The organism is Bradyrhizobium sp. ERR14 (assembly GCF_014198235.1).
Taxonomy (GTDB): Bacteria; Pseudomonadota; Alphaproteobacteria; order Rhizobiales; family Xanthobacteraceae; genus Bradyrhizobium.
The window spans coordinates 56,153-144,784 of record NZ_JACIHD010000018.1 but is presented as its reverse complement, the minus strand read 5'-3'; the positions used below and the strand labels follow the sequence as shown (position 1 = coordinate 144,784).

At 65.4% G+C, this 88,632-nt stretch carries 78 protein-coding genes, 1 other RNA gene and 3 pseudogenes (1 of these 82 running past the window's edge); 40 read left to right on the top strand and 42 right to left on the bottom strand.

Features of this window, described 5'->3' with window-relative positions:
- Positions 1–119: 119 nt before the first annotated feature.
- Together GGD62_RS32380 and GGD62_RS32375 are read right to left on the bottom strand one after the other, a co-directional pair.
- The gene (locus tag GGD62_RS32380) at positions 120–1,394 is read right to left on the bottom strand and encodes a multidrug effflux MFS transporter (RefSeq protein WP_183712222.1); all 1,275 of its coding nucleotides are present in this window, start codon (positions 1,392–1,394) and stop codon (positions 120–122) included.
- 189 nt (positions 1,395–1,583) lie between these two features.
- Entirely contained in the window at positions 1,584–3,413 is a 1,830-nt protein-coding gene (locus GGD62_RS32375) for an aminopeptidase P family protein (RefSeq protein ID WP_183712220.1), read from the bottom strand.
- Between the two features lie 186 nt (positions 3,414–3,599).
- On the opposite strand from GGD62_RS32375, the gene GGD62_RS32370 reads away from it, so the two are divergent.
- The gene (locus tag GGD62_RS32370; RefSeq protein WP_018322541.1) at positions 3,600–3,779 is read left to right on the top strand and encodes a hypothetical protein; all 180 of its coding nucleotides are present in this window, start codon (positions 3,600–3,602) and stop codon (positions 3,777–3,779) included.
- 125 nt (positions 3,780–3,904) lie between these two features.
- Here the strand turns inward: GGD62_RS32370 and GGD62_RS32365 are convergent, their stop codons facing one another.
- Entirely contained in the window at positions 3,905–4,792 is an 888-nt protein-coding gene (locus GGD62_RS32365) for a 50S ribosomal protein L11 methyltransferase (RefSeq protein WP_183712218.1), read from the bottom strand.
- A gap of 162 nt (positions 4,793–4,954) precedes the next feature.
- Here GGD62_RS32365 and GGD62_RS32360 point away from each other — a divergent pair, with 162 nt between their 5' ends.
- Complete coding sequence (locus GGD62_RS32360; RefSeq protein WP_018322539.1) at positions 4,955–5,110, top strand: Flp family type IVb pilin; 156 nt, start codon at positions 4,955–4,957, stop codon at positions 5,108–5,110.
- A gap of 272 nt (positions 5,111–5,382) precedes the next feature.
- Here the strand turns inward: GGD62_RS32360 and GGD62_RS32355 are convergent, their stop codons facing one another.
- On the bottom strand, positions 5,383–6,993 hold the full coding sequence (locus GGD62_RS32355) for an NAD(P)/FAD-dependent oxidoreductase (protein ID WP_183712216.1): 1,611 nt from the start codon (positions 6,991–6,993) through the stop codon (positions 5,383–5,385).
- Positions 6,994–7,221: 228 nt separating this feature from the next.
- Here GGD62_RS32355 and GGD62_RS32350 point away from each other — a divergent pair, with 228 nt between their 5' ends.
- Positions 7,222–9,501, top strand: a complete 2,280-nt coding sequence (locus GGD62_RS32350) for a fused MFS/spermidine synthase (RefSeq protein ID WP_183712214.1) — start codon at positions 7,222–7,224, stop codon at positions 9,499–9,501.
- A gap of 85 nt (positions 9,502–9,586) precedes the next feature.
- Here the strand turns inward: GGD62_RS32350 and GGD62_RS32345 are convergent, their stop codons facing one another.
- Positions 9,587–10,570 (bottom strand): glycerophosphodiester phosphodiesterase, encoded by a 984-nt coding sequence (locus GGD62_RS32345; protein ID WP_183712212.1) that lies wholly within the window; start codon positions 10,568–10,570, stop codon positions 9,587–9,589.
- 68 nt (positions 10,571–10,638) lie between these two features.
- Positions 10,639–11,433, bottom strand: a complete 795-nt coding sequence (locus GGD62_RS32340) for a L,D-transpeptidase (RefSeq protein WP_026202764.1) — start codon at positions 11,431–11,433, stop codon at positions 10,639–10,641.
- A gap of 304 nt (positions 11,434–11,737) precedes the next feature.
- Between GGD62_RS32340 and GGD62_RS32335 the strand changes: the two genes are divergently transcribed.
- Positions 11,738–12,064, top strand: coding sequence for a hypothetical protein (locus GGD62_RS32335; RefSeq protein ID WP_018322534.1), 327 nt, complete (start codon positions 11,738–11,740; stop codon positions 12,062–12,064).
- Between the two features lie 7 nt (positions 12,065–12,071).
- Here the strand turns inward: GGD62_RS32335 and GGD62_RS32330 are convergent, their stop codons facing one another.
- Together GGD62_RS32330 and GGD62_RS32325 are read right to left on the bottom strand one after the other, a co-directional pair.
- Positions 12,072–12,833: an ABC transporter permease gene (locus tag GGD62_RS32330; RefSeq protein ID WP_018322533.1), complete on the bottom strand. Its 762-nt coding sequence runs from the start codon at positions 12,831–12,833 to the stop codon at positions 12,072–12,074.
- Complete coding sequence (locus GGD62_RS32325; RefSeq protein ID WP_183712210.1) at positions 12,830–13,753, bottom strand: ABC transporter ATP-binding protein; 924 nt, start codon at positions 13,751–13,753, stop codon at positions 12,830–12,832. Before GGD62_RS32325 ends, GGD62_RS32330 begins: the two co-directional genes overlap by 4 nt.
- 277 nt (positions 13,754–14,030) lie before the next feature.
- Here GGD62_RS32325 and GGD62_RS32320 point away from each other — a divergent pair, with 277 nt between their 5' ends.
- Positions 14,031–14,750 carry a hypothetical protein gene (locus GGD62_RS32320; RefSeq protein ID WP_018322531.1) on the top strand — a complete coding sequence of 240 codons (720 nt, stop codon included), beginning with the start codon at positions 14,031–14,033 and terminating at the stop codon, positions 14,748–14,750.
- Positions 14,751–14,780: 30 nt separating this feature from the next.
- On the opposite strand, the gene GGD62_RS32315 is transcribed toward GGD62_RS32320, so the two are convergent.
- Complete coding sequence (locus GGD62_RS32315; RefSeq protein ID WP_183712208.1) at positions 14,781–15,959, bottom strand: cytochrome P450; 1,179 nt, start codon at positions 15,957–15,959, stop codon at positions 14,781–14,783.
- Positions 15,960–15,973: 14 nt separating this feature from the next.
- Entirely contained in the window at positions 15,974–17,182 is a 1,209-nt protein-coding gene (locus GGD62_RS32310; protein ID WP_183712206.1) for an ABC transporter substrate-binding protein, read from the bottom strand.
- Positions 17,183–17,282: 100 nt separating this feature from the next.
- Between GGD62_RS32310 and GGD62_RS32305 the strand changes: the two genes are divergently transcribed.
- Positions 17,283–17,777, top strand: coding sequence for a MarR family winged helix-turn-helix transcriptional regulator (locus GGD62_RS32305; protein WP_092253421.1), 495 nt, complete (start codon positions 17,283–17,285; stop codon positions 17,775–17,777).
- 180 nt (positions 17,778–17,957) lie between these two features.
- The gene (locus tag GGD62_RS32300) at positions 17,958–18,899 is read left to right on the top strand and encodes a LysM peptidoglycan-binding domain-containing protein (RefSeq protein ID WP_183235133.1); all 942 of its coding nucleotides are present in this window, start codon (positions 17,958–17,960) and stop codon (positions 18,897–18,899) included.
- A gap of 201 nt (positions 18,900–19,100) precedes the next feature.
- Here the strand turns inward: GGD62_RS32300 and GGD62_RS32295 are convergent, their stop codons facing one another.
- On the bottom strand, positions 19,101–20,174 hold the full coding sequence (locus GGD62_RS32295; RefSeq protein ID WP_179736158.1) for a tartrate dehydrogenase: 1,074 nt from the start codon (positions 20,172–20,174) through the stop codon (positions 19,101–19,103).
- Positions 20,175–20,317: 143 nt separating this feature from the next.
- On the opposite strand from GGD62_RS32295, the gene GGD62_RS32290 reads away from it, so the two are divergent.
- Both GGD62_RS32290 and GGD62_RS32285 read left to right on the top strand, forming a co-directional pair.
- Positions 20,318–21,235, top strand: a complete 918-nt coding sequence (locus GGD62_RS32290) for a LysR family transcriptional regulator (protein WP_183712204.1) — start codon at positions 20,318–20,320, stop codon at positions 21,233–21,235.
- 37 nt (positions 21,236–21,272) lie between these two features.
- On the top strand, positions 21,273–22,097 hold the full coding sequence (locus GGD62_RS32285) for an aspartate dehydrogenase (RefSeq protein ID WP_183712202.1): 825 nt from the start codon (positions 21,273–21,275) through the stop codon (positions 22,095–22,097).
- 183 nt (positions 22,098–22,280) lie between these two features.
- On the opposite strand, the gene GGD62_RS32280 is transcribed toward GGD62_RS32285, so the two are convergent.
- From GGD62_RS32280 to GGD62_RS32240, 9 genes are all read right to left on the bottom strand, one after another.
- Positions 22,281–23,585, bottom strand: coding sequence for a sorbosone dehydrogenase family protein (locus tag GGD62_RS32280; RefSeq protein WP_183712191.1), 1,305 nt, complete (start codon positions 23,583–23,585; stop codon positions 22,281–22,283).
- A 143-nt stretch (positions 23,586–23,728) separates the two neighbouring features.
- Positions 23,729–23,938, bottom strand: a complete 210-nt coding sequence (locus tag GGD62_RS32275) for a hypothetical protein (protein ID WP_018319662.1) — start codon at positions 23,936–23,938, stop codon at positions 23,729–23,731.
- A 294-nt stretch (positions 23,939–24,232) separates the two neighbouring features.
- Positions 24,233–24,859, bottom strand: a complete 627-nt coding sequence (locus tag GGD62_RS32270; protein WP_018319663.1) for an isoprenylcysteine carboxylmethyltransferase family protein — start codon at positions 24,857–24,859, stop codon at positions 24,233–24,235.
- Positions 24,860–24,886: 27 nt separating this feature from the next.
- The gene (locus tag GGD62_RS32265) at positions 24,887–25,918 is read right to left on the bottom strand and encodes an NAD-dependent epimerase/dehydratase family protein (RefSeq protein WP_018319664.1); all 1,032 of its coding nucleotides are present in this window, start codon (positions 25,916–25,918) and stop codon (positions 24,887–24,889) included.
- A 28-nt stretch (positions 25,919–25,946) separates the two neighbouring features.
- Positions 25,947–26,465: a DUF962 domain-containing protein gene (locus GGD62_RS32260; protein ID WP_165637545.1), complete on the bottom strand. Its 519-nt coding sequence runs from the start codon at positions 26,463–26,465 to the stop codon at positions 25,947–25,949.
- Between the two features lie 172 nt (positions 26,466–26,637).
- Positions 26,638–27,306, bottom strand: a complete 669-nt coding sequence (locus GGD62_RS32255; protein WP_018319666.1) for an OmpA family protein — start codon at positions 27,304–27,306, stop codon at positions 26,638–26,640.
- The gene (locus GGD62_RS32250) at positions 27,306–27,722 is read right to left on the bottom strand and encodes a hypothetical protein (RefSeq protein ID WP_183257546.1); all 417 of its coding nucleotides are present in this window, start codon (positions 27,720–27,722) and stop codon (positions 27,306–27,308) included. Before GGD62_RS32250 ends, GGD62_RS32255 begins: the two co-directional genes overlap by 1 nt.
- An 88-nt stretch (positions 27,723–27,810) precedes the next feature.
- Entirely contained in the window at positions 27,811–28,098 is a 288-nt protein-coding gene (locus GGD62_RS32245; protein WP_018319668.1) for a type II toxin-antitoxin system HicB family antitoxin, read from the bottom strand.
- A gap of 9 nt (positions 28,099–28,107) precedes the next feature.
- Positions 28,108–30,768: an ATP-dependent helicase gene (locus GGD62_RS32240; RefSeq protein WP_183712189.1), complete on the bottom strand. Its 2,661-nt coding sequence runs from the start codon at positions 30,766–30,768 to the stop codon at positions 28,108–28,110.
- A gap of 237 nt (positions 30,769–31,005) precedes the next feature.
- Between GGD62_RS32240 and GGD62_RS32235 the strand changes: the two genes are divergently transcribed.
- On the top strand, positions 31,006–31,179 hold the full coding sequence (locus GGD62_RS32235) for a DUF1328 domain-containing protein (RefSeq protein WP_018319670.1): 174 nt from the start codon (positions 31,006–31,008) through the stop codon (positions 31,177–31,179).
- Positions 31,180–31,182: 3 nt separating this feature from the next.
- Here GGD62_RS32235 and GGD62_RS32230 read toward each other — a convergent pair whose 3' ends face one another.
- On the bottom strand, positions 31,183–31,689 hold the full coding sequence (locus tag GGD62_RS32230; RefSeq protein ID WP_183712187.1) for a thioesterase family protein: 507 nt from the start codon (positions 31,687–31,689) through the stop codon (positions 31,183–31,185).
- 84 nt (positions 31,690–31,773) lie between these two features.
- Here GGD62_RS32230 and GGD62_RS32225 point away from each other — a divergent pair, with 84 nt between their 5' ends.
- The 3 genes from GGD62_RS32225 to GGD62_RS32215 all read left to right on the top strand — a co-directional run bounded on the left by GGD62_RS32225 (position 31,774) and on the right by GGD62_RS32215 (position 35,040).
- Positions 31,774–33,198, top strand: a complete 1,425-nt coding sequence (locus GGD62_RS32225; RefSeq protein WP_179736140.1) for an FAD-binding oxidoreductase — start codon at positions 31,774–31,776, stop codon at positions 33,196–33,198.
- Positions 33,199–33,333: 135 nt separating this feature from the next.
- Complete coding sequence (locus GGD62_RS32220; protein WP_092253393.1) at positions 33,334–34,632, top strand: Spy/CpxP family protein refolding chaperone; 1,299 nt, start codon at positions 33,334–33,336, stop codon at positions 34,630–34,632.
- 36 nt (positions 34,633–34,668) lie between these two features.
- Entirely contained in the window at positions 34,669–35,040 is a 372-nt protein-coding gene (locus GGD62_RS32215) for a hypothetical protein (protein WP_026202237.1), read from the top strand.
- Positions 35,041–35,092: 52 nt separating this feature from the next.
- Here the strand turns inward: GGD62_RS32215 and GGD62_RS32210 are convergent, their stop codons facing one another.
- The gene (locus GGD62_RS32210; protein WP_092253391.1) at positions 35,093–36,565 is read right to left on the bottom strand and encodes a caspase family protein; all 1,473 of its coding nucleotides are present in this window, start codon (positions 36,563–36,565) and stop codon (positions 35,093–35,095) included.
- A gap of 427 nt (positions 36,566–36,992) precedes the next feature.
- Here GGD62_RS32210 and GGD62_RS32205 point away from each other — a divergent pair, with 427 nt between their 5' ends.
- The 3 genes from GGD62_RS32205 to GGD62_RS32195 are packed head-to-tail and all read left to right on the top strand — an operon-like array spanning position 36,993 to position 40,888.
- A complete protein-coding gene (locus GGD62_RS32205; protein ID WP_183712185.1) occupies positions 36,993–38,024 on the top strand; it encodes a TRAP transporter substrate-binding protein in 1,032 nt (343 codons plus the stop codon).
- Positions 38,024–39,898 carry a TRAP transporter large permease subunit gene (locus tag GGD62_RS32200; protein ID WP_246800368.1) on the top strand — a complete coding sequence of 625 codons (1,875 nt, stop codon included), beginning with the start codon at positions 38,024–38,026 and terminating at the stop codon, positions 39,896–39,898. The genes GGD62_RS32205 and GGD62_RS32200 overlap by 1 nt, the downstream gene beginning before the upstream one ends.
- A 12-nt stretch (positions 39,899–39,910) precedes the next feature.
- Entirely contained in the window at positions 39,911–40,888 is a 978-nt protein-coding gene (locus GGD62_RS32195; protein WP_183712183.1) for a hydroxyacid dehydrogenase, read from the top strand.
- 6 nt (positions 40,889–40,894) lie between these two features.
- Here the strand turns inward: GGD62_RS32195 and GGD62_RS32190 are convergent, their stop codons facing one another.
- Complete coding sequence (locus GGD62_RS32190) at positions 40,895–42,061, bottom strand: ABC transporter substrate-binding protein (RefSeq protein ID WP_183712181.1); 1,167 nt, start codon at positions 42,059–42,061, stop codon at positions 40,895–40,897.
- A gap of 327 nt (positions 42,062–42,388) precedes the next feature.
- On the opposite strand from GGD62_RS32190, the gene GGD62_RS32185 reads away from it, so the two are divergent.
- The 3 genes from GGD62_RS32185 (at position 42,389) to GGD62_RS32175 (ending at position 48,923) form a co-directional block, all read left to right on the top strand.
- Positions 42,389–44,779, top strand: a complete 2,391-nt coding sequence (locus GGD62_RS32185; RefSeq protein ID WP_246800367.1) for an EAL domain-containing protein — start codon at positions 42,389–42,391, stop codon at positions 44,777–44,779.
- 103 nt (positions 44,780–44,882) lie between these two features.
- The gene (locus tag GGD62_RS32180) at positions 44,883–46,184 is read left to right on the top strand and encodes an MFS transporter (RefSeq protein ID WP_179736126.1); all 1,302 of its coding nucleotides are present in this window, start codon (positions 44,883–44,885) and stop codon (positions 46,182–46,184) included.
- Positions 46,185–46,340: 156 nt separating this feature from the next.
- Complete coding sequence (locus GGD62_RS32175; RefSeq protein ID WP_183712177.1) at positions 46,341–48,923, top strand: EAL domain-containing protein; 2,583 nt, start codon at positions 46,341–46,343, stop codon at positions 48,921–48,923.
- 78 nt (positions 48,924–49,001) lie between these two features.
- On the opposite strand, the gene GGD62_RS32170 is transcribed toward GGD62_RS32175, so the two are convergent.
- From GGD62_RS32170 to GGD62_RS32145, 6 genes and pseudogenes are all read right to left on the bottom strand, one after another.
- Positions 49,002–49,955: an MBL fold metallo-hydrolase gene (locus GGD62_RS32170; protein WP_183712175.1), complete on the bottom strand. Its 954-nt coding sequence runs from the start codon at positions 49,953–49,955 to the stop codon at positions 49,002–49,004.
- A 130-nt stretch (positions 49,956–50,085) separates the two neighbouring features.
- Entirely contained in the window at positions 50,086–51,039 is a 954-nt protein-coding gene (locus tag GGD62_RS32165; RefSeq protein WP_183712173.1) for an MBL fold metallo-hydrolase, read from the bottom strand.
- Between the two features lie 87 nt (positions 51,040–51,126).
- Positions 51,127–52,332 carry an NAD(P)/FAD-dependent oxidoreductase gene (locus GGD62_RS32160; protein WP_183712171.1) on the bottom strand — a complete coding sequence of 402 codons (1,206 nt, stop codon included), beginning with the start codon at positions 52,330–52,332 and terminating at the stop codon, positions 51,127–51,129.
- 105 nt (positions 52,333–52,437) lie between these two features.
- Complete coding sequence (locus tag GGD62_RS32155; RefSeq protein ID WP_104463432.1) at positions 52,438–52,758, bottom strand: hypothetical protein; 321 nt, start codon at positions 52,756–52,758, stop codon at positions 52,438–52,440.
- Positions 52,759–52,855: 97 nt separating this feature from the next.
- Positions 52,856–53,198, bottom strand: a pseudogene (locus tag GGD62_RS32150) (helix-turn-helix transcriptional regulator); the annotation flags it as partial.
- 15 nt (positions 53,199–53,213) lie between these two features.
- Positions 53,214–54,173, bottom strand: coding sequence for an AraC family transcriptional regulator (locus GGD62_RS32145; RefSeq protein WP_183712233.1), 960 nt, complete (start codon positions 54,171–54,173; stop codon positions 53,214–53,216).
- A 389-nt stretch (positions 54,174–54,562) separates the two neighbouring features.
- Between GGD62_RS32145 and GGD62_RS32140 the strand changes: the two genes are divergently transcribed.
- On the top strand, positions 54,563–55,495 hold the full coding sequence (locus tag GGD62_RS32140) for an AraC family transcriptional regulator (RefSeq protein ID WP_183712169.1): 933 nt from the start codon (positions 54,563–54,565) through the stop codon (positions 55,493–55,495).
- Between the two features lie 23 nt (positions 55,496–55,518).
- Here the strand turns inward: GGD62_RS32140 and GGD62_RS32135 are convergent, their stop codons facing one another.
- Both GGD62_RS32135 and GGD62_RS32130 read right to left on the bottom strand, forming a co-directional pair.
- Positions 55,519–56,445, bottom strand: a complete 927-nt coding sequence (locus GGD62_RS32135) for a catalase (RefSeq protein WP_183712231.1) — start codon at positions 56,443–56,445, stop codon at positions 55,519–55,521.
- 132 nt (positions 56,446–56,577) lie between these two features.
- Positions 56,578–57,204 carry a TetR/AcrR family transcriptional regulator gene (locus GGD62_RS32130; protein WP_183235153.1) on the bottom strand — a complete coding sequence of 209 codons (627 nt, stop codon included), beginning with the start codon at positions 57,202–57,204 and terminating at the stop codon, positions 56,578–56,580.
- Between the two features lie 128 nt (positions 57,205–57,332).
- On the opposite strand from GGD62_RS32130, the gene GGD62_RS32125 reads away from it, so the two are divergent.
- The 4 genes from GGD62_RS32125 to GGD62_RS32110 all read left to right on the top strand — a co-directional run bounded on the left by GGD62_RS32125 (position 57,333) and on the right by GGD62_RS32110 (position 64,072).
- Complete coding sequence (locus GGD62_RS32125; protein WP_183233189.1) at positions 57,333–58,562, top strand: cytochrome P450; 1,230 nt, start codon at positions 57,333–57,335, stop codon at positions 58,560–58,562.
- Between the two features lie 143 nt (positions 58,563–58,705).
- On the top strand, positions 58,706–62,317 hold the full coding sequence (locus tag GGD62_RS32120; RefSeq protein ID WP_183712167.1) for an AsmA-like C-terminal region-containing protein: 3,612 nt from the start codon (positions 58,706–58,708) through the stop codon (positions 62,315–62,317).
- A 359-nt stretch (positions 62,318–62,676) separates the two neighbouring features.
- On the top strand, positions 62,677–63,795 hold the full coding sequence (locus tag GGD62_RS32115; protein ID WP_183230652.1) for a DUF2336 domain-containing protein: 1,119 nt from the start codon (positions 62,677–62,679) through the stop codon (positions 63,793–63,795).
- 34 nt (positions 63,796–63,829) lie between these two features.
- Complete coding sequence (locus GGD62_RS32110) at positions 63,830–64,072, top strand: hypothetical protein (protein WP_092253357.1); 243 nt, start codon at positions 63,830–63,832, stop codon at positions 64,070–64,072.
- Positions 64,073–64,226: 154 nt separating this feature from the next.
- On the opposite strand, the gene GGD62_RS32105 is transcribed toward GGD62_RS32110, so the two are convergent.
- Both GGD62_RS32105 and cax read right to left on the bottom strand, forming a co-directional pair.
- Positions 64,227–64,724: a GNAT family N-acetyltransferase gene (locus GGD62_RS32105; RefSeq protein ID WP_183712165.1), complete on the bottom strand. Its 498-nt coding sequence runs from the start codon at positions 64,722–64,724 to the stop codon at positions 64,227–64,229.
- Positions 64,725–64,891: 167 nt separating this feature from the next.
- On the bottom strand, positions 64,892–65,995 hold the full coding sequence (cax, locus tag GGD62_RS32100; protein WP_092253355.1) for a calcium/proton exchanger: 1,104 nt from the start codon (positions 65,993–65,995) through the stop codon (positions 64,892–64,894).
- A gap of 218 nt (positions 65,996–66,213) precedes the next feature.
- On the opposite strand from cax, the gene GGD62_RS32095 reads away from it, so the two are divergent.
- Positions 66,214–66,555 (top strand): hypothetical protein, encoded by a 342-nt coding sequence (locus GGD62_RS32095; protein ID WP_409333976.1) that lies wholly within the window; start codon positions 66,214–66,216, stop codon positions 66,553–66,555.
- Between the two features lie 159 nt (positions 66,556–66,714).
- A complete protein-coding gene (locus GGD62_RS32090) occupies positions 66,715–67,476 on the top strand; it encodes an outer membrane protein (RefSeq protein ID WP_091961499.1) in 762 nt (253 codons plus the stop codon).
- Positions 67,477–67,591: 115 nt separating this feature from the next.
- On the opposite strand, the gene GGD62_RS32085 is transcribed toward GGD62_RS32090, so the two are convergent.
- From GGD62_RS32085 to ssrA, 8 genes are all read right to left on the bottom strand, one after another.
- Positions 67,592–68,032: a hypothetical protein gene (locus GGD62_RS32085; RefSeq protein WP_183712163.1), complete on the bottom strand. Its 441-nt coding sequence runs from the start codon at positions 68,030–68,032 to the stop codon at positions 67,592–67,594.
- 427 nt (positions 68,033–68,459) lie between these two features.
- Entirely contained in the window at positions 68,460–70,331 is a 1,872-nt protein-coding gene (locus GGD62_RS32080) for a ferrous iron transporter B (RefSeq protein WP_183712161.1), read from the bottom strand.
- Positions 70,332–70,368: 37 nt separating this feature from the next.
- On the bottom strand, positions 70,369–70,644 hold the full coding sequence (locus tag GGD62_RS32075) for a FeoA family protein (RefSeq protein ID WP_018319701.1): 276 nt from the start codon (positions 70,642–70,644) through the stop codon (positions 70,369–70,371).
- 114 nt (positions 70,645–70,758) lie between these two features.
- Complete coding sequence (locus tag GGD62_RS32070) at positions 70,759–71,010, bottom strand: ribbon-helix-helix domain-containing protein (protein WP_018319702.1); 252 nt, start codon at positions 71,008–71,010, stop codon at positions 70,759–70,761.
- Positions 71,007–71,210, bottom strand: coding sequence for a DUF4169 family protein (locus GGD62_RS32065; protein WP_018319703.1), 204 nt, complete (start codon positions 71,208–71,210; stop codon positions 71,007–71,009). The genes GGD62_RS32070 and GGD62_RS32065 overlap by 4 nt, the downstream gene beginning before the upstream one ends.
- A gap of 281 nt (positions 71,211–71,491) precedes the next feature.
- Positions 71,492–72,955, bottom strand: coding sequence for a class II fumarate hydratase (gene fumC, locus GGD62_RS32060; RefSeq protein ID WP_183712229.1), 1,464 nt, complete (start codon positions 72,953–72,955; stop codon positions 71,492–71,494).
- 89 nt (positions 72,956–73,044) lie between these two features.
- Positions 73,045–73,563 carry an SspB family protein gene (locus tag GGD62_RS32055; RefSeq protein ID WP_183257525.1) on the bottom strand — a complete coding sequence of 173 codons (519 nt, stop codon included), beginning with the start codon at positions 73,561–73,563 and terminating at the stop codon, positions 73,045–73,047.
- Between the two features lie 115 nt (positions 73,564–73,678).
- Positions 73,679–74,044, bottom strand: a transfer-messenger RNA (tmRNA) gene (gene ssrA, locus GGD62_RS32050).
- 132 nt (positions 74,045–74,176) lie between these two features.
- Here ssrA and GGD62_RS32045 point away from each other — a divergent pair.
- The 12 genes and pseudogenes from GGD62_RS32045 to GGD62_RS31990 all read left to right on the top strand — a co-directional run.
- A pseudogene (locus GGD62_RS32045) lies at positions 74,177–74,485 on the top strand (chromate transporter); the annotation flags it as partial.
- Positions 74,482–75,008, top strand: a pseudogene (locus GGD62_RS32040) (chromate transporter). The pseudogenes GGD62_RS32045 and GGD62_RS32040, both read left to right, overlap by 4 nt.
- Positions 75,009–75,103: 95 nt before the next feature.
- On the top strand, positions 75,104–75,865 hold the full coding sequence (locus GGD62_RS32035; protein ID WP_183257524.1) for a tripartite tricarboxylate transporter TctB family protein: 762 nt from the start codon (positions 75,104–75,106) through the stop codon (positions 75,863–75,865).
- A gap of 7 nt (positions 75,866–75,872) precedes the next feature.
- Entirely contained in the window at positions 75,873–77,387 is a 1,515-nt protein-coding gene (locus tag GGD62_RS32030; RefSeq protein ID WP_026202241.1) for a tripartite tricarboxylate transporter permease, read from the top strand.
- Between the two features lie 179 nt (positions 77,388–77,566).
- A complete protein-coding gene (locus GGD62_RS32025) occupies positions 77,567–78,547 on the top strand; it encodes a tripartite tricarboxylate transporter substrate binding protein BugD (RefSeq protein ID WP_018319710.1) in 981 nt (326 codons plus the stop codon).
- A gap of 171 nt (positions 78,548–78,718) precedes the next feature.
- Positions 78,719–79,513: a thymidylate synthase gene (locus GGD62_RS32020; protein ID WP_018319711.1), complete on the top strand. Its 795-nt coding sequence runs from the start codon at positions 78,719–78,721 to the stop codon at positions 79,511–79,513.
- A gap of 5 nt (positions 79,514–79,518) precedes the next feature.
- Entirely contained in the window at positions 79,519–80,004 is a 486-nt protein-coding gene (locus tag GGD62_RS32015; RefSeq protein ID WP_183257523.1) for a GNAT family N-acetyltransferase, read from the top strand.
- Positions 80,004–80,516 carry a dihydrofolate reductase gene (locus tag GGD62_RS32010; RefSeq protein ID WP_183712227.1) on the top strand — a complete coding sequence of 171 codons (513 nt, stop codon included), beginning with the start codon at positions 80,004–80,006 and terminating at the stop codon, positions 80,514–80,516. Before GGD62_RS32015 ends, GGD62_RS32010 begins: the two co-directional genes overlap by 1 nt.
- 153 nt (positions 80,517–80,669) lie before the next feature.
- Entirely contained in the window at positions 80,670–81,806 is a 1,137-nt protein-coding gene (gene hflK, locus GGD62_RS32005) for an FtsH protease activity modulator HflK (RefSeq protein WP_183712159.1), read from the top strand.
- Positions 81,803–82,699, top strand: a complete 897-nt coding sequence (hflC, locus tag GGD62_RS32000; RefSeq protein WP_018319715.1) for a protease modulator HflC — start codon at positions 81,803–81,805, stop codon at positions 82,697–82,699. Before hflK ends, hflC begins: the two co-directional genes overlap by 4 nt.
- 72 nt (positions 82,700–82,771) lie before the next feature.
- The gene (locus GGD62_RS31995; RefSeq protein ID WP_018319716.1) at positions 82,772–82,978 is read left to right on the top strand and encodes a DUF2065 domain-containing protein; all 207 of its coding nucleotides are present in this window, start codon (positions 82,772–82,774) and stop codon (positions 82,976–82,978) included.
- Positions 82,979–83,119: 141 nt separating this feature from the next.
- On the top strand, positions 83,120–84,637 hold the full coding sequence (locus GGD62_RS31990) for a Do family serine endopeptidase (RefSeq protein WP_179736097.1): 1,518 nt from the start codon (positions 83,120–83,122) through the stop codon (positions 84,635–84,637).
- Positions 84,638–84,796: 159 nt separating this feature from the next.
- Here the strand turns inward: GGD62_RS31990 and serB are convergent, their stop codons facing one another.
- On the bottom strand, positions 84,797–85,702 hold the full coding sequence (serB, locus tag GGD62_RS31985) for a phosphoserine phosphatase SerB (RefSeq protein WP_183712157.1): 906 nt from the start codon (positions 85,700–85,702) through the stop codon (positions 84,797–84,799).
- An 11-nt stretch (positions 85,703–85,713) separates the two neighbouring features.
- Between serB and miaA the strand changes: the two genes are divergently transcribed.
- Both miaA and GGD62_RS31975 read left to right on the top strand, forming a co-directional pair.
- Positions 85,714–86,670 carry a tRNA (adenosine(37)-N6)-dimethylallyltransferase MiaA gene (gene miaA, locus GGD62_RS31980; RefSeq protein ID WP_183712155.1) on the top strand — a complete coding sequence of 319 codons (957 nt, stop codon included), beginning with the start codon at positions 85,714–85,716 and terminating at the stop codon, positions 86,668–86,670.
- Between the two features lie 329 nt (positions 86,671–86,999).
- Positions 87,000–88,632, top strand: the 5' portion of a protein-coding gene (locus GGD62_RS31975) for an acetolactate synthase 3 large subunit (RefSeq protein WP_018319720.1). Its footprint extends 143 nt past the window's final position; 1,633 of the gene's 1,776 nt are visible here — the first part of the coding sequence; its start codon is at positions 87,000–87,002; its stop codon lies beyond the right edge, outside the window.

Below are 88,632 nucleotides of genomic sequence, written 5' to 3'. Positions count from 1 at the left end.
TGTCCTGTCCGCTTCACCGCCATCGATACCTCCAAGGCTTTGCCCTAGGGAATCACAACTGGCGGATTACGCAACAGGCCCACAAGGGGAGAGGGGAAGGGTAACGCGCATAGCCTCCCTCACATCATCCCACTCTCTTCCTCTTCCGCCTGCTTGATCAGCGTCTCGCTCACCGTCATCTCGCGGCGGGGGACGACGAAGATCATCACGCAGGCACAGAGCAGCGAGATCGCGAGGACTGCGGCGGTGAGCGGCAGCGTCGTGGCGGAGTGGCCGCCGAGATAGGCGCCGAATTGCGACATCAGCGCGCCGATGCCCTGCTGGAGGAAGCCCATCGCACCCGACGCGGTGCCGGCGGCCTCGGGGCGGATGCTGATGGCGCCGGCGGCCGAATTCGCCATCACGAAGGCATTGCCGGCCATCACGATCATCTGCGTGCCGAACAGCCAGGCCGGCGCCTCGTTCCAGCCGACCAAACTCCAGAGCAGGTTCGCAAGGCTGCCGGCGAGCTGAAGGGCGAGCCCGAACCAGATCAGCTTTTCCAGCGAATGCCGCGGCGCAAAGCGTACGCAGAGCAGATTGCCGACGAGAAATGCAAAGCCCGAGGTCGCGAACCAGGCGCCGTATTCGGCGCTGCTGCGGCCCATCTGCGTCACCACGATGTAGGGGCCGCCGCCCGCGAAGGTGAAGATGATCTGCGAGGCCAGCACCTGGCACATCACATAGCCGACGAAGGCGCGGTTGCGGATCAGGATGCCGACGTCGCCGCGGAAGCCGCTGCCGGCGGCGCGGCTGCGCCGCGTTTCGGGCAGCGCCACCGCGATGCCGGCGGCGACAATGATCGCGGCGATGGTGATGGCGTAGAAGATCGCGCGCCAGCCGAACGCGGTCTCGATCAGGCCGCCGGTGAGCGGCGAAACCATCTGCCCGATCATTAGCGCGGCAACCACGAGGCTGATCATCGAGGCGACGCGGTCGCGCTCGTAGATGTCGCGGATGATGGCACGGCTGATCACCATGCCGGAGGCGCCGCCGAGCGCCTGGAAAAAGCGCGCGGCGATCAATTGCGGCAAGGTCTCGGCGAAGATGCACGCGACGCTTGCCACGACCATCAGCGCCAGCCCTCCGAGCAGCACAGGGCGTCGTCCGAACCGGTCGGACAGCGGTCCCATGATGAGCTGCGACAGCGCGATGCCGACCATGTAGAGCGACACCGTCATCTGCGCGATCGAGATGTCGCTGCCGAAATTCGTCGCCAGCACCGGCAGTGCCGGAACCAGGATATAAAGCGAGATCGGCGCGATCCCGGTCATCACGACCAGCAACAGCAGCACCAGGCGCGATGTCGCGAGGTTGGCCGCCGCTCCCGGCGGCTTGCTGATCATGCCGTGCATTGGTGTCCGTCTTTCGAGTTCGAATCGACTGTAGCGCGCTCGCGCAAGACGGATATCGGCGTTTCGGAATGCGGCTATACGGATTCCGGGATGGTTATGCTGGAGGCGCGATATTCGCTTTAGCCTCCGTGTCGGGAAAACAGCGTTGCGCAAACGGCGTAGCGCCATGCGCGCTGCGGCAGGGTGACCCTACGCCTTCAGCTCCGCCGTTGCCTGATCGAGCCAGGTCTGTGTCGCCTCGTCCAGCGCGGGCCGTACCTCGGCCCGGACGCGCGCGTGGTAGGTGTTGAGCCAGCCGAGCTCGTCGCGGCTCAGCATCGCGACATCGATGAGGCGGCGGTCGATCGGCGCCAGCGTCAACGTCTCAAACGCGTTCATCGGCTTCTCGGCGCCCTTGATGTCGGCGGCCACCACCAGCTCGAGGTTTTCGATGCGGATGCCGAAACCGTCGGTCTTGTAGTAGCCGGGCTCGTTGGAGAGGATCATGCCGCGCTTCAGCGGCGTGGTGCCGAGCTTCGAGATCCGCGCCGGCCCTTCATGCACCGAGAGATAGCTGCCGACGCCGTGACCGGTGCCGTGCTCGAAATCGACGCCGGCGGCCCAGAGATATTGCCGCGCCAGCGTGTCGAGCTGCGCGCCCGTGGTGCCGTCCGGAAAGACGGCGCGCGCGATCGCGATATGGCCGCGCAGCACGCGGGTGAAGCGGTCGCGCATCTCGTCGGTCGGCTCGCCCACGGCCATGGTGCGGGTGACGTCGGTGGTGCCGTCTTCGTACTGCGCGCCGGAATCAATCAGCAGCAGATCGCCGGGCGCGATCCGCCGGTTGCTCTTGCGGGTGACGCGGTAGTGCACGATGGCGCCGTTCGGGCCGGTGCCGGAGATGGTCGGAAACGATACGTCCCTCAGCGCGCCGGTGTCGCGGCGGAACGTCTCCAGCGCCTCGACTGCGTCGATCTCGGTGAGCTTGCCGCTTGCGGCCTCGCGATCAATGAAAGCGACGAAGCGTGCCAGCGCCACGGCGTCACGCACATGGGCCGTCTTTGTGCCCTTGATCTCGGTCGCGTTCTTGACTGCCTTGAGCAGCGCAATCGGATCGCTGCCGCGCACCGGCTTGCCGCCGGCGCCCGCGATCAGGCGGCTGAGCGCATCGGCCGCTGTGGCACCGTCGAGCGCGATCGCAGCGCCGCTTTTGGCCAGCGCCATCAGCGTCGGCGCCATCGCATCGGGCTCGCGCACGTCGGCGGACTGCTCGAGATGGTCGCGCGTGTGGTTGGAGAGTTTTCGATGGTCGATGAAGATGGTGGGGCGACCGTCCTTCGGCACCAGCGCATAGGACAGCGGTAGCGGCGTGTGCGCGACGTCGGCGCCGCGGATGTTGAAGGTCCAGGCCACCGCGTGGCTGTCCGATAGCACCAGCGCGTCGACGCCGAGCTTGACGATCTCGGCTCTGATCTGCGTCAGCTTCTCGGCTTCAGTGACGCCGGCATTCTGCAGACTGTGCACGGCGACGGGGGCGATCGGCGGCTGCGGGCGGTCCTGCCAGACCGCGTCGATTGGATTGCTGTCGACGGCGACCAGCTCGGCGCCGGCCTTGGCGCAGGCGGCGGACAGGCGCTCGGCTGCCGCAAAAGTGTGCAGCCACGGATCAAATCCGAGGCGGTCACCGGCCTTCAGATGCGCGGACACCCAGCTCTCTGGCGGCGGATCGATTAGCGATTCCACGGCCCAGGCCTTCGCGTCGACCTGCTTGGCGGCCTGAAGCGTGTAGCGGCCGTCGACGAACAATGCGGCCTCCTGGGTCAGCACCACCGCGAGTCCCGCCGAGCCCGTGAAGCCGGTCAGCCAGGCCAACCGCTCTTCGGACGGCGGCACATATTCGTTCTGCTGCTGATCGGCGCGCGGGATCACGAAGCCGGTCAGCTTGCGGCGGGCGAGTTCTTCGCGAAGGGCAGCGAGCCGCGCCGTCAATGCGACGCCGGCCTCCGGCTCCTCGAATGTCTGGAAGTGTGCTTCGAACATGGTGGATCACTTTAGGATCATGGGGACGAGTCCGCAATCTGGACGCATTCGCATCGCATCTGGCATGGACTGTGCTTGAATGGTTCCATTCGAATTGAGTGGAGTAAAGGATGCGGCAGTTGCGCTTCGTCCGGATGACAGGGAAGTTCGAGCAGGTGGTTCATCTCAACGGCGAGGGGACACACGATGCCAGCGTTCACGTTTGAGAAGATTACGCCGCCGGTGCGTCGCGCCCCGACTGCGGCGGCACCGAAGAAACCGCGCGGCGTCATGCGCCAGATGATCGACCGTATCGCCGAGCGTCGCGCGAGGCGTAGCTTGCAGGACGAGCCTCCGATGCGGCGGGACGAGAAGCCCGCGGAGTAGCGCGGCGGAATTTCGTGAGATGGGTTAGCCGAAGGCGTAACCCACCACGTCTCTGCCCGCGGTGACAAAAGAGGTGGGTTACGCCGAGCGATTGCGCTTTTGCGCAATCGCAGGGCTAACCAACCCTACGACATCTTCCGCAGCAACAGGCTGCTCCACCCCTCGATCCGCAGATGCTTCAACGGCACGAGGCCGCGCGCGCGGTACGCGGCGATCACGGCGGGGGCCTGGTGCGTCAACAGGCCGGAGAGGATGACGTGTGCGTCGGGCGCGAGATGCCGCGCCATCGGGCCCGCGAGTTGCCTGAGCGGGTTGGCGAGGATGTTGGCCAGCACCAGGTCGAATGGGCCGGCCTTTTCGAAATCCGGCGCGGCGAAGCCGGTGGCGCGTATTACGCGGACCTGGTTGCCGACCTCGTTCATTACCGCGTTCTCGGCCGCCACCCGCACCGACGGCGGGTCGATGTCGGAGGCGAGCACCGCGCGATGCAGCGCCTTCGCCGCCGCGATGCCGAGGACGCCGGTTCCGGTACCGAGGTCGAGCAGGTTCCTCGGACGGGAACTCTTAAGGACATGGTCAAGCAGCAGTAAACAGCCACGGGTGGTGCCGTGGTGGCCGGTGCCGAAGGCGAGCGCCGCCTCGATCTCGATGGCGAGCTTGTTCGGCGCCACGCGGTCGCGGTCATGGCTGCCGTGTACGACGAAGCGCCCGGCCGGGACCGGGACGAGATCTTCCAGGCTGGCCTTGACCCAGTCCTTGGCCTCGACCGTGTCGAAGAGAAGCGTCGCGGCGATCGCATTTCCTGCTGAAGTTGCAACGAGTTCGCGTAGCCAAGCCTGATCGGGCGCCTCGGCGAAATGGAGCGTGACGTCCCATGGTCCGTCGGGCCGCTCGAAGGCGGCAACCGCCGCATCGCCGTCGAAAAACACCTCGGTGAGCACGTCGACGACGCGCCTGGCGTCGGCCTCGCTGCCGATCGAAAAGCTGGCGCGATGGGTGGGAGAAGGCTGCATTCAGGGTTCCGTTGAGTTCAATTTTTGGAGCTTTCGTCGCCATTTTTCCGCATAAGTTGCGGTTCCCGGTTAACCGGGCTGTAGGTTGCGCCCCGTATCTTTGCGGATGTCGAAACCAACCAACACAGCTTGGAATTGAAACGGAGGCGAGTTTTGAAGCGCATGGTTCAAAAGTTCTGGTCGGACGAGTCCGGCGCAACCGCGATCGAGTACGGCCTGATTGCCGCAGGTATCGCTCTGGCGATCATCACCGTGGTGAACAGCCTGGGCGTCACCCTGAACGACAAGTTCACTTCGATTAGCAGCTCCTTGAAGTAATTTCCGCCTTCATTTCCCAGCGGGGGCTATTTTTCTTTGAGGTTTTTCCTGATCACCGCCCGCGAGGGGATACCCTGGCGGGCGAGGTCGTTTTCGGGCGAGCGTTCTCAGTGATCTTCACAAATTGTCCACCGCTTGCCGGGACGCCGTCCACCCGCTTGTCCCGCGATTGTCCACCGGCTTTCCCCAAGTTCAGTCCCGGCGTTCTGGCCCATGTATCCTCGGTCTGACCACAGATCATTCAACGGCCAGTCCACAGCTCATCCACAGACCTATCCACGGCTTCCGAACAGCGACCGGTGATCTCTCAAGATCGTCTGCGCGGCGTTATGGCCGGGAGCGCCGGTGACGCCGCCGCCGGGATGGGCGCCGGAGCCGCAATGGTAGAGGCCCTTCAACGGCCCGCGATAATCGGCATGGCCCAGCATCGGCCGCGCCGAGAACAGCTGGTTCAGCGTCAGCGCGCCATGGAAGATATCGCCGCCGAGGAGGCCGAACTGCCGTTCGAGATCGAGCGGGGACAGGATCTGGCGGCCCAGCACACTCGCCGCAAAACCCGGCGCGTATTTGTCCACCGTCGCGATCATGAGATCGGCGACCTCGTCGCGATGGTCGTCCCACGACTTTCCATCGGGAAGCTCCGGCGCGACGTGCTGGCAGAACAGGCTGGCGACGTGCTTTCCAGCTGGGGCCAGCGTGTCGTCGAGCGTCGAGGGGATCAGCATCTCGACGACCGGCTCCCGGCTCCAGCCCTGCGCCCGCGCATCGAGATAAGCGCGGTCCATGTAGCCGAGGCTCGGCGCCAGGATGATGCCGGAGCTGAGATGATCGCCCTCGCCCGGCAGCGCCGTGAAGTAGGGCAGGCGGTCCAGCGCAACGTTAATGCGGAAGGTGCCGGAGCCGTTCTTCCAGTGCCGGATGCGGGCGAGGAAGTCCGCAGGGAGCGCGTCGGCCGCGACCAGCCGCGTGTAAAGCAGCTTTGGATTGACATTGGCCGCGACATATTTGGCGCGGATGGTTGAACCATTCTCCAGCACGATTCCGACGGCGCGGTCGCGCTCGACGATGATCTCACGGACGCCGGCATCGGTGTCGATCATGACGCCCCGATCGCGCGCTGTGCGCGCCATTGCCTGCGTGATCGCGCCCATGCCGCCGATGGCGTGACCCCAGACCCCCTTCTTGCCGTTCACCTCGCCGAAGGCGTGATGCAGCATCACATAGGCCGAGCCGGCGGCGTAGGGGCTGGCATAGTTGCCGACGATGGCGTCGAAGCCGAACAGGGCCTTGACCAGATCATGCTCGAAGCGCTCGTCCAGCATCTCGCCGGCCGAGCGGGTGAAGAGATCGAGCAGGCTGCGGCTCTGTTCCAGCGTGAGACCGCGCAGGATGTTGGCGGTCTTCCAGGCGTTGACGCCTTCGCGAACGGCCGCTGTGCCGAAGCCGTCGACGAGGTTCGGCGGCGCGCGGAGCACGAACTGCCGCAGCACGTCGGCGATGTCTTCCAGTTCGCGCGAAAATCCGTCGAGCGCGTCTGCGTCATGCGCGCTCAGCCGCGCGACTGATGCCTTTGTCCGCCCTTCGCCGGTGAGGAGATAGCTGGCATCCGGCGCGGGCAGAAAGTTCTGGGCGCGCCGTTCGACGATCCGCAGGCCCTGTTCAGTGAGCTTGAGGTCGCGGATCACTTGCGGATTGAGCAGGCTCACAGTGTAGGCCGCGACCGAATTGCGGAATCCGGGGTGAAACTCCTCCGTGACTGCGGCGCCGCCGACCACCTTGCGGCGCTCGACCACGCGCACACGCAGGCCCGCCATCGCGAGATAGGCGGCGCAAGTGAGGCCGTTATGGCCAGCGCCAATGATGACGACGTCGGTTTCGGTCATGATTTCCCTGGCGTCATTCCGGGGCGATGCGCAGCATCGAACTATGGTGCGGGCTCCGCACCGGAGAATCTCGAGGTTCCGGGTTCGCACTTCGCGCGCCCCGGAATGACATCTCTATATCAGGCATTCCTCGCTGCAACATCACGAGTGCCTTTATTGCCCGTTCAGGCGCCTTGTGCTCCATTGCGCGCGTCCGGCGCCCGCCGGGGAATGTAGGCTGGAGCTTCCATGGATTCGATCGTGCAACCTGCCGCCACGGAGCAGCCGTCCGCCTCGCGCAACCGGCTGCTGCTGACGGTCTACACCGCTGCGATCTTCGTCAGCGCGCTGCTGCTGTTCTCGGTGCAGCCGCTGTTCACGAAGATGGTGCTGCCGCGGCTCGGCGGCTCGCCGGCGGTGTGGTCGGTGGCGATGGTGTTCTTCCAGTCGCTGCTGCTGGCGGGCTATGCCTATGCGCATCTGTTGATGCAGGCGAGGAGCCGCATCGTGCCGGTGGCCGTGCATCTGCTGCTGCTGATCGCGGCCTTCGCCACGCTGCCGCTCGGAATAGCCTCCGCCTATGGCGAGCCGCCCGCTTCGGGTTATGCGTTCTGGCTGCTCGGCCTGTTCGTGGTCTCGATCGGCCTGCCGTTCTTTGCGCTCGCCGCCAACAATCCGCTGCTGCAGGCCTGGTTCGTTCGCACCGGCCATCCCGCCGGGCACGATCCCTATTTCCTCTACGCCTCCTCCAACATCGGCAGCTTCCTGGCGCTGTTGTCCTATCCGTTCCTGCTGGAGCCGATGTTCACGCTGCATGCGCAGAACCGGCTCTGGACCGGTGGCTATGGCCTGCTGATCCTCCTGATCGCCGCCTGCGGCGTGCTGCTGTTGCGCTCGCCGAAGCTGGCGGTGGCCGATGCGCGAACCGAGGACGTCAACGCGCCGGCGCCTGATATCGTGACGCGGCTGCGCTGGATCTTCCTCGCCGCGGTGCCTTCGGGTCTGCTCATCGCGGTCACCGCGCACATCTCGACCGACGTCGCTGCGGCGCCGTTGCTGTGGGTGCTGCCGTTGTCGCTTTATCTGCTCACCTGGGTCGTGGTGTTCCAGTCGCGGCCGCTGCTGCCGCACAAATGGATGTTGATGCTGCAGCCGGTCGCGATCGCGGGCGTCATCGTCCTGCTCGCCTTCGGCGGCGAGCAGAATTTGCTGCTGACACTCGGCGGCCATCAACTCTGCTTCTTCGTCATCGCCATGGCCTGTCACGGCGAACTGGCGCGGACGCGGCCGGCCGCCAGATATCTCACCGGTTTCTATGTCGCGCTGTCGTTCGGCGGCATGGTCGGCGGTCTCTTTGCTGGCCTCGTTGCTCCCTTCACGTTCTCGTGGATCGCCGAATACCCGATCCTGATCGCGCTTGCCGCGCTGTGCCGGCCGTCCGCGAATGAGCGTCTCGCAGGTGTCGTCAAATGGTATTGGCTGGTGCTCGCCGCGCTCGCGGTTGCGCTGGTTGCGCCGTCCTACACCACTGGCGGCCTCTCGACCTGGTTGGAGGATCACCGCGTCTGGGTCGCCGGCGCCGTCGGCGTGCTCGCCGCGCTGCTGGCGCTGGCGCTCAATGCCGGCCGCTGGAAGATCTTCGCCACCGTCGCGCTCGCGCTCGCGTTGATCCGGGTTTATCCCGCGGACGAAGGTCGCGTTACGACGGTGCGCAGCTTCTTCGGCGTGCACAAGATCGTGGTGACGCCCGGCGGCTATTTCCACGTGCTGATGCACGGCACCACCATCCACGGCGCCGAGCGCTTCCGCAACAATGACGGCACGCCGGTCACCGGCCGGCCCGAACCGATCACCTACTATCACAAGGACGGCGGCATCGGTCAGGCCGTCAGCGCGATCCGCGAGCGCAAGGGCGCGCCGCTCAAGGTCGCCGCCATCGGCGTCGGATCGGGCACGCTCGCCTGCGCCGCCGAACCTGGCGAGGACTGGAAATTCTTCGAGATCGACCAGTCGATGGTGGATGCTGCGCGTGATCCCAAAAATTTCCGCTATATCTCGAGCTGCCTGCCGGACATGAAGCCGGTGATCGGCGATGCGCGCCTCACCTTCGCAAAGGAGCCCGACGGCGCCTACGACCTCATCATCGTCGATGCCTATTCGTCGGATGCGATCCCGATTCATCTCGCCACCGAAGAGGCGATGAAGATCTACAAGGACAAGCTCGCGCCGCACGGGGCCGTGGTGATGCACGTCTCCAACCGGCACCTCGATCTCGAGACCGTCGTGGTCGGCATCGCCGACGCCAATGATTTGAAGAGCTGGGTCTTCAACGAGGATTCCGGGCGCGATGGCGACTACATCTTCTCGACCGACGTCGTCATCTCCGCGCGCGATGAGGCCGACATCGGTCGGCTCGCGTCCTCGAAGGTCTGGGAGCAGACCGAAGCCGACGACAGGGTGCGGGTGTGGACCGACGACTATTCCAACATCCTGGGCGCCTTGTACCGGCGTTTGAAGAACGGAGAGTAGGGCGGCACGACAACCGTCTCCGTGCCCCCGGACGCAGCGCAGCAGCGTTGCACGCTGCACCGCGTCCGGGACACGAGACCGACGGTTACGGCTCGACCGGCGTCCCCGCCGGCAGCACAATGCCCTTCTCGCCGGCAACCTCCCGCAGCAGGTCGGGCCTGTCGGAAATGATGCCGTCGACGCCGAGCTCCATCATCCGCGTCATGTCTTCGCGCTTGTTGACCGTCCACACCACGACGCGCAATCCGAGTCCGTGGGCCTCCGCGATGAGCGCCGCCGTCACGTCGCCGAAATTGGGCGACCAGATCGTGCCGCCCGCCGCCTTGATCGTCCGTGGCAGCGAGCTGCCGTGATCGGCCGGGCTGAAGCCCGCCGTCCAATTGGTGGCTTTGTCCAGCGCGACTGTCTGGCCCGTGCCGCGCTGGAGCGTCAGGTACACGGTCGGTATCTTCGGCGCCTGCTGCTGGACGAGCTGCAGGGTTCTCCAGTCGAAGGATTGGATCATGACCCTGTCGGAAAACGTTTCGGTCTCGATCAGTCCCAGCAGCTTCGTGACAAAGGCTTGCGGATCGAGCGTTTCGTCGGGGCGGTTCGGATCGATCTTGGTCTCGATGTTAAAGCGCACATGCGAGTTGCCAGACTTGCGCACCAGCGCGAACAGCTCGCTCAGGGTGGGAATGTGTGTCCCCGGCAGGGCGCGCTGGTCGGGGAATTGTTTCGCATAGGCACTGTCCGGTCGGATTTTGCCGACGTCATAGGTCCTGACCTCGTCCAGCCGCAGTTTTACCAAGGGCGTGCCGGGCGGAGCAATGTAAGTCCCGCCGACGCCGCGTGCGAGATCAGGATTGAGCCCGCGCTCATGCGAGACGACGACCTCGCCGTCCGCGGTCACGCCGACGTCGAGCTCCAGCGTGTCCACACCCATCGACAGCGCGTTGGCGAAGGCTGGCAGGGTGTTTTCCGGCAGCAGCGCCCGCCCGCCGCGATGCGCCTCGATATCAAAGGCCATGGCCGGGCCCGCGATCAGCATGGAGAACACGATCAGAATGGTCGCGGCACGTAAGGACATGGTGCCTCGAAAGGAAACTATTTGTACATGCAGGTCGGCGAGCGCGGCGGATGGCGGCCGCGGCCGCCTCAGTTCTGATAGTAATAGCCGCGCGGCTGGTAAACCTGCCTCGGCTGCGGCTGATAGTAGTAGCCCTGCTGGCCGGAGCCTTGGTCGTAATAGGGACGCGGCTGCTGCTGGTAGACCTGCGCATCATAGAGCGGGCGTGTGCCGCGCGGTGCCGGATAGCGCGCGCCGGTGTCGCTGCCGTCGGCCGGATAGATGTAGTTGTCGTCCTGCGGCATGTAGCGGCGGGCGGGCTGCGCCGGCGGCGTCAGGTTCACGGGATCGCCGGTGGTCGCGTACTGCTCTTCGGCAGGCTGCTGCGGCGCGCGAGCGACTGCATTGTTGGTGCGGCCGCGCGGATTGCGCGCCAGCGCCACCTGCGCCGAGCCGGTCAGCGTCACCGAGGTGTTGAGCACGCCCTGCTGCTGCACCAGCGCATAGAGCGTCGAAGCATTCTGGCGCGACAGCCGAACGCAGCCGTGGGACGCCGGCGAACCGAGACGGCCGACCGAGTCGGTGCCATGGATGGCGTGGCCGACTTTGGTGAAGAAGATCGCGTGAGGCATCGGTGCGTCGTCGAATTCCTTGGAATAGTGATCCTCTTCCATGCGGAAGGCGCGGAATGCGCCGTTCGGCGTTTCGCGCGAGGGGATGCCGGTCGACACCGGCCAGTGATACCGCGCGACGCCGTCGACGGCGACGGTCATCTGCTGATTGTCCTTGTCGACGGTGATCTCGACCTTGGCTTGCGCGCTGCCTGCGCTCAAAAGCATCAGTGAGGTGAAAGCGATAAAAAATGAACGCATCTGGAAACGCATTTGAATCCTGGCCTCCGGCCTGTTCACGCTAGGCGCCGCGGCTCTCCGTCCCCGGCGTGCAATATGCCTGCAATCCGGCTTTCGTTCCAGCGGCCTGCCTGCCCATCGTTAACGCGGCGCGAGGCGTAAGCAAGGCCGCTTTGTGCCGCGCCGCGCGCGTCGAAGCTGACATTTTCGCGAGCGGTGCCCCGTTCACAACGCCGACAATTCGTCACAAAGGCGCAACCATTTGGCCGCCCGGTGCGTTGACGATCACCTGCCTCGACAGGCGGCGCTCGCCGCCATTCACCGTTTGGGATCGAAGATGAACAAAGCCCGCATCGCCGCCGCGCCGTCGCCGGCCGGTTTAGCCTTCCGTCTGGTGTTCGCAGCCGCCGCCATCCTGCTCGCGCTGTTGGCGCTGCCGCAGGCCGGCCACGCCCAGGGCATCGTCCGTGGCGCCCAGGAAGGCTCGTACGAGGGCAACCGGATTGCCGGCCCCGTGGGCGGCGCGGTCGGAGGCGTCGTCGGTGCCGGCGTCGGCGGCGCCGTTGGTGCAGTCGAGGGCGTGCTCGGCATTCCCCATCGTCACTACCGTCACCGCTGTCACGGATACTATGACGGCTACCACCGCTTCCACTGCTATCGGTGATGACGCGTCAGTTCTTCAGCCGATACCCCGTCCGAAAAATCCACCAGATCACGACGAGACAAATCACCAGGAACGCCAGCGTCATGCCGACGCTGACGGACATGCTGACGTCCGCGATCTCGTAAAAGCTCCAGCGGAAGCCGGAGATCAGATAGACGACCGGGTTGAGCATCGCCACCGTGCGCCAGGTGGGCGGCAGCATGTCGATGGAATAGAAGCTGCCGCCGAGGAAGGTCAGCGGCGTCACCACCAGCATCGGGATCATCTGCAGCTTCTCGAAGCCGTCGGCCCAGATTCCGATGATGAAGCCGAACAGGCTGAACGTCACCGCCGTCAGCACCAGGAAGGCCAGCATCCAGACCGGATGGTGAATATGCAGCGGCACGAACAGTCCGGCCGTTGCCAGGATGATCAGGCCCAAGATGATCGACTTGGTCGCGGCGGCGCCGACATAGCCGAGCACGATCTCGAAATAGGAGATCGGCGCCGACAGGATCTCGTAGATCGTGCCGGTGAATTTCGGGAAGTAGATGCCGAACGAGGCGTTGGCGATGCTCTGGGTCAGCACCGAGAGCATGATCAGGCCCGGCACGATGAAGGTGCCGTAGCTGACGCCCTCGACCTGGCTGATGCGCGAGCCGATCGCGGCGCCGAACACCACGAAATAGAGCGAGGTCGAGACGACGGGCGAGACGATGCTTTGCAGCAGCGTGCGCCAGGTGCGCGCCATTTCGAACAGATAGATGGCGCGGATGGCGCGATGGTTCATGACGTCCTCACGAGATCGACGAAGATGTCCTCGAGCGACGATTGCGTCGTGTCGAGATCGTTGAAGCGGATGCCGGCGGTGCGGAGCTCGCCGAGCAGGCTGGTGATGCCGGTGCGCTCGCCCTTGGTGTCGTAATCGTAGACCAGCGTCGCGCCGGCATCGCAGAGCTCCAGCTCGTAATGGCCAAGGCTCTCCGGCAGCGCGTCGAGCCTGCCCTGCAAATGCAGCGTCAGCCGCTTCTTGCCGAGCTTCTGCATCAACGTCGCCTTGTCCTCGATCAGCACGATCTCGCCCTTGTTGATGACGCCGATGCGGTCGGCCATTTCCTCGGCTTCCTCGATGTAATGCGTGGTGAGGATGATGGTGACGCCGGACTGCTGGAGGGTGCGCACCACCTCCCACATGCCCTTGCGCAGCTCGACGTCGACGCCGGCGGTGGGCTCGTCCAGGAACAGGATCTGCGGCTCGTGCGACAGCGCTTTGGCGATCATGACGCGGCGCTTCATGCCGCCGGAGAGCGTGATGATCTTGTTGTCCTTCTTGTCCCAGAGCGAGAGGTCCTTCAGCACCTTCTCGATGTGATCAGGATTCTTCGGCTTGCCGAACAGGCCGCGGGAGAAGCTCACGGTCGCCCACACGCTCTCGAAGGCGTCGGTGTGCAATTCCTGCGGCACGAGGCCGATCAGCGAGCGCGCCTTGCGGTAGGAAGTCTGGATGTTCTCGCCGCCGACGAGGACGCGGCCCTCGCTCGGATTGGCGATGCCGCAGATGATGGAAATCAACGTGGTCTTGCCGGCGCCGTTCGGGCCGAGCAACGCGAAGATCTCGCCCCGCTTGATGTCGAGATTGACGTTTTTGAGCGCCTTGAAGCCGGACCCATAGGTCTTCGACAGGTTGGCGACGGAGATGATGGAGGACATGAGGGCCGGTAGGACTGGGGGAGGGGAGGCTGGAACCTGCCGGGAACGGCGGGTCAGCGGAGCCCTGAGATAGGAATGCCTTTGCCGGGCCGCAATTGCCCGGAGAAAAATGGTCTCAAAACAGGCGCTTCGGTGGCAGGTTTCGGGCAGGTGTTGCGCGATGGTCACGGGCTGTGGCTAAGATTGCCATTCACGCGGCTCTTTGTTGCGTCTGCGAGCAGGCCATGGCTACGATTCCGGCCAATCGCAAAGCGTATTGTCCCCAGGGAAAACACCGATGAGACCGAACGGCCGTCACACCGCCGGCGCCAGCCAGTTGTCCGCCCTCCGTGTCTGGGCGATCTGCCTGCTCCTGCTGTCAGCTGTTGCCATCAGCCCGACCACGGCCCGAGCGGCCCCGAGCCAGGCCCAGGTCGCGACCACGCATGTCTATCTGCTCCGCGGCGTGCTCAACATCTTCTCGCTCGGCCTCGACACCATCGGTGCCCGGCTCCAGGCGCAGGGCATCCCGGTGACGGTCGCCAACTTCGTGTCCTGGTCGTCGCTCGCCGATGAAGCCGCGACCGCCTACAAGGCCGGCCGGCTCAAGACCATCGTCCTGGTCGGCCATTCCTCCGGCGCGACCGCGCTGCCGGACATGATCGCAAAACTCAACCGGCTCGGCGTGCCGGTGAAGCTCGCGATCGGCCTCGATTCCGTGTTCAAGACCAAGCTCTCGACCGGCGCGGAGCGTTACATCAACATCTATATCGGCGACGGCCCCGGCGAGCCGGTCAAGCGTGCCGACGGTTTCCGTGGCAAGCTCGACAATGTCGACGTGCGCGGCACCGGTGTCGGCCACATCTCGATCGACAAGAACGAGGCGATCCAACGCCGTGTCATCGCCGAGATCGACGCCGCCATCATGCGTTCGCGCGCACCGGCTGTCCCGGTCGCCGAACGCGGCTCGCCCGGGCAGGCGCGCTCGGCGGCCGCGGCCGCTCCGGCACGGAACTGAACCGTTGCGCATCCTCCCGCGTGATGCCGCCTAAGCGGGCGTCACGCGGACCGGCATGCTCTCCAGCCCGCGCAGGGAATTGTTGAGCCTGCGTTTCGGCTCCGCCGTGAGCTCGATGGTCTTCACGCGCCTTGCGAGCTCGCTGAAGATCAATTCGCCTTCCAGACGCGCGATCATCTGACCGACGCAGGCGTGGATGCCCGCGCCGAAGCCGACATGCCCGGTCGCGGTCCGTTCGACCTCGAACCGGTCGGCTCTCTCCCATCGCGCCGGATCGCGGTTGGCCGAGGCCATGAACAGCAGCACCTTGCGATGTGCCGGGATCACGCCGCCGCCGATCTCGACGTCGCGCGAGGGGGTACGAAAGAACGTCTGCACCGGCGAATCATAGCGCAGGCCCTCCTCGAAGGCATTGCGCGCCAGCTCCGGCCGTTGGTGGAGCTTGCGGTATTCATCCGGATGGGTGGCGAGCGCGAGCAGGGTGTTGCCGATGCCGTTGACGGTGGTGTCGATCCCCGCCGTGAGGAATGGCCGCACCAGGTGGGTCGCTTCGTGCTCGGTGATCTCGCCGTCGTCGGCCGCCTGGTAGATCATCATGCCGAGGCTGTCAGGCCGCAACGCATTTCGTGCGCAGCAGTCCATGATCCAGCTCTGGGCGGCGAGGCCTGCCTTGCGTGAAGCCGCTAGCATCTCGTTGTCGGGGCCAAAGCTGTCGAACACGAATGTGCTCCAGGCCAAGAGCTTCTCGCGGCCGTCCGCCCGGATGCCGATCGCATCGGGAAACACCTTCATCGGATAGGCTTCGGCAAGATCGGTGACGGCATCGAAGGTGCCTTTGTCGATCAGCTCCGTGACCTTCTTCTCCGCTTCCTGCTGAAACGTCTCGCGCAGCTTCCTCGCGACACCCGGAGACAGCGTGCGGCCGAGGACCCGCCGGCCCTTGTCGTGGTCGGGCGGATCGATCTGGAGCGTCAGCGGCTTTGGCAGCGCAGGGTTCATCCCGTTGAGCCCGACGCCCTCGCCACTGATGAACGTCTTCCAGTCCTTCAAGGCCGGCTCGACCTCGCCATAGCCCGCCATCGCCCACACGCCGTAACGCTCCAGCGCGAAGACGGGCCCGAGCGCGCGTAGCGCCTCATAGGCAGGATAGGGGTTCAACAGGAAGTCAGGCGCAAACGGGTCGATCGGACTGGAGGCGATGCCGCTCATGGTCAGCTCCGCTTCTAGGGCTTGCTGAGCGGGCACTGGCCATCGCTCTCCGAGCGGAACGCGTCCTCGCCCTTGATGGTGGCGACGACCTTCAGCAGATCCCAGCTCGAATTCGACTCCTCGGGCGACTTGACCTGCAACAGGTACAGCGGGTGGATCTTGCGTCCGTCCTTGCGGATATAGCCCTTGCCGAACAGCACATCGTCGGTCGGCATCTCCTTCATCGCGGCGACGACGGCCTTGCCATCCTTGGCGCCGCCGGACTTGTCGACCGCCTTGAGATAGTGAATGACCGAGGCATAGACGCCGGCCTGCATGTCGTTCGGATAGGCCTTCGACGGAATGCGCTCGGCGAAGCGTTTTGCGAAGGCCCGCGTGCCGTCGTTCAGATCCCAGTAGAACGGATTCATGATCTGCGCGCCTTGCGCAAACTTCAGGCCAAGCGCGGGAAGCCCGTTCATGCCCAGGATCAATCCGACCAGCTTGTGGTCCTTGGTCAGCCCGAACTCGGCGGCCTGCTTCATCGACGTGATGGTGTCGTCACCGGCATTGGCGAAGCCGACGACGTTCGCGCCCGAAGCCTGGGCCTGCAGTAGGAAAGAGGCGTAGTCCGCCGTTCCCAAGGGATGCCGTACGCTGCCGAGTACCTCGCCGCCGGCCGCTTTCACGGCTTCCGCGGCCTGCTTTTCCAGATCATGACCGAAGGCGTAGTCGGCGGTGATGAAGAACCATTTCTTGCCGCCCTGCTGCACGATCGCCTTGCCGAGACCGCGGCCGTAAGAATAGGTGTCGTAGGTCCAGTGCACCGTGTTCGGCGTGCACTTTTCACCGGTCAGAAGCACCGTCCCGGCGCCGGATCCGACGAACACCTTGTTCTTCTCGGCGCTCATGCCGGCGACAGCGAGCGCGATCGAGGAATTCGGAAGGTCGAAGATCGCATCGACGCTCTCGTTCTCGTACCAGCGCCGAGCGATGCCGATCCCGATGTCGGTCTTGTTCTGGTGATCGGCCGCGACGACCTCGACCACCTTGCCCGCGGCTTTTCCGCCATAGTCTTCGACGGCCATCTTGGCGGCGACGACCGAGCCGATGCCCTGGTAGCTCGCGAACGGGCCCGACTGGTCGTTCAGGATGCCGATCTTCACGACCTCCTGTGCGAAGGCCGGCGCCGCGGTCAGGGTTGCGGCCAAGATGCACAATTTATGCAGGAATTTGCTGTTCATTGGATCCCTCCCATGGGCGGTCTTGGTGCCGCTGAATAATAGTTATATTTTATAGCTATTTTTGAGAGTGTCAATTCGGCCGTCCCTAGGATTGAGAATCATGAGCTCGAAGCCTCTAAGACCCGGAGCCAAATCCACTCCGCAAAAGTCCGCTCCGCAGACGGAGAAATCGCTGGACCTGCGCGCGCTGCAGCGCACCCCCGGCTTCATGCTGCGCCTGGCGCAGTTGAAGTTCTTCGAAGGCTTCTACGAGGAGTTCGCCGCCTTGGGCCTGACGCCCGCGACCTATGCGATCTTCGCCGTCATTCGCGACAATCCCGGCGTGCCGCCAAGCAGCCTCGCCAGCCTGCTCCGGCTGCGGCTGCCGAACCTGATCAAGATCCTGAACGAGCTGGAATCGTCCGGCTTTATCAAGCGCAACCGCTCGAAGTCCGATCGCCGCGCCGTCGAGCTCATGCTGACGCCGAAGGGGACAAAGCTCATTGCGGAGGGCGCAAGGCTGACGGAGCCCTATAATCGGAAGATGCTGGCGCCGCTCAGCGAGGCCGAGCAGCGCACGCTGCTCGAATTGCTGAACCGGATGCTGCCATTTTAGCCGTTCGCGAGCGAGGACTGAGGCCAATCGTCGCAAAGTCCGGTCGCGCCGCCAGGCGTGCGGTGAGAGTTCGCGCCCGGAAGAGATGGAGGCCGGTTCCGTGCCCCAAATTCCACCCAATCGGCCGTCACTAAGCCCGCGGGGGAGGTGATCGCCTCCCGTCGTGGGACTGCTGGATTGATGATTGATTTGAGGCGACTAGTCGCGCTGGCAGCCGTTGCGCTGCTCGCCCTGAGCCCCGGCATGGCCGCCGCCTCACCTGCCAAGTCCAAGGCCACCGCGGCCGCACCCGCAGCGCCGCCGCCTCCACCGTTCGAGCCGTTGCCGCCGCCGAACGTCTACCTGTTCCGCGGCGCCATGGGCCCGATCTTCTCGACTGGCATGGACCGGCTCGGCGAGAAGCTGACACAGGCCGGCTTTTCCGCCGATGTCTATGAATTCACCCTCTGCCGGTTCATCGGCAACCGCGTCATCGCCAGCTACAAGGAGAAGGCGGCGCCGATCGTGCTGATCGGGCACTCCATGGGTGGTCTGTGCTCGATCGTCATCTCCGAGATGGCGGCCAAGGAGAGCATCCCGATCAGCCTCGTCATCGCCATCGATCCCGCGCATGCGACCGGCGACGTGCCGCTCAATGTCGAGCGCTTCATCAACATCTTCCTGTCCGACAGCGTGCTCGGCGGCGGCGACGTCGTCGCGGTCCCCGGCTTTCGCGGCCATTATGCGAGCTACGACCTGAAGGAAAACGCGCGCGTCTCGCACATCAACATCGAGAAGTCCGACGACATTCATCGCCAGATCGTCGAGATGGTGACGCAACTGCCGCGCATTCCGCCGCAGACCCAGGGCGATGCCGTGCCGCTGCGCTACCTCGTCCCCGCGGACACCTTGGTCGAGTTATGGGACAGCGGCGTGCGCGTGCCGGTGCGCCGCGGCGACACCATGGAGAGCATCGCCGCCGCCAATCGCGTGCCGCTGTGGACGCTCGCGCAGAGCAACTCGCTTGCAGAGAACGCGCAGCTCACGCCGGGCCAGACCATCATCGTGCCCCGGCATCTGACACCGCCCGAGCCCACGGCCGCGATGGCGACACCGCCGCCGGCTCCAACGAAGCGGAAGTAGGGCTCGTTATCTTGCCGCAGAGGACGGTGCGCTCCCTCTCCCGCTTGCGGGGGAGGGGGTCTCTATACGATCGAGAACCCCCGAGAGGAGAGAGCCCCCACCCGCCGCGCTCTGGCGCGCAATTGCGCTGCCGAGCGCGTCGACCTCCCCCGCAAGCGGGAGAGGTGCAGCGAGTGCTGGGCGACACTCGATCCGATAAGGCTACACATTCGACCCGCTGATCGCGTCGATCACGGCGTCCGTCACTTCCTTCGTCGTCGCCTTGCCGCCGACATCAGGCGTCAGCACGCCCGCTGCGCAGACGCGCTCGACCGCCGCCATCAGCCTTGAAGCGGCGTCCTTCTCGCCGAGATGCTCGAGCATCTGCGCGCCGGTCCAGAAGGTCGCGACCGGGTTGGCGATGCCCTTGCCGGTGATGTCGAAGGCCGAGCCGTGGATCGGCTCGAACATCGAGGGGAAGCGGCGCTGCGGATCGATGTTGCCGGTCGGCGCCACGCCGAGGCTGCCGGCCAGCGCGCCGGCGAGGTCGGACAGGATGTCGGCATGGAGATTGGTCGCGACGATGGTGTCGAGGCTTTTCGGATGCAGCGTCATACGCACCGTCATGGCATCGACCAGCATCTTGTCCCAGCTGACGTCGGGGAATTCACCGGCGACCTCGGCCGCGATCTCATCCCACATCACCATGCCATGGCGCTGCGCGTTCGACTTGGTCACGACGGTCAGGAATTTGCGCGGGCGCGACTGTGCGAGCTGGAACGCGTAGCGCATGATCCTGGTGACGCCAACGCGGGTGAAGACGGCGACTTCGGTGCCGACCTCTTCCGGAAGGCCCTTGTGGGCGCGGCCGCCCATGCCGGCATATTCGCCTTCCGAATTCTCGCGCACGATCACCCAGTCGAGGTCGCCGACACCGACATTGCGCAGCGGCGAGGCGACGCCGGGCAGGATCTTTGTGGGGCGCACATTGGCGTATTGGTCAAAGCCCTGGCAGATCGGCAGGCGAAGGCCCCACAGCGTGATGTGATCGGGCACATCAGGTGCGCCGACCGCGCCGAAATAGATCGCGTCGAATTTCTTCAGTTCGGTGAGGCCGTCGGCTGGCATCATCACGCCGTGCTTCTTGTAATAGTCCGAGCCCCAGTCGAACGTCTTGACGTTGAAGGCGAGGTCGCCGCTGCGCTTTGCCAGCGCCTCCAGCACGCGGATTCCGGCCGAGATCACCTCGGGGCCGATGCCGTCGGCGGGAATTGCTGCGATCGAATGGGTGCGCATGAGAATGCTCCGTTAAGAGATGGGGCCGGCATATCAGGCCGGCTGCGTCGTCGGCGAATCTAGACGGGAGTGCAGGGCGGACTCAATTGGCGCTGGTTTATACAAAAAAATGATATAATCCTCGCGAGACGAGAGGACCCGGGATGGAATTGCATCAGCTCCGATGCTTCGCGGCGGCGGCCGAGCAGTTGCATTTCGGCCGCGCGGCGCAGCAGCTCCAGATGCTGCCTTCCGCGCTGGGCCGCCAGATCAGGCTGCTGGAGGAGGATCTGGGCACGCGGCTGTTCGCGCGGACGACGCGCGCGGTGTCGCTCACCGAGGACGGCACGACGTTGCTGCGCGACGCCCGCGCCATCCTCGCCAAGGTCGAGGCGGTCGAGAGCAACTTGCGCAACCGCTCGCGCGCCGGCGCTGCTCGGCGGCTGCGGATCGGTGCCATCGACAGCGCCGCCGCCGGGCTGCTGCCGCCGCTCTTGCGCGACTTCCGCGCCAAGCATCCTGATATCGCGGTACAGATCCTGGAGGACAAGACGGTCCGGCTGCTGCCGAAGATCCTGACGGGTGCGCTCGATCTCGCCTTCGTCCGCCCGCCCGGCCGCGCGGACAAGCGGCTCGAATTCCGCGATCTGCTCCATGAGACCGCGATCGTGGCCTTCCCGCAGCAGCATGCGCTGGCCCGGCGCAAGTCGATCACGCTGGCCGACATCGCCGACGAGGCGATGCTGGTGCCGGACCGCCGCTCGCGGCCGCACAGCCACGACCTCACGGTGAAGCTGTTCGAACAGGCCGGAATGACGCCGCGCATCGTCCAGGTCGCCGACGAGAAGCAGACCATCATCAACCTGGTGGCGACGAAGCTCGGGGTTGCGATCGTGCCGCGCTGGACGATGCGGATGGCGGTGTCGGGCGTGCGCTTCGTGCCGCTGCGGCCAAGGCAGAGCGGGCCGGTCGGCCGGCTGCCGCTCGCCGCCGCGTGGCTGCGCGGCTCGCGCGATCCGGCCCGCGATGCCATGCTGGCGGTGCTCGAGGCGCGCCTGCGCAGCTATGCGCGGGAGGCATGAGGGGCTATGACGGAAGCCCGGATCAGAGGTGAGTGCGATGACTGAACAGAGAGCTCCGAGCGAGTTGCGGGTCGCCATTGCCGGGCTGGGCTCGATCGGCACCAAGATCGCGACCGCGCTCGATCAGGGCATCGAGGGGCTGGCGATGTCGGCCGTGGCCGTGCGCGATCCCGCCAAGCATCAGGCCTTCATCGGCGGTCTGCGTCATCCGCCGAAGATCCTGCCGATCGATCAGCTCGGCGAGGTCGCCGACATCGTGGTCGAGTGCGCACCGAGCAGCCAGTTGCGTGCGATCGTCGAGCCTGCCGTGAAGCGCGGCAAGGCCGCGGTCGTCGTCAGCGTCGGCGGATTGCTCGACAATTTCGATCTCGTCGATCTCGCGCGTGCCAATGGCGGCCGCATCATCGTGCCGACCGGCGCGCTGATCGGGCTCGATGCCGTCAACGCCGCCGCAATCGGCACCATCCATTCGGTGAAGATGGTGACGCGCAAGCCGATCGACGGACTGAAGGGCGCGCCCTTCATCGTTCAGAACAACATCGACATCGACAATCTGCGCGAGCCGCTAAAATTGCTCGAGGGCAGTGCGCGCGAAGCGGCGAAGGGCTTTCCAGCGAACGTCAATGTCGCCGTTGCGTTGTCGCTGGCGGGCATCGGGCCTGATCGTACCGAGATCCAGGTTTGGGCTGATCCAACCGTGACGCGCAACGTTCACCGCATCGAGGTCGAGGCGGATTCGGCGCGGTTCTCGATGGGCATCGAGAACATCCCGTCCGAGAATCCCAAGACCGGTCTGATCACCGCGCTGTCGGTCATCGCGCTGCTGCGCAAACAGCGCGCGACGTTGTGCGTGGGGACGTGATGGGTTGAGACGTCACTAGCCCAGACGGCGGTGCGCTCCCTCCCCCGCTTGCGGGGGAGGGGTGGGGAGAGGGTATGTCCGCGATGGGACACTCCCCCAGAGGAGAGAACCCTCACCCGGCGCTTCGCGCCGACCTCTCCCGCAAGCGGGAGAGGCGGAGCCCGGAGCGCCTACCAATCGCCGCTATGCCCCCGTCACGCGCCAGATCACGTTGCCGACGTCGTCGGCCATCAGCAGCGATTTCTTGTCGGGGCCGATCACGACGCCGACCGGGCGGCCGTAGGATTCCTTCTCGTCCGGGGACAGGAAGCCCGACAGGATGTCGCGACCGGGGCCGGACGGCTTGCCGTTCTCGAACGGGATGAACACCAGCTTGTAGCCGGACAGCTTGCTGCGATTCCACGAGCCGTGCTGGCCGATCACCATGCCGTCGGGGAAGCTAGGCAGCGTGCCCGCCGGCATCCAGCACAGGCCGAGCGAGGCGGTGTGGCCGCCGAGCGCGTAGTCCGGTTGAAGCGCCTTGGCGACCATCGCAGGATCCTGGGGCACGCGGTCGTCCACCGTCTTGCCCCAATAGCAATAGGGCCAGCCGTAGAAGCCGCCGTCGCGCACCGACGTCAAATAATCCGGCGGCGTCTCGTCGCCGAGCCCGTCGCGCTCGTTGACCACGGTCCAGAGCACACCCGTATTTGGCTCCCAAGCAAGCCCGACCGGGTTGCGCAGGCCCGCGCCGAAAATGCGGTGCGTGCCGGCAACGAGGTCGAGCTCGTAGACCGCAGCGCGGCCTTCCTCGACCTCCATGCCCATCTCGGCGATGTTGCTGAGCGAGCCGACGCCGGCATAGAGCTTCTTGCCGTCGGGGCTTGCCAAAAGACTGCGGGTCCAGTGTCCGCTTGGCTTGAACGTCGTGAGCCGCTTGCCCGGCGCGGTGATGCGGTCGGCATTGGCGACGTAAGGGAAAGCCATCACGCCGTCGGTATTGCCGACATAGAAGGTGTCGCCGACCAGCGCCATGCCGAACGGCTGGCTGAGATTTTCCATGAAGGCGCCGCGTTGCTCGGCGACGCCGTCGCCGTCCTTGTCCCGCAGCAGCGTGATGCGGTCGGCGGACACGCCGAGCGCTGCGGCGCGCCGCATCGTTGCCTGCATCGCGTAGTGAAACACGCTGCGCGGCGCGCCCGCGATCTGCGTCGCCTCCGCGATCAGCACGTCGCCATTGGGCAGCACCTCGATCCAGCGCGGATGGTCGAGCCCGGTCGCGAACGCGTTGACCTTGAGCCCGGGCGCGACGGTCGGCTTCTGGCCCTCGCTCCAGCCGCGCGCGGTCGGCATCTTCAAAGTCGGGATCGCGCCTTGCGGCTTCGCCTCGGGAATGGCGGGCTTCTCTCCCCAGGCCGGCGCAGGCACGGTGCCTGACAGCTTCCGCCATTGCAGCGCGATGCCGCCGAGGAGCGCAACGAACTGCGCAAAGACGCTGGAGAAGGTCATGAGAGGGCCCCTGTTTGCGCGCGCATCCAACTGGCTGACGGGGCAGACGTCAACCTGTGGGGGGCGCCGGCCGGGCCTATTCCCGTGGAATGGCAGCCGATCGATTTTGCATGGGACGAACGCCGATGGCCTTTGCCCGGAGATCAGCGAGAGATTTGCCGCTCCAGCCGCCGTGCTGCGCGAAAATCGTCGAGGTGATGCATGTTCGGCACCAGCGCTGCCTCCTTGGACAGCAGGTGATAGACCCGCGCCACCGTGCGCTGCTTCTGCTTCGGCCGCCCACGCGGCAGCGCCCGCGCCTTGCGGACGGCGGCGATCGCGTGCTCGCGGAAATAATCGTAGGCGTCCGACATAGCTCGATGCTCGCGCAGGTGGCAGCTGTCGAGGGATAACGGGCTTGGAGAGGGGCGGTTCCTGGTTGAATGCTCCGAGTTGCGCCATTCCGTTCCCGTCATCCTGAGGTGCGAGCCATGGGGCGCAACGTGCCGCATGGGGAGCCTCGAAGGATGGAGGGCCCGGATGCATTGGCGGCCGTGCATCCTTCGAGGCTCGGCTTACGATGCATTCGCATCGCAAACCTCGCACCTCAGGATGACGGGACCAACAGCAGTCTTACGCGGAGAAAATAGTAGGAAGCTGCTACGCCCTCACCGCGGCGACAGGAACGGGATGATCATCGGCACGCGGCGGCAATAGGCGCCGTAGGCGTCCTCGCCGAGCTCCTTCGACAGAAACACCTCCTCCATCCGGCCCTTCTGCCACATGCCGAGCGAGATCAGAATCGCGCCGAGGATCGTCGTTACGAGGCCGATTGCGATGCCGGTGACGAGCATGCCGAAGATCAAGCCGGTGTAGATCGGGTGACGCACGATGCCGTAAGGGCCGGTGTCGATAACGCGGTGATCTTCTTTGTGGGTGATGGTGTTCGACCAGAATTTTCCGAGATGCAGTCGGCCCCACCAGGCGAAAGCGATGCCGGCGGCCGAGAGGACCGCGGCGATGTAGATGCCGGTGTTGCCGAGCACCCAAAGCGGCTTCCAGCCCAGCAGCTGTGCAACCCACGGCGTGTACAGGATGCCGCCGACCAGGATCGGCAGACGATAGCGCTGCGACTCCAGCGTCATGACCTGCTTCTTGGTCCGCCCCTGCCAGAACGAGGCGCCGACCCAGCTGGCGAGAAAGGCGAGCCAGACCAGGGCCAGGAGTTCGGTCGGCCAGGCCGTGGTCCAGCCACCCCAGGCGACCGAGAGAAGCTTGCTGAAATCGAAGGACATGAAGGTTCTTTGCGTTGGGCGGCGGCTTTAGCTCGCGCGCGAGGAGAGCGCGTGATGCTTGATGGCGCCGGAGGGCTGCTGGCCGTTGCGGGCGAGCAGATGGGTGATGGTTTCGCGCAGCACGGGCTCGATCGGACGCGGCGCGTAGCCGAGCTCGGTGCGCGCCTTGCCGATCGAGAGGTCGCTTGCGGCGAGCGCAATGCGCACGCCCTCGGCGGTCCCGTTGGGCGGCCGGCGCGTGACACGATCGGCGAGGTATTCGAGCATGATGCCCGAGAGCTCGGCGATCTTGCCGGGCACGACGACCGGGAACTGCCGGCGGCCGCTCATCGCCGACATCATCCGCAGGATGTTGCCGAGCGGGACGCAGTCGCCGCCGAGGATGTAGCGCTGGCCGATGCGGCCGCGCTCCATGGTCAGCACGAGGCCCGTGGCCACGTCGCGGACGTCGACGAGGTTGACCAGGAAGTTGAGATGCGGCTGCACCTTCTTCTGCAGGAAGTACCACAGCATCGCCGTCGGCGGCGTCAGATTGTGGTCGGCCGCGCCGATCGGCATGGTCGGCGTGCCGATCACGAGTGGAAAGCCGCTGGCCGCCGCCTTCGCGGCATGATGCTCGGCGAGCGACTTCGAGCGCGTATAGGCGCCCGGCATCGCGTCGGCCGGCTGTAGCGCCTCTTCGGCGGCAGCGCCCTTGAGATCGGAATAGGGGAACAGGATCGATTCCGTCGAGCAGTGCAGGAAGCGCGACACGCCGCGCTTCATTGCGGCCGCGAGCACGATTTCGGTGCCGCGACAGTTGACGTCGTGAAAGTCCTGCTTGTTGGCGACCCACATGCCGGGCAGGCCGGCGAGGTGATAGACCTGATCGACCCCGGCGATCGCAGTATCGACCGCGGCGCCGTCGAGCACCGAGCCGTGGACATATTCAACATCCGCGTTCGCCGCGGCCGGCGCGCGGACATCGAGAACGCGCACCCGCTGCCCACGGGCGCGGAGCGCTTCGACGAGGTGATGTCCGATGAAGCCACTGCCACCGGTAACCAGTACGAGAGCCATGCAGAAGGTTGCTGTTTCGCGTCTAGAGCTATCGGGTTGAAAGGGAATTGGTCGGAAGAGGCGCCAGAATCGCGGCAAGGTCGCGACGGAAGCCCAATGCAATGAATAATTTTGCCATCACGAACATCGGTCCAAGCAAAAGATGCGAAGGAAAAGTGAACAACGAGGCTTCGCGGCCCTCAAAAACCTTGTGACCGATGGCTTGCGCGGCGAGGCCGAGCGCCACCAGCGCGGCGAAAATCGCCCACATCGTCGCGGTGCTGACTTGCGCCGCAACGGTCGTCGCAACCGAAAACAGCACGATCGAGACCGCCAGAATGCCGATCCCGAGCGCCACGTCGAGCAGCAGCCAGTACATCAGGACCGGCAAGGCCAGGATCACGGCGAGGCTGACATCGAAACCGAACAGCGGCAGCCTGACCAGCGTCAGCGGCATCACGGCGCCGGTGAACAACAGGAGAATACCGACCACATGCATCGCCGTGTTCCGGGGGTCGCGATGGTACTCGACATAAACGGCAAGTTGGCGCTGAAAATAGCCACCCATTTCGGTCTCATGCAGCACGGGGTCGGGGAAGGGCGAACAGAGGCTATAGCACTGGACCGGGCGGTGCACAAACCGGGGTTTTTGTCGCGTGAAACTGTATTTGTGCGCCCCGGACAGGCAACAAAACGATCAGGACTTCAAAGGGTTCCGTCGGGTGCGAAGCTGCGCTCGCTCAGCGCTTCTTGGCGGGCTTTTTCGCCGCAGGCGCAGGTGCCGCAGCCGTATGCGGCGCGTCCTCCGGCAGCTTGGCATAGGTCAGGATTTGCAACTGGCCGTTGACGGCCGAGGTCGGCTTGGCCCGGTCGAGAAACTGCTCCTCACCGAGACCGATCGGATGCAGCCGCTTGGTCGAGATCTTGAACGTGTTCACCAGCACGTCGCGGATCGCGTCGGCGCGGCGCTGGCTCAGGATCGCGTTGGCCTCGCGCGTCTTCGAGTTGGATTCGACGTGGCCGACGATCAGGAACGTGTAGGGCAGCAGCGAGGAATGAACCAGCGCGTCCGCGATGCGGCCGACGGTCTGGTAGGACGCCGGCTGGATGATCGGCGTGTCGGCATCGAACTGGATCTGCGCATTGAAGGCGGGCAGCTTGGCGAGATCAGGTGCGATCAGCGGCCGGTTCACCGGACCGGGATCGTTCTTGATCCTGGTCTTGGCGCGCTCCATCACCTGCTGCTTCAGCGCGGGAAGGTCGACCTCGGCGGCTTCTTCGAAATGGTTGAGCTTGCCGACGATGTCGTCGCGGGTCGGTGCCGCCGTCTGGGCGACGGCCGTGCCCGCGAGCAAAGCGAGACCGAGCGCGACCGCGGTTCCGGCAATGAAGAGCCTGCTCGCGCGCATCAGCGGTACCCCGCGTCGTCGACGGCCTTCAGGCAGTTGTTGCTGATGCCCTTGGGCGTCGAAACCAGGCAGGGGATCGACTTGCTGGTCTCCTTGGTCGAGCCGCCGCAGACCTTGACGATCTCGCGCTGGCAGGCGTTCGCCACCGTGACGCGCGCGGCGACGCGCTTCTGGATGGCATCGAACGCGCCGAGATAGTCGCTCGCGCATTGCTGGGACAGCACGTCGCGGTTGCGCGACAGGCACTCCTTCAGGCGGGTCGAATCCGGGTTGACGCCGCGGCAATTGGCGACGATTTCGGCGCCGCAGCTTTTGGCCAGCAGCCCGATCGAATCGCCAAAGCTCATGGTCTCCGCCGCCGCAAGCGACGGCATCCCCATTGCCAGCAAGATCAGTGTGATGGAGCCCCGGACCATGGCTGCATCTGATACGGGGAAGTTCGGGCGGGTCAAGGGCTGTTCGGGCGAGAACTGTCGAAGGCCCGGCGAGTGCGGCGAACAGTCCTCACTCCGCGGCGTCTTCGCGGGGCGGCCATTCGATCAGGGCGACCGTGTGTTTCCCGAGGTCGTCGGCGAACTCAGGGTCGGCCTTGAGCTCGTCCAATGTTCTGGGCGGGGGAAGCTGCCGTCCGTCCGCGATCAGCTCCTGCGCATAGAACGCCAGTGCCTCGGGTGCACTCTCCAGGGCCTCGTCGACGTCATCACCGCCGGAAATGCACCCGGGCAGGTCGGGAAACCACAGGCTGACGGCGTCCGGATCGGTGTCCTCGATGATGGCGACATACTGAGCCATATCGCGCGCTTACGCCCGCTGCACGAAGCTGTCCACGACCTTCTTCTCGCCGGCCTTGTCGAAGGCGATGGTGAGCTTGTTGCCGTCGATCTTGGTGACGCGGCCGTAGCCGAATTTCTGGTGGAAGACGCGGTCTTCGAGCGAGAATTCCGAGGTGGTGCCGGTCGATTTGGCGACCAGCTCGCCCTCGATCGTCAGGGGACCGCGGCGGCGCGAGGAGAAGCTGCCGAAGTCGGGACCTGAGGACGAGGAGGATGAGAACGTCGCCGCCTCTTCCTCGAGGCCGCCGCTTCTGCCGCCGCCACCGCCGCCATTGCGGCCGCCGCCCCGGTTGCGGTTGCCTTCTCGGTTTGCCTGCGCGCGCTGCCAGCCCGGCGTCGAATAGGTGGAGCCGAACGCCTCCATGTCGTCGAAGCGCGAGGCACCATAGCCGCCGGTGCCGCCCCAGGCCGAGCCGCGCTTGGATTCGGTGATCTCGACATTGGCCGCCGGCAGTTCGTCGAGGAAGCGCGACGGGATCGTGGTCGACCAGGTGCCGTGGATCCGCCGGTTGGTCGCGAAATAGATCATGGCGCGGCGGCGGGCACGGGTCAGGCCGACATGGCCGAGCCGGCGTTCTTCCTCGAGGCCGGCGCGGCCCTGTTCGTCCAGCGTGCGCTGGCTCGGGAACAGGCCTTCCTCCCAGCCCGGCAGGAACACGTTGTCGAATTCGAGCCCCTTGGCCGAGTGCAACGTCATCAGCGACACTGCGTCGTCCTCGGCGCCGCCGTCGCGGTCCATCACCAGCGAGATGTGCTCGAGGAACCCTTGCAGGTTCTCGAACTCCTCCATCGAGCGCACCAGCTCTTTCAGGTTCTCAAGCCGGCCCGCGGCGTCCGCCGAACGGTCCTTCTGCCACATCTCGGTATAGCCGCTCTCGTCGAGCACGATCTGGGCGAGATCGGTGTGCGCGGTAACCTCGCGCTGGGCGCGCCAGCGGTCGAACTGGGCGACGACCTCGCGAAGCGAGCCGCGCGCCTTCGGCTTCAGCTCGTCGGTCTCGACCACGGCGCGTGCCGCTTCGAACAAGGGAATGCGGCGCTTGCGAGCGTGGTCGTGCAGCATCTGCACGGTGGCATCGCCGAGGCCGCGCTTGGGCACGTTGACGATGCGCTCGAAGGCGAGGTCATCGGCCGGCGAGTTGATGACGCGCAAGTAGGCCAGCGCATCACGGATTTCGGCGCGCTCGTAGAAGCGCGGGCCGCCGATGACGCGATAGGGCAGGCCGAGCGTGACGAAGCGGTCTTCGAACTCGCGCATCTGATAGGAGGCGCGCACCAGGATCGCGATCTCGTTGAGCTTCTCGCCGCGGCGCTGGATCTGCTCGATCTCCTCGCCGATGCCGCGGGCTTCCTCTTCCGAATCCCACGAGCCTGTCACCGTGACCTTCTCGCCATCCTGGTCCTCGGTGCGCAGCGTCTTGCCGAGCCGGCCTTCGTTATGCGCGATCAGATGCGATGCGGCGGCGAGGATGTGGCCGGTCGAGCGATAGTTGCGCTCCAGGCGAATGACCTTGGCGCCGGGGAAATCGTGGTCGAAGCGCAGGATGTTGTCGACCTCGGCACCGCGCCAACCATAGATCGACTGGTCGTCGTCGCCGACGCAGCAGATGTTTTTGGTCTTCTCCTTCTCCCCGCTCATGTCCGCCGAAGCCTTGGCGAAGGCGGATGCGGGGTCGTGACGAGCTTCGCTCGCACTGAGAAGGTCGGGATGAGGGGGAGTCTCCACGAGCTCGGTGCTCGGAGAGTCCCCCTCACCCGCATCGCTGCGCGATGCGACCTCTCCCCGCGGGCGGGGAGAGGTGAAGGAAGGCGCCTGCGACAGCAGCCGCAGCCACAGATACTGCGCGACGTTGGTGTCCTGATATTCGTCGACCAGGATATATTTGAAACGCTGCTGGTACTGCCTGAGGATATCCGGGTGCTCGCGGAAGATGCGGATGTTCTCCAGCAACAGATCGCCGAAATCGGCCGCGTTCAGAATCTTCAGCCGCTCCTGATAGCTCGCATAGAGCTTGCCGCCTTTGCCGTTGCCGAACATGGCGGCTTCGCCGGAGGGCACCTGCGAGGGCATCAGGCCGCGGTTCTTCCAGCCGTCGATCAGGCCGGCGAGCATGCGTGCCGGCCAGCGCTTGTCGTCGATGTTCTCGGCCTGCAGCAACTGCTTCAGCAGCCGCACCTGGTCGTCGACATCGAGCACGGTGAAGTTCGACTTGAGCTGCGCCAGCTCGGCATGGACACGCAGGATGCGGCCGCCGATGGAGTGGAAGGTGCCGAGCCACGGCATGCCCTCGACGGCGTGGCCGAGCATCTGGCCGAGCCGGTGCTTCATCTCGCGCGCGGCCTTGTTGGTGAAGGTCACCGACAGAATCTCGGCGGGGCGGGCGCGGCCCTGGCTCAGGATGTGGGCGATACGCGTCGTCAGCACGCGCGTCTTGCCGGTGCCGGCGCCGGCCAGCACCAGGACCGGGCCGTCCAGCGTCTCCACGGCCTCGCGCTGCTCCGGATTGAGCCCGGACAGATATTTCGGGCCCACCGAGGCGCGCGCACGCGCGGCGATGCCGCCGGCTGCGGGCTGGTGGTCGGAGACGTTCTGGGACGTGATCTTGCTCGGCTCGGTCATGCGAATCATTGGCCCCACGATGGCACCGCGGGGTGGCGGAAGGGAGCCTTCTAACAGGGATTGGTGCCTATATGGGGCGGCGGAACGAGGTTTTCCACGTGCGGGGCACGTCATTTTGTTCCAGCGGTCCTCGCGAATTTCCACCCTGTCCGGGCCGGAACCATCGTTCCCGCCTCGAGATTGTCTGGACAGGTGGCGCGGCCAGCCGCGCCAGACGCAGACAGACATCAAGACGAGGGTTTGACCATGCTTGGCTGGGTTGTGACGTTTCTGGTTATCGCACTGATCGCCGGCATCCTGGGCTTCGGCGGCATCGCCGGCGCTTCGATCGAGATCGCCAAGATCATCTTCTTCATCGCGGTCGTTCTGTTCCTGGTCTCGGCCGTGGTCGGCCTGGCCCGCGGCCGCAACAGGGTATAGCGCTCACCGCTTCGAGGGCATCGCCACGTTCCGGCCGATGCCCTCCGGGCGGGCTACCGCGCTGTGGACCTTTGTGACTGCCGCAATGCGCTCGCTTATATCCGGCGGAAACGGCGCGACGCGCCGTGCATTCATATCCATGTGAAGCGACATGTTCTCGGACGTCGCCGACAGCCAGCCTTCGGTCGCGTGCCGCATCTCCTCGAACGTGTGCAGCCGCTTGTCGTCGGCCTCCAGCAACCAGACCAGGATCTGCACGGGATCGCCGAGGTGGATTTCGCGCAAGTAGCGCACATGGCATTCGGCAGTGAAAGTCGAGCCGCCTCGCTCCTTCATGTAAGTCGGCCCGATGCCGAGCTCGGCCCAGAGCTGGTCGATCGCGCGGTCGAACATCACGTTGTAATAGGCCATGTTGAGATGGCCGTTATAGTCGATCCATTGCGGCTCGATCTGCATGATCGAGGCGCGGAACGGCTCGGCTTTGGGCGCTGAGGCGGCAGTCTCCGGCATGTTTCCTTCCAGCTATGCGTCCGGTCGCTTGACTTGACCGGTTTTATATCCTTTGCCACGGTTCTTCTGTCGGGAGGAATGTCCGTGGGTACCACCATCACCAATAATCCGCCGCGGCCGGAGCCGAAAGCCCTCGCGAGCGCGCTGGAGCAGCTTGCCGCACGCTTCGGCAACCGTCTCATCACCTCGCAGGCCGTGCGCGAGCAGCATGGCCATACCACCACCTGGATTCCCAACCAGCCGCCTGATGGCGTGGTGATGGCGCAGGAGACCGCCGACATCCAGGACGTGGTGCGGATCTGCGCCAAGAACCGCGTCCCGGTCATTCCTTTCGGCACCGGTACCTCGCTCGAGGGCCAGGTCAACGCGCCCGCCGGCGGTATCTCGATCGACCTGCGCGACATGAACAAGGTGCTGGCGGTCCATGCCGAGGACCTCGACTGCGTGATCCAGCCCGGCGTCACCCGCAAGGCGCTCAACGAGCATCTGCGCGACCAGGGCCTGTTCTTCCCGATCGATCCCGGCGCGGACGCCTCGCTCGGCGGCATGGCCTCGACCCGCGCTTCCGGCACCAATGCGGTGCGCTACGGCACCATCCGCGAGAGCGTACTGGCCCTGAAGGTGGTGCGCGGCGACGGCGAGATCATCACCACGGGCACGCGCGCCAAGAAATCATCCGCCGGCTACGACCTCACCCATCTGTTCGTCGGCGCCGAAGGCACGCTCGGCATCATCTCGGAATTGACCATCCGCCTGCGCGGCATCCCCGAGACGATCGCGGCCGGTGCGGTGTCGTTCGAGACCGTGCACGGGGCCTGTCAGGCCGTCATCCTTGCGATCCAGACCGGCATCCCCGTGGCGCGCATCGAGCTGCTCAATGCCGCGCAGGTGCAGGCTTGCAACGCCTATTCGAAGCTGACGCTGCCGGAGACGCCGCTGCTGCTGATGGAATTCCACGGCAGCGAGATCGAGGTTGCCGAGCAGTCCAAGGCGTTCGGCGAGATCGCCAGGGATTGCGGCGGCGGCGAATTCTCCTGGACCACCAAGCCGGAGGATCGCACCAAGCTGTGGCAGGCGCGGCACGATGCCTATTGGTCGGTGAAGGCGCTGCGGCCCGGCGACAGCATCGGCGTGGTCGCGACCGACGTCTGCGTGCCGATCTCACGGCTCGCCGATTGCGTCAGCGAGACCGAGGAAGATCTCAGGCGCCTCAATCTGCTGTCGCCGATCGTCGGCCATGTCGGCGATGGCAATTTCCACTGCTCGCTGGTCTGCGACACCAACGATGCCGCCGAGATGGCGCGCGGCGAGGAGTTCATGCATCGCCTGGTCGAGCGCGCGCAGGCGATGGACGGCACCTGCACCGGCGAGCACGGCATCGGCCAGGGCAAGCAGAAATACCTCCAGGCCGAGCTCGGCCCCGAGGCGCTCGATGCGATGCGGGCGCTGAAGAAGGCGCTCGATCCGCTCAACATCTTCAATCCCGGCAAGATTGTGCCGGAGGCGTAGGCCTTCGGCACAACAAAGCCGCCGCAAGGCCGATGCCGTCCACCGGTTCGGGGGCGGGAACTTTCGGCAATCCTGTCGGTTCCAATTCCCGCCAAGTTCCGATGCCTCAATGGCGCGGCTCTGCGGGAGGGTGCGATGGTGCGACCGGTCATTGGAATTGCCGCGATGGCGCTTGCCTGCATGCTGGCGGGCGCGGCTCTGGCCAAGGGCGGCCATGGGGGCGGACATGGCGGTGGCCATGGAGGCGGGCACGGCGGTGGCCATCACGGCGGCGGACATTTCCGCGGCCACGGCGGTGGACATGGGCATGCCGGCGGGCATCATCGCGGCATGCGGTTCACGTCCGGTGTCCGACGCGGCGGGCCCAACTTCGGTCAGATCCGCAACGCGGCGATCCGCCCCGCGAGCTTCCGCAATGCCCTGAACACCAGCGCATTCCGGAATGGCCGGCTGATCAGCAATCCGGCAGCGCGTGCACAGCTCGCGGCAGCGGCCGCATTGGCCGGCTGGAGCGGCGCAAGCAGCGGATGGTGGCAGCATGCGGGCGGCGGCTATGGCTGGGTCGGGCCGCTGTTCTGGCCGTTCGCCTATAACGATCTCTACGACTACACGATCTGGGGCGACGGGCTCGGCTTCTGGGGTTACGGATACCCGGACATCTATGCCGGCATTTTCGGCCCCTATGGCTATGATCGCCTGTCGGCCTATCTGCCGCAGCAATCGCAGGGACGACGACGGGCGCGTAGCGCACCGCTCGATCAGCTCTGCGGCAGTGACCGCCGTGCCATCGCCGGACTACCGATCGATCAGATCGCATCCGCGGTGCAGCCGACGGATGCGCAGGGCACAGCTCTCGATGCGCTCGGCAATGCCTCGATCGACGCCGCAGCGCTGATCCGCACATCCTGTCCGACGCAGGCCGCAGCGACGGCGCCAGGCCGGCTCGCAGCGATGCAGCAGCGCATCGAGGCGATGCAGAAGGCTGTCGAACTGGTCCAGCCCGCGCTCGACCAGTTCTATGGCTCGCTGAACGACGAGCAGAAGGCGCGCTTCAATGCGCTCGCCGAGGATCAGCGTCGTGCGACGGCATCGAACAATGCGAGGGAATCGTCGGTGCAGGCTTGCAATGTGGCCGCCGCGTTCGATTGGCCTGCTGCTGCGATCGATGAGAGGCTTCGTCCGAGCGACACCCAGCGCGCGGCGCTGCAGGTGCTCCAGGATACCAGCGCAAAGGTCAGCGCATCGCTCAAGGCGGGCTGCGAGCCCAATGACGTGATGACACCGCCGGCACGCATGGCCACAATCCGCAAACGGCTCGATGCGATGCTGGACGGGATCAAGTCGGTGCGCGCGGCGCTCGATGATTTCTATGCCACGCTGAACGACGAGCAGAAGGCGCAGTTCGAGGCGATCGGGCCGCGCCGCACGTCCTGAATGGTGCAAGCCAAATAAAGGCCATGGGTGGGGGCAATGAAGTGGTTCGCAAGGCGGCAGCCGGCCGACATCTGGGATGAGCCGATCCAGGGACCGATCGGCGATATCGACGCGGCGGAGCGCATTCGTAACATCTGCGAGGCTGCGAGAGCGGGCGCGGAGGCTGTCGGAGGCTCCGCACCGGCTGATAAGCGCGAACGTGAGCGCTTTGAACGTGCAGCCCGCGTCGCGATGGAGATTGCGATGAAGATCGCGGACGATCTGATGCGTGACGATGCGGTCCGCCGCATCGTCGACCTCTGCGTGAAGGCAAATGATATGAAGACGGCGCAGATCCTGTTTCGCGCGATCCAAGCGGGCTGGATCCGGGAGGCCGTCCAGCACGACTATCCGGCGCTGGCGCAGTAGATCCGGCTCGCGCGTCGGGCGCGAGCCGGATCTATGTCAATGCTGGACAGTCTCAGTATCTGCGGTAGTCGCCGCGATAATGGTCGCCGCCGCCGCGGCCGCCCATTCCCATGCCGATCCCGATTCCGATGCCGATACCCTGCATCACGGCGCCGGGCGGCGGGCCGGGGGGCGGCGCGCGTTCGTAGACCACTTCCTCGGGCGGCGGGCGGCGCTTCGGCGGAGTCTCGACCACCTTGCGCTTGGGCGGGGTGTCGTCGACGCGCTTCTTGATCACGGGCGCGACGCTCGGAGTGACCGGCGTTGCCGGTGTCGTTGGCGTCGAGCACGGGCAGGTCGGGCCCATCGCGACGGCGACCGGGATCGCTGCGGCGGCGACGGGGACGCCATAATTGCGGTTCTGGACGCGGAGCAGCAGCCGGCGCGCAGTCGCCGCGAGGTCGCTATTGTCCCAATTGGCCAGGTAAGCCTCGAACGAAGCGCGGGTGTTGATCGCGGTTGCGCGCTCCCAGGCCAGCATCTGGCGCCGCCGTTCCAGCACCGTGCGCACGCGCGGCGTGCGGGTGTCCTGCGCGTACAGCTCGATATAGGCCTGATAGGCCTCCACCGTGTCCTCGGTGATCACGAGCTCATACGCGACCATCGCAGGCTTGCCCCGTAATTCCTTGCGCCAGTCCTCGAGGCTGCGCGTGCCCCCGGCGAGCGCCATCGCGTTCGCGCCCGGAAGAGCGGGTGTGCTGCCGCTGCTCTCGCCGAAGAACTTGAAGTCGGTCGTCAGCGAGGAGCTTTCCCAGGGAATCTGTCGGCCGTCGGTCGATTGCGCGACGGCGACGCGGATGCGCTTGAACACTTCCTCGATCGGCAGATTGGGCTGCTTGGCGATGGTCAGCGCGGCCGTGGTGTAGGGGCTGTCGATGCCGCTGCCGTCCTCGGCTTCGGCGCCGGGCGAAGTCGAATAGGAGATGAAGGAGCCGGGCGCGCCGGCCTTGGTGTCGACGATCGCAAGGCCGTGGCCGGCGCCGCTGAGCGCCGGGAACGGATTGTTGCGGCAGGCATCGAGCATGAAGATGCGCGCCCGCGTCGGCAGCGCGCCGAGCGTGTTGAGCATGTCGTTCAGCCGCACGCCCTGGAGCGGAATGTCGGCCTCGCGCTTGGGATCGAGATCGACAGGCACCAGGTAGTTCTCGCCGTCGATCTGCAGGCCATGGCCGGCATAGAACACCAGCGCCACCGTGTCGGCGCCGCTGGCGCTGACCTTGCCAGCGAAATCCGAGATTGCCGCGCGCATCTCGTTCTGCGCCAGGTTGGCCGCCGTGGTGACGGTGAAGCCGGCATTGCCGAGCAACTCCGTCATGCCCTTGGCGTCGTTGGCGGCGTTGGGCAGCTCGGGCACGGTGCGATAGGCGGATTGTCCGATCACCAGCGCGAGCCGCGCTTCGGCTGCAGCGTCCGTCGGCGTCATCAACTGGGCGAGGGCGAGAAAACCGGAAGCAAGAAGCAAATTGGAAAGGACTGGACGGCGCATGGTGTCACCTCCATCGGCAATATTTGCGATGATGGCACCTTTTCTACGTCTGCGCCATGACGCCGTCTGTGCGCTGGATCACGCTGCGCGCTGCGGCAAAATGGGGCAGGCGCCGGCCCAAGCGCGATGCATCGGTCTAGCCCCATCCATGTGAATCACGCATTGATCCATGCTCCAATTGGATTGATGCAGGCTCGACGCGACGGTGCCCATTGCGCGGATATGGCCGCAGGCCGATCACTATCGCAAAATCCCCGGGAATCGTAGTCGTTTCGAAGCGCTCACGGACTACCCAACGCACTTCGCGCACGCTCTGCGGTTGCCAGCCGCCCCGCTTGCCTGCGCCGTCGCTTTGGCCATAAAGTCCGCGCAACAGGCCACGGCAACGACCGCGGCGAACAAAAAATAATGTGGGAGAGACCGCACCATGACCATCGTGCCCGTGAACCGTCGCGCGTTCATCAAGTCATCGGCGGCGGTCACCGCCGGCCTCGTGCTCTCCCCCGCCATCATCGGCCGCGCCGAAGCCGCGACGCTCAAGCTGAAATGCTCCTCCTCGCTGCCGAACGATCCTAAATTCGCCAACGGCCGCGTCTACTACGACAACCTCGTCAAGAGTTTGAAGGGCAACGGGCTCGGCGAGCAAATCGAGGTCGCCTTCTTCCCCGACAACCAGCTCGGCCAGGAGATCGACGTCATCAACTCGGTGAAGCTCGGCGTCATCGACCTCATGGTGTCGGGCTCCTCGATCTCGGCCAATCTGGTGCCGCTGGTCGGCACCTACGATCTCGGCTTTCTGTTCTCCAGCTTCCCGCAGCAGACCAAGGCGTTCGATGCCGGCGCGGCCAAGCCGATCGAGGACGCCCTGCTCAAGGGCGGCAACATCCGCATCATCGCCTGGGCCTATAATTTCGGCTCGCGCAGCGTATTGGCGAAGAAGCCGGTGAAAACGCCGGAAGATCTCGCCGGCCTCAAGATCAGGACGCTGCCGAACCCCGTCATCACGGAATGCCTGCGGCTGATGGGCGCCGCCGCGACGCCGCTGGCCTTCGGCGAGATCTACACGGCCTTGCAGGCCGGCGTGCTTGACGGCCTAGAGCACGATCCGCCGACGATCCTGGCCAGCAAGTTCTTCGAGACGGCCAAATTCTACGCCCTGACGCAGCATAATTTCTCGCCGCTTGCGATCTATTTCAGCGACATGACCTACAACCGCATGGACCCGAAGCTGCGCGAGGGCTTTCTCGATGCCGCGAAGAAGGCCGCGGCCGACACGCGTGCGCATGGGCTTGCAGTCGAGAAGGAGGCGCTGGCCGCCTTGACCGAGAAGGGCGTGACCGTGGCCGAATGCGACCGCGAGGCCTTCAAGAAGCGCGTCGCGCCGCAGATCGAGAACTTCATCAAGGCCCGTCCGGAGTCCAAGGCCGTCATCGACATCGTCCGCGCGACGCAAGCCTGATGGCCAGGTCTGAGATGATGGTGACGGCCGCCGTGCCCGTTTCGGCCGGCCGCCACGGCAGCATCGCCCTGCTGCTTCGGCTCAGCGATGCGATCGCGGCCATCCTGCTCGCCGCCGATCTCGTGGTGGTCTGCGTCTCGGTGCTGCTGCGTTTCTTCTTCAACGCGCCGGTCGAATGGTCCGACGACGTCGCACGCGGATTGATGGTCGGCTCGGCCTTCTTCGGTGCGGCAAGCGCGCTCGCGCGCGGCGAGAATGTCGGTGTCTCCTTCTTCCGCGATCTCCTGCCGCTGCGCCTGCGCGCGCCGGTCGATGCCGCCGGCGCGCTGCTGGTCGTGCTGATCTCCGGCTACGTCGCCTACAACGCCATCAAGCTGGGCTCGTTGACCGCAGGCCAGACCACCGGCTCCGGCCTGCCGCTGGAGCTGACCTTCTATCCGATGGGCGTCGGCGCGCTGTTCATGACGGTGTTCGCGATCGACCATCTCTGCGCGCGCCCGTTCCCCGACATCATCAGGGGGCTCGTTGCGATCATCATCGTCACGGGCCTCTATCTGGCTTGGGATTACCTGTCGCCGTCCTCGGTGCCGTCGGCGGGCACCTTGATGCTGATCGGCTTCTTCGTAACGCTGTTCGGCGGCTTGCCGATCGGCTTTGCGTTGGCGCTCGCTGCGCTCATCTTCATCTGGGTCGAGGGCGCGCTGCCCGGCGTCATCTTCGCCCAGCAGATGGCGCGCGGCATCGACAATTTCGTGTTGCTTGCGATCCCGTTCTTCATCCTCGTCGGCTACCTCATGGAAGCCAATGGCATGTCGGTGCGGCTGATTGAGCTGCTGCAGCGCGCGGTCGGGCGCATGCGCGGCGGGCTGAACGTCGTGATGGTGGCGTCGATGGTGCTGTTCTCGGGCATCTCTGGCTCGAAGATGGCCGATGTTGCCGCGGTCGGCTCGGTGCTGATCCCGGCGGCGCGCCGCTCGAAGCAGAACCCCGGCGGCGCGGTGGCGCTGCTGGCGGCGTCCGCGGTGATGGCGGAGACCATCCCGCCCTGCATCAACCTGATCATTCTGGGCTTTGTCGCCAATTTGTCGATCGGCGGCCTGTTCGTCGCCGGTCTCTTGCCGTCGGCGCTGATGGCGCTGGTTCTGATCGTGGTGTCCATCATCTTCGGCAAGCGGCCGGACAAGGTCGAGGACGTCGAGCCGCAGATGCCGGTGTCGGGGCTCTGGAGCGGCGCGATCGCCTCGTTCGGCCTGATCTTCATGATCTTCTTCGGCTTCAAGAGCGGCTTTGCCACCGCGACGGAGATATCGGCCTTTGCCGTGGCCTATGCGCTCGTGGTCGGCAGCGTGGTGTTTCGCGAGCTCAGCTTCAAATCGGCTGCGCATAGTTTCGTGCAGGCGGCGACGCGCGCCGGTCTCGTGCTGTTCATCGTCGCTGCCGCGCAGTCGCTCGCGTTCACGCTGACCTTGCAGCAGGTGCCGCATGCGGTCGGCGATTTCATGCTCGGATTGTCGAAGACCTCAGGCGTCTGGCTGTTCATCCTGCTTGCCATCGCCGTGCTGATCGTGATGGGCTCGGTATTGGAAGGGGCGGCCGCGCTGATCATCTTCGGGCCGCTGCTGCTGCCGGTCGCGGTGCAGCTCGGCGTCGATCCCCTGCATTTCGGCGTCGTGCTGGTCATCGCCATGGGCATCGGCCTGTTCGCGCCGCCGCTCGGGCTCGGGCTCTATGGCGCCTGCCTGATCGGCAACGTGCCGATCGAGCAGACGGTGAAGCCGATCATGGGCTATCTCGGCCTGTTGTTCCTCTGCCTGCTCGTCATCGCCTTCGTGCCATGGCTGAGCACCGCGCTGCCGCGGGCATTCGGCTACTGAAGGAGTTTTGACGTGAAGGTTCTGCTCGCTCACACACCGGAGATGCGGCGCAATTACTATGGCGATCGCAGCCTGAGCGGCCTACGCGCGGCCGCCGAGGTGATCCTGCACGAGAGCGACGAAACCCTGGACGCCGCCGGCCTCGTGCGTGCTGCGCGAGATGCCGACATCATCGTCGCAGACCGCATGACCGAAGGGCGCGGCGAGATCTTCGCAGCGCTGCCGCGTCTGCGCGCCTTCGTCCGCTGCGCAGTCGATATCCGTAACGTCGATGTGGAAGCGGCCTCAGAGGCCGGCGTGCTCGTGACCCGCGCCGGGCCCGGTTTCGTGCAGGCCGTTGCCGAGCTCGCACTCGGCTTCATGGTCGATCTCTCCCGCGGCATATCCCGGGCGACGGCGGACTACCAGGCCGGCCGCAAGGTCGAGGCGCGGATGGGCCGCCAGCTCGCGGGCAGCAAAATCGGCATTATCGGTTACGGCAGCATCGGCCGTTATCTCGCCGAGGTCGCAAAGGTGCTGCGCATGGAGGTGCTGGTCGCCGATCCCTTCGCAACCGTCAGCGACGCGGCGATCCGGCAGGTCGGTCTCGACGAGCTCCTCGCCGCGTCGGACTACGTCGTCTGCCTCGCGATCGCTAACGAGCAGACCGAGAATTTGATCGGCGAAGCGGCGCTGGGCCGCATGCAGAGGCATGCCGTCTTCATCAACCTCTCGCGTGGCAATCTCGTCGATGAGCCGGCGCTGGCGCGCGCGCTGCTGGAGCATCGCATCGCCGGCGCGGCGATGGATGTCGGCCGCGCGCCCGACCAGATGCCGACGCCGGAGCTGGCGAAGCTTCCCAACGTCATCGCGACGCCGCATGTCGGTGGGCTGACGCCGCAGGCGATCGAATATCAGTCGCTGGAAACGGTTCGGCAGGTCGAGGCAATCGTCAAGGGCGAGATTCCGCCGGGTGCCGTCAATGCCGAGCGCTGGACGCGGCGGCCGTGAGCGGCTTCATAGCCGGTCCACCGCCCTGAACGTTCCGTCCTTCTGGATCACCGTCAAAAACACCTTCGGCGGCGCATCGATCATGCGGATGCCGACATTGACGGCGCTGCCGCTTATGTCGAAGCGGCCGACATCGTTGATGGCGCGGAGCAGGCTCGCGCGCGTCGGGTTCGGCCCGGCCCTTTCCAGCGCCGCGGCCGCCAGCCGGCCGGAGAGATAGCCTTCCAGCGACACGAAGTCCGGTGTCAGCGTCGGATCGAACGCCTTCTGCGCCGCCTGGTAGTCGGCGACGAGCTTGAGCGAGCGGTCCCATGGAAACGGCACGACCTGTGAGACGATGACGCCTTCACCCTCGGGGCCGAGCTCCTTGGCCAGCGCATTGGCGCCGACGAAGGAGACGTTGACGAAGGTCGGATGGAAACCGCTGCGGTGCGCGAGCTTGATGAACTCCGCGCAGGGCCCATAGGTCCCGACCATCACGATCGCCTCGGGTTCGGCGCGCCTGATCACCCGCCAGGCTGCGGTGACCGCGCGGGTGTTGCGCTCGAACGTGCCCTCGGCGGCAAGCTCGAGGCCGCGCTTGGCGAGCGCGCGCTTGACGCCGACCAGACCGTCACGGCCGAAGGAATCGTCCTGGTAGAAGATGCCAATGCGGGTGAAGTGGCGATCCTCGGTGAGGTGCTTGATCCACGCCTCGGCCTCCGCACCATAGCTCGCTCGGATGTTGACGACGTTGGCAAGCTCGAGGTCGCGCAGGAATTCGGCGCCGCTGAACGGACCGATGAAGGGAACGTTCCTGGCGCTGGTGATCGGAATTGTCGCCATCGCGGTCGGCGTGCCCACCGCGCCGATCAGCGCAAACACCTTGTCGTCGTCGATCAGGTGCAGCGTCTGCGCCACCGAACGGTCGGGGTCGTAGCCGTCGTCGCGGCTGATGAGCTGGAGCTTGCGGCCGTGGACCCCGCCCTTGGCGTTGATCTCGGTGAATGCCGCGACGATGCCTTGCCGCATGCGCTGTCCGAGCGCGGAGGAGGGCCCTTCCAGCGCGGCGGCCTGGCCGAACAGGATCGCATCCTCGCTGACGCCGGCCTCGTCGGCTCTCGCCGCCAGCACGGTCGCGGCGAGGAGCGCGATGGCCAGGACGAGGGATGTCGCTGATCGAAATCGATACATCAGGGAGTTTTGCCGAATGATGGGAGGAGCCTTGCGCAACATATTCCTGCGAGGCTGAATAGCTCGCTAACCGGCGACGTGTCGGCAGCCCGTAGTACTCCGGGCAAAACCGGCAAGTTGTTTCCAGAATGCCGGATCATTCGGGCACTTCATTAACTAATTCACGCGTTGCGGAATGGAGGGGTTCCGAAATTGTGCAGTTCTTAACCGCGGTCTTGTTCCGATAGCGGCGCCGGCACCTCAACCAGAGGTTCGGTTCGTCGCGGACAGGGGGACGGCGGCTTCAAGATGGGCGATCGCGATCAGAACGATCAGGATCGGAGGCGTATGACCGGATGGTGGCGTGCCGCGCCGCTGCTCGGGCTGTATCGCCCTGCGCTCGTCGCGGTCGGCGTCGGTCTTCTGTTTTCGGTCGTGGGCGCGGCCGCCGTGGCGCGGTGGGAGGATCGCGTCAACAGGATCGAGTTCGAGAACGCGGCCGAAACCGAAGCGATCGTCATGCAGAACGGCATGGGCGAATACATCTCCCGGCTCGTCGCGCTGCGCACGCTGTTCGAATCGACCAACGACGAGGTCACCCGCAGCGAGTTCGAAACCTTCAGCGCCCGTCTGTTCGAGCGCCATCCCGGCATGCTGCGCATCGCCTGGTTGCCGCGCGTCAACCGCAAGGAACGCGCCGAATACGAGACCGCGGCGATCGCGGACGGCGTGTCCGGCTATCGCATCAAGTCGCTCCAGGGCACGGGCTTTGCGACGGCGCCGCAGACCGATGAATATTTTCCGGTGTTCTACTCGACCCAGCCGAAGACCTCGGCGGTGTACGGCATGGATTACGCCACCGTCCCGGAGCGCCGCGCGGTGCTGGAGCGCGCCCGCGACAACGACAAGGTCGCAGCCATTCGCACGCGCTTGTTCGAACCGAAGGAGGGCGGCCGGCTGCCCGACGTCCTCGTTGCCGTTCCCGTCTACGCCAAGGGGACCTCGCGCGACACGGTCGCGGATCGGCGCCGCAATCTGGCCGGCTTCGTGGTCGGCATCTTCGACATGCCGCTGCTGATCCAGGCAATTCGCGTCACGACCGGAGCAAGCCCCGCGGTCAGCATGAACGTCTATCCGCCTTTCACGGCGCAGATCGTCAGCCTGGAGCAGATGCTGCCGGATTATTCGTCGGCGGCCACGGCGCCGCAGTCGATGCGGGACGTCGCGCGGGCGCTGCACTGGGCGGGCAGCCTCAAGATCGGCGACACCGATTGGCAGGTGCGGGCGGTTCCAACCGCCGGCGGTCCGCTGGAGACGACTTACGATCGCGCCGGCGCCGTGCTGATCGTCGGCATGCTGCTGACGCTGTCGCTGTCGACCTATCTCATGCTCGCGAGCCGCAATTCGCGGCGGCTGTCGCTGGCGAACCGGCGGGTGCTCGAGCTCGCCCAGACCGACATCCTGACCGGACTGCCGAACCGCGCCTTCTTCCTCACCCGGCTCGACGAGATGAACAGCCAGCTCATCGTGCGGGGCCTGCCGTTCTCGATCCTGATGCTCGACCTCGACCGCTTCAAGAACGTCAACGACTCGCTCGGTCACGGCGCTGGCGATGCATTGCTGCGCCAGGTAGCGCAGCGGCTGAAATCCGCCGTGCGCGCCAACGACGTGCTGGCGCGGCTCGGCGGCGACGAGTTCGCCATCATCCAGGAAACCGGCGAGGATCAGCGCGCCTGCTCGACCGAGCTGGCGGCGCGGATTGCCAAGCTCTTGACCGAACCGTTCCTGCTGCCTGGTCACCGCGTCGAGATCGGCACCAGCATTGGCATCGCCATCGCGCCGGATCACGGCAGCGATCAGGAGCAATTGCTGAAGAAGGCGGACCTTGCGCTCTATCGTTCGAAATCGGCAGGCCGCAACTGCTTCACCATCTACGACGAGGCGATGTCGGCCGAGCTCGAGGCGCGCAACACGCTGGAGGGGGATCTGCGCGACGCCATCGCGCGGTGCCAGCTGGAGGTGCACTACCAGCCGTTCGTCGACGCCCTCAGCGGCGCGCGGCGCGGCTTCGAGGCGCTGGTGCGCTGGCGGCATCCGACACGCGGCCTGATCCCGCCGGACCAGTTCATTTCGCTTGCGGAGGAGACCGGGCTGATCGTGCCGCTCGGCGAATTCGTGCTGCGGCGCGCCTGCGCGGACGCGGCCGGCTGGCCATCGGATCTCGCGGTCGCCGTCAACCTGTCGCCGATCCAGTTCAAGGAGGCCCGGCTGTTCGAGGTGATCTGCGCGGCGCTCGCCGATTCCGGCCTGCCGCCCCAGCGGCTGGAGATCGAGATCACGGAATCCGTGCTGCTGGAGCGCGGGGTCGAGAACCACGCCTTCATGCAGCGGCTGAAGCAGCTCGGCGTCGAGCTCGCGCTCGACGATTTCGGCACCGGTTATTCCTCGCTCAGCTATCTGACGGCGTTCCCGTTCGACAAGATCAAGATCGACAAGTCGTTCATCCGCAACCTCACCCAGCAGCCGCGCAGCTCCGCCATCATCTCCTCGATCGTGACGTTGGCGCGCGGGCTCGACATGTCGGTCACCGCCGAGGGCGTCGAGACCCGCGAAGAGTACGAGCGGCTGAAGGCGCTCGGCGTCAATTTCGCGCAAGGCTATCTGTTCGGCCGCCCGCAGCCGATCGAGCGGATCCTGTTCGACGGGCCGGCCAAACCCTCACGGCGCGACGCCGCCTGAGATCTCCCTGACGCATCTCGCTCAAGGGGCATGCGCGAAAAGCGCTTGACCCGGACATCTCCAGATGGTCGGAAGGATCGTCTAGGGATGAAATAAGCACAACATGCGGCTTCCGTTCTTCTACGGCTGGGTCGTGGTCGCCGTGACCTTCGTCACCATGGCCATCGGCGTCAACGCGCGTACCGCCTTTTCACTGTTCTTTCCTCCCATCATCTCCGAATTCGGCTGGGAGCGCGGCGTCACCGCGGGCGCCTTCTCCTTCGGCTTCGTGGTGTCTGGCGTGGTCAGCCCGCTGATCGGCCGCCTGATGGACCGCGCCGGCCCGCGCGCGGTGATGGAGCTCGGCGTCGTGCTGATGGGCGGCGGATTGCTGCTTGCGCCGCTCACCAGCGCGCCCTGGCACCTCTATGTCACCATCGGCGTCATGGTCGGTGCAGGATCGGTGTGTCTCGGCTATTCCGGCCAGTCGCTGTTCCTGCCGAACTGGTTCATCCGCAAGCGCGGCTTCGCCATCGGCATCGCTTTCGCCGGCGTCGGCATCGGCTCGGTGACGCTGCTGCCATGGGTGCAGCACATGATCGAGCAGACCGGCTGGCGCACCGCCTGCACCGCGATGGGCCTGCTCATCCTGGTCGTGCTGGCGCCGGTCAATCTGCTGCTGCACAAGCGTCCGCAGGATATCGGCCTCGAGCCGGACGGCGATGTCGTCCCGGCCGCAGGTGCGGCCCAGCCGATCTCCAATGTCGTCGATCCCGTCTGGGTCAATACCGACTGGACGCTGAAACGTGCCGTCGCGACCGCGCGATTCTGGTGGATCGCACTCGGCTATTTCTGCGGCCTGTACATCTGGTACGCGGTGCAGGTGCACCAGACCAAGTTCCTGCTCGACATCGGCTTCAGTCCAGGTGTCGCGGTGTGGTCTCTCGGCATCGTCAGCCTGCTCGGCATTCCCGGCCAGATCCTGCTCGGCCATGTCTCCGACCGGATCGGGCGGGAATGGGTGTGGGCGATCAGTTGCGCCGGCTTTGTGATCTGCTTTGCGGCGCTGATGGCGCTGAAGTTCCAGCCGTCGCTGTGGCTGGTCTACGTGATGGTGTTTACGCAAGGCGCGTTCGGTTACGGCCTCACCTCGATCATGGGCGCGGTGGTGTTCGAGATTTTCCAGGGCAAGCACCAGGGCAGCATCTTCGGCACGATCATGCTGGCGGCGCTGGCGGGCGGTGCGGCCGGACCGTGGGTGACCGGCTTCCTCTACGATCGCACTGGTGACTACACGCTCGCCTTCGCCATCGCGATGATCGTGAGCGCCTTGTCGGCGCTCTCGATCTGGCAGGCTGCGCCGCGCAAGGTGCGGGCCGTCGCCGGCCGGCTGCACAAGCTTCACGCGGGAACCGGCGCGGATTAGTTCCGCACCCATCAAGATACCGTCGCCGTTTTCGCGGATCGTTAAGCATGCCGCCTCTTGGCGAGGAGGAATGACGCGGCAAAAAACGACTTGGACACCATCGGAGCGTTAGCGTCGGACCGCTTGCCGTATTTCCCGATATCGCCGGGTCAAACGATGTCCGCCTTCGATTGTCTCACTGAAATTCCGGACGTGCTGCGAGCCGCGCTCGAACGCGCCGACGATGGCGTCGTCATCGTCGATGACGCGCATCGCATCACTCATTTCAACGCCGCCGCGGAGCGCATCTGGAAGTTGGCACGCACCGACGTGCTGGGTCGCGATGCCGAAATTCTCGTCCTCAAGGGCCTTCAGGCCGATCCGGTGGCCGATCTCCGGGACGAGATCAGTCTCGTGCGCCGTGACGGCAGCCGCATCAGGGCGGCTATCGCGCTGTCTTCCGTGAAAATCGGCGGCGCCAATCATTACATCCTGTTTGCGCGTGACGTCACCATCGAAGCCGAGCGCCGCGGCAGGATCGGGCTTCTCCACGCCGTCTCCGACCAGACCAACCGGGCGGTGATCATCAGCGACACCGAGCAGAACATCGTCTATGTCAATTCCGCCTTCACGACGCTGTTCGGCTACAGCAACGCGGAGGCCGAGGGCCGCCGCGCTGGCGAGCTGATCGCCGGCCGGCATACCGATCGCAAGGCCATCGCGAAGCTCATCAAGCGCCTGATGCATGGCGGTCGCCGCGGCGAAGCCGAGGTGCTGGTCTACGACAAGGACGGCGAGGAGATCTGGGTCTGCGCCCGGATCGATGCCTTCCGCGACACGAAGGGCCGGGTCAAGCACATCTTCGCGCTGCTCGAGGACATCACCGAGACCAAGCAGCTGCGCTCGCTCCAGCAACTCATCATGGGCGCGCTCGCCGACGAGGTGCCGATCGGCGAGATCGCCGACAGGCTGTGCCGTCGCGTCGAGGAGATCGCGCCCCACGTGGTCTGCTCGTTGCTTCACGTCGATGCCGCGGGCCTGATCCATCCGCTCGGCGGCCCCAGCCTGCCCGATGATTATTCCCGCGCGCTGGACGGCGTGGCCATCGGCCCCGATGTCGGCTCCTGTGGCACCGCCGCTTTCTACGGCGAACCGGTGCTGGCGACCGATCTGGAGACCGATCCGCGCTGGCAGCCCTATAAGGCCATGCCGCTCGCGATCGGCCTGCGCGCCTGCTGGTCGACGCCGGTCAAGGCCAAGGACGGCCGGGTCATCGCGACCTTCGCCTTCTACTATCGGGAGCCCCGCGCGCCGAGCAATTGGCACCGGCGCATCGTCGAGGCCTGCGTCAATCTCGGCGCTTTCGCGATCGAGCGCAAGGAAGCGCGCGCCGAGATCGCGCGGCTCGCCTATCACGACATTCTCACCGGGCTGCCGAACCGCGCGCAGCTGCGCCACCTGATCACCACGGCGATCGATGCCTGCCCGACCGGCAGCCATGTCGCGCTGGCCTTCCTCGACGTCGATCATTTCAAGGACGTCAACGACACGCTCGGCCACGCCGCCGGCGACGAACTCCTGATCCAGCTCGCCCAACGCCTGCGCGAGCAGATCGGCCCCGAGGACATGCTGGGGCGGCTCGGCGGCGACGAGTTCGTCATCCTGCTGCCTCAACGCAACGCCGAGAGCGCCGCGCGCGTCGCGGCCGACATCACGGAGGCGCTGGCTGCACCCTTGAAGCTCGGATCGAAGCTGATGCCGATGTCAGCCAGCATCGGCATCAGCCTCTATCCCGACCATGCCACCGACATCGACACACTGATGCAGCAGGCCGATGCCGCCATGTACATGGCCAAGCAGGCGGGCCGCTCGACCTATCGTATCTTCAGCGCCGAGATGAACGGGCTCACCGAGCAGCGGCTGGCGCTGATCGCGGCGCTCCGCCGTGCCATCGTCGAAGGCGCGCTGACTCTCAGCTACCAGCCGCAGATCCGCAGCTGCGACGGCGCCATCCACGGCGTCGAGGCGCTGTCGCGCTGGCGTGATGCCGTGCTCGGCGACGTCTCGCCGGCAAAATTTATCCCGCTCGCCGAGGAGTGCGGCCTGATCGAGCAGATCGGACTGTGGTCGGTGCGCGAGGCCTGCCGGCAGATGGCGAGCTGGCGCCGCGCCGGGCTCAACATCCCTAGCGTGTCGGTCAACCTGTCGCCGATCAATTTCCGCAACGTCACGCTGGCCGCGCGGCTCAAGGACATTCTCTCCGAATACGATCTGTCGGCGGACGCCTTGATGCTGGAGATCACCGAAGGCGCTTTCATGCAGGACGGCGTCGCCGCGCTCGAGACCATGAACGCGATTCGCGAGCTCGGCGTCGGGCTCTCGTTGGACGATTTCGGTACCGGCTATTCCAGCCTCAGCCGTCTCGCGCATTTGCCGATCCGCGAATTGAAGATCGACCGCAGTTTCATGCGCGACATCGAACGTGACGCGGGCGCGCTCGCAATCGCCACCGCCGTGGTGCGCGTCGGCCAGGGCCTCGGCATGACCGTCGTCGCCGAGGGCGTCGAAACCGAAGGCCAGCGCAAGACCCTGGCCGAGCTCGGCTGCGACGTCGTGCAAGGCTTCTTCTACGCCCCCGCACTTCCCCCCGTCGCCTTTGAGCGCTGGCTGATCGAGCACTGCGCCGAGCAGGCGAGGGCGATGCTGGGGCGGCTGGATGTTGCGCCGGCAGGCAGCGACGCCGTGAGGCGGACGGCTTAGGGACAGCGTCGAACACAGGGTGCGAACTCACTCATGCGGTGAATACGCACCCCGGTTCGGCTCCAACCCGACGAGCGGTCAGTAGTCCCAGAAGGCTGGCACCCAGCGAAAGTGGTCGCCGTCGACCGCGACCCGTCCGATGGACGGGAACGGCATGTGCGTGGCGACGAGGAGTTCTTCGTTCGCTGCCAGCTCGCGCAGAAGACGGACCCGGACGCGGGCCGCCTCTTCGGGATCGTGCTCGAAGCCATTGTGCCAGTCGGGGTGGTCGAACCCGACAGTGAACACGGCGTCGCCGGCGAATGTCAGCCGATCGCCGCCTGATGCCAGGCGGACCACGCTGTGCCCGGGGGTGTGGCCACCGGTGCGCGTGACCACCACGCCCGGTGCCACCTCGTGCTCGTCCTCGAAGGTACGTAGCTGGTTGTGGTATTCTTTCGCGAACCGCTTGGCGGTCGCCCGAAGCGCGTCCGGGAATCCCGGTGGCATCGAGACGTGGGAGAAATCGGGCGCCTCCCAGAATGCGACCTCGGCGGCTGCCACGTGGATGCGCAGGTCCGGGCGCAGCCGCTCCTTCACCTCGTCGACGAGCAGCCCGCCAATGTGGTCCATGTGCATGTGCGTCAGCACCACGTCGGTCACGGACTCAAGATCGATACCGGCGGCTGCCAGTCGCTTGCTCAACTGGCCGGCCCGCGGCAAGTGCAAGTCCGGGTCGGATCCTAGTCCGGCGTCGACGAGGATGGTCCGGTCGCCGCTACGCACCACGACCACGTTCAGCGCCCAATCGAACGCGTCCGGCGGCAGGAACATGTCCTTCAGCCACGCCGCGCGGACGGCCGGGTCGGCGTTGTGGGCCAGCATCGCGCCTGGCAGCGTCAGTACGCCGTCGCTGATCACCATCACGTCGATCTCGCCGATCTTCAGCGCGTAGCGCGAAGGAACCAGCTCTTGGGACCCCGGCTCGCCGGGGCGTGTGGTGTGGTGCAGGTTCATGTTCGTCTCCTCAGTGTTACGGATTGTCTGGTTCATCTTGAAAGCTCCTTCGTTCTGTCTTGACGCAGTTCAGTAAGTGACCGCGCGTCTGCCGTGGGCAGTGCGGTCAATGCTTTGAGGTGTTCGGAGATTGGGGCGTTCTGGGGCGACCTGATCCAACACGCGGTTAGTAGTCCCACCAGGTCGGGACCCAACGAAACAGGTCGCCTGCGGTCGCTACCCGGCCGATCGACGGGAACGGCATGTGCGTGGCGACGAGCCACGCGCCCGTCTCCGCCAGCTCGCGCATGAGCCCGATCCGGACGCGGGTCGCCTCCTCGGGATCGTGCTCGAAGCCGTTGTGCCATTCGGGGTGGTCAAACGAGACCGGGAATATGGCATCGCCGGCGAACATCAGCCGGTCGCCGCCGGACGCCAGGCGGACCACGCTGTGCCCGGGGGTGTGACCGCCGGTGCGCCTGACGACCACGCCCGGCGCCACTTCGTGCTGCTCCTCGAAAATGCGCAACTGGTTACGGTATGCGTCCAGGAACTGGCTGGATGCGCGCCGAGCCAGGTCGGCGAGCGCCGGCGGCATGGCGGTGCGGGAGAAATCCGGCGCTGCCCAGAACTTGACCTCGGCCGCAGCCACGTGAATCCGCAGGTCCGGACGCAGCCGCTCTTTCACCCCGTCGACGAGCAGCCCGCCGACATGGTCGAAGTGCATGTGGGTCAGCACCACGTCGGTCACCGATCCAAGATCGATGCCGGCAGCATCGAGTCGCGAGCCTAGCTGCCCGGCTCGCGGAAAGTCCGGGTACTCCACACCGAGCCCGCTGTCGATGAGGATGGTCTGGTCGCCGCTGCGCACCACGACCTCGTTCAGCGCCCAATCGAACGCGTCGCGTGAAAGGAACATGTCGTCCAGCCACGCGCCTCGTGCAGCCGGGTCGGCGTTGGTGGCCATCGACTCCGCGGGCGGCGTCAGCACGCCATCGCTGATCACCATCACGTCGATCTCGCCGACACGGAGCGCATAACGCGACGGAACCAGCTCGTCGGACCGCGCTCTGTCGAAATGTGTGGTGTCGTGCAGGTTCATGTTCGTCTCCTTCTGAGCGTGAGAAATCATCTGATTCATCTTTGAGACTCCTCTGTTCGCATGTGGATTGTTGAGGGGCTGCAGCGGGCCGCGCCCGCAGGAGCGCGGCCGTCATCAGGTGGGCGTCTAGAGATCAGTCACGCGTTCCGGATCGGCTGACGCGAGCGCGGCGGCACGCTCGGCGCGCGGCGGGTAGATCCAGACCGTGTTGATCTCCCGCTTCGTCTTCTTGGCGACGTCGCCGACCATCTCGACGTTGCGCTCCCAGCCGCGCGTAAACAGCGCGCCGGCTTCGCCGAGGTCGAGACAGGTGACATAGGTTTTCTGGTGGTAAGGCCTGGTCGTGAGGCCGAGCAGCTCGGCTGCGGCATTGTTGCCGGCGAAGGCGCCCATCCGCGTGGCGTGCTGGCACGACATCAGCGCGTAATTGCCCTCGTCGTCGCAGGCCGCACGCGCCGCATCGCCGGCCGCGAAGACGCCCTGAACGCCTGTCACCTGCAGGCAGCGGTCGACAAGCAACCGGCCGAAACTGTCGCGCTCGGCGGGAATCTGCGTCGTCAACGGCGCGGCGCGAATGCCCGCCGCCCAGATCACGGTCTCGGTTTCGATGTGCTCGCCACTCGATAGCGTAACGCCGGATTCATCGAGCGAGGCGACGCCGGCGCCGATCCGTGTCTCCACGCCGACCTTGCGCAGGGCTTCCTCGATGACCGGGCGGGGGCCTGCGCCCATATCGGGCGCGATCGCATTGTTGCGCTCGACGATGATGACGCGAGTCTTTGCGCTCGTGCCGAGGATTTCGCGAAGCCGCGCCGGCATTTCGGTGGCCGCCTCGATGCCGGTGAAGCCGCCGCCGCAGACGACGACCGTGTCGCGCCCGTTCGTGGCGGGCCGCTTGGCGAGGCCATGCAGATGCTTGTCCAGCGTGATCGCATCCGCGAGCGAATCGACGCTGAAACCGTGCTCGGCAAGGCCCGGAATGTTGGGGCGAAACAGCCGGCTGCCGGTGGTCACGACGAGGCGGTCGTAGGAGAGGGTCTTCTTCGTGCCCTTCACTGTCGCGATCTTCACCATGCTCGATTTGGTGTCGACCGTCTCGGCAATGCCCTGCACATAGGTAACATCGATGGCCCTGAGCACGTCGAGCAAGGGCGCCGTCAGGGTCTCGGGCTTTCGTTCATAGAGCCGCGGGCGAACCACGAGCGTCGGCTCGGGGGCAACCAGCGCGATCTCGAGCTGGTCTGGCGAGACGCCCTGGATCTCGCGCAGGCGTGCGGCGGAAAGGGCGGCGTACATGCCGGCGAAGCCGGCGCCGATGATGACCAGTCGCATGAGTTTACTCCTTGATCTCTGCGTTTCGATCTCTGCGTTTCGAAGTCCGTGCGCGCGCCGTCGCTGCTCGGTGACGGCACGAAGAGGTGAAGTGAATCGCCGGCCTTAAGGCGCGGCGCAGCGCGACAGCGGCGAACTCGATGGCCAGCCTTGGTGCAACGAACTTTGGCGTAGCCAACCTTGACGAAAGACGACCGGCTGAGTCGTCCTCGGGCCCCAGTCCTGGTAGGGAAGACCGGAGCCATCCCGGGTCATGATGGACACCAGCGGGTAGGTCGGATGCATGGCTTGCGCCGGAATCTCGACCTGCTCGCCCGTCGCCGACGTGAAGCGAACGGCCAGCGAGAGTCCGTACAATGTTGCGGTTGCAAGGCCTCGGCGTCGCGAAGCGATCACCCGCCGGCTGATGAAGTTTTTCCAGGTCATCTTCGGTCTCCGTCGATTGGTCTGGCACGGTGATGGTCTAGCGGATCGAATCTGCCGCTGCGCCAGAGCGATTGCCGCGGTTGCATCGCGATTGCTGCTAACGCTTGTGCCTGCGCCAGTCGCTCGGGCTCTCGCCGGTCAGCTTTTTTGAAGGCGACTGCGAACGCCGTTTGCGAGGAATAGCCAAGCGCAGCTGCGATCGAGACGATCGAATCGTCGGAGTCGCGCAGCATCTTCATGGCCTGCTCGAGCCGGTGCTGGCGCAGCCAGGCATGCGGTGAAAGTCCAGTGCTTTCCTTGAACGCGCGGCGGAAACGGAAGCGCGACAGCCCGGCATCCGACGCCAGCGCGGCGAGTGATAGGTCCGTCTCGACTTCGGACCGCAGGCGCTGGATCGCGCGGTTAAGTGTCGTCGCTGACAGTCCGCCGATGACGGACCGGATCGGCGGGGCTCGTTAGCGCGCGTGCCGCCTGCGCCAGTCGCTCGGCGTCTCGCCGGTCAGCTTCCTGAAGGCTGCTGCGAACGCCGTCTGCGACGAATAGCCCAGCGCCGCGGCGATCGAGACGACCGCTTCGTCGCTGTCGCGCAGCATCTTCATGGCCTGCTCGAGCCGGTGTTGGCGCAGCCAGGAGTGCGGGGAAAGGCCGGTGCTCTCCTTGAAGGCACGGCAGAAGTGAAAGCGCGATAATCCGGCATCGGAAGCCAGAGCATCAAGCGAGACGTCCGCATCGCTGTCCGAGCGCAATCGTTCGATCGCACGGAGCAGGATCTTCGGCGACAGCCCGCCCATGGTCGGCTGCAGCGTGGCTGGCGAACCTGTGTGGGCAACCAGCAGGCGCGTGGTCAGAAGATCCGTCAGCTGATGCCGAAACAGCGTATCCAGGGCTTCGTTGCCTCCCAGCGTATCAGCCACGCTCAGGAGCAGCCGAGACGTAATGGGATCAGGATGCGCCGTCCGCTCCAGCAGCTCGTTCGTTCCCGTGATCTCGGCTTCGCGAGCAACGCGCTTCAACGTTGCATCAGGAAGATACAGTTGAACCACATCCACGGGCTTCGGAATGTCCCAGCGGGAGCTTGATCCTTCCGGAATGATGACCACGACCCCGCGACGAAACGTGCCGATCGCAACCGATTTTCCTGTCCGCCGCTCCATGCGCTGCACCATGCCGTTATGGGCCATGATCACGTGGTGGCTCATGGGCTTGACGACGTCGTGCAATCGATCATGTTTCCAATGGGCAATCCCGGCGCCGGAGGAGTCCAGTGCCATGCGAAGTGGCTCGGTCCCGAGCACGCGCGCCATTTCCGCATCGGCGCGTCGCTCGGAGCTCGAGCGATCGTGCGGCTGTGAGCCCGGCGGGGGTGGCAAGCCCTGGTGCGAGGGATTGCGCATGGGTGCAGTGCTCCCGGTCATTGGGTGGCTCCTCCTGATCAGCTCAAGCTTTCGATCAGTGTCCGTACTTGTACGGGTCGGCGCGTGTTCTATGCGCTGCGAAGGTTCCGCGTATTTCCTGAAGCGGTGATGCTTTGTCCGATCCTGCTCCAAGCCGGCGCGCGCTTTCACAAACGCACGATGGGCCGGCGACGCGCTTGCCGAGGCATTGAGCCGGGATTGCGCGAGAGGTAACAAAACCCGTTGAAATTGCTCGTGAAAGGCGATCTGAGGCAATAATGCGGCGGGCCGTCATACGGCTGTCGCTCCGACGCGCTGGTCTGGACCGTCGCCTGGCGATGTCGGATAATTAGGGGTGATTTGGCGATGGCGCCGCGCTCCCAAGTCCCCTCTCATACGAGATCACGGCCATGACACAGGCAGCTGCCTTCGCGCAGAGGGTCGAACGGTTTCTGCATCTGAAAGATGCGCCGCCAACGCTGGTCACGCGTTCGCTGCGCAGCGCCGAGCTCGCCGTCACCGAGACCCGGGATGACCATCCCATGCCGCGTCTTTCCGATTCGATGCCCTCGGAGGACGCCTATCTCGTCAGCCTCAAATTTCGCGATTTCGCCGATTGCGAGTGCTGGGAGCGTGGCCGTTGCGTGATCAAGAGCGATATCCGCGCCGGCGCCACCTATCTGTACGACCTGAAACGCGATCCGCGCTATGTGATCGACAAGCCTTTCCATTCTCTGTTCTTCCATCTGCCCCGTTCAGTGCTGGACGACATGGCGAGGCAAGGCGGCGCGCCAAGGATTGGCGAACTCGCCTATCAGCCCGGCGTCGGCCATGACGATATGACGATCCGCCATCTCGGCGCATCGTTCCTGGCGGCATTGCGCCAGCCTGATGAGGCCAACCAGCTCTTCATCGACCACATGATGCTCGCGCTCGCCGCACATGTTGCGACGACCTACGGCGGATTGCGGTGCGCCGCCGAGCCGGCGCGCGGCGGCCTTGCTCCTTGGCAGGTCAAGCGGGCCTGCGAAAGGCTGGAATCCGATCTCCGCGGAAAGCTCTCACTGGACAAGATCGCAGCCGAGTTCGATCTGTCCGTCAGTCATTTTTCGCGTGCATTTCGCGTCTCCACCGGCCTGCCGCCGCACCAATGGCTGCTGCGCCAGCGCGTGGACACGGCCAAGCAATTGATGACGGTGCGCGACCTGTCGCTGGCGGAGATTGCGATATCGGCCGGGTTCGCCAATCAAAGCCACTTCACCCGGGTATTTTCCTCGGTGGTCGGGATGAGCCCGGGAATGTGGCGCCGCGAGGCGCAGGGCGTGCCGGAAAGCGAAACGTGATCCGGGCTCAAGACGCCATCCGCTCAACGGCGCCGTGCCTGAGAGATGGCATAGGCGGCGCTGCGCGCTGCAAACATCTCGTCCGGCGGGTGGCCGATGCCGTCGGCAAGATTGGCCGGATTGAACGCGGACCCGTCGCACGCCTCGTCTGATTCTGTGCCCGTGATCACGATCGTTCCGAGGCGTACCGCTTCGCGCGCATCCTCATCGGGCCAACGCTCGGTCACGTCCATGACGGGGTCGCCGGGCCGGTCCAGCAGCGCCATCACGCTGAACCTGACATCGCGTGCCCCGATCCGGGCTTCGAGCTCGCCGCGCAGAAGGCCGGTGGACTCGGCTGCAGCGGCGTCCTCGGGCGGCCTGCCTTCCTCGCCGACCGGCGCGACCTTGAATTTGATGAACCGTGTCTCGCCCTTTGCATTCGTCGCGGGAAAGGCGTGCACGCCCCAATAGGTCGTGCACGCAAGGCTTGCGGGTGGCGGGTGCACGGCAAGGTAGCTTGCCTGATGCAGCGTTTCGGGATTGGCGGCGGAGAATGCCTCGACCTGCGCCATGTCCTGCTTGCCGTCCGGTCCCGGCATGCGCGCCTGGAGGAACGCCAGCATCTGGTCGAGTGTTCTGGCGAAATGAACCGGCGCGCTCTGGGTGAGTATCGCGGAGCGCTGCCCCTCGCTGCCGAGCCGGAAGCTGAAGCCACGCAGCGAGCACCTGTCAGTGACCACCGCATCCGGGGTGCAGCCGTCCGCCGAGAACCGCGCCAGCACCCGGGACGGCTTGGTGAAGCTGCGGGATCTGGTGATCTCCTCGGCCTGATGCGACGGGGTGTAGGTGCCGCGAACGCATTGGCCCCAGGAAAAGCTCGCCCGTGCCTTTGGCGGAAGCCCGGCAACCGCCTTCAGGGCATCGACAACAGACGTCGGCGTGGCAGCGCCGCTGGGGAACTGAGGCAGGACGAAACCCTGGGTTCGAACGATGGCGCTCGTTTGTGACGCAGGGCGGATCGAGCTTCTTTCCCAAAGCGGGCGCGCCTTGTCCGATCCTGCGACAAATCTCGCGGCTCGCTTGCTCGGGGCCACCGCGCGCTATGAAGACGCCCCCGTGTCCGACGCCAGCCCCGTCCTCCGCCGCAAATCCGTGATCGCACGCAAGAAGCTATCCGCAGGCGTCGTCTCGGGATCGATCAGCCGGTGCAGGCGAAAGCCGTCTTCGAGCGCCAGCACGACGGAGGCCATCCAGGGCGGATTCAGATTGTCGTTGCGTCCGTTGCTCTTCAACGTCGCCTCGACGATGTCGGCCACCAGCTTGCGCCGCGCGCGCAGGCGTTTGGCAAGCTCGGGACGGCGCTTCTCGGCGCGGGCGACGAACAGGATCATCTCCATGTGCAGCAGCGGCGAGCGGGCGAGGGGATCCTGCCGCGAGCGGTCCATCGCCTTCAGCGCAGCAATGAAGTCGTCGAGATTGTCGTGCTGGGCGAGGATGTCGAGGTTGCGTCGGATCGACTGCTCGACATGGTCCTCGAGCATGGCGATGATCAGCTCGTCCTTGCTCTTGAAGTTGGAATAGAACGCGCCGCGGGTGAAGCCTGCCGCCGCCGCGATCGCCTCGATGCTGGCGCCGCCGATGCCGTCCTGCTCGAACACGCGCGCGGCCGCCTCGAACAATTTGTCGCGCGTATCGTCCCTGGTCGGTCTGGTTCTCACCCTTGACATCGGACGAGGTTAGGGCAGAATGCAACTCGATACAACAATGTATCGAGTTGATAATTCAGGGATGGTTACGCCGGGCAGTGGGGCTGCGATCGGCGTATTCGTGTCATCGGCAACCGATTGAGGTCACCATGAACGAGCACGTGCAAGGCGCAGGCGGACCGCTGTTCAACCCGCTGTCGCCGGACTTCATCCGCGATCCCTATCCGCACTATGAACGGCTGCGCACGAACGATCCGATCCACGTGACGCCGTTCGGCCAGTTCGTCACCAGTCGCCACGCCGACGTCAGCCTCGTGATGCGCGACAAGCGCTTCGGCAAGGATTTCGTCGAGCGCTCCAAGCGCCGATATAGCGCCGCCATCATGGACGAGCCGGTGTTCCGCAGCATGAGCCACTGGATGCTGCAGGCCGATCCGCCCGACCACACCCGCCTGCGCGGCCTCGTCGTGAAGGCCTTCACCGCCCGCCGCGTCGAGGACATGCGGCCGCGCATCCAGGAGATCGTCGACCAGGCCATCGATGCCGTGATCGAGCGTGGCCACATGGACCTGATCGAGGATTTCGCCTTCCGCCTGCCCGTCACCATCATCTGCGAGATGCTCGGCATCCCCGAGGACCATCGCGAGGTCTTCTACAAGAGCTCGCGTGACGGCGGGCGGCTGCTCGACCCCGTGCCGCTCACTGCCGAGGAGATCAGGAAGGGCAACGAGGGCAACCTGATGGCGCAGATGTATTTCCAGCAGCTGTTCGAGCTGCGCCGCAAGAATCCCGGGGACGATCTCACCACCCAGCTGGTGCAGGCCGAGGAGGACGGCAACAAGCTCACCAACGAGGAGCTGACCGCCAACATCATCCTCTTGTTCGGCGCCGGCCACGAGACCACCGTCAATCTCATCGGCAACGGCCTGCTCGCGCTCCACCGCAATCCGGACCAGCTTGCGCTGCTCAAGGCGCGCCCCGAGCTGATGGCAGGCGCGATCGAGGAATTTTTGCGCTACGATTCCTCGGTGCAGATGACCGGACGCGTCGCGCTGGAGGAGATCGAGGATCTCGGCGGCAAGAGGATCCCCAAGGGCGAGACCGTGCTGTGCCTGCTCGGCTCGGCCAACCGCGATCCCGCGGTCTATCCCGATCGGCCCGACCAACTCGATGTCACCCGCCAGAATGTGAAACCGCTGTCGTTCGGTGGCGGTATCCATTTCTGCCTCGGTGCCCAGCTGGCGCGCATCGAGGCCGAGATCGCCATTGCCACGCTGCTGCGGCGGCTGCCCGATTTGCGCATCGACAACGTCGAAAACCCGGAATGGCGGCCAACTTTCGTGCTGCGCGGCCTGAAGCGGCTGCCGGCGAGCTGGTGAGGGCGGTCTGGCATTAACCTCCGCGCGCAACAGTCGCTGTGACTTCGCCACACTTCCCCCTATATAAGGGGCTGTTCCGGCGCGCCTGAAGTCCACTAAGGCCAGGGTTTGGTCCGGATGCCGGTTTGGCCGAGGGGAGACCCGTGCAGACGACGCTGCTCGGATTGGCGATTGCCTTCATTATTGCGCTGCTGGCCGCGCTGATCGGGCCTTACTACGTCGACTGGAACCAGTTCAGGCCCCAGTTCGAGGCGGAGGCTGGCAAGATCATCGGCGTGCCGGTGCGGGTCGCGGGCGAGCTCGACGCGCGTCTGTTGCCGGCGCCGACGCTGCGGTTGCGCCAGGTCACCTTCGGCGGCAACAACGATCTCGGCCGCCTGCGCGCCGACAAGCTCGATGTCGAGTTCAGCCTGGGCTCATTGATGCGCGGCGAATGGCGCGCCACCGAGCTTTCGGTGGGCGGCATGGCGGTCGATCTTGGTCTCGATGCCCGGGGGCGGGTCGATCTGCCCTCCACCGCGAGCGGCACCTTCAATCTGGCCTCGCTTGCCATCGAGCGGGTGAATCTCACCGGCCGCATTGCGCTCCACGATGCCGCCAGCCGCTCGACGCTGGAGCTGAACGACATCGCCTTCTCCGGCGACGTCCGCTCACTCGCGGGCTCGGTGCGCGGCGACGGCAGGTTCACCGCCGCCGGGGTGCGCTATCCGTTCCGCGTCTCCTCCGGCCCGAGCGCCGACGGCAGCGCCACCCGTCTCCACCTCAACATCGATCCCGGCGAGCGTGCCATCCTCGCCGATCTCGAAGGCGTGCTCGCCTTCGACAATCGCCTGCCGAAATTCGACGGTGCGCTGACGCTGGCCGTACCGGCGGTCAAGAAGGCGGGCGAGGCGGGTCCAACGCCGTGGAAGCTCACGACCAAGCTTAGGGCGGATCCAGCCGGTGCGAAGTTCGAGCAGATCGACGCGAGCTTCGGCGCTGAAGACAATGCGCTGAAGCTCGGCGGCGTCGGCGACCTCAAATTCGGCGCCTCGCCGCTGCTGCGCGCGGTGCTGTCGGCGCGCCAGGTCGATGCCGACAGGCTCGCGGGCAAGGACGATGCCGAGCCGCTTCGCATCCTGCCGGCGCTGCGCGCGGGGCTGGCTGCCATTCCGCAGGCTCCGATCCCGGCGCAGATCGAGTTCAATTCCGACCAGATCATGCTTGGCGGCCGCCCGCTGCAGAACATCGCGGCCGAGCTTCAGACCGATGGAAGGTCCTGGACCTTCCAGCGGCTCGAGCTGCGCGCGCCCGGCATGACGCAACTCTCGCTCAACGGCGCAGCTCCCGGCGCCGACAGTTTCAGCGGTCGTCTCAGTGTCGAATCCTCCGATCCTGACGCGCTGGTGGCCTGGTTGCAGGGCCGCAGCGAGGTCAACCGCCGCAGCACGCGGCCGCTGCGCCTTGCCGGCGACGTGACCATCGCCGCCAACCATCTCGCCATCGACAGGCTGAAGGCCGATATCGAAGGCGGCGCCGTCACGGGCCGCATCGCCTTCGTGCAAACAGGCGCGAGCAAGGGCTCGCGGATCGACGCCGAGCTCAAGGCCGACCGGCTCGATCTCGACGCCGCCGCGAGCTTTGTGCGCGCGCTTGCGGGGCCGCAGGGCGAATGGCCGGAAGAGGCAAAGCTCTCGCTCGATATCGGCCGCGCCATCTCCGCCGGCCAGGAGCTGCGGCCATTCGGGGCAAAGCTCGGTTACGGCCCGGCATCGCTGTCGCTGGAGCAGCTGCGCTTCGGCCAGGCCAGCGGCGTGACCACCGAGGCGAGCGGCAGCTTCGACCGCACCAAGGCCACCGGCAAGCTCGCGCTGAAATCCTCGGCCAATGCGCTGCGCGAGCTCACCGCGTTGATCGAGCCGTTTGCGCCTGCGGTCCGCGCCCGTTTCGATGCCATCCCCTCATTACCAGGCGCGACCCGTCTCAAGCTCGATCTCAGCCTCGACAGGAATGCCGAGCATGCCGATCGCAGCAATGCCCGCGCCGTGCTCGACCTCGACGCGCCGCAGTTCAAGGCCAGTGCAACGCTGGCTGCGCAGACGCCGGTGGCGGCGGTCAACGGCATCGATATCGACAAATTGCGCAACAGCGACTTCACGCTGGACTCGAAGATATCGACGCCGCAGGCCGGCGCGCTGCTGGCGCTGCTCGGGCTCGATCGCGTGGTGGCCGCAGGCGAGGGCGCGTCGCAATTCGAAGGCAAGCTGACCGGTGCATGGCGGCGGCCGTTGCAATTGAACGCAAAGCTCAGCGGCGGCGGGCTCGACGCCGATGCGCAGGGCAGCGTCGAATTGTCGGAGCCGAAAGCCAGCGTGAACCTGCGCGTGCGCAACGCCAATCTGGCGCCGCTGTTCGGGACCAGCCGGGCCGGCAAATCGATGCAGGCCGTCAGCCTGTCCTCCCGCCTCACGCTCTCCGGCAACCGCCTGACCTTCGACGATCTCGATGGCAATGCAGCCGGCTCGCATTTGCGCGGTCATCTGGCGGTGACGCTCGATCAGGAAAGGAGCATCGACGGCGAAGTCGGCCTCGATACGCTCGATCTGGCGCCCGCGCTGGCGATGGCGATCGGCGCGGCGGGACACGAGTCCGGCGAGCCGCTGAGCGCGGGGTTGTTGGGCGGCTGGCGCGGCCGCATCGCTTTCCAGGCGTTGCGCGGGATGTTGCCCGGCGGCATCGAGCTGCGCCCGTTCGGCGGCACGCTGCGAAGCGACGGCCAGTCGCTCGCACTCGATGCATTGAAGGGCGGTCTCAGTGGCGGCGAGATGTCGGCGAGCTTCGACGCACGCAACGGCGCGAATGGTCTTGCGCTGAACGCGCGCATCGATCTCAGCAATGTCGATGCGGCGACGCTGCGCTATCGCGATCTCGCGCTGCCGAAGGGGCGCGCCTCGGTGCAGATGGCGCTGACCAGCCAGGGCCGCAGCGTCGCGGCACTCACCGGTGCGCTCGCCGGCAACGGCACGGTGACGCTGCACTCCGCGGAAATCGGCGGCCTCAATCCGCGCGCCTTCGAGATCGCGATTCGCGCCAGCGATGGCGGCCAGGTCGCCGACGACAACCGCCTGCGCCAGCTGGTCGAGCCCGCGCTTGCCGCCGCGCCGATCGCGGTGGCCTCGGCGCAGATCCCGTTCACGATCCGCGACGGTCGCTTGCGCGTCGGCGCCACGCCCCTGGAAGCGAAGAACGCCCGCGCCATCGTCTCCGGCGGCTATGACATTCCCGCCGACCAGGCCGACATCCGCGCCAGCCTGACGCCGATCATGACCGGCCTCTCCGGCGCCCCGCCGGAGATCCAGCTGTTCGCGGCCGGCCCTCCCGACAAGCTCAATCGCACCATCGACCTTGCGCCGCTGTCGTCCTGGCTTGCGGTGCGCACGATCGACCGCGAGACGCGGCGGCTCGACGCCATCGAGCGCGGCGAGCCGCCGCCGGCGACCGCGGCGCTGCCGACGCTGGTGTCTCCGGATGCAGCGCCCGAGCAGGCGCCGGTTAACGTGCCGCTGCCGGGCCAGGATCCGCGCCGCGCGCCGTCAAAGCCGAAAGCCGCGCCGCTGCCGAAGGCTCCGCAGGCCGCTCCCGCAGCTCCAAGCCCGCCGCTTGCCCAACAGCTTGCGCCGCTGCCGCCGGCCATCGACGTGAAGCCCGCTCCGGGTCCGCCGCCCGCCAAGCCCAAGCCGAAGCCGCCGCTGGTGCTGACGCCGCAGAATCCGTAAGGGTGCCCTTGTTTAGAGAGATGAATCCGCGGGCTCGGTGCGACCTCTCCCGCTTGCGGGGGAGGTCGGCACGAAGCGCCGGGTGGGGGATGTCTCCACATTGGGAGTCTCTCCGTTGAGACAACCTCTCCCCAACCCTCTCCCGCAAGCGGGAGAGGGAGCGCACCTTCCGAGCCGCCTTGTCCGCCCGTAAACCCATTCCCTCGCATTTGAATGAATTTTGCCCGGCAAAACTGATTTGCCGATTTTACCGAATTCTCGCGTTTGATCTCTAGCGTCAGTTCCCAGGGAATCCGGTGTCCCGCCACGAGCGGCGGGGCGGCGCGCCAAAAGAACTGCCAAGAATTGGGGTTATCGAGATGAACGGGGCGAAAACGCTTCTACAGGATCTGGACGACGCGATCGCGCGCGGCACTGACGAGAGTCGGGCAAAGGCGTTGTGGCATGCGACCGACATTCTGATCACCGGCCGCTACAGCGACGACGAGATCAGCATGTTCGGCGAGGTCATCGGGCGGCTCGCCGACGAGATCGAGGTCGCTGCGCGGGCGCAGCTCTCGGAGCTGATGTCGGCGTGCGATCATGCTCCGCTCAACGTCATCGAAAAGCTGGCGCTCGACGACGAGATCGAGGTCGCCGGTCCCGTGCTGCGCGACTCCACTCGTCTCGACGAGAAGATGCTGGTCGAGAGCGCCATGACCAAGGGCCAGTCGCATCTGCTCGCAATCGCCCAGCGCAAATCGATCGGCGAGGCCGTCACCGACGTGCTGGTCAAGCGCGGCGATCAGGAGGTCGTGACGTCGGTGGCCAGGAACGAGGGCGCGCGCTTCTCCGGTTCGGGCCTGTTGCACATGGTCCGGCGCGCCGAAGGCGATTCGATCCTCGCCGAGCAGCTTGGCCTGCGCAAGGACGTGCCGCGCCACATCTTCCAGCAGCTGATCTCGAAGGCGTCGGAAGACGTCCGCCGCCGCCTCGAGACCGAGCGGCCCGAAATGATGGCGCAGATCCAGAGCTCGGTGACCGAGGTCACCGGCGATCTCCAGTCCAAGTTCGGCCCGTCCTCGCGCAGCTATTTCGTCGCCAAGCGCGTGGTGACGACGCAGCATCGCCAGGGCAACCTCAACCAGGATTCGATCTCGAACTATGCGCGCCAGCATCGCTTCGACGAGGTGCAGATCGGCCTGTCGCTGCTGTCGGCGCTGCCGGTCGACGTGATCGAGCGCGCGATGATGGACCGCAACCGCGAGATGATTCTGGTGCTGTGCAAGGCGCTCGACTTCTCCTGGGACACGACCATGTCGCTGCTGTTCCTCGGCGCCAAGGATCATCTGATCACGGCGCGCGAGCTGCACGAAAACGAGCGCGATTTCGGCCGGCTCAAGATCGAGACCTCGCGCAGCGTCTTGAAGTTCTACCAGTCGCGCAAGACCGCGGATTCCGCCGCCGGCGGCCGTCAGCCCGAGCTTCAGGTCCACTGAGCATCGTCCCGGAATTCGAAGGGGAGTATTTGCAATGTTGCCTCAATTCGGCACCGCGGTTCGCAAGAAGAACCTCAACAGCGCCGTCACCGCCGATCTCGGCGGCGGAGCACCCGACAAGGCGTCGGTGGACGCGGCCTGGCTCGTGCTGGAAGCCGCCAACGACCTCGGCGACCACGCCGCGATCGACGCCTGCCGCCGCGTCATCGACGCCGAACTGACCGGCACGGTGGCCGGAAGCTCCGACATCGATCTCGTGTTGGGGTATTTCAGGTAGGATCCGCGAGGCCGCGCGGCGACGTCATCATGCATAAACAACAAGCTAAAGCGCGATGACGCTCCATCCTGATCGCATCGCACCTTAAGGGGCTGGGCGGCTCAACCTCTTGCGCGGTGGTTACGTCGTCACCGCGCAGGAGGACCCGCGGCTTTCATCGACGGATGCGGTAGATCACCACGTCCTCACCGTGACGGTTCGCGCTCCGCTCGAGCAGGTAATTCGATTTCTCCAGCACACGGCGCGATGCGCCGTTTGCGACATAGACGATGCCGATGAGAGACGGCAGCTCGAGCTGTGACAGCCCGATCCGAGTGAGCGCAGTCGCGATCTCGCTGGCAAATCCCCGGCCCCAGACGCCGCGCACGAACGCATAGGCGATCTCGATCTCGTCGACGTCATTCACCAGGATGTGCCGGATGCCCGCCCGTCCGGCAAAGGCGCCGTCTTTCGTGCGCAGGGTCCACAGGCCGAAGCCGTACTGATCCCAATGCGCCATGTTGGCGACGAGATATTTCTCCGTAGCCTCCGCCGAGCGCACGCCGCCGAGATAACGCGACGCTTCGGGATCCAGATGGAGCGCGACGAGGTCGTCGAGGTGACTTTCGTTCAGCCGCTCGGCGTTCAGGTTGTCGGTACTGAAGCGATTCATGGAAGCAGAGTGTCGCCCGGAGCTGGTCGCGATCTGGATGTTATCGAGGCCGATGATGCCATCGTGCCGCTGTTTTGCCCGACAGGTCAACCGGCGCGCGGCGCTTTAGGTCGTTGTTCAAGCATGATCTTTTCGGAAAACCGCTGCGCACTTTTCCGGATCATGCTTTAGACCGGGCCGTGCGAGCCGGGCGGGACCATGTAGAGCGTCATCGCGAAGATCGCGTAGATGCAGAGCAGGAGCGCGCCGACGAACCAGGCGGAGCGTCCGCCATTGGTGACGAAGCTCGTCACCACGGCGGCGATCATGACCATGGTCACCGCGCCCGGCCAGAATTGAAGATCCATGGGCTGCGGCCCGACAACGTAGCTCAGCAGCACGAGAACGGGTGCGACGAACAAGGCGATCTGGCTGGCGCTTCCGAGCGCGATGCTCACGCTCATGTCGAGCCGGTTGCGGCGTGCCGCGGAAAACGCCACGGCCATCTCGGCCGCGGCCCCGACCAGGGCAACGACGATGAACCCGACGAATGCCGGCGTCATGCCGAGCGTTTCGGCGGCCTTCTGCACCGACGCGACGAAGATTTCGCTCACGAGCGCAACCAGCACGGTGACGATCCCCAGTGTCGGAACGGCGATTGCAAGCGGCAGTATCGGGCCGCCAGCCTCGCCATGGTCGCTGCTTGCAAACAGCTCCTTGTGCGTTTTCAGCGAGAACAGCAGGCTGAGACCATAGGCCGCGATCAGCAGGACCGCCAAGGCGGTGCTCAAGCGCTGCACCGTCGCCTCGTGTCCGGGAAAGTCGAGATCGGCCACGGCCGAGGGTGACAACAGCGCAATCGTGGCCATCAGCAGCAGCGCGGAATGGAGCCTGCCACCTGCCCGGTTGTATTCCTGCACGCGATGCCTCAATCCGCCCAGAAACAGCGATGCGCCCAGCATGAACAGCGAGTTGGTCACGATCGCACCCGCGATCGAGGCTTTGACCAGCATGTATTGACCGGCCTGCAACGCTGTGACCGCGATGATGAGCTCCGTGAGATTGCCAAGCGTGGCGTTCAACAGCCCACCGACCGCATCGCCTGTCTTCTCGGCCACGGCCTCCGTCGCGTGGCTGAGCAGGCTCGCGAGCGGCACGATGGCGATCACGGCCAGCACGAACAGCAGCGTATGCGCGTCCGGCATGACGTGCTCGAGCACGATCACGACGGGCACGACAATCAGCAGCCACAGCAGCGGGCTGTGCCGGATTTCCCTGAGCAGCGCATTCATAGTCCGTCCTTCGCGGTCAGACCTCGACGCTGCCGCCGGAGAGGGGCCCGGTGTTGATCTAGCTCAACGGCTTGCGCGCCTTCGAACCGGCGCCTCAATAGCAGGGCGGCTGATATCCGCACGCCCGGCGATAGCCATAGGCGCCATAGGCGGCAGCTCCCGCCGCTGCTGCGCTGCATCTGGCCTTCCTCGCTGGCGAAATCGACAAGCCATTCGAGTTGATCTGCATCAAGCGCTGCGATCACGGCCAAACCACAACAGCAACCGGGCTGGTTGGCGAGGCGTTGGTGCGAGCGATGATTCCGACTTGGTACGTCACCTTTGAAGTTCGAAAACGGGGGCTACTTTTGAGACAGCGGAGTCCGCGTGAGACGAAGACTTTCGCGACCGAGCATGAAGCCAAGCTGTTCGCGCGTGCCAGGCTCGACGAGGGGCTTGCGGTCTTTGCAGGCACGATCAACCCCCATCTTCCCAGGCGGCTCATCCCATCCTCCGGCATCCACGCCTGGCTTGCCGACGAACAAGACAGCACTTCGCGCTCCGAGATGGATGGCGAGTAAGCACGTTATCGTGCACAGACGTGGCGCTTGAGTGTTGCCATTTTGGTACGAGCCAAAGCTTCCCTCGCGCGTAACCTTCGAGACGTTCGCAATATGCACGCCAGCCTGCATAAGGCTCAATTTTTGAACGGCAGAGATCTAGGAAAAGGGGATTCGACGATGAAGAAGCTCTCGATAGCTGCGATCGGCTTCGCGGCGCTGAGCATGGTGGCTCCGGCCATGGCTGCCGATATGGCTGTCAAGGCAGCGCCGCCGCCGGTACCTGTGATGGCAGTCTATAACTGGACGGGATTCTACATCGGCGCCAACGGCGGCTGGGGGCAGAGCCGTGGCTGCGTGGACTTCGTGACGGCCGCAGGGACGCTCGCAAGTGGTTGCGCCGATCGCTCCGGCGGCTTGATCGGCGGACAGCTCGGGTATCGCTGGCAGACCAATCAGTTTGTGCTCGGCCTGGAAGCGCAGGGCGATTGGGCCGAGATCAAGAACACGCGTGTCAGCCTGATTGATCCGCTGGTCTCGACCACGGGCAAGACAGATGGCATCGGGCTCTTCACGGCCCAGGTAGGTTGGGCATGGAACGCCTCGCTGTTCTACCTGAAGGGCGGCGCGGCGGTGACCCGTAATCGCTTCGACATTTTCAACAACGTCACGGGCGTTGGCCTCGCCTCCGCAGGTCACACGCGCTGGGGCGGTGCTCTCGGTGTTGGCTGGGAATACGGCTTCACGCCGAACTGGTCGGTCGGTGTCGAGTACGACCATCTCTGGATGGGGCGCGACAACACCGCCTTCGCAGCCGGCGTGGTCACGCCCGGCGGGCTCGCGCTCACGGGCAGCGGCGTCACCCAGGATATCGACATGGTCACACTTCGGCTGAACTATCGCTTCGGCGGTTACGGCGCGCCGGTCACGGCTCGCTACTGATCTCAGGTCTTCCCAGTGAACTCAGGCCCCGGCATCGACCGGGGCCTTTTTCGTGGGAGATGAACAGACGCGAGAATGTCCGGCGTGTTCGAGTGCCGCACGAGCGCCATTGCGATCACCAGTCCCGGTAGCCAAACCACCCGAACTGTGGTTGCCGCGCCGCCAGGACCATCTGTGGCGTCGGGTGTCGTTTCGATCGCGTCGCAATGTGTTGCGGCCTTCGCGGCCGCTTGTGCTCGACGGATTCGCGCGGCGGCGAGTCCGCGCGCGCCATCGCGAGTGCATTGGCAACCGCGGATGTCTCCGCCCGAATGACCGGCGGCTCTGTGCGGGCGAGGGAAGGAGGCTCTGTAGTCGAAGGTGCAGATGCGACCGCCACGATCACTGGCGCGGTCATATCGAGGACCACACGCTCGGGCCATTTGCGGTCCGAGTGAATGCGTATGATCGCCCGATCCGCGATCGTCCTCTCGGCGACTTGCGCGCCGGGCAGACAAAAGTCCGCAACGAACAGGAGCGCGAGCAACGCCGCTCCGACCTTCCAGAAATAGGCCAATAACGGCATCCCGGTCGCTCCGTGCCCCCACAATGGCCCAGCTTGCGACGACGTTCCGCCAGTTTCCGACTCGTTGCGCGAGGCAGCTTGATCCAGATCAAGTGCGCGAAATATCTCCAACCTGGTCCTGGCGACTCTTTGATGATGTCATTGCATCCATGCTTTGCCCGACGATGCCGCGCCTCGGAAGCAGCATGCAGCTCGACCGCTGCCGCAGCTTCGCAGCAGTCTGGTCGCGCGTCGGCAAAGCTCGTGACTTGCGAGCCAGACCTGTGCGGCATCGATGATTCTCGGGAGAATGGCATCGTGCCAGTTTTTCGCCCGACCAGGCAGCCGAGACGACTCTCGCCCGCGCGTAAGCCATTGATTTCACAGCCCCCGTCTACTGTGCATGGGGTTGTTTTTCGCGATTTTTGTTTTGGAGGGGCTAGCCGGCGCCCAGCGCCACCGCGACGTTGTAGGTCAGGAGGCTCGCGGCATAGGCCAGCACCAGCATGTAGGTGAAGGTCATGGCCATCCAGGTCCAGCTTCCGGTCTCGCGCCGGATCACGGCCAGCGTCGAGGCGCATTGCGGGGCGAAGATGTACCAGGCCAGCATCGACAGCGCGGTGGCGAGCGACCATTTCGTCGCCAGCACCTGGCCGATCTGCTCGGCCGCTTCCTTGCCGCCTTCGATCGCATAGACGGTGCCGAGTGCCGCGACCGCGACCTCGCGCGCCGCCATGCCCGGGATCAGCGCGACCGCGATCTGCCAGTTGAAGCCGACCGGGGCGAGCAGCGGTTCGAGTGCCTTGCCGATCATCGCGGCGAGGCTGAAGTCGATCGCGGGTTCGGTCGCGCCCGCCGGAGGCTGCGGGAACGAGGCCAGGAACCAGATCAGCACCATCATCGAGAAGATCGTGGTGCCGGCGCGGTACAGGAACATCTTGGCGCGGGTGAAGATGCCGATCACGATCGATTTCAACCGCGGCATCTTGTAGTCCGGCAGCTCGAGCATGAACGGCGCCGGCGCATAGTCGCGCAGCATGAAGAACTTGATCAGGAACGAGACGAGAAGCGCGCTGATGATGCCGCAGGCATAGAGGCCGAACATCACGAGGCCCTGCAGGTTGATGAAGCCCCAGACGTCCTTCGCAGGGATGAAAGCCGAGATGATCAGCGTGTAGACCGGAATACGCGCCGAGCAGGTCATCAGCGGCGCGATCAGGATCGTGGTCAGCCGGTCGCGCTTGTTGTCGATCACGCGCGTCGCCATGATGCCGGGAATGGCGCAGGCAAAGCTCGACAGCAGCGGAATGAAAGCGCGGCCGTGCAGGCCGGCGCCGCCCATGATGCGGTCCATCAGGAACGCGGCGCGCGCCATGTAGCCGAAATCTTCCAGCAGCAGGATGAACAGGAAGATGAGGATGATCTGCGGCAGGAACACGATGACGCTGCCGACGCCGGAGATCACGCCATTCTGCAGGAAGCTCTGCAACAGGCCGTCGGGCAGGGTGGCCTGCACGAGCTCCCCGAGCGCGTCGAAGCCGGACTTGAGCACGTCCATTGCCGGTTGCGCCCAGGCGAACACCGCCTGGAACATCACGAACAGGATCAGCGCGAGCACGACGAGGCCGCCAACCGGATGCAGCACGATCGCGTCGATCCGCGCGGTCCATGTGTCGGGCCTGGCAGGCAGGCTGACGCAGTCGGCGATGATGCGGTCGGCCTCGCGCTGGGTCGCGCGCAATTCGGAGACACTGAGCGCGCGCCAGTTGTTCGCCTCCGCCTCGGCGGCGAGCTTTGCCGAGACCTCGTCGGTCAGCTTCAAGAGGTCGGCGGTGCCGCCCTTGCGCACCGCGATCGAGGTGACCACGGGCAGGCCGAGCTCCTTGGCGAGCCGCTCCGTGTCGACGGTGATGCCGCGGCGGGCCGCGATATCGAACATGTTGAGCACGAGCAGCATCGGCCGTCCGGTGCGCTTGAGCTCGAGCAGCAGGCGGATGGTCAGCCGCAAATTGGTCGAATCGGCCACGCACAGCACGAGGTCGGGCACGGTCTCGCCGGAGGCCTTGCCGAGCACGAAGTCGCGGGTGATCTCCTCGTCCGGGCTGCGGCCGCGCAGCGAATAGGTGCCGGGCAGGTCGACCACCGAGACCTGACGTCCCAGGGGAGTGACGAAGAAGCCTTCCTTGCGCTCGACGGTGACGCCCGGATAGTTCGCGACCTTCTGCCGGCTGCCGGTCAGGGCATTGAACAGCGAGGTCTTGCCGCTGTTCGGCGTGCCCACCAGGGCGAGATGCAGCAGGGGTAATTCCATGGAATCACTGGTCCGGGATCAGAGGTCCGGTCGCTGTCTAGGCGACGATGATGGCCATGGCCTCGCGGCGTCGGACCGCAATCGTGATGCTGTCGACCCGCACGGCGATCGGGTCGCGCCCGACCAGCCCCTCGTGCAGGACCTCGACCCGGGCGCCCTCGACGAAGCCGAGCTCGATCAGGCGGCTCTCGAGCTCGATGTCGGAGAGCGCCGAGCCCGCCTCGCGAGCGGAAAGATGCTGGATGACGCCGGTATAGCCGCGCTGGGCCAGACCCAGCGGCATGTGCGGGCGCGTGTCATTGGTGTCGGTCATGCCCTGTATTTTCAACGCAAGGCATTGAGGTCAAGCGCGCGCGCTCGCTGAAACCGCACCTTAGAGTGATTTTAAAGTGCAGGTCGCGGAGCGCCGTCGAAGGCGCCCCGGCGCCTACTGGGCCGCGACCTTGTCCGGCTGGGGGGCCATGGCCCGGCTCTTGAAGTAGTCCAGCACGAACAGGCGGATCGCCGACGACAAATTGCCCTGCTGGCGGTTGTTGTCGATCTCGCCGACCAGCTCGGACAACGTCATGTTGCGCAAGCCGGAGATCTCCTTCATGCCGTTCCAGAACGCCTCTTCCAGGCTGACGCTGGTCTTGTGCCCGGCGACGACGATCGACCGTTTCACGACGGGCGACTTCATGGCTGCTCCTCGCGATCGATCTGGTGCTGGTCCAACTGATGCTGGTCCAGATGCGCCTTCGCCTTGTCCGCGCGCGTCTCCTGCGCCGACCGTTCCGCCTTCGTGCGGCCGAACTTCGTCCGGTTGGCGTCCGCCTGCTTCGCCGAGGCTTCCCGTTCGGCGCGCTTCCTGAAACGATTCAGGTTGATGACGTTCCCCATGCCGCGTCTCCATCATCCGATCCTTTCCAGGCAGGATGAAACACTCAGAAACAGGGTGCCGCACTGCGCCCCACAAGACTTGATCGCCATTCGCTTGTCCTCGTCAATCGGCCTCTCGGGCCATCAAACGATGAATTTCGCCCCCGTCGAGGGGCGGAAGGGCTGCGTAGCACGCCGTCCTGCCGGAACATTGACGGTAATCAAATCCCGCCCCCAAAGCCGCACATTTCTAGGGCGCCGAGCGTCCGTATCATTACGGATGGCTATCGGAATTCGGAGTTCTATTTCGGGCTGGTCATCTTCTCGGGGCGTACCAGGCGATCGAACTCGTCGGCCGAGACGAAGCCGAGCCGCAGCGCTTCCTCCTTCAGCGTGGTGCCGTTGGCATGGGCCGTCTTGGCCACCTTGGCGGCGTTGTCGTAGCCGATCTTCGGGGCGAGCGCCGTCACCAGCATCAGCGAACGCTGCATCAGCTCACTTATGCGCTTTTCGTCGGCACGGATGCCGCTCACGCAATGCTCGGTGAAGGATCGCGCCGCATCCGCCATCAGGCGGATCGAGTGCAGCATGTTGTAGGCGAGCACGGGCTTGTAGACGTTGAGCTCGAAATGGCCCTGGCTGCCGGCCACCGTGATCGCGGTGTGATTGCCGAACACCTGGCAGCACACCATGGTCATCGCCTCGCACTGGGTCGGATTGACCTTGCCCGGCATGATCGAGGAGCCCGGCTCGTTCTCCGGCAGGATCAGCTCGCCGAGCCCCGAGCGCGGGCCTGATCCCAGGAGGCGGATGTCGTTGGCGATCTTGAACAGCCCTGTCGCGACCGAGTTGATGGCGCCATGCGCCAGCACGTAGGCGTCGTTGGAGGCCAGTGCCTCGAATTTGTTGGCGGCGCTGGTGAAGGGCAGCTTCGTGATCCCGACCACGTGCTTGGCGAAAAGCTTCGCGAAGCGCGGCTTCGAGTTGAGGCCGGTGCCGACGGCGGTGCCGCCCTGCGCCAGCGGATAGAGGTCCTTCACCGCGACCTTGAGCCGGGCGATGCCGCTTTCGACCTGCGCGGCATAGCCGGAAAACTCCTGGCCGAGCGTCAGGGGCGTGGCATCCTGCGTATGAGTCCGGCCGATCTTGACGATTTTTGCGAACGCTTTCTCCTTCTTGCGCAGCGCGCGGAGCAGCTCATCGAGCGCAGGAATGAGATCGGCATTGATGCGGCTTGCGGCCGCGATATGCATCGCGGTCGGGAACGAATCGTTCGACGACTGGCTCATGTTGACGTGATCGTTGGGATGCACCGGCTTCTTGGCGCCGAGCTCGCCGCCGAGCAGCTCATTGGCGCGGTTTGCGATCACCTCGTTGAGGTTCATGTTGCTCTGCGTGCCCGAGCCGGTCTGCCACACGACAAGCGGGAAATGGTCATCGAGCTTGCCCTCGATCACTTCGCGCGCGGCGCGGATGATGGCGCCCGCGCGGCGCCGGTCGAGCAGGCCGAGCTCGAGGTTGGACTGCGCCGCCGCGAGCTTGACGATGCCGAGCGCGTGCACGAGCGAGATCGGCATGCGGTCGGTGCCGATGCGGAAGTTCTGGCGCGAGCGCTCGGTCTGCGCCCCCCAATAACGATCGGAGGGGACCTCGATGGGGCCAAAACTGTCGGTCTCGATGCGGGTGTTGGGGCGGGCAGTCTTCGAGCGGGCAGTCTTCGAGCGGTCAGTCTTCGAGCGGGCAGTTTTGGCCATGAGCACATCCATCCTGCCGCCCGAAATGCCGCGCGGCCGTTTCATGTGCTCTTCTATATAGACAGTTTGGCCGGGCGCGATGGCTTCGGCCCCAACCTAGATCATTTCTTGCGGAAACGATCGAGCCGCACGACTTCGGCGCCGCCCTGGTTCGGAGCCGCAGGCTCCTCCGTGCCTTCCGCCGTTTCAGTGGCAGGCGTCTGCACGGCGACGGCCGACGGCGCGGGAGCTGTCGGCAGCGTCTCGGGCGCGACCTCGGCGACGTCGGACGTGTCGAACTGCAGGCCGAATTTCACGGACGGATCGAGGAAGCTCTTGATGGCGCTGAACGGCACGATCAGCCGCTCCGGAATGCCGCCGAAGGAGAGGCCGACCTCGAAACGGTCCTCGAGCACGGTCAGATCCCAGAACTGATGCTGCAGGATGATCGTCATCTCTTCCGGATATTGCGCCAGCAGCCGCGGCGACAGCTTCACGCCCTCGGCCTTCGACACGAAAGTGATGAAGAAATGGTGCTCGCCCGGCAGGCCCTGGGCCGCGGCATCGGTCAGCACCTTCCGCAGCACGCCGCGCAGCGCGTCGCGGGCCAGCACATCGTATCGGATATGATCGGTCGCCATGGTGGTCCTGTTGCATCCCCGAAGCCGGACCGTGCCGACCCGACTCGCCAAGCCGCAATAGTACCGCGCCTGACGGGTCAGCAGGAGTCCCCGCCGGGGAAGAAATCAAGAGTAAAGTGGAGGCTTCTGTTGCCAGGTGCCTCCGAACCCCGCCTAACGGAGCTTAACCCGTTAGGACTTTAAGATGGTCTTTCAAACTGCGTTACGCAGCCTGAGCAACCGGAGCAAAGTTGTCGTTGGCAACTATTGCAGTAGCCCGATAACGGCGGAACAATACCGGGAAAAAGTACGCCCTTTACGCCCTCGTCGATCCTATTTCGCCCCCGCCAAAGCCCGCTTCGGGATGACCCGTTGGTGGGCTTTGGTGGAGGCGCCGGGTACCGCCCCCGGGTCCGAATGGTTTATTGCGACGACCGTTTATTTCCATAGCCGGCGAACCGGCAGCCCCAATATAGGGCGCAAAGGGTTTGAAAAACAGGGGGTTTTGAACGTTCCCGCGCAGTTCCCTTGGGATAGGTTCCGGACGGAGGCGCGCTTGGCCTTAGCGACGCCGCGGCCGGCGTTCTAAGCTTCTGAGATGTCCGAGGATTCAGCACCGGCCGGCCGAGCGCCAGGCCTGTTGCTGCCGCCGACGCTGATCATGACGGTGCTTGCGATCATCTACGCCCGTTACGGCGACCGCGACGTGCTGCGCCGCAGCCTCGCCGGCATCTCCTGCGCGGCGGTAGGCCTCGTGATCGCAGTAGTGGTCCGCATGATGACGCCGCTGCTGAAGCGGACGGATCCCCTCGCATTGATCCTGATGGCCGGCGTGTTTCTCGCCATCGGCGTGCTTCGCCTGCCGCTTCCGGCGGTGCTGCTGGTCGCGATCCCCGTCAGTGTCGGCGCCACTTTTTTCCTGCGGCGGAAAGTAGCAGCATGAAGCCCGAGAATCCGATCTGGGCGCTCCACCTTTGGACTGATGTCGCTGTTCGCGGTCGGCGGCGCCGCGGCGGCGGTGGCCGAGATGCACCGCATCGCGGTCGAGGTGCATCACTGGATGACCGACAAGCAGTTCACCGACGCCTACGCGATCGCGCAGCTCTCGCCAGGTCCGAACGTGCTTATCGTGACCTTAATCGGCTATGCCGTCGCCGGCATCCCCGGCGCACTGGCGGCGACGGCTGGCGATGTGCCTGCCGACGGCGCTGCTTGCTTATTATGTCAGCCGCCTCCTCAATCGGCCCAGCAAATCGCGCTGGCCCGGCTTGATCCAAGCTGCACTGGTTCCGCTTTCGATTGGATTGATGGCGGCAAGTGCCTTGATCCTGGCCCAGTCGACCGATCGCACAATTGCTGCAGTGCTTCTGACCGCAATGGTTGCGGTGATCGCCGCGGTCCCGCGCATCAATCCACTCTGGCTCCTGCTCGCCGGGGGACTGTTGGGTTTTGCTGGCATTGTGTAATGAAAATCGCTAGGCAGTGATCCGGGCGGGGGACCCAGTTCCAGCCGATTTAGAACAACAGTGCTCGTGACTTACCGGTCGCGGAGGAGACATGCATGGCCGATACGATGGGCCACACGGCGACAGCCACCCGAAATACCAAGGTGGCGCTCGGCTTCTGTCTGCTGGCGATTGCGCCGCAGATTTTCGAATTCATCTGGTCGATAGGGACGATTTTCGGTTGGGGCGCGGGACGCGGCCCGGCCACGGTCGTGATCAGCCACGTCACCGCGTTGCTCGCCGGCGCGCCCAGTACGTTGATGGGAGCGGCCACCGGTGACACCAAGAAGGCGTCGTCCGAGGTGCTGCTGGCGCTGATCTATTCCTATCCGATCTTCGTGGTCGCGATCGTCACGCTGTTCATGACCATCAGGTCGGCGCAGGACTATGTCGGCGGGGTCATCCTAATGGCGCTGGCCCTGTTTGCGCTGTGGGCCTCGAGCGATCTGCAGGGGATGCGCGGCTTCTCCTTCGGCGCCGGCACCGCGCCGCGGATGTTCGGCGGACTGCTGGTCGCCTTGTCCGCCGGCATCGCCCTGACCGGACTTCTGACCGATGGGCCGACGATGGCCCATTACTCGTGGCGCGGGCCGCTGTTCGTGATGGCCGCGATCCTGTTCTTCGCGCTGGCGATCCGGCCGCTCGGCCTCGTGGTCACGGCCTTTGCGAGCTTCATGATCGCCGCGACGGGGTCGCATGAGACGCGCTGGCTGGAGGCCGCCATCGTCGGCGCCTGCCTGACGATCGGCTGCGCGATTCTTTTTCCCTACGTGCTCGGGCTGCCGATGCCGATGTACCCGCGTTTCATGATCCAGTGAGGGTGTGATGGATATCTTTGCCAACCTCGCTCACGGTTTTGCCGTCGCGCTGACCCCGATCAACCTGCTCATGTGCCTGATTGGCGCGCTGGTCGGCACCCTGGTCGGCGTGCTCCCGGGCATCGGCACCATCGCCACCGTCGCGATGCTGCTGCCGATCACCTTCGGATTGCCGCCGGTCGGCGCGCTGATCATGCTCGCCGGCATCTATTACGGCGCCCAGTATGGCGGCTCGACCACGTCGATCCTGGTCAATATTCCAGGTGAGGCGACATCGGTTGTCACCGCTATCGACGGTCACCAGATGGCCAAGCAGGGCCGTGCCGGCCCGGCGCTGGCGATCGCGGCGATCGGCTCGTTCTTCGCCGGCTGCGTTGCGACCGTGCTGATTGCCCTGCTCGGCGCGCCGCTGACCAAGCTCGCGCTGGCGTTCGGTCCGGCCGAGTATTTCTCGCTGATGGTGCTCGGCCTGATCTTCGCGGTCGTGCTGGCCAAGGGTTCGGTGCTGAAGGCGATCGCGATGATCGTGTTCGGCCTGCTGCTGTCGATGGTCGGCTCGGACATCGAGACCGGCGCCTCGCGCATGGCCTTCAACATTCCAGAGCTCGCCGACGGCCTCGGCTTTGCGACGGTGGCGATGGGCGTGTTCGGCTTCGCCGAGATCATCCGCAATCTCGACCATGGCGCCGAGATGAACCGCGATCTCGTGCAGCAGAAGATCACCGGCCTGATGCCGACCAAGAAGGACCTGCTCGACTCGACGCCGCCGATCCTGCGCGGCACCGTGCTCGGCTCGATCCTCGGCATCCTGCCCGGCGGCGGCGCGGTCATCGCCTCGTTCGCGGCCTATACGCTCGAGAAGAAGCTCGCCAAGAACCCGTCGCGGTTCGGCCGCGGCGCGATCGAGGGCGTGGCGGCGCCGGAAAGCGCCAACAACGCTGCGGCGCAGACCTCCTTCATCCCGCTGCTGACGCTCGGCATCCCGCCGAACGCGGTGATGGCGCTGATGGTGGGCGCGATGACCATCCACGGCATCGTGCCGGGTCCGCAGGTGATGCAGAAGCAGCCCGACCTCGTCTGGGGCATGATCGCCTCGATGTGGATCGGCAATCTGATGCTGATCATCATCAACCTGCCGCTGGTCGGAATCTGGGTCCGGTTGCTTCGTGTGCCGTACCGGCTGATGTTCCCCTCGATCGTGATCTTCTGCGCGATCGGCATCTACTCGGTGAACAACGCGCCGGTCGACGTCATCCTTGCCGGCGTGTTCGGTCTCGTCGGCTACTGGCTGATCAAGCACGATTTCGAGCCGGCACCGCTGCTGCTCGGAATGGTGCTCGGCCCGCTGATGGAAGAGAACCTGCGCCGTGCGCTGCTGATCTCGCGCGGCGACTGGAGCGTGTTCCTGACGCGTCCGCTGTCGGCGGTGCTGCTCGCGATCGCGGCGAGCCTGCTGCTGCTCACAGTGCTGCCTGTGTTGCGATCGAAGCGGGACCAGGTGTTCACCGAGTCTGAGAACTAGGGCATGATCCGGAAAAGTGTCAGGCGGTTTTCCGGAAAGATCATGCTCACGTGAAAAGCCGCCTGCGTCGGCGCGCCGCATTCGGAAGTCGAATCGACTTGTGTTACGGCTTCGTGAAATGAAAATGCCGGCCTTTGGGCCGGCATTTTGCTGTGTCCAAGGGAACGACGGGGATCGACATGACCTTCATTCGCGCGCTCACGAGCGCATGTGCCGCAGCGCTCGCCTCGCTGTGCGCTTTTGTTGCGCCGGCTGAGGCGCAGACTTATCCGACGCGCAGCATCACCATGATCGTGCCGTTTGCGGCCGGCGGCCCGACCGACGTCGTCGCGCGCATCGTCACCGGGCATATGGCGCAGACGCTGGGACAGAGCATCATCATCGAGAACGTGGTCGGCGCCGGCGGCACCACCGCAACCACCCGCGCCGCGCGCGCGGCCAATGACGGCTATACGCTCATCACCGGGCATATGGGCACGCATGCCGCCTCGGTGCCGCTCTATCCCAAGCTCGCCTATCATCCCGAGAAGGATTTCGAGCCGATCGCGCTGCTCGCGGGCACCCCGATCCTGATCCTCGCGCGCAAGGACTTTCCGCCGAAGGATTTGAAGGAGTTCGTGGCCTATGTGAAGGCCAACGCCGAGAAGGTGAATGCTGCCCATGCCGGCGTCGGCTCGGTCTCGCACGTTTCCTGCGAGCTCCTGCACTCGATCCTCGACATCAAGCCGGTCGGCGTGCCCTTCAACGGCACGGGACCTGCGATGAACGCGCTGGTGGCGGGGCAGGTCGACTACATGTGCGACCAGATCGTCAACGCCGTGCCGCAGATCAATGCCGGGACCATCAAGGCCTATGCGATCGCAACGCCGGAGCGCAATCCGTCGCTGCCGAACGTGCCGACCACGGCAGAAGCGGGCCTGCCGAAATTCCAGGCCCAGGCCTGGAATGCGATGTTCGCGCCCAAGGGAACTTCGCCGGCGATTCTGGCCAGCCTGAACGCTGCGGCCAGCAAGGCGCTCGACGACGAGACCGTGAAGAAGCGCCTGCTCGAGCTCGGCAGCGTCATCCCGGGCCCTGCGGAGCGGACGCCGGAGGCGCTGGCCACCCTCGTCAAGAACGAGATCGCGAAATGGACCCCGGTGCTCAAGCCGGCAACTTAGGCAGTGCGATCAAGCCGATAGGGCAAGGGGCGGGACCTGGGTTCCGCCCCTTGTCGTTTGCGCCGGGACCACTCACTTTTCCGGGTATAATCGGAGCGGACAGCGAATCGCCGCTGTTGCAGCGCGGGGGCGGCCGCTAAGTTCGCCGCCTCCCCAAAGGCTCAGTCGCACATGCACCAGTATCAGGACCTGCTCGAGCGGATTCTTTCAGACGGCGCCGAGAAGACCGACCGGACCGGTACCGGCACGCTCTCGGTGTTCGGTCATCAGATGCGCTTCAATCTGTCGGCCGGCTTCCCGATGCTGACCACCAAGCGGCTGCCGCTGAAGGCGATCATCCACGAGCTGCTGTGGTTCCTGAAGGGCGACACCAACATCAAATATCTGCGCGACAACGGTGTCACCATCTGGGACGAATGGGCGGATGCCAATGGCGATCTCGGCCCGGTCTATGGCCATCAATGGCGCTCCTGGCCGGCGCCTGACGGCCGCAGCATCGACCAGATTGCGAACGTGGTCGACATGATCAAGCGCAATCCGGACTCGCGCCGCCTGATCGTCTCGGCGTGGAATCCAGCCGAAGTCGACAAGATGGCGCTGCCGCCGTGCCATTGCCTGTTCCAGTTCTACGTCGCAGGCGGCAAGCTGTCCTGCCAGCTCTATCAGCGCTCGGCCGACGTCTTCCTCGGCGTGCCCTTCAACATCGCCTCCTATGCGTTGCTGACCATGATGGTGGCGCAGGTCACCGGCCTGAAGCCCGGCGACTTCGTACATTCGTTCGGCGATACCCATCTCTATTCCAACCATCTGGAGCAGGCCCGGCTTCAGCTCACGCGCGCGCCGCGCGCGCTGCCGGTGATGCGGATCAATCCCGATGTGAAGGACATCTTCTCCTTCCGCTTTGAGGATTTCGAGCTCGTCGGCTACGACCCGCATCCGCACATCAAGGCGGAAGTCGCGGTTTAGCGCCGATGTCGCTCAACATCCGACGTGTGCGCCCGGGCGAAGCCGGGCTCGTTCTCGCTTTCATCCGAGAGCTCGCCGAATACGAAAAACTCTCGCACGAGGTCGAAGCGACCGAGGCCGACATCGCCGATGCGCTGTTCGGCGAGCGACCGCAACTCTATTGCGCGATCGCCGAGTGGGACGGCGAGCCGGTCGGCTTCGCGGTCTGGTTTACAAATTTCTCCACCTTCAGTGGCCGTCACGGCATCTATCTCGAGGATCTCTACGTGCGGCCGTCGCATCGCGGCAGGGGGCTCGGCAAGGCGCTGCTGGTTTATCTGGCCAAGGAATGCGCCGATAACGGCTGGTCCCGCCTGCAATGGGCGGTGCTCGACTGGAACGCGCCGTCGATCGCGTTCTACAAATCGCTCGGCGCGGTGATGATGGACGATTGGACGCTGTGCCGCGTCACCGGGCCGGCGCTGACGCGGCTTGCCGGGAGTGCGCCGTGATGGAGATTGTCTTCGTCGTTGCGATCGCGGAGAACGGCGTCATCGGCGCGGGCAACGCGATCCCGTGGCGATTGAAATCCGACATGGCGCGCTTCAAGGCGCTCACGATCGGCAAACCCGTGATCATGGGCCGCAAGACCTTTGAATCATTGCCCCGCCGCCCGCTGCCGGGCCGCACGAACATCCTCATCACGCGCGATGCGGGTTATCGCGCCAATGGTGCCATCGTCACGACGTCGGCCGCGGACGCCGACGCGGTCGCGCGCGGCGATGCCCTGCGGCGTTCGGTCACTGAGATCGCGGTGATCGGCGGCGCCGAAATCTTTCGGCAATGGCTCGACCGCGCCGATCGGCTCGAAATCACCGAAGTCCACGCGCGACCCGAAGGCGATACGTATTTCGACATCGACAAGGCGGAATGGGACGAGGTGGGACGTGTCCGCCATCCTGCCGCAGGCGAGGACAGCGCCGACTTCTCCTATGTGACATATCGTCGGCGGCCGCGCCATTAACCGCATTCGTCAATGTTTACATTGACTTTTTCGAGCCCGAGCATAGCTCGGAAGACGGGCACCGCTGCGTTGTAAGGGACTTGCCTGTCCCCTATAAAGCCGGACCGGACAAAGCGGGCGGGGGCAATTCCACCCTGCCGAGGAGAGCGTCGAATGCCGTGGAAGAATCAGGGCGGTGGCCCATGGGGCTCGGGTCCGAAGGGACCATGGGGCTCAGGCCCGCAACCGGTCGGGCCGAGGCCGCCGGATCTGGAAGACCTTCTGCGGCGCGGCCAGGACCGCCTCCAGCAGATCATGCCGGGAGGCTATTTCTCCGGCATCGGCATCACGCTGATCGTGCTGCTGATCGTCGCGTTCTGGCTGCTGTCGGGCTTCTTCCGCGTGCAGTCCGAAGAGCTCGGCGTCGTGCTGCGTTTCGGCAAGCATGTTCGCACCGTGCAGCCGGGCCTGAACTATCATCTGCCCTATCCGATCGAGACAGTGCTGCTGCCCAAAGCGCTGCGCGTCAACACCATTTCGATCGGCATGACGCTGATCGACGATCCGGCGCGGCGCGGCCGCTCCATTCGTGACGTGCCGGAAGAGAGCCTGATGCTGACCGGCGACGAGAACATCGTCGACGTCGACTTCACCGTGCTCTGGCGCATCAAGCCGGACGGCGTCGGCGACTTCCTCTTCAACATCCAGAATCCCGAAGGCACCGTGAAGGCGGTCTCCGAGAGCGCGATGCGCGAGGTGATCGGCCGCTCGCAGATCCAGCCGATCCTGACCGGCGCACGCAACGTCACCGAGCAGGGCGTGCAGGAGCTGATCCAGAGGACGCTGGACAGCTATGGCGCCGGCATTCAGGTCACCCAGGTGCAGATGCAGAAGGTCGATCCGCCGGCGCAGGTGATCGACGCGTTCCGCGACGTCCAGGCGGCGCGCGCCAATCTTGAGCAGTTGCAGAACGAGGCGCAGACCTACGCCAACCAGGTGGTGCCGCAGGCGCGGGGCCGCTCGGCCAAGATCCTGCAAGACGCCGAAGGCTACAAGGAGCAGGCGGTCGCCGAGGCCAAGGGCCAGAGCGCGCGCTTCCTGAAGGTGTACGAGGAATACAAGAAGGCGCCCGACGTGACGCGTGAACGGATCTATCTGGAGACGATGGAGCGCGTGCTCGGCGGCGCCGACAAGCTGGTCTATGACGGCGGGCCCTCGGGCCAGGGCATCGTGCCCTATCTGCCGCTCGGCGAACTGACGACCAAGCGGCCGCCTACCACCGGTCCGCAGTCGAGCGGAGGCACCCGATGAGGTCCCCGGTCACAGGTTTCGTCACGCTGGTTGGGCTCCTGCTGGTCGTGATCGTCGGCTACATGTCGCTGTTCACGGTGCAGCAGACCGAGCAGACCATCGTGCTCCAGTTCGGCCGGCCCGTCGACGTCGTCACCGCACCCGGCCTGCACTTCAAGGCGCCGTGGAATTCGGTGATCAACATCGACAAGCGGATCCTCGATCTGGAGAACCCGTCGCAGGAAGCGATCGCCTCCGATCAGAAGCGGCTCGTGGTCGACGCCTTCGCGCGCTACCGCATCAAGGATGCGCTGCGCTTCTATCAGAGCGTCGGCTCGATCCAGGCTGCCAACATCCAGCTCACCACGCTGCTGAACGCGGCGCTGCGGCGCGTGCTGGGCGAGGTCTCCTTCATCAACGTGGTGCGCGACGACCGCGAGAAGCTGATGCAGCGCATCCGCGACCAGCTCGATCGCGAGGCCGATGGCTACGGCATCCAGGTCGTCGACGTCCGGATCCGCCGCGCCGATCTGCCGGAGCAGAACAGCCAGGCGGTCTATCTGCGCATGAAGACCGAGCGCGAGCGCGAGGCGGCCGAGTTCCGCGCGCAGGGCGGCCAGAAGGCCCAGGAGATCAGGTCCAAGGCCGATCGTGAGGCGACCGTCATCGTCGCCGAGGCGAATTCGCAGGCCGAGCAGACCCGGGGCGCCGGCGATGCCGAGCGCAACCGCCTGTTCGCCGAAGCCTACAGCAAGGATGCCGACTTCTTCGCCTTCTACCGGTCGATGACGGCTTACGAGAACGGGTTGCGTTCGAACGACACCCGCTTCCTGCTGCGGCCGGACTCGGATTTCTTCCGGTACTTCAGTAACCCGTCCGGCAAGACGGCGACCGAGACGCCGGCGAAGCCGTAAGCTAGACAAAGGGCGGCGGATCTCGCCGCCCTTCGTCCAGACAAGAACAGCATAACGGGAGGTTCCAATCCGATGAGGTCCATTGCGTTCGCCGACTTCCTCATCGGCTTGGGCATCCTGTTCGTGCTGGAAGGCTTGATGTTCGCGGCAAGTCCCAACTGGATGCGCAAGGCCATGAAGAGCGCCATCGCCACGCCGGACAACATCCTGCGGGCGGTTGGGATCGGTTCGGCCATCGTCGGCCTGGTCCTGATCTGGGTCATGCGGCGCCCCATTTAGGCGGCGCGCCAACGCCAAAGTGAAGGCGAGAGACCGGTTTTCGCCGTATTATCGGGGTGTTGAGGCCCATTAACCTGCGCGCTTGCGCCGTCCCCCCGTCAAGCGCAGTCTGGCGCCGAATCCCTCTCTCTGGAGATCACAATGACCGCTGCCACCATTGCCCCGTCCCGCTCGCGACTTGGTGTGCGAATTGGGCTGGCCGCGCTCGCCGTCGCTGCTGTCAGCGCGTTCGGCTCGCCGGCTTATGCGCGCGGACCGGAGGGCATCGCCGACGTCGCCGAGAAGGTGATCGACGCGGTCGTCAACATCTCGACCTCGCAGACCGTCGAGGCCAAGGGCGGCGGCAGCAACGCCATGCCGCAATTGCCGCCCGGCTCGCCCTTCGAGGAGTTCTTCGACGACTTCTTCAAGAACCGCAAAGGTCCGGGCGGCAGCAGCAAGGGTGGCGAGCGCGGCGACGGCGGCCCGCCGCCGCGCAAGACCAACTCGCTCGGGAGCGGCTTCATCATCGACACATCGGGCGTCGTCGTCACCAACAACCACGTCATCGCGGATGCGGACGAGATCAACGTCATCCTCAACGACGGTACCAAGATCAAGGCCGAGCTGGTCGGCGTCGACAAGAAGACCGACCTTGCAGTCTTGAAGTTCAAGCCGACCAAGCCGCTGGTCGCGGTGAAGTTCGGCGATAGCGACAAGCTGCGTCTCGGCGACTGGGTGGTCGCGATCGGCAACCCGTTCAGCCTGGGCGGCACGGTGACGGCCGGCATCGTCTCGGCCAAGAACCGCGACATCTCCTCGGGTCCCTATGACAGCTACATCCAGACCGATGCCTCCATCAACCGCGGCAATTCCGGCGGTCCGCTGTTCAACCTCGATGGCGACGTCATCGGCGTCAACACGCTGATCATCTCGCCCTCGGGCGGCTCGATCGGCATCGGCTTCGCCGTGCCGTCGAAGACGGTTGCGGGCGTCGTCGACCAGCTCCGTCAGTTCGGCGAGCTGCGCCGCGGCTGGCTCGGCGTGCGGATCCAGAGCGTCACCGACGAGATCGCCGAGAGCCTCAGCATCAAGCCGGCGCGCGGCGCGCTGGTTGCGGGCGTCGACGACAAGGGCCCGGCCAAGCCGGCCGGCATCGAGCCGGGCGACGTCGTCGTCAAGTTCGACGGCAAGGACGTCAAGGATCCGAAGGACCTGTCCCGCGTCGTCGCCGACACGGCGGTCGGCAAGGAAGTCGACGTCATCATCATCCGCAAGGGCAAGGAAGAAACCAAGAAGGTCACCCTCGGCCGCCTCCAGGATCCCGAGAAGGTGCAGGCCGCGGTGAAGACCGACGAGCCCGCGCCCGAGAAGCCGGTGACGCAGAAGGCGCTCGGCCTTGATCTTGCGGCGCTGAACAAGGATCTGCGCAGCCGCTACAAGATCAAGGAGAGCGTCAAGGGCGTGGTCGTCACCAATGTCGACGCGAATTCCGACGCCGCCGAGAAGCGGCTCTCCGCCGGCGACGTCATCGTCGAGGTCGCGCAGGAGGCCGTCTCCAGCGGCGCCGACATCCAGAAGCGGGTCGACCAGCTCAAGAAGGACGGCAAGAAGTCGGTGCTGCTGCTGGTGTCCAACGCCGACGGCGAGCTGCGGTTTGTGGCGCTGAGCGTGCAGTAGTCGCTGGCCGGTGCCGTAGGGTGGGCAAAGCGACTTGTCCGCCGTAGCTCGAAGAGCGAAGGCGGAAGCGTGCCCACCACCTGTCGCCGTCGGAGAAAGATCGTGGGCACGGCGCTTTGCGCCTTTGCCCACCCTACGGCCTGAGCATGCGGCAAGAGGCTACCCCTCCACGAACTCGTCCCGCCGATACCCCTGCGCATACAGCAGCGCGGTGAGGTCGCCGTGATCGATCCGCGCCGCCGCAGCCGCCGCTACGGCCGGCTTGGCGTGATAGGCGACGCCCAGCCCCGCGGCCTGGATCATTGCGAGATCATTGGCGCCGTCGCCGACCACGACCGAATCGACGTCGTCGAGATCGAACGACTCCATCAGATCCACCAGCGTCGCGAGCTTCGCCGCGCGCCCCAAAATCGGCTCCTTCACCTCGCCGGTGAACTTGCCGTCGCGCACGACCAGCTCGTTGGCACGGTTCTCCTGGAAGCCGATCTTGGCGGCGACCGCGGTCGTGAACAGCGTGAAGCCGCCGGAGACGAGGCAGGTATAGGCGCCGTGCTTGCGCATGGTCGCGACCAGTTCGCGGCCGCCCGGGGTCAGCGTGATGCGCTTGGCCAGCACCTCATCGACCACGCCGGCGGGCAGGTCCTTCAGCAGCGCGACGCGCTCGCGCAGTGCCGGCTCGAACTCGATCTCGCCGCGCATGGCGCGTTCGGTGATGGCGGCCACGTGGGCCTTCATCCCGACGAGATCGGCAAGCTCGTCGATGCATTCCTGGCCGATCATGGTGGAATCCATGTCGGCGAGAAAAAGCTTCTTGCGCCGGGCGCCGACTGGCTGCACGACGATGTCGACGGGCAGGTCGCCGCGAAGCTCGCGGAGCCGCTGCTCGATGGCGTGACGGTCGGCTTCGAGGTTACTGTCGGCGCCGAAGGGAATGTCGACCGCAACCCCGTCGAACAGCCAGTGCGCGGGAGCTGCCTGGGGCAGCACGGCGCGGGCGCCATCGACGATGGTGGAGTCGAGCGCGGGATTGTCGGGATTGCAGATCAGCGTGGCGACGAGGGACATTTGAGGTTTTCGTGAGCGAGGGGCAAGTCAGCAGAAGCCATGTTGGCAAGGCCGTGCTTATCGCAGGCCCGACCGCCAGCGGCAAGTCGGCGCTGGCGCTGGAGCTTGCCCTCAGCACGGGCGGGGTCGTCATCAATGCCGATTCCATGCAGGTCTATCGTGACCTGCGGATCATCACGGCGCGCCCCACACAAAGCGAGGAAGCGCGCGCGCCGCATCGCCTGTACGGTCATGTCGATGCAGCCGTGAATTTTTCGGCCGGTGCCTGGGTGAGTGACGCAGCCAAGGCGCTCGACGAGGCAGAAGCGGAAGGCCTTCTGCCGATCTTCATCGGCGGCACCGGGCTCTATTTCAAGGCACTGACGGCGGGGCTCTCCGTGGTGCCGCCAATCCCTGCCGAGGTGCGCGAGGACGTGCGCGCGCGGCTGGAACGCAACGGCGTCGAGGCGCTGCATGTGGAACTGGCGCGTCGCGACCCCAGTGCGGCCGAGCGATTGAACCTGCGTGACCGCACCCGGATCGCGCGCGCGCTCGAAGTGGTCGAGGCGACCGGCCGCTCGCTGCTCGACTGGCACCGGGAGGGCCAGCCGCCGCTGCTGCCGAAGGACAGTTTTCGCGCGGTATTTCTCGCACCCGAACGGGACGAGCTCTACGCCCGCATCGATGCCCGCTTCGATGCCATGCTGGGCGCCGGTGCGTTGAAGGAGGTCGAGCAGCTCGCCGCCAGAAACCTCGATCCGCTGCTGCCGGCGATGAAGGCTCATGGCGTGCCGGCCCTGATCCGGCACTTACGCGGTGAGCTCAGCCTGGAGCAGGCCGCCACCACCGGCCGCGCCGACACCCGCCACTACGCCAAGCGGCAATTCACCTGGTTCCGGCACCAGTTGCCGGAGTTCGAATGGGTGAAGCCCGGGGAGGCGAGGGGATGGCTCGCCGCCATTGTGAACGCGGCCCGCGACCCCGCCTGAGGCGCTTTTCCGTCCGGGTTCCCGAATTTACCTCTCGCCGAACCCGGGGAACACCGCTACACTGCCAAAATCGCGCGGGAACGGCCACATCGCCTTGACATCCGGGCTTTGGCCGCTATGTTTCGCGCAACCTTTGGGAAGCCGGGCGCCCGCCATGCGTAACATTATTACCAAACTCCTTATCGCCGTCGTACCCAGGCACACCGCCGGGGGTGGCTAGCTGCCACCCACATGACAGGCGGTGTGCATGGGCCCTCTTCGGGGCCTTTTTTATTTCCCGAACCAGACACGAACGAAGCCGCTGACAACAGCGCATCCGGAGCAAGCCAATGAGCGACAAGAGCCACGATCCGAACCAGATGACCGGCGCTGCGATGATCGTTCGCGCGCTCATCGATCATGGCGTGACCGACATTTTCGGCTATCCCGGCGGCGCGGTGCTTCCGATCTATGACGAGATCTTTCAGCAGAGCGAGGTCCAGCACATCCTGGTCCGCCACGAGCAGGGCGCCGGCCACGCCGCAGAAGGTTATGCGCGCTCGACCGGCAAGCCGGGCGTTGCGCTGGTGACCTCCGGCCCCGGTGCCACCAATATGGTGACGCCGCTCACCGACGCGCTGATGGACTCGATCCCGCTGGTCTGCATCTCCGGCCAGGTGCCGACGCATCTGATCGGCAACGACGCGTTCCAGGAATGCGACACCGTCGGCATCACGCGTCCCTGCACCAAGCACAATTGGCTGGTGCGCGACGTCAACGATCTCGCCAAAGTGCTGCACGAAGCTTTCTACGTCGCGACCTCCGGCCGTCCCGGCCCGGTGCTGGTCGACGTCCCCAAGGACGTGCAATTCGCGACCGGCACCTATCATCCGCCGCGCAAATCCGACGTGCACCGCTCCTACGCGCCACGCGTGAAGGGAGATGCGACGCAGATCCGCAAAGCCGTCGCACTGCTGGCCCATGCTAAGCGCCCCGTGATCTACAGCGGCGGCGGCGTCATCAATTCCGGCCCCGAGGCGACCAAGCTGCTGCGCGAGCTGGTCGAGGTCACCGGATTCCCGATCACCTCGACGCTGATGGGCCTCGGCGCCTATCCGGCGTCGGGCAAGAATTGGCTCGGCATGCTCGGCATGCACGGCACCTATGAAGCCAATATGACGATGCATGATTGCGACGTCATGCTGTGCGTCGGCGCGCGCTTCGACGACCGCATCACCGGCCGCGTCGATGCGTTCTCGCCGGGCTCGAAGAAGATCCATATCGACATCGACCCATCCTCGATCAACAAGAACATCCGCGTCGACGTGCCGATCATCGGCGATTGCGGCAACATCCTCGGCGACATCCTCCAGGTGTTCAAGGCCGAGGCGAAGAAGCCCGACATCAAGGCGTGGTGGCAGCAGATCGCGCAGTGGCGCGCCCGCAACTCGCTCTACTACCGGAAGAGCAACGAGGTGATCCTGCCGCAGCACGCGATCCAGAGCCTGTTCGAGGCGACGCGCGGCAGGGATACCTACATCACGACGGAAGTCGGCCAGCACCAGATGTGGGCGGCGCAGTTCTTCGGTTTCGAGGAGCCGCATCGCTGGATGACCTCGGGCGGTCTCGGCACCATGGGCTACGGCCTGCCGGCGGCGGTCGGCGTGCAGGTCGCCCATCCCGACAGCCTCGTCATCGACATTGCGGGGGATGCCTCGGTGCAGATGACGATGCAGGAGATGTCGACGGCGGTTCAGTACGAGCTGCCGATCAAGATCTTCATCCTGAACAACCAGTACATGGGCATGGTGCGGCAGTGGCAGCAGCTGCTGCACGGCAACCGCCTGTCGCATTCCTACTCGGAGGCGCTGCCGGATTTCGTCAAGCTCGCGGAAGCCTATGGCGGCGTCGGCATCCAGGTGCACAAGCCCGGCGATCTCGACGGCGCCATCCAGGAGATGATTTCGGTCAAGCGCCCGGTGC

Bases quoted from the DNA above. Each gene is read 5' to 3' on its own strand.
- GGD62_RS32380 (WP_183712222.1), bottom strand. From the start codon at position 1,394: ATGCACGGCATGATCAGCAAGCCGCCGGGAGCGGCGGCCAACCTCGCG.
- GGD62_RS32375 (WP_183712220.1), bottom strand. From the start codon at position 3,413: ATGTTCGAAGCACACTTCCAGACATTCGAGGAGCCGGAGGCCGGCGTC.
- GGD62_RS32370 (WP_018322541.1), top strand. From the start codon at position 3,600: ATGCCAGCGTTCACGTTTGAGAAGATTACGCCGCCGGTGCGTCGCGCC.
- GGD62_RS32365 (WP_183712218.1), bottom strand. From the start codon at position 4,792: ATGCAGCCTTCTCCCACCCATCGCGCCAGCTTTTCGATCGGCAGCGAG.
- GGD62_RS32360 (WP_018322539.1), top strand. From the start codon at position 4,955: ATGGTTCAAAAGTTCTGGTCGGACGAGTCCGGCGCAACCGCGATCGAG.
- GGD62_RS32355 (WP_183712216.1), bottom strand. From the start codon at position 6,993: ATGACCGAAACCGACGTCGTCATCATTGGCGCTGGCCATAACGGCCTC.
- GGD62_RS32350 (WP_183712214.1), top strand. From the start codon at position 7,222: ATGGATTCGATCGTGCAACCTGCCGCCACGGAGCAGCCGTCCGCCTCG.
- GGD62_RS32345 (WP_183712212.1), bottom strand. From the start codon at position 10,570: ATGTCCTTACGTGCCGCGACCATTCTGATCGTGTTCTCCATGCTGATC.
- GGD62_RS32340 (WP_026202764.1), bottom strand. From the start codon at position 11,433: ATGCGTTTCCAGATGCGTTCATTTTTTATCGCTTTCACCTCACTGATG.
- GGD62_RS32335 (WP_018322534.1), top strand. From the start codon at position 11,738: ATGAACAAAGCCCGCATCGCCGCCGCGCCGTCGCCGGCCGGTTTAGCC.
- GGD62_RS32330 (WP_018322533.1), bottom strand. From the start codon at position 12,833: ATGAACCATCGCGCCATCCGCGCCATCTATCTGTTCGAAATGGCGCGC.
- GGD62_RS32325 (WP_183712210.1), bottom strand. From the start codon at position 13,753: ATGTCCTCCATCATCTCCGTCGCCAACCTGTCGAAGACCTATGGGTCC.
- GGD62_RS32320 (WP_018322531.1), top strand. From the start codon at position 14,031: ATGAGACCGAACGGCCGTCACACCGCCGGCGCCAGCCAGTTGTCCGCC.
- GGD62_RS32315 (WP_183712208.1), bottom strand. From the start codon at position 15,959: ATGAGCGGCATCGCCTCCAGTCCGATCGACCCGTTTGCGCCTGACTTC.
- GGD62_RS32310 (WP_183712206.1), bottom strand. From the start codon at position 17,182: ATGAACAGCAAATTCCTGCATAAATTGTGCATCTTGGCCGCAACCCTG.
- GGD62_RS32305 (WP_092253421.1), top strand. From the start codon at position 17,283: ATGAGCTCGAAGCCTCTAAGACCCGGAGCCAAATCCACTCCGCAAAAG.
- GGD62_RS32300 (WP_183235133.1), top strand. From the start codon at position 17,958: ATGATTGATTTGAGGCGACTAGTCGCGCTGGCAGCCGTTGCGCTGCTC.
- GGD62_RS32295 (WP_179736158.1), bottom strand. From the start codon at position 20,174: ATGCGCACCCATTCGATCGCAGCAATTCCCGCCGACGGCATCGGCCCC.
- GGD62_RS32290 (WP_183712204.1), top strand. From the start codon at position 20,318: ATGGAATTGCATCAGCTCCGATGCTTCGCGGCGGCGGCCGAGCAGTTG.
- GGD62_RS32285 (WP_183712202.1), top strand. From the start codon at position 21,273: ATGACTGAACAGAGAGCTCCGAGCGAGTTGCGGGTCGCCATTGCCGGG.
- GGD62_RS32280 (WP_183712191.1), bottom strand. From the start codon at position 23,585: ATGACCTTCTCCAGCGTCTTTGCGCAGTTCGTTGCGCTCCTCGGCGGC.
- GGD62_RS32275 (WP_018319662.1), bottom strand. From the start codon at position 23,938: ATGTCGGACGCCTACGATTATTTCCGCGAGCACGCGATCGCCGCCGTC.
- GGD62_RS32270 (WP_018319663.1), bottom strand. From the start codon at position 24,859: ATGTCCTTCGATTTCAGCAAGCTTCTCTCGGTCGCCTGGGGTGGCTGG.
- GGD62_RS32265 (WP_018319664.1), bottom strand. From the start codon at position 25,918: ATGGCTCTCGTACTGGTTACCGGTGGCAGTGGCTTCATCGGACATCAC.
- GGD62_RS32260 (WP_165637545.1), bottom strand. From the start codon at position 26,465: ATGGGTGGCTATTTTCAGCGCCAACTTGCCGTTTATGTCGAGTACCAT.
- GGD62_RS32255 (WP_018319666.1), bottom strand. From the start codon at position 27,306: ATGCGCGCGAGCAGGCTCTTCATTGCCGGAACCGCGGTCGCGCTCGGT.
- GGD62_RS32250 (WP_183257546.1), bottom strand. From the start codon at position 27,722: ATGGTCCGGGGCTCCATCACACTGATCTTGCTGGCAATGGGGATGCCG.
- GGD62_RS32245 (WP_018319668.1), bottom strand. From the start codon at position 28,098: ATGGCTCAGTATGTCGCCATCATCGAGGACACCGATCCGGACGCCGTC.
- GGD62_RS32240 (WP_183712189.1), bottom strand. From the start codon at position 30,768: ATGATTCGCATGACCGAGCCGAGCAAGATCACGTCCCAGAACGTCTCC.
- GGD62_RS32235 (WP_018319670.1), top strand. From the start codon at position 31,006: ATGCTTGGCTGGGTTGTGACGTTTCTGGTTATCGCACTGATCGCCGGC.
- GGD62_RS32230 (WP_183712187.1), bottom strand. From the start codon at position 31,689: ATGCCGGAGACTGCCGCCTCAGCGCCCAAAGCCGAGCCGTTCCGCGCC.
- GGD62_RS32220 (WP_092253393.1), top strand. From the start codon at position 33,334: ATGGTGCGACCGGTCATTGGAATTGCCGCGATGGCGCTTGCCTGCATG.
- GGD62_RS32215 (WP_026202237.1), top strand. From the start codon at position 34,669: ATGAAGTGGTTCGCAAGGCGGCAGCCGGCCGACATCTGGGATGAGCCG.
- GGD62_RS32210 (WP_092253391.1), bottom strand. From the start codon at position 36,565: ATGCGCCGTCCAGTCCTTTCCAATTTGCTTCTTGCTTCCGGTTTTCTC.
- GGD62_RS32205 (WP_183712185.1), top strand. From the start codon at position 36,993: ATGACCATCGTGCCCGTGAACCGTCGCGCGTTCATCAAGTCATCGGCG.
- GGD62_RS32200 (WP_246800368.1), top strand. From the start codon at position 38,024: ATGGCCAGGTCTGAGATGATGGTGACGGCCGCCGTGCCCGTTTCGGCC.
- GGD62_RS32190 (WP_183712181.1), bottom strand. From the start codon at position 42,061: ATGTATCGATTTCGATCAGCGACATCCCTCGTCCTGGCCATCGCGCTC.
- GGD62_RS32185 (WP_246800367.1), top strand. From the start codon at position 42,389: ATGACCGGATGGTGGCGTGCCGCGCCGCTGCTCGGGCTGTATCGCCCT.
- GGD62_RS32180 (WP_179736126.1), top strand. From the start codon at position 44,883: ATGCGGCTTCCGTTCTTCTACGGCTGGGTCGTGGTCGCCGTGACCTTC.
- GGD62_RS32175 (WP_183712177.1), top strand. From the start codon at position 46,341: ATGTCCGCCTTCGATTGTCTCACTGAAATTCCGGACGTGCTGCGAGCC.
- GGD62_RS32170 (WP_183712175.1), bottom strand. From the start codon at position 49,955: ATGAACCAGACAATCCGTAACACTGAGGAGACGAACATGAACCTGCAC.
- GGD62_RS32165 (WP_183712173.1), bottom strand. From the start codon at position 51,039: ATGAATCAGATGATTTCTCACGCTCAGAAGGAGACGAACATGAACCTG.
- GGD62_RS32160 (WP_183712171.1), bottom strand. From the start codon at position 52,332: ATGCGACTGGTCATCATCGGCGCCGGCTTCGCCGGCATGTACGCCGCC.
- GGD62_RS32155 (WP_104463432.1), bottom strand. From the start codon at position 52,758: ATGACCTGGAAAAACTTCATCAGCCGGCGGGTGATCGCTTCGCGACGC.
- GGD62_RS32145 (WP_183712233.1), bottom strand. From the start codon at position 54,173: ATGACCGGGAGCACTGCACCCATGCGCAATCCCTCGCACCAGGGCTTG.
- GGD62_RS32140 (WP_183712169.1), top strand. From the start codon at position 54,563: ATGACACAGGCAGCTGCCTTCGCGCAGAGGGTCGAACGGTTTCTGCAT.
- GGD62_RS32130 (WP_183235153.1), bottom strand. From the start codon at position 57,204: ATGTCAAGGGTGAGAACCAGACCGACCAGGGACGATACGCGCGACAAA.
- GGD62_RS32125 (WP_183233189.1), top strand. From the start codon at position 57,333: ATGAACGAGCACGTGCAAGGCGCAGGCGGACCGCTGTTCAACCCGCTG.
- GGD62_RS32115 (WP_183230652.1), top strand. From the start codon at position 62,677: ATGAACGGGGCGAAAACGCTTCTACAGGATCTGGACGACGCGATCGCG.
- GGD62_RS32110 (WP_092253357.1), top strand. From the start codon at position 63,830: ATGTTGCCTCAATTCGGCACCGCGGTTCGCAAGAAGAACCTCAACAGC.
- GGD62_RS32105 (WP_183712165.1), bottom strand. From the start codon at position 64,724: ATGAATCGCTTCAGTACCGACAACCTGAACGCCGAGCGGCTGAACGAA.
- cax (WP_092253355.1), bottom strand. From the start codon at position 65,995: ATGAATGCGCTGCTCAGGGAAATCCGGCACAGCCCGCTGCTGTGGCTG.
- GGD62_RS32090 (WP_091961499.1), top strand. From the start codon at position 66,715: ATGAAGAAGCTCTCGATAGCTGCGATCGGCTTCGCGGCGCTGAGCATG.
- GGD62_RS32080 (WP_183712161.1), bottom strand. From the start codon at position 70,331: ATGGAATTACCCCTGCTGCATCTCGCCCTGGTGGGCACGCCGAACAGC.
- GGD62_RS32075 (WP_018319701.1), bottom strand. From the start codon at position 70,644: ATGACCGACACCAATGACACGCGCCCGCACATGCCGCTGGGTCTGGCC.
- GGD62_RS32070 (WP_018319702.1), bottom strand. From the start codon at position 71,010: ATGAAGTCGCCCGTCGTGAAACGGTCGATCGTCGTCGCCGGGCACAAG.
- GGD62_RS32065 (WP_018319703.1), bottom strand. From the start codon at position 71,210: ATGGGGAACGTCATCAACCTGAATCGTTTCAGGAAGCGCGCCGAACGG.
- fumC (WP_183712229.1), bottom strand. From the start codon at position 72,955: ATGGATGTGCTCATGGCCAAAACTGCCCGCTCGAAGACTGACCGCTCG.
- GGD62_RS32055 (WP_183257525.1), bottom strand. From the start codon at position 73,563: ATGGCGACCGATCATATCCGATACGATGTGCTGGCCCGCGACGCGCTG.
- GGD62_RS32035 (WP_183257524.1), top strand. From the start codon at position 75,104: ATGGCCGATACGATGGGCCACACGGCGACAGCCACCCGAAATACCAAG.
- GGD62_RS32030 (WP_026202241.1), top strand. From the start codon at position 75,873: ATGGATATCTTTGCCAACCTCGCTCACGGTTTTGCCGTCGCGCTGACC.
- GGD62_RS32025 (WP_018319710.1), top strand. From the start codon at position 77,567: ATGACCTTCATTCGCGCGCTCACGAGCGCATGTGCCGCAGCGCTCGCC.
- GGD62_RS32020 (WP_018319711.1), top strand. From the start codon at position 78,719: ATGCACCAGTATCAGGACCTGCTCGAGCGGATTCTTTCAGACGGCGCC.
- GGD62_RS32015 (WP_183257523.1), top strand. From the start codon at position 79,519: ATGTCGCTCAACATCCGACGTGTGCGCCCGGGCGAAGCCGGGCTCGTT.
- GGD62_RS32010 (WP_183712227.1), top strand. From the start codon at position 80,004: ATGGAGATTGTCTTCGTCGTTGCGATCGCGGAGAACGGCGTCATCGGC.
- hflK (WP_183712159.1), top strand. From the start codon at position 80,670: ATGCCGTGGAAGAATCAGGGCGGTGGCCCATGGGGCTCGGGTCCGAAG.
- hflC (WP_018319715.1), top strand. From the start codon at position 81,803: ATGAGGTCCCCGGTCACAGGTTTCGTCACGCTGGTTGGGCTCCTGCTG.
- GGD62_RS31995 (WP_018319716.1), top strand. From the start codon at position 82,772: ATGAGGTCCATTGCGTTCGCCGACTTCCTCATCGGCTTGGGCATCCTG.
- GGD62_RS31990 (WP_179736097.1), top strand. From the start codon at position 83,120: ATGACCGCTGCCACCATTGCCCCGTCCCGCTCGCGACTTGGTGTGCGA.
- serB (WP_183712157.1), bottom strand. From the start codon at position 85,702: ATGTCCCTCGTCGCCACGCTGATCTGCAATCCCGACAATCCCGCGCTC.